Here is a 115,343-nt window from a genome sequence, read left to right as displayed (position 1 = left end):
GCCGGCTATGCAAGATGGAAAGGCGCATATTGGTTTGGCAGGACCAATAGCTGGTGTCACAGGCGATTGTCTTCTGATTGCCGGTGGAGCGAATTTCCCGCATTTACCACCCTGGGAAGGCGGTGCGAAAGAGATCCAAAAAGAAGTATTTATTTACAGAAAAGAAGGGGTAAGACTACGCTTAGCAGCGCAGGATAGTCTTTCTATGGCGGTTGCATACGCTGCCAGCCTGAGTCTACCCGATGGATTGCTGGTTATCGGTGGAGAGACTCCTGAAGGAAAAACAGCTGCTTGTAGACTAATTAAATACGATGGCTCTAACAAGAAAATTTCGGTGTCAGACTTTCCGGATCTCCCATTTCCGCTTGCCAATATGGGAGCGGTAGTTTATGGGAATAAACTCGTCATCGTCGGTGGTGAAAAGCAGGATACGGTATCGGACCAAGTGTTGCAATTGGATCTGGCGCATCTTGAAAAAGGATGGGGCTGTGTGGGAAAATTACCCTATGCCGTCTCCCATGTACAATTGTTGTCTGATAGCCAAAATAATCTTTATCTACTGGGTGGAAGAAAGGCTCATCCTGAGAGCCCTTCAACGTTATACCATGAATTATGGTGCTCTACCGATGATGGTCGTACCTGGTCTAAACAGGCAGACATTCCTTTTCCTGCTGCGGCAGGAACCGCATGTTTATTACCCGACCAAGGAATATGGTTGCTGAGCGCAGATCGGGGTGATACCTTCCATCGGGTGGAATCGTTGATCTTTGACGCTAAAAAGGAAGCGAATCCATCGAAGAGACAGCAACTTATTGATGCTAAAAACAAATTGCAAATCAATCATCCTGGTTTCGGTAGAGCAATATGGCGCTATGATTTGAATCTTAAAAAATGGAGCCGGATGGCGGATCTGCCATCGGATGGGCCGGTGACCACGACAGCGGTGGTCTGGGACGACATGATCATTTTGCCTAGCGGCGAAATTAAGGCAGGCGTTCGTACTCCTGAGATTTTAGTAGCAACATTTTCTAATAAATAGGATTGAAAAAATAAGATATAAAAAATTCATATAACCCTGATAAAGCTTAAGATGATCTCTTCTTTACGACATAAATCTTTTTACCCGTGGCTCGTTGTAGCACTCCTTTGGGGGGTAGCCCTGCTGAATTATATGGACCGGCAGATGCTATCAACTATGCGCGAAGCCATGCAGGTCGATATTCCACAATTGCAGCGTGCTGAGACTTTTGGTGTATTGATGGCCGTGTTTCTTTACATCTATGGTCTTATGAGTCCGATAGCGGGTATCGTTGCCGATCGTAGCAATAGAAAATGGCTGATCGTAGGCAGTCTTTTTGTTTGGTCAGCGGTAACTTATGGTATGGGGATGGCGCACGATTACACAACACTATTGGTACTACGGGCTATTATGGGGTTTAGTGAAGCGCTGTATATCCCGACAGCCCTTTCCTTGATCGCCGATTACCATACTGGAAAAAATCGATCGCTGGCCATTGGGCTACATATGACAGGACTCTATACGGGGCAGGCTTTGGGCGGTTTTGGTGCAACATTAGCCGCTTCAAAAGGATGGCATACCGCTTTTCATTGGTTTGGAATTATCGGAATATGTTATGCCCTCCTACTTGCAGTCTTGCTCCTGGAGAAGAAGCACGAACCGTCAACTGATGAGCGTACTTCAGAAGATCAATTACCCCTCTCTAAAAGCTTACTGCTGCTATTTTCCAATGTAGCATTCTGGATTCTATTGTTTTATTTCGCCGCTCCAAGCTTACCGGGTTGGGCCATCAAAAATTGGCTGCCAACATTGTTTGCAGATAGCCTAAATATTCCAATGGCCAGTGCAGGTCCATTGTCGACAATTACAATTGCGATCTCATCCTTTATCGGGGTTATCGTCGGCGGAATACTCAGTGACCGATGGGTGCAAAAACATATCCGCGGTCGCATCTATACCAGTGCCATTGGCCTTGGACTGACTATACCGGCTTTATTGTTTTTAGGGTTAAGTCAGACCTTACCTGCAGTTGTGGGGGCGGCAGTCTGTTTTGGAATTGGCTTTGGTATTTTCGATGCCAACAATATGCCTATTCTTTGTCAGGTTGTTCCCAAAAATTTGCGGGCAACCGCTTATGGCTTTATGAATATGGTAGGTGTATTTGCTGGAGCTGTCATCACACAATGGCTGGGAAGATTTAAGGATGAAGGCCATTTTGGGTTAGGCTTTGCATTATTGGGGGCTGCGGTACTGTTAGCACTTCTCTTGCAAATCGTATTTCTTAAACCGAAAACACTGGAAAAGTAACCGCAGCTATATCCTGAATGAATAGATCATGAATATGAAACCCTTCATCCACATAATGCTTATCAGTATTTCAAAAAAAGGAGGCCTACTTTTTTGTTTGATCCTTTCCATCTTAATTTCCTTGGGACAGCCCCGGACAAAGGTAGCTTGTATTGGTAACTCCGTAACCTTTGGTTATGGCCTCGGCAATCCTAGGCTGGATTCTTATCCAGGGCAGCTTCAGTCATTGTTGGGCCAGCGGTTTGAAGTACGGAATTTTGGCCATTCAGGAGCCACTCTTTTACGTAAGGGGCATAGACCTTATTTTAAAACAGAGGAATACAAGAAGGCCTTGGATTTTAAACCCGATGTTGCCATTATACATTTGGGACTCAATGATACCGATCCGAGAAACTGGCCAAATTATAAATACTCCTTTGCATCAGATTACGCGGATTTGATTGATTCCATACGATCCGTTAATCCCAAAATGCAAATTTACATCTGTCGATTGACGCCTATCTTTAGCGGTCATCCGCGTTTTCTCTCAGGAACCCGCGATTGGTACAACCAGATTCAGGAATTGATTCCTCAGATTGCTCAAAATAATCAAGTCGGACTGATTGATCTCAACACCCCGCTTCGGTATCGAATAGATCTTTTCGACGACTACTTGCATCCAAATAAGCAAGGAGCAACAATGATTGCGAGACAGGTGGCTAATGCACTGGTACCTCTTAGCCAAAAACTACAAGTGGCCGAAACCATCGGTTCGGATATGGTGCTCCAGCGTAATTGGGAGAATAGCATCTTTGGTAAGGGCACTGCTGCCGCTGAGATCAACATTGTTTTCAATAAGAAAAGCTATAAGACTAAGGTCAATCCTGATGGTTCCTGGGAAATCAAGTTGCCCAAAATGGAGGCTGGGGGATCTTATGACATCGAAGTAAGTTCCGGCAGAGAGAAAATAGTGTTGAAAAATATTCTTTTTGGCGATGTATATCTCGCTTCGGGACAATCGAATATGGCTTTTCAACTTCGCCGTGCCGCAAACAGCGATCCGTTGATCAGAAATGCCGGTAGACTACACAATCTGCGCCTTTTTAAGTGCCGCAACCTTGTGGAGACCAATGCAGTTGCATGGGATACCGTAACCTTAAGGGAAGTAAACGATTTGGCCTATTTCAACGGCAGCTGGAGGCAAGCGGCTGAAGATGAAGCAGCACAGTTCTCTGCAGTTGCTTATTCATTTGCCGAACAGATTGCCAATGAGCAACATATTCCTATTGGCATTATTGATCTGTCTGTCGGTGGATCCAATACCGAATCGTGGATTGACCGTAAATCATTGGAAAACGATGATTTGCTGGCTTCTTATATTCATAACTGGCAAAAATCTGATTTTGTGCAGGAGTTCTGTCGGGAACGTGCGGGTCAGAATCTCGCTGGTTCGAACGTGAAAAATCAACGTCATCCGTATCAACCAGCTTACAATTTTGAAGCTGGCGTCAGCAAATGGTTAAACACCGGGTTGAAAGGAATACTGTGGTATCAAGGTGAAAGCAATGCGCATAATATAGAACTTTACGAACGTCTTTTTAAAACATTGGTTTCTTCCTGGCGGAAGAATTTTCACCAAGAACTGCCCTTTTTCTTCGCGCAGCTCTCCAGTATAGACAGGCCTTCATGGGGAGATTTTAGAAACGCACAACGCTTATTGGAGAAGGGTATTAAAGGTACATACATGGCCGTAACGCTCGATGTAGGTGATTCTTTGGATGTACATCCCCGTGAAAAGATTACAGTAGGCCAGCGCTTGGCAAATTTAGTGCAGAAACACTTTTATAACGTTGAACTGAATGCCGATCATCCTGAGCCGGTCAGTTGTGCATTTCATGAGGATAAGCTGGTATTGATATTTGATCAATGTAAAAAATTAAAAACTCAGGAAAATACAGCGGTAAGAGGGTTTCAGCTGATGGACAATAAAGGACGGATTTTCAATGTAAACGCAAATATCCTATCAGATAATACCATCGAGATCGTTAAACCGAATTTCCAAATCACCAAAATCCTGTATGGATTCGAACCATTCAGTAGAGCAAATCTTCAAAATGAAATTGGAACACCGGTATCCACTTTCGCTTTGACGATTCAATAAATAGAAATGAATTGATGTAAGTAGTAAAACACATGAAACAGATAAGTATAAAAGATACCGCAAAAATAATAGACAGGGATTACTTGAAGGATTTGGAAGTATTCTATCGTGATCAGCTTTTAAAAGACACTGTACCATTTTGGTTTCCACGGTCTATTGACCATGAATATGGCGGATATTTGTTCATGCGCGATCAGGATGGGACTTTGATAGATACCGATAAAGCCGTATGGATACAGGGAAGGGCATGCTGGTTGCTGGCCACACTTTACAATACGGTTGAACAAAAAGAGGAATGGCTGGAAGGAGCCCGAATCGGCTATGAATTTTTGAAAGAGCATTGTTTTGACGCTAATGGAAAAATGTATTTTCATGTTGACCGCCTAGGCGATCCTATTCGTATGCGTCGCTATTTCTTTTCGGAGACTTTCGCAGCAATCGCCTTTGCAGCCTATGCAAAAGCTACTGGAGATGAGGAGATAGCAGATGAAGCACGACATCTGCTGGGAATTTGCCTCGCGTATGCAAATGGAGAAAAATTGATCGAACCAAAGTATGAAGCCACAAGGCCAATGAAGGGAATAGGTGTGCCGATGATTATGATCAATACGGCACAGCAGATTCGTGAGACCATTGGGGATCCGCGTTGTGATCGTGTCATCAGTGATTGTATCGCACAGATTGAACGTGATTTTGTTAAGGACGATATTCGCTGCGTGATGGAACAAGTAGGACCTGAAGGTGAAATTGTCGATCATATTGACGGTCGTACACTCAATCCCGGACATGCTATCGAAGGAGCTTGGTTTATCCTACATGAAGCTAGATCCCGGGGAAACGATCCGCATTTGATTGACCTAGGCTGTCGTATGTTGGATTATATGTGGGAACGGGGCTGGGATAAAGAATATGGTGGTATACTCTATTTTCGAGATGTCTATGGAAAGCCAGTACAAGAATATTGGCAAGATATGAAATTTTGGTGGCCGCAGAATGAAACGATTATCGCAACATTACTCGCTTACCTGATGACTGGGAATGAGAAATATAAAAATTGGCATCAGCAGATCAATCAGTATGCCTATGATCATTTTCACGATAAAATCAATGGTGAGTGGTATGGTTACCTCCATCGTGATGGGAAGATTGCCCAAACCGCAAAAGGGAATTTGTTTAAAGGTCCTTTCCATCTCCCTCGCCAAGAATGGTATTGTATGCAAACTTTAAAGGAATTTAATTCCCTTAAGTAGAAGATTATGGAGCACCAAAAGTCCATTACATGTACATTGCTATCCGGTCTGCTGGTTATTCTTATTTTAATCAGTCCTTTATGCTGTCTACCGGATTCAATCAAACCTCCTTTGCTTCCTATGCCCCATGCTGTGAGCTGGAAAACAGGGCGTTATTGTTTGCCGGATCTTGTCCATGTGCATATCAAAGGGGAGGTTGAAAATGCTGATAGGCAGATGTTAAGCCTCTTGTTGAAAGATTGGAATGTAACTCAGGTTATTTTCGACAACTTCAAGAATAAAAATATCACCATTGTTTGTGATCACGAATTGGTTTTACCTTCGGCATCATTGGAGGCTTATCGGATCGACGTAGATGAACAGGGAATACAGATCGAAGCCAGAACGAGTGCCGGTGTTTTTTATGCCTTACAAACTCTGGGTCAACTCAGAGGCAGTGATGGCAAGTTGCCCTATTGCTCCATTACCGATTATCCTTCCTTTCGCTGGCGCGGTTACTTGGTAGACGTCGGACGAAATTTTCAGTCAATGGATGTGCTAAAAGAGCAGATCGATGTCATGGCGCGCTATAAACTGAATATTTTTCACTTTCATTTCACTGAGGATATTGCTTGGCGACTGATCAGCAAAAAATATCCCGGTTTGACCGACTCGACGAATATGGAGCGTTGGAAGGGAAAGTATTATACCGTTGAGGAAATGCAAGAACTAATTCGGTATTGTCGTGATCGGCATATCCAACTTGTACCCGAAATTGATATGCCGGGACATTCAGCAGCATTTCGCCGTTATTTTAAAACTGATATGCAGAGCGATAGCGGCATAGCTATCCTCAAGGAACTGGTTAAGGAATTTGCAAACACTTATCCGGGACTACCTTATCTGCATATTGGGGGGGATGAGGTGAAAATTCATAATCAAGAATTTTTACCGATGATGACAACATGGACGGAGGATTTGGGTCTAAAAACTATTGGTTGGGAACCCGGCGGCAATTTGCAACCAAACACAATCCGGCAGCTTTGGATGGGTGGCCCAAAAGCTATTACCAATGATTCGCCTTTTGAAGTCATTGATTCAAAGCACTTGTACATCAATCACATGGATCCTTTAGAAACGGTGACGACCTTGTTCTATAGGCAGTTGGGCGGACAGTCTGCAGAAAATGAAAAGTTAATGGGTGCTACGCTATGTTCATGGCCCGATCGCGCGGTGAAGAATGAAAACGATCTATTTCGTCAAAATGGAGTTTACCCCGCTTTATTGACATTTGCGGAGCGCAGCTGGCGAGGGGGAGGGGATTTTGCATGGCGTAGTAATATCAAAACGGATGTGAAAGGATTGGCTGATTTTGTCGAATTTGAAAAGCGTTTACTTACACATAAACAACTGTATTTTAATGGTCTTATCTTTCCCTACCACCAACAAAGTAGGCAAAAATGGATATTATACGGGCCTGTGGAAAATAAAGGCGATCTGGGTATGGCCTTAAAAAATGAAGCTGCAGGAGATTTTAACGCTTTGAAAAAGATCGGCGAGTTTTACGGAGGTACCATTGTATTGCGCCATTGGTGGGCTGATGTTGTTAAAGGGGCGATTGACCGTCCACTTGAAAATAGTACCGTGTATGCCCTGAGCAAAGTGTGGAGTGAAAAAGGGGGCAACCAAGGTTTTTGGATCGGTTTTAATGATCTCTCGCGTTCGTATGCCAGTGATTCACCACATTTGGGGACCTGGGACGATCGAATGAGCACACTTTGGGTCAATGGACATAAAGTGCTTCCGCCAGATTGGCAACAGGCGGGTAAAAGGGGAGACTTGGAAGTCCCCTTAATTGATGAGGGATACAGTTACCGAAGTCCTACGATGATTCAATTGCGCAAGGGCTGGAATACCATTGTAGTCAAACTGCCCGTGGGGAAATTACAAGGGAAAGACTGGCAAAATCCACTAAAATGGATGTTTACCTGCCTCCCGATTGAAAGGGAGCAGTAAATCGTATATCACAATGCATGAATGCAGATGAAATTTTAAAGAAAAGTAACAATAAACTTATATCGATATGAAGAAATTAGGAACAATGGTGGTATTTGCAATGTTAGCCAGTATCTGCCATGCACAGGAAGTGAATGTGTTTGTTTCAGGCGAAGAGGGCTATAAAAGCTATCGCATACCTGCCATTGTAAAGGATAAAAATGGGCAGTTAATTGCTTTTGCCGAAGGTCGGGTGGATCATGCCGGCGATTTTGGTAATGTGGATATTGTTTATAAAACCAGTAAGGATAATGGAAAGACCTGGGGGCCATTGCAAGTCGCTGTGGACAACGATAATTTACAGGTCGGAAATCCGGCACCTGTAGTTGATCTATTGGATCCAGCATATCCTCAAGGACGTCTCTTACTTTTTTACAATACGGGGAATAATCATGAGGGAGAAGTGCGCAAAGGGAATGGCCTGCGGGAATGTTGGTCAATTAGTTCATCCGATGGCGGTAAAATATGGTCCAAGCCACAGAATATTACGCTCGAGACACATCGCCCCAATCAACCGTCAGTGAATGTGCAATATACCTTTAAGGACGATTGGCGAACCTATGCGAATACACCTGGGCATGCTTTACAATTTGATTCTGGTAAGTATAAAGGACGCATTTATATTCCTGCTAACCATTCTGAAGGAAATCCGAAAGAAAATGGCAAGGATTATTTTGCGCATTCGTATTACTCGGACGATCATGGAAAGACCTTCAAGATAGGGGCGAGCGTGAAATTTGAAGGATCAAATGAAACCATGGCCGCGCAAATATCGCATACAGGACTGTATATGAATTCCCGTAATCAACAAGGTAACGTAAAATCGAGGATTGTGTCCTATTCCAGTGATGGTGGTGTCAGTTGGGATACAACCTATTATGATAAAAATCTGGCCGATCCAGTCAACCAGGGCTCGGTACTTTCCTGGCAAAAGAAAGGGAAATATGTATTGGCTGTTTGTAATGCTGCATCAACCCACAGAAGGGACAATCTAACCGTTCGTTTAAGTAAAGATCAGGGCAAAACATGGTATTTCAATCAGGTCGTTGCCAAAGCTCCCGAAGGTGTGAAAGGGGATTATGCTGCTTATTCCGATTTAGTACTTTTAAATAAAAATAAACTCGGTGTTCTATTTGAAAAAGAGAATTACAGCAAAATTGTCTTTCAGCCAGTAAATTTTAAATAATCAGGCACATCGTGTTATCGAAATAATACACATTTTCTTTCATTTCTTCCTTTTGGTTAAAACAGGAAGGAAGAAATGAAAGAAAAAAATGAATCTTCGTTTCTAATGCAGCTTGCTCCACAGGCTGTCAAATAACGCTATAAACTTAATTAAAACCAATAATCCAAAACTAAATGAGAAAAACCAAATTTTGGCTGGTGTTGAGCCTAATCGCAACTAGCCTGTCTATTTTTGCCTGCAAAAAAGACTCGACAACAACAAAAACTTCGATTCCGGAAGTCAGTAAGGCGAAGGCCTCGACTAAGCTATTCAATGCTACTGCCGTAGCGACAACAGATTACGAACTGATCTGGTCGGATGAGTTTAATAGTAACGGGGGATTTGATTCCACAAAATGGTCTTATGCAGACAGGGGCACTGTCGCATGGAATAAGTATATGACCTCCTTGCCGGCTTATGCATCCCAAGACGGGAGCAATCTTGTATTGCGTATGGATAATGCTGTTGTAGCCGGAGATCCTGTTGCCTATCATGCGGGTGGAGTTAAGTCGATGGGAAAATTTAGTATGACTTATGGTAAAGTTGAAGTGAGGGCTAAATTTACACAAGGAAGAGGCTCCTGGCCCGCGATTTGGATGATGCCCGAACCGGCTACGGCGTATGGAGGCTGGCCAGCCTGTGGTGAAATTGATATTATGGAGCATGTCAACAACGAAAGTGTGATGTATCATACGATCCATAATAGCTCGGTTACTAATGCAAATGGTGGAAGCACCGCTTCAAAAGCGGCCACTTATAATACGACAGATTACAACTTATATACGATGATCTGGAGTCCAAACGACATTCGATTTTACGTCAACAATGTATTGCAATATACCTACGCAAGGGTTTCTGGTGGCGGAACGCAACAATGGCCATTTGACGTACCTTTTTATCTGATTTTAAATCAGGCCGGTGGAGCTGGATGGCCAGGAGCGATCACAAATGCTGACCTGCCCTTTAGTATGCAGGTTGATTATGTACGTGTGTATAAGCTACCTTTATTTAGCAATGGCGATTTCGAAAGTGGTACCATCTATCCATGGACAACATGGGGTGGCGGATCATCGGTCGTTTCCACCGACGCCCGGACAGGAAGCAGATGCATCCGCGAAACGGGCGGGGAGACATCCATTGAACAATACCTGACCGGTTTAACGCCAAATACGACCTATCGGTTCGGTGGCTACGCCAAAGTGTCTACAGCTGGCCAGTCTGTTAGTATCGGCGTCAAAAACTTTGGTGGAACTGCAGTCAATGCGACTATTGGTACGACCAGCTATTCCAATGCTTCGGTTACTTTTACAACTGGCGCCAATAATACTACGGCTACGGTCTACTTCTATAAACCCTTGAGCGGTACTGTGTATGGTGATGATTTCTATTTAGAAAAACTGTAAGACACGTTAGTTGAAAGAGCAGTGGTTTTAGTTCAGCCACAGCTCTTTTAGCGATATTGCGTGATGACGAGGGCATCGGTCCGCATGGAGGATGTCGATATAACTTCATAACTACCTAATTAAAAATTTCAGATAGTGCCGAATAAGGGCCATGAATCGTTGCGGTAGTTAACGGCAGTATCTCCTTATTTCCTTAAAACGAGTGTATGTCCATTTTGATAGAGTGTCATTTTGTTTTCGTTACGTTCAAAAACGATCTTTACACCAAATTGCGGTTGGACCAGCGTGTTTCTATCCTTCGCTTTTAGCTGAAATGAAGATTGACCAACGACCTGTCCAAATACCTTGTTGCCCTCTCTCGTAATATTTATCTGAATAGGAGGTTGCTCGCTTTTATATTCGCCAATGAGACTTGAAATTTCTTCCTCTGTCAATTGTATTTCCGCAAGATCAGGAAGTGGAAAAGGTTTTTTATAAAGCTCGCCAAGGCTGAACTTTAGAATTCCATTATTATTATAATTGTTGGCATTACTAATGATAGCGATATTATAATTACCATCATCAAAATGGCCCGCTACCGAGGAGTATCCGTCTATACCACCTGTGTGGCCAAAGCCCATATGTTCATAGAATGGCAATTGGAATAAGCCCAGTCCATAGCCCTGATCTATTTTTTTCATCTCTTCCAGGCTTGCAGCATTGATTATTTTATGGCTAAATAAACCATTGAAAAATTTGCCCAGATCTGCCGGAGTTGACCAAACTGCTCCGGCTCCAAGCGGAACAGAATTGTCCGTGTGTGGTTCAAGGGTCCATTCTTGGGTGAATCGATAGGATTCGCTAACATCTCTGCTGTTATTTTGTGGACGGCCAAAGGTTGTCTCTTGCAAGTTTAATGGCTTACAGATGTATTCTTTCAATAAAAAAGCATAGTCTTTTTTCCAAACTTTGTCTAAGATATAGGTAAGTAGGATGTAGTTTGAATTACTATTTGCATGTTTACTGCTGGGAGCAAAGTCGGCTCCGCCTTTGACGATACGTTCAACAAGCTCTTTCTCTGTCTGTGGTTTAGTATTCCATGTCAAATAATCGTTGTCATCCGTGATATTGTGTAATCCGCTGCTATGATTTAACAGTTGGCGAACGGTGATTTTTCCAGCGTCTGGAATATCTTTAAAGAATGCGGAAATTGGTTCGTCTAACTTCAGTTTTCCGAGCTCAACTGTTTTTAGTACAAGTGTTGCTGTGAAAGTTTTGGAGATTGAACCTATTCCATAACGCGTATTTATGTTGGCTTTCTTTTTCTGCGCCAGGTCTGCATATCCAATCGCCTTTTGATAGAGTAATTGATCGCCTTTGCTGATCGCAATACTGCCCATCCAGACATTATTTTTATCCATAACGGCCATCAGGCTGTCCATGCGAACAGGTGTGAATTCCTGGGCTTTGAGAATGGGGCTTGATAGGGTTCCTAAGAGGAACAATAACACTGTGGTTTTTTTCATAATTTATGGGGAATAGATTTTTTGAGTTTCAAAATTAACGTGGAGGAATAGTAAAGTCCACTGATGATAAATAGAAAGGCCGGAATGAAATAATTGCCCAATTGTTCGTAACGTAGGGCTTCTTCGTGCTGTAAAATAAGTTTGCCGAATATGAAAAACTTGTTGGGCGCATAGAAGAATCCGACTCCCTGAGGATCAATAAACTTGGCCACGATGAGAAATACGGCGATGAGCATCAGGGTATAGATGATATAATAAATCATGTTTATGATCCCTTGTGTGAGCATGATAGGTACTCGTAATAAGGATAGGGATTTACGAGGAGATTCTATTGACGGGGCAATGGACGTTGACAAAATCATTTCCTTGATAAAAGTCTCTGGTAACCCGAGTTTATCTAAGATTTCTTGGAGCTGACTAGGCATGGCGTCATGGATTAATTGTGGGGGAAGCTGCTGTTGCAATGCCTCAAATATGTGGCTATTGATTTCACATAAGATATCCTGTCTTTGCTCCAAGGCTAATTTTTTTACAAGAGCAGTCGCTGTTGACATGTAGTCTTGATATAGCTGAGCTGAGGATCTATTTGTAAAGGGTATCTGGTTATAATGCATGCGTCAAAGTGGTTAAATGTTGGTTTAAGCTTGTCCAGTACGTTCTCATCTCTAAGAAAGTACTTTGGCCTTCCTTTGTTATTTTATAATATTTTCTTGGAATCCCAGTTTCCTGAGGCACCCAGTTCGATTCGACCAGGCCTTCGTTTTTTAAACGGATCAATAAGGGGTATAATGTTCCTTCAGCAATATCAATGGCCGTTTTCTTCTTGACCTCCTGGATAAGATCGTAGCCATAGTATTCCTGATCATAGGCAAGAATACCTAATACAACAAAAGAAAGACTTCCTTTTTTTAGCTGTGAAATCCATTTGTCAATAAATTCTTTGTTCATGGAAGTAAATATATAACAAAATACATAGTAATACAATGTATTGTTTTAAATTTTTAATATACCTTTTAATGAAGGAAAGTGTCCTAATTAAAAAAAGAATGGGGAAGTGGATTTGATGTTACTTCGATTGAGTTTTTGCTAAAAAAAAACACTTGAAGTGGGGAACTTCAAGTGTTTAACCTAACCAATTATTAACCTAAATTTATGAAAAGTATACTTTCTCAAGTATAGTAGACTATATTCAATATCTGTGCCATTCTACTTGTTAGTTTTATACTATTTTTCTTTGTGTTATTTTTGTTACGTAATATCACTTGATTTGGTTGATGTTATATCTTATTTGGTAATATTTTTATGTTTTTAAAGATGTTAAGTAGTTTGAAAAAGGATTGAGTTAATTTTTGGTAAAATTTCGCCTATTTTATTGGGCAAACTTTCCGCATGTGTATATAAAAGAGAACAGCCCCTGTCCGAAAATAGGGTAATTGTTATTACACAACGTAACACTTGAAGAGTTCTTTCCACTCATCATCAAGATTGCCTCTGTATATATTTTGTTTGGCGCGGCGATACCAATATTCTGCATTCCATTGATCACCTTCTTTGCGGTGTAAATAAGCATGAACATGTGCTGCGTCGGTTCCCCCCAATTGATCGATGAGGCCGTGCGCGGTTTTCCAATTTCCTTTCAGATCATACCAAAGTGACTTTTGTACCGCTGTCCAATGCTGAAGTGGACTTTCAAGTGATTGAAATTCTTCTATTGTCATATTTTTTTATTCAGTTATTTCTTTGCTCCAAATTTCATAAATATCGTCTCCTTTCGAGCTTTTTCCTCTATGCTGCCATCTGCCATCTACAATTTCACCGTCAAAGGCCAGTTCTTGCCCAACTCGATTATTGTCTCTCGAAAAGAATTGTATTTTTTCAGTATACCGATTGTTATCGTATTGATAGTTGCCCCCGCCAGTACCATAGAAACCTTTTTGTGCAGGATTAATCGCTATCCATTGAAAATAGCCATCAACCAATATTTTGATTGTTTTGCGGTCTGCTTTCGGAATATCCTGCATTTTTTCTCCTTGTTGGCGACCAGTGATGCGCCAAAGTGCGTCCAGGTCCTGCGGGACTTTTTTCTGTTTAATATAGAGATGATAGCTATTGGCTATTTTTAGGCGAAGGGAGTCTGCTTCACTCCGATACGGCAATTGAGTTGTTTTGCCGATGGCAGATGAATCCTGTGAATTATACTCGATGGCGATATTGATCAGATTAGGCTGTTTATCAAGTGGCCCACCCCAGGTATGTTGAAAACGTTTTCTGACAGCATCGTAACTTATAAACGAGATATAATGATCTTTAACGAGCATTAAGTGTTTATTGATGCCATCCTGGTATAGATAGGCTCCGTCGTGAAGTTGCTGTGCCTGGATTTTAGAAAAATAAATTCCAAAAAATAGGAAGAATAGTAAGGTACAATTTTTCATAACGGGTCTAAACTTGTTTCCTCTAAAGATACAAAATAAAACAGCGATACGAATGACGGACATTGGATTTAATCGAATCAAAAAAAAGCTGACCAGTCGCCGCAGCGCCGCCAAAAAATGTTAAGCACTTTTATGAGGGGCAGTCCGGCGAACGGTCAGCTTTTCGATAGGATGTTACAACTATCTATTTGAACTTACTCGCCAATGCAGCGAGCTTGCTGGCCATATCCGTTTGTGGCTCGGCCTGCTTTTTAGGTTCATTTTTTTTGTTTTTGGGTAGCGCAGGCTTTTCATCTGTTTTCATTGACAATGCGATACGACTACGCTTTTCGTCTACTTCTGTTACTGTTACCATGACGTGTTGCTGTACTTTGACGACTTCATGGGGGTCCGATATATAGCGATTCGATAATTGGCTTAGATGTACCAAGCCATCTTGATGTACGCCAATATCAACAAAGGCTCCGAAATTTGTAATATTCGTCACGATTCCTGGCAGCTTCATGCCCACTTTTAAATCCCCAATGGTATTGACGCCATCTGTGAATGAGAATGCTTCGAACTTTTCCCTTGGATCTAATCCGGGTTTCGCTAATTCATTGAGAATATCATTCAATGTCGGTAATCCAACTTCCTCTGAGATATAGTTTTTCAAAGGGATCGATTTTCGCAAGTCAGCGTCAGTCAATAGATCTTCTACTTTTTTGCCAAGGTCTTTGGCCATTTGTTCGACCAATGCATAACGCTCGGGGTGTACCGCCGACGAATCCAGTGGGTTTGCGGCATGGCGGATGCGTAGAAAGCCTGCAGCTTGTTCAAAGACTTTATCGCCAAGGCGAGGAACTTTTTTCAGTTCGCGCCTGGAGGCAAAAGGACCGTTCTCATTCCGGTATTTGATGATCTGTTGTGCCAGGGATGGACCAAGACCGGAAACGTAGGATAAAATTTGTTTGGAGGCCGTATTCAATTCGACACCGACAGCATTTACGCAACTGATGACCGTATCATCCAATGAAGTCTGGAGTTTATTTTGATCTACATCATGCTGATATTGTCCGACACCGATCGATTTTGGATCGATCTTAACCAGTTCAGCCAATGGGTCCATCAACCGTCTACCAATAGATACTGCGCCGCGTACCGTAACATCTTGATCTGGAAATTCTTCACGGGCAGTTTCGGAAGCCGAATAAATAGAGGCTCCACTTTCATTGACCATTACGATGGTAACGTTATTTAATCCGAGTCTCCGTACAAATTCTTCCGTTTCACGACCTGCGGTCCCATTGCCGATTGCGATGGCTTGGATATCATATTTTGATACTAGATACTGAATTGTTTTTTTTGCTTCTGCAAGTCCATTGACTCCTGTATGCGGAAAGATGGCCGTATTTTCTTTAAGCTGTCCCTGTTCGTCCAGAACAACCGTTTTACAGCCTGTACGAAATCCTGGGTCGATCGCGAGCAGCCTTTTCTGCCCTAGTGGAGCGGCTAGAAGTAGTTGACGCACATTGTCGGCAAAAACTTTGATGGCTTCCTCATCGGCTTTTTGACGTGTCAATACACGAATTTCCGTCTCCATAGAAGGTTTTAACAGCCGCTTGTAGCTATCGACCAAGGCGAGTTTTACCTGAGCTGCGGCATCGTTGGAACCCTTAATATAGATGGATTCGATACCTGGTAGAATTTCTTCTTCATTGATATCGATATCTAAATAGAGTAATTCCTCTTTTTCTCCGCGGCGCATGGCCAGCACACGATGTGAAGGTGCATTTTTCAACGGTTCAGACCATTCGTAATAATCTTTATACTTTAGTGCAGCTTCTTCCTTTCCAGGAACTACCCGTGAAACAAATGTGCTTTTTTCGAGGAATATCGCTCTCGCTTTGGCTCTCACTGTCGCATCTTCCGCAATGATCTCTGCGATGATATCGCGGGCACCTGCTAGTGCCTCCTCTGTATTCTTAACGCCTTTTTCTTCATTTATTAAACTGTCGGCAAGGGGGAGGAAATCTCCTATTTCTTGTGCTAAAATGAGATCCACTAAAGGTTGCAGACCTTTTTCACGTGCCACACCGGCGCGAGTTTTACGCTTGGGTTTGTAAGGCAAATAGATATCTTCGAGACTGGCCATGGTTTCGGCACCCAAAAGCTGCTGCTCAAGCTCCGGTGTCAATTTTCCCTGATCGTTGATCGATTTAAGAACAGCTTCTTTACGTTTATCTAAATCACGCAGCTGCTGGAAACGATCTCTGATCGTGGTGATTTGAACTTCGTCCAAACTACCCGTCATTTCCTTACGGTAGCGTGAGATAAACGGAACAGTAGCACCTTCGTCTAATAGTGCTATAGTCGTGCGAACTTGTTTTTCGCTAATAGAAAGCTCATTAGCAATGGTAATTTCGTGTGTTGATAAGCTCATTGTCGGTTTAATCTTAAAAAGTAGAGCTGTTGAATGGTGATTCAACAGCTCTAAGTATATCTAATTATAAACTAAAGTAGTAAAATTAAGCAGGTTTACTGGTATTGTCCTGCTCAGGAACTTTTTTATCTTCTACCTCGTTGTTTTTCGTTTCAGCAAAATGATCGTTATACCCGTACGTGATGTGAGATGGCTCTTCGCCGTAATCGGGTTGTTTATGTGGGTTATGTTCGACGACACCGGCAGGTGTTGTGAATTCATATTTTTTCTTTGGTTGATCTGTTTCTGAACCTTCGACGGCTTCCTGGGGCTTAGCCCCTTCTTCGTGTGCTGCTTGAGCCTGCTCTTCAGCCAAACGAACATCATTAGGAACAACTTCTTCTTTTACTTCTGTTTTAACGTCTATGTCTTTCTCGAAATTATTGATCTGATCTGAAATTTCACGTTTGATACCTTCTGATGCATCTTTGAACTCACGTATTCCTCTTCCTAAACCTCTCGCCAATTCAGGAAGTTTTTTGCCTCCAAAAAGTAACAAGATTGCAAACACAATTAAGATCATCTCTTGTGTTCCGATGTTTAGAAATGCTATTACTGGATTGTACATACTCTTTTTCCTCTTCTTTTGATTACTAACTAGATGCTAAGGTACATTTATATTTCTATAGTTCTTAGACCCAAAAGTAAATTTAAGATAATTTTAAGGTATTTGAAACATAAAAATTACTTAACAAAGTGCGGTTATTTGATGGGTGTAAATTGTTATATTTTTGCTAAATATTTTTTAATACGACGATAGGGCGGAAATATCTTCGTATTTTTGTGGCTATTTTTTGGGGAAATCGATTATGTTGGGAAAATTTAAAACATTTAAACCGTATTACAAAAGTACGATGGTATTGGCGGGGCCAGTGGTGATCTCACAATTGGGACATACGCTGGTGCATACCGCAGATAGTGTGATTGTTGGACATTTTGCAGGAACCATTCCATTGGCGGCAGTTTCGTTGGTACATGCTGTTTTTATGGTTGTTATGGTCATTGGTTTGGGGATAGCGTATGGCATCACGCCATTGATTGCGCAAGAGAATGGCCGTGATAATAAAAAAGAATGTGCTATTTTGTTGTCTAATAGCTTTTGGTTAAATATTATTGCGGGACTCTTGTTATTCGCATTGGTCTATTTTGGTTCAATGTTGGCGATCGATCACCTCAACCAAGATCCGGCTGTGGTGAAGGAGGCAAAGCCTTATTTGCTTATTCTGAGTTTATCGATGCTTCCATTAATGGTATTTAGCACCTTTAAGCAATTTGCTGAAGGCCTGGGGTTTACTAAGCAAGCGATGAATGTAACTATTTGGGGGAATGTACTGAACATTATTTTGGCGATCATCTTTGTCAAAGGGATGTTTGGCATCAGCCCAATGGGGGTCAAGGGAGTCGGATACAGTACATTGATCGACCGTGTGTTAATGATGTCTGTGATGATGACCTATGTCTTGCGATCGCAGAAATTTAAAGGATATATTCAATACTTTAAAGTGACATTGGTCGATCGGGAGCGATTGTTGAAGATCGTACGGATCGGGGCACCCGTGGCTATGCAATATGTCTTTGAAATTGGGGCTTTTGCAGGGGCATCCTTATTAGCGGGTACCATAAGTGCGACAGCGCAAGCTTCTCATCAAGTAGCCATACAGCTGGCCGCGATGACGTATATGATGGCGAGTGGTATTGCTGCTGCTGCAACAATCAAGGTGGGGAATAGTTATGGTAATCGAAATCTTTTTCGTCTCGAACGATTTGCCATCACGTCGTATCAATTGGTGTTGATTTTTATGGTGATTACAGCGTCTTTGTTCGCGCTATTGAATGATTATTTGCCTTATATCTTTACCTCAGATCATGCTGTGGTGATTATTGCTTCTCAGCTGTTGATTATTGCGGGCCTTTTCCAATTGTTTGATGGTACGCAAGTTGTCGGTCTGGGAGTGTTACGTGGGATGGGGGATGTGAATATACCAACCCTAATCACATTTATCGCTTATTGGATTATTGGGCTACCAAGCGGCTACCTCATGGGCGTCGTGTTTAACTGGGGTATCAAGGGGATTTGGTACGGGTTAACGCTGGGCCTGCTAAGCTCTTCGCTTTTACTGTACCTGCGGTTTCAATTGGTGATTAAGAAGAAAAAAATACAGTTCGAACAAAGTATGTTTAAGTAACAAAAAGTATATACTAAATAACAAAAAACGGCTCTGTTAAGAGCCGTTTTTTTATTCTGATTGCTAGATTACTCTATTGCTATCCCAGTTTTCCAGGTAGTCGGCCACACGTTTTAAGAAAGTACCTCCGAGGGCACCATCGATCGCACGGTGATCGTAAGAGAGTGACAGATACATCATATGTCTAATACCAATCATATCGCCATACTCTGTTTCTATGACCGCTGGTTTTTTCGTAATGGTACCGACAGCCAAGATTGCAGCTTGCGGTTGGTTAATGATAGGCGTTCCCATAATATTACCGAAAGCGCCGATATTGGTGAATGTAAATGTACCATCTTGGGTATCGTCAGGCTTCAATTTATTCGCCCGTGACCGTTGTGCGAGGTCGTTGACACTTTTACTCAACCCTACTAAGCTTAATTGATCAGCATTTTTGATGACCGGAACGATGAGATTGCCATTAGGCAATGCTGCAGCCATACCAATATTGATGTTTTTCTTCTTGATGATATTGTAACCGTCGATCGATATATTGACCAATGGAAAATCTTTGAGAGCCTTGCTAATAGCCTCGATAAACAAAGGGGTAAACGTGATGTTTTCTCCTTCGCGTTTTTTATAGGCATCTTTAACTTTATTGCGCCACAAAACTAAATTGGTGACATCTGCCTCAACAAAAGAACATACATGGGGAGAGGTCTGTACGCTTTTGACCATATGGTCTGCTATTAATCTCCGCATACGGTCCATTTCAATGATTTCATCACTGCCATTGGCAACGGTGTGAACATGCGACGGAGCGGCGGAGGTTATTTTTGGAGAATCCGTACCCATGCCCGTGCTAGTATTCGTGTGCTCTGCCGGAATGGCTTTTGTCGATTTTGAGGAGGAATCCCGATGCGATACATACGTTAAAATATCTTCCTTAGTCACTCTTCCCTCTGCTCCGGTACCCTGGATACGGTCAAGTTCATCCTGGGACAATCCTTCGTGGCGTGCTATATTTTTCACTAAAGGTGAATAAAAGCGAAGGGTATTTTCGTATGAAGAAGATGGAATTTCAGCTGTTAAATTGGGCAGCTGGTCTACACCTGGGATGTTCAATGCTATGATCTCTTCGGGAGTTGCCGCTGAAGGAGCGATATTTTCTTGTGCTTGAATCGCAGGTTCTTCATTTTCGCCTTCAATTTCTATAATTGCAACGACTTCACCAACTTGGACAGTCTGGTCTACAGTATAGCAATGCTCTTTTAAAACACCTTTTACAGGGGAAGGTACCTCTGAATCAACTTTGTCAGTTGCAATTTCCAATAAAGTGTCGTCTTCCTCAATCAGGTCACCAGGTTGTTTTAACCATTTTGTGATTGTTGCCTCGGATACACTTTCTCCCATTTTTGGGAGCAAGAGTTTATATAAAGCCATATTTTTTAGCAATCTCGTTATAGAAAAACGAAGTTAAATAAATTGTGGTTTACTTTCAACAATTTAAAATATTATTCCTTAAATAACGTGTTTTTTGAAATATTATTTTACTTTATTGTGTATCCTGTTCTTTTTCTTTTACAAGCAACTTCCATAGAAGTAATAAAGCAATCATACGGGTACGTTCGATGTTGATCAGTCTGTCGTTATCAAATTGAAACTTCTTGGTTAAAATTTCCTTTTTCCCGGCAACAGCCACCCAAATAGTGCCAACTGGTTTCTCAGCTGTTCCACCACCTGGTCCCGCTATTCCAGTTGTCGCAATAGCATAGTCGGAAGAAAATGCCTTTTTTGAACCGGAAGCCATTTCGATAGCAGTCTGCTCACTTACTGCTCCATATTGGATCAGTGTTTCTTCCTCGACGTTCAACAATTGTTGTTTTAACGCGTTGGAGTAGGGGATGGTACCACCAAGGAATATCGTGCTGCTTCCCGCTACAGCGGTTATTGAAGCGGCGAGGCTACCCCCGGTACAACTTTCTGCAGTAGTCAATGTAGCACCTCGGCGGCCAAGCTCTTTAATCAGATAGGGCTCGATGCTTGTGTCATAGTCCGCGATGACATGGTGTTGTAAACGATGGAGTAGCTTTGTTTTAAAAAGGGCAACCTGGAGCATAATGTCAGATTTATTCCTGCTTTTTCCAGAGAGTCTCAATCGGATAAAGGCCAAGGTTGGTAGATAGGCCAATTTTATGCTGGAAGGAAGTTCTGCTTCGATATCCTTTATTTCTTCTGCCAAATATGATTCTCCGATTCCGCCAACCAAAATGGTCTCGTGACAGATAAATAAGTCAGGATCCTGTTTGGCTAATAGGGGCAGCACATGTTTTTCCATCAGAAATTTCATCTCAAAGGGCACGCCAGGCATAAAAATAAACCTCTTTTGGTCCTGATGGACCAGCATGCCGGGCGCGGTGCCATAGTCGTTAAATAGGACCTCACAATTTGCTAAAACATCGGCCTGCTGTAGATTGATGTCGAGCATTGTTAGATTGCGCGATTCAAATATGTTGGTCACATGCCGAAGTACATGCTCATCGCGGATCAAGGTGGTTCCAAAATATGCTGCGGCCGTTTTTTTTGTCACATCATCTTTCGTCGGCCCCAGGCCTCCAGTGATTAAAATAAGATCTGCCCGCGTTGAAGCCTCTTTCAATGTCGTTGAAATAGCCTCTTCTGTATCAGGGATCGATGTCATTTGAACGATATCGACTTCGAATTGGAGCAGTTGTTTGGCAATCCAGCCTGAATTGGTATCAATAATCTGACCGATGAGAATCTCATCGCCTATGGTAATAATCTCTGCTTTCATCTTTAAAATAATTATGCGACACATCCCTACGGTGAAAAATACATATGTGGGTATGTATCGTGTTTGATTTTCTCAATCTTCTGGTGTTAAAATGTCCATGCGCTAGCGCCTAAAAAATGAAAATTCAATCCCAGAAGATTCAGTATATAAACTTACATAAAATTGCGGCTCAACGAAATGTTTAAGATGTATTTGATGGAAGAAGTTTTTTGAAAAGAAACTGAAAATTCTTTTTGGCCAATATGAATATAACATTTCAAAAAAAAAGCAGTTATTTTAAAAATAACTGCCTCCTGAACTGGCTCTTTTTGTGAGCTTAAGATCTTGTAAGATCGATGCCTTGGCACGAATGGTGACGTTGTAGCTTCGGAACCGCCCAAAAGGCATCCAGCCAAATGACATATCCCAACAATGCAGATCGCGATAGATATTGAAAGAGGTCATGACCACTTCCTTCTGTTTGAAATCGTACCCCGATTGAAAGGTGACTTTCCATTTTGGCGTAACACTGAAGTCGCCATGTAAATTCAATGTGCTTGTGATCTGGCTCTGCATTCTTCGTGTACTGGAGTTGAACGATTTTGCCATATTGAAACTGAACGATGCCGCAAGGTTCCATGGGATGTTAAAGTCCACAAATGCGTTTGGATCTGAGCTGATTCGAGCTAAGGCTTGTGCCTGTTCGGGAGTCATACCCGCTCCTGTCATTTCTTTTCTTAAAGAATCAATATTGTTATTACGTGATTTCGCAGCCTTAGGATTCAGACTATAGTCAAAGGAAAGACCAAAGTTTGTCAGGCGCGCAAGGCTACCGTCTTTAATGGCGTAGCGATTGACACGGACACCATTTTCGTTGACCGAATAAGGATCAAATGTACCGTTGAAGTTTACATTCATCTTTTGGTCGAAAAAAGCTGTACGGCCAGAGAAAGTAATTGGGGACAACTTTAGCGAGTCGGCCACAAAGTTGTAATTTCCACTGAACGTCAGACCTTGAAGAATAGGGATTTTCTTCATACCGCCATCCGTGGTGTCAGATTTACTTTTGACCTTTGCTTCGATATTATTGTCAATGGAGAAACCTATCCCCGCAGATTTTCCTGCGGAAGGGGAACCGTAGACACCCTGGCTAAAGATTGAGTATACATTTCTGTTTCCATATTGATCGTTATAATGCTGATAGAAACCATATTTTGGATCCGAAAAGTCGGGTCTATAGTTCAGGTTGATTGACGGTGTAACAACGTGTCTGATCTGCTTAAGGTTACCTATTTTAGGGAAATAATTACCATAAACCTTGGTCGAAAGTCCGGTCGATACCGAGTAATCGTATGCACGATTGAATCCCTGAACGGTATCGATACGTTGTTTATAACCTGCAGCGGTATTGTCGATGCTTTGTCGCGTACTTTGTAAATACCAACGTTCGGTATAGTTTACACTGGTATTGAACTGGAAATATTTAAAAGCATTGAGTGATAGACTGATTGGAATATTGTGTTGGAAACCATTTTGGAATTTTTTGAAACCTCCTGGTTTAAACAACAATGTATCAATGGTACTGACCGAGTTTTGCGCCTGGAAACTATAACCGACATTGATGCGTTGATACCATTTTTGTTCACCGACACGGTCTTTGCTGTCAAATGGATTAAAAGAGGATACGTTTAAGCTGATGTTGGGTAAACTCATCTGTATACTGCGTGTAGCCATGTCCTGGTTATGCGTTAAGCTGGCCGTGAGGTTTACCTTACCATCGGCAAATACTTTTCCATAACTGATGGACGATCCCATACGGTTACGGGCAAGATTTTCATAGGTATTTTGTGTACTTCCGGTTCCGGTATTTTGAAAGAAAGAACTTGTACCAAAGTTAACACTTGCAGAGAAAGATGTTCCTGGATTGGCTTCCTGCCGTTGGGTATGGTTCCATGTGACGTTAAAATCCTTATTAGAGCCGTAATTGGATGTTCCTTCAATACCTGTTTTGGTATTGGCGTAACGGATATTAAAACCACCGTTAAATTTGTAGTTGACGGTATAGCGCGTATTGATGGAAGCTTCCCACGAACCTTTAGAATACAAGGAACCTCTAATCTCACTGTCCCAGTAATCGTTGAAGGCCAAATACCAACCGATATCCCGCATGGAGAATCCTCTGGTATAATCTTCTCCAAAAGAAGGGAAGAGAAACCCGGATGCTCTTTTATCTGGTTTTGGGAAAAATGCAAATGGAAATGCCACGGGCATCGGTACACCCATCACGACAAGGTAGGCCGGACCAGAAATAATCTGATTTTTAGTGACAATTCCTTTGGTGATATGAATTCCAAAATGGGTATGTGGATAAGGTAGATTACAGGTACTATATAATCCCTTGTAAATAGACATTTCGTCGTAGATATTCTTTCGAACAACATTGGCCTGGATAAATCCACCATCAACTTCGGTCATAATACCGTAGGTATTTCCCTCTTGCTTTTCGTAATCGTAGTAGAGTGAATCTACTGTTTTCGGTGATTCACCATTACCCATGATGACAATAGGACGCCCTACATATTTACCACTTTTGTCGTAGATCCCAGAAGCAAAAATCTTTTTCTTGTTTCGATCAAGACGGATATAATCGGCAGAAAGTTCAAAATCTTGGTACTTTACTTTTGCTCCGCGATAAAGGTGACTGATATTCTTGGCAACTTCAGATTTCTGCGAGTCAACCGCAATAATGCTCACTTCGGCCTGCAAGCCACTTCCTTTTTTCTTGGTTGTATCGTTTACAGATTTGGTCGTATCTGCAGTTTTCGATTTACTCGTATCTTGCGATTTATTGGTCGCCGAAATAGGATCTTTACCTTGAAGTCCGTTCTGTTTTAATGGAATATTACTTTGAGCAAAGCTAGCATTGCTCATTGCAAGAATGATAAATAGTGTTAAAATGTTGATTAACGACTTCAAAATTAAAGACAAATGTTATTTTTGTGAAATAATGTTAAACTTCGAGAGACAAAATTAGTCAAAAAAGCAATAGAAAATATGTTAAATATCGTTATCTATTAAAGAAATAATATTGACGCATTTTGATTCGTTTATAGTAGAGCAAATAATTATTCAATGAAATCAGATTTAAGAATTAGAAAATGGTGTAGTGTTGTGTTCGCTACTTTGGGATTTTTTTTATTGAATTCTTTCACATTAAACAATGGGCAAGCAGTGCCTCCAGACTACCAAATAAAAACGATTGTAATTGATGCGGGCCATGGCGGTAAAGATACCGGAGCACAAGGGCGGCGATCGTTGGAGAAAAATGTAGCCCTTGAAGTTGCGTTAAAATTGGGAAAGCAGATTCAGAAAGATATTCCGGGTATCAAGATCATCTACACGAGAACGACGGATGAATTTGTTGAGCTTTACAAACGTATTCGCTTGGCGAATGCCAATAAAGCAGATTTATTTATTTCAATACACTGTAATTCCAGTGGTGCTAGCGCACATGGTACCGAAACATTGGTCTCTGGCTCGCATCGTTTGGGACAGCAAGATGCTGCAGTTCGTGAAAATGCGTCCTTGTTACTGGAATCAAACTATAAAGAAAATTATCAAGGATTCGATCCAAAAGACCCTGAAAGTGCTATCATCTTCTCCTTGATGAAAAACCGATTCCGTGAAAAAAGTATTCGTCTGGCGCAGATGATTGAAGGTGAGTATGTGAAGGCAGGGCGATATAGTAGAGGATTCTGGGAGAAAGGCTTAGCTGTATTGGCTGAAGCAGGTATGCCCGCTGTGCTTACAGAAATTGGCTTTATTAGTAATAGAGAAGAAGAGAGCTACCTATTGTCTGATGAAGGGCAGCAGGAAATTGTCAATAATTTAGTTTCGGCTCTGAAAATTTATAAAAATTCTGTAGAACGCTAAACAGATTTGCTTTTATGCTGTTTTAAACTTAAATTAATGATCATTACTAAATAGATTATTTGTGAAAATTTCAAACGAGACAAAAGTCGGCATATTAGCAACAGTTGCGATAGTTTTATTATTTATTGGCTATAGCTTTCTAAAAGGAAATGATGTTTTTAGCAGCGACAACACATATTACACAACTTATGAAGCTGTCGATGGCTTAACTCCATCAAAACCTGTTTTAGTAAATGGTTATCAAATCGGTCGTGTATCAAAAATGATTCTCCTACCTGATGGAAAAATTAAGACAGAGTTCAAAATACACTCCCATTATGACGTTCCAAAGAATACAATTGCGCGGATTTCAAGCACAGATTTGTTGGGAAGTAAGGCCATTGTTTTCGAAATGGGCAACAGTAAGGAATTGGCAAAGGATGGAGACTTTTTAGCTTCAGGTGTCCAACCGAATATTATGGATAAGGTTGAACCCATTCAAAAACGGATTGAAACAATTACCATTAAACTGGATTCAACATTATCGGTTGTCAATAATGTCTTAGACAAACAGTTTCAGGATGACTTTAAAAGAAGTATTCATAGCATTTCCACTTCTTTGAAAAATGTAGAAGGCATCACCAAAGATGTCGAAGGTCTAGTGGGGGATGAAAAGGGGAGACTCAATCGAATCATGGCCAATCTCGAATCAATTACATCCAATTTTTCACAAAATGGCGAGAAAATCAATGCGATCATGTCTAATCTGAATAATATTACCGATAAGGCCGCCCGATTGGATTTTGAACATACCATGAACAAAGTAAATGCCGCAGTCAATGATTTTCAGGAGATCACGGGAAAAATCAATAGTGGTAAAGGATCTATTGGTTTATTGTTAAATGACGAAGCGTTATATAATAATCTCAATAATGCTTCAAAGGAAATGGATAATTTGATGAAGGATGTGAAAGAGAAACCCGGGAAATATATCAAACTTTCCATCTTTGGAAAAAAAGGCGAGAAATAGATTTAGCAATCAGATCAAATGGGATACATAAAAAAGCCTGCATATTGCAGGCTTTTTGTTTTTATATGTCCACTCCCTGAGTAACGCTTTTTGGAATTTAAACAGGTGAAGGCCGACTTTGTCAGTTGCGAAAATACCTGATTTTACAAGCGGATTTTGCACATCTCGTTATAAAGTTTCCTTAAGCCAGGTAAAGAATTCTCTTTGCCAAATTTGTGCGTTTTGTCCTGACAGTACCCAGTGATTTTCATCAGGTAGGTAGACCAGGCGGCTCTTAATTTTTTTGAGCTGAGCCAATTGGAATGCCGCTAACCCTTGTCCGATTGGAACACGATAATCTTTTCCGCCTTGAAAGATTAAAATTGGTGTGTGCCAATTATTTGCTTTTTCAATGGGGTTGAATGCGGTATAGGATTTCTCATTTTTGCTATCCCAGTACGCCCCACCCAGTTCGTGATTGGCAAAAAAGAGTTCTTCTGTGGTACCGTACCAGCTTCTCATGTCGAATAAACCATTGTGCGCAATGAAAGTTTTGAAACGGTTTTGATGCACGCCAGCTAGCTGATAAACCGAGTACCCACCATAACTAGCTCCAATCGCCGCACGACGAGTTGTATCTACATAGGATTCTTTGGAGATATCGTCTATCGCTGTCAAGTAATCCCGGATTGGCTGACCGCCCCAGTCCTGAGAAATGGCTTCATTCCATTTTACACCCCAGCCAGGCATACCCCTGCGGTTTGGAGCGATGACAATATAGCCTTGTGATGCGATCAATTGTAAATTCCAACGGAAGGAGTAAAATTGCGTCAGGGCAGATTGAGGGCCGCCTTCACAGTAAAGTATGGTTGGATATTTTTTTGCAGGGTCAAAGTTTGGCGGATAGATTACCCATGAAAACAGATCGGCTCCATCGGATGCCTTTGCGATACGTTTTTCAATTTTGTTTTCGCTAATGCTTGCATATTTTGCATCGTTGACTTTAGTGACCGGAGTTAAAGATTTGGTTTTTAGATCAAAGCTGAAGATTTCGGTTGCACGGGTAAACTTTGTAGAGCTAACGATTAATTTGTCAGCTACTTGGCCTACAATACCGGTGATGTCAAAGTCACCTTCTGAAATTTGATGTATTTTTGGTAAACTTTTAGCTTTGATATTGGTCGGTACTTCAAGTTCAAATAATTGAACTGTGCCTTTCGTTGCAGCTGTAAAATAGATTTTCCGGTTGTCGTTGCTCCAGATAAAACTATTGACGGTACCATCCCAATGTGCTGTTAGGTTAAGTCGAATCGAGCTATTCTTATCAAATAGCATGATGTCATTTTTGTCCGATTCATAACCATCGGTCTTCATGCTGAGCCACGTTAGGCTTTTCCCATCGGGAGAATAGGTTGGGGCTGTATCATACCCATTCATTCCTTCTGTCAGGTTAGACGTCGTTCCGCTAGCGAGATCATAGCGATAAATATCGGTGTTGGTACTGACAGCATAATCTGTTCCGAATTTCTTTTTACAGACATAGAGCACTGCCTTGCTATCGGGAGACCAGGCAAAATCTTCTGCGCCACCAAATGGTGCCTGAGGGCTGTAGAAAGCTTGATCCTTTAATAGGTCTACCGGCTCGCCAACTTTACCATCAATATAACTCGCCACAAAAGGATGACTGAATTTGCCATCATTGAAGGTATCCCAATGTCTGTAGTCTAAGTTGTCATAGATATAAACGTCCGACTTTGGTAGTTCGGGATATTTATCTGTGCTGTGGTATTTTTTTACGAGCACGGACTGGCTGAAGAGTATTTGTTTTCCATCAGGAGAAAACTTGACATTTTCTAAAGCAATATCGCCATTCGTCAATTGAACTGCTTCAGCCTTAGATAGGTTCTTCTTCCATAACTGCCCCTTTAACAAATAAATGACGTCGCCATTTGGTTCGATCTGAACGACTGTTTCACCACCTTTTTGGTCGGTGAACTGACTGCTAGTCCCGTTTGTGAGTGAAACTGTATAGAGATTTTTTTCACTTGAATTGCTCTCCAGATTATAATTGGAAACACCGTATACCAATGTTTTGCCGTCTGCAGAAAGTCCTTCGGCCGAAACACGACCAAGGTCCCAAAGTGTAGTTGGGTTGATCGGTTGTGGCGATTCCGACACTAATTTGGAGTTATTTTTTCCGTCTTTGCTTTCTTGCGCATTGCTTAGGTTACACGCCATAATCGCTAATGTAAGTATTGTAAGTTTTTTCATCTGTTTAAACATATCTATGCCGCTGAAAAATTTCTTCGCAAGTTACAGAATTTGGTCATAAATGCTAAGTCGAGTAAAAAAATAGCCATCTCTTTCATTTAGAAATGGCTTATTAGAATTGTAAATCCTTATTTTTTTAATAGTATCTGAATTAATACCCAATAAAGTCGAAGACGTTGTTTATTGATCCACATGGATATTATCAAATTGATACCAGTTTATTTTTGTTGAAACGCGCATCAAAATCGCCAAAATGATAAAGATGCCAATTGTTCCAGCGATAAGGGAATAATCCCGAAGTTGCATCAGGATATAGATAAAAAGATAAAATAAAGCCAGAATAGAACTCAGCAATAGCGCCGATTTCTGGTCTTTGGTAATTGATTTAATGAAACTGCCAATCAACATAACTGTAGCGACTGAAGCCGTTAAGTAAGCTAGATTAAATCCAATATGCTCGGATAGCGCGAGCAGCAATGTATAGAAAAGAACCATAGCTGCTCCAATCAGAATATATTGGATGATATGGATCCGTTTTTTCTTGATCACCTCGGTGAATAGGAGCGAAGTAAAGGTCAGGATGATAACTAAAATACCATATTTGGCGACCCGTGTTGTTTTTTGATAGTTATTGATATCTGGTAGGAAGTTAATTGTAATCATGTCTGCGTTATCCAATAGGTTATTTGCAGAGGCAATTGTAGTGCTGACGGCTTGTGCTGGCTTTTGCTCATTGCCCTCATTTCCATTTTCGAGGTTGTTATCGAACTGAAAGATCGAACGGGCATCGCCTGTCCATTGTTGCGGCAGCTTCCGACTGAAAGAAGGGATTTCCCAGGAAGCCGAAAAATTGGAGGTTTCGGTATTACGTTTGCCCGGTAAGAATGCACCTGTGAAACTTGGATTAGCCCAGTTACCCTTAGCCTGGATGTTTGTCTGATCACCCAGCGGAAGAAAATTCAATGATTTGGATCCTTTTAGATTTAGTTTTATCTTAAAACGATTGTCTGTTTTCTGCGGATCCAAAGGTACAGGACAGACTAAATTTTGCTTAAATAATTTGAGATTATTAAAGTCTGGGTCGAAAGTCAATTCATTGCCATCCCAATTCAAGGATGGGCGCTTGCCTAAGCCTTTAAAATCCTGGATGCCGAAAATAAGCTTACTGCCTTTCCAGTCAATTTGCTCATTTGGGATCTCGAGTTTTTCTAGGGATATTTTGTCAAAAGAACCGTCTAATGTGATGTTGCTGTTGTAAACTACGGCATTATAAATACCTCGAGAGAGATGCTGTGGCGTTATATCGGTTGTGATATTGGATGTTTTGGGTAAGACAAATATCCATTTCAGCTCTTCTCTAAGGTTCGATTTTTCGGCTTTTTCGGCAGAAAGTGGTATAGTCTCGCGATAGGGGATAGCCAACACAGGACTGGAAATAACCTGCTCCTTTCCCCAGTTTAATGCAATACCGCCAGAAACTTCCTGTTCCCTATTTTTCCGTTCTTCTATTAAATCGCTTATTAACGAAAGTGGAATGAGCAATATCAGGGAAAGAAAGAAAATGACAAATAACTTTAGGACAGTGGAATTACTGATTTTCTCAAAAAATGACGATTGCTCTATCGATGATGAATTGTTGTAGTCCATGATTTTAGTTGTTTAAATCTATTTGAATATTTTTACTGTATAAGGCAATTTGAAGCTCCGTTAATTGCCAATGAAGGATTTCTTTAAATTCTAAATGATGGAAGTTTTGGAGCGATCGACCTTTCTGAAAATGTCTTTTGTAATAACCGAAATGCTCGGGAAATAAGATTCCGCCAATAAAAATCATTGCCATAAGATAGAGGCTGATCTTTCCATTACCAAGTAAGAGGAATTGCATGGCAATTTCATCTTGTATCTCTGTTCCGGTTTCAGTCAGGATATGAAATACATCGTGATTTTCCAGTTTGGGCATGACATCGAAACCTTTACTTTCATAAAAGAGCCCCAGATTATGGCCGATGCTTCCAACGGGGTAGGTCATAAAATTTGCCTTAGATATTCCCCAAGCTTTTTTGTTCCATTTAAAGATGTCTGCATATACTTTGGAAGACCAATTATAGAGGTGCAGCATCAGTTTTAATCGAATTCCTTTCATTTAATCATGTTTTAAAAGTACTTTGATTTTCAAAGTAAATGAATAAAAAAATTATTTGTATTGTTGCTTTATTAAATTTTCAAGTGCAATAAGGTGATTTTCAAAGGCTTTAAGTCCTTTTGTCGTTCTTTTGTATCGGGTGTTCGGCTTCCGGTCTACAAAGCTTTTTTCGACACTAATGTATTCCTCTTTTTCCAATGTTTTTAGGTTGGAAGCAAGGTTACCGTCGGTTACATCCAACAATTCTTTCAATGAATTAAAATCATATTCTTCATTGGCAGCGAGAACACTCATAATTTGGAGGCGAACCCTGTTTTCAAATATTTTGTCATATAAGGAAAGATCTAATTTCACGATTCGTACTTTTTGTAAACGATAAAACCATAGATGATGTGTAGCACACCAAATCCTAATCCCCAAAATAATAAGCCGTTGTCCGGGAAACATATACCAATCAAACCCAGGCAGATTTCCAGTATACCCAGGCCTTTTGCTTCTGCAAAGGTATAGATGCTACCCGCAGTCAGTGCCAGTCCATAAAAGATCAGGAGCATAGCAGCAATCAGCTGGTAGTAGCCTTGGACAAAAAACAACAAGGAAATCATGCCACCCGTTAGTAAGGGGATTGAAACTGCAAATAAAAGAGATTTGCTTGTAATGTTCCAAATCGACTGTTTATTTTTTCTCGCTTTTTTACGTGCCATTAGCCAGCCGGTCACCAGGGATGATAAGAGGACGATGAGCGCAATCATTAAAAACAGTAGGGGCTTATTCAGATTTTCGCCCAAGAGTAGCGCGGTACTTTCGGGTTGCTGTAGAATATAGTATCCCAATAGTGTTCCCAGCAAAGCATAACAGCCCATGAGTACACCTGATAATCCGCTTATTGAAACAAATTTGGACGATTTTTCCATTAATGATCTGATCTGTCCAAGTTCTCTAAATAAATCTTTCTGTTCCATAAAAGTACTTTGATATTCAAAGTAAATGAATAATAATGAATTATGCAAGGGGTTGGGAGAATATTGAAAAAAAATAAAAAAAAGAGTAGAAAATACTTGCAGGATATAGGTTTGGTTTCTATCTTTGTGGCATCAAAAGAAATCCTAATGCGGAAGTGGCGTAATTGGTAGCCGCACCAGACTTAGGATCTGGCGCCGCAAGGCGTGGGGGTTCGAGTCCCTTCTTCCGCACTTGATGTCCTCCCGAACTTAAAACCTCGGGAGGATTTTTTTATGAATGCGATATAGCTAAAAAGAGTATGAATATTTCACACGAGAATGTAGATGCAATCAATGCGGTAGTCAACGTCGCATTAGCACCTGAAGATTATAATCCTCAAGTCGACAAAGAGATTAAAGCGCAAGCTAAAAAAGCAAAATTACCAGGTTTCCGTCCAGGTCAAGTTCCTGTGGGACATATCAGACGTACTTATGGTAAATCTATTTTATTTGACGAGATCAATAAATTAGTGAATGAGAAAATCACCAATTATATTGCTGAAAATAAATTAGAAGTTTTAGGTCAACCACTTCCTTTGGAAGATGATGCACAATACAGCTGGGATTATAAAGACAATTTCAACTTCAAATATGAAATTGGTCTTGCTCCTGCTTTTGAATTGCCTTTTACTGCTGAGACTGAATTTACTTCGTACGAAATCAAAGCTGATGAAGAGACATTGGCAGATCGTATCAAGAACTTGCGTCGTAGCTATGGAAAAATGACTAATCCAGAAGTATCTGAAGAAGGTGATGTATTATATGCAACATTGAAACAAGATAAAGAGGAAGGTCTAGAAAAAACAACTTCTATCCGCACAGATATCGTAGAAGATGCTAAGATCAAAAAATCATTAGTTGGTCTTAAAAAGGACGATGTTGTTAAGATTGATGTTAAAAAAGCATTCAAAACTGAAGATTTAGCACGTATCTTAGGTATCACTGAAGAGGAAGCAACTGCTTTAGACGTCACTAAATTTGAATTGACTGTTAAGAATATCAACCGTTTAGAGGAAGCTGATCTAAACCAAGAATTTTTCGATAAATTATTCGCAGAAGGTGAAGTAACAGAAGAAGCTCAATTCACAGAAAAAGTGAAAGAAGAAGTTGAGAACTTATTCAAACAAAATTCAGATCAAAGATTACGTAATGATATGTATACTTTTGGTATGGAGAAAGTTGATGTATCTTTCCCTGAAGAATTCTTGAAAAGATGGTTGAAAGCAACTAACCCAAGCATTTCTGAAGAAGAATTGAACGAAGGTTTTGCTGACTTCTTGAACAACTTGAAATGGACAATCATCGAAAACCGCGTTGTTACTGAAAATGGTCTTGAAGTTAAATATGATGAAGTTATCAATTTAGCAAAAGAACGTATCTACGCGCAAATCAAGATGTATAACATCAACGAAGAACCTTCTGATGAGCAGTTGAACCAATTTGCAATTCAATTGTTGCAAGATAGAGAGCAAGGTAATCGTTTGTTCGAAGAAGCTAAAGCTTTAAAAGTATTTGATCACTTGAAAGGTTTAGTGAAATTGAATGCTACGGACATTGAATACAAAGAATTTGAGAAATTAGCATAAGCGAATTTTTTAAATAAAAAAAGAGTCCTTCCATTTATTTGGAGGGACTTTTTTATTGCAGTCCGGTAGCGGATTATACACTATTCGTTTATAGTTGTTCAGCTCATCCACAGATCGCCTGTATAGGAAGTTATATGACGCTGGAAAAGGTCGACTGGTGGAATCGAGGCGGAGCTCAGAATAGGCGCAATGCGGTTGGGATTAAAGGTGGACTGCCAGAATTGAAAGAAGCCTACTGGAATGGCAAGAGACCTATTGAAATAGCAAAGGGATTATTCAGCAAGCTTAATTGACCTTGCTTTTCTTTGTTTCAACAGGAGCTGTTGTAATCGTCTTCTTACCAAAAGGGAATAGCCTTTTCAAGAACTCCGAGAAGGTGTTGAATTCTTGCCGATAGAGTAGTCCGAAAGCACTAATATATTCGCCGTCATTGGGGCTAAGAAGAAAGTTGCGTGTATTTAGGCGATTGGAAGCACGTAGGACCAAGCGTCCATCCTTTCTTAAATAAAACATAGCCTCGGCATCGGTTGAGACCCGATCCGAAAACACATTCAAATCTGTTAGCGCCTGACTTCTACGGTCGGAGATACCGCCTGTCAAAACAAGTCTGTCGTTGAATAGACGTAGTGAGGCAGATGCGTCATTTAAAGATTTGATATTAATATCAAAGAAATTGATGTTTAGCGATTGGGCTATGATGTTGTTGATTTGGTTGAATGCTATTTCAGTTCCTGCAGATAGCAAAGTGTTATTGACTTCTTTACCAAAGTCTGTCTGTGTGCCAGGTGTAAAACTTCGTCTCACGATTAGACTAAGCGCCTGTTGATTTACATTGTTGGCATCTGAAAAGTATCCCTGCAGTTCATCCTTAACTCCGGGGTTTTGTGGAAAGTTGATGTCAAACGTGATTTCCGGCTGACTTAACTGCCCTTTTAGGATCATATCGGCCTGTGCCAATACACGTTCAGGGTTTTCTTCCCGGCCTGCAGCATTATACAACGGTGCTAAGCTTGTTCTTTGTTGGTAGATGGCATTGATATTAATGTTCGCTTCAGTTGGGTTTCCCGCCCATCGTACTGTTCCGCCTTCTTTGAGATCAAAAATCTTGTTGATATAATCTTGAGCGGTGAAATTGAATTTTCCGCTGTTTATAATAAAATCCCCAAACATTTCAAAATCTCCCAATGAAGATATCCGCATGTTGAGATTGCTATTTCCCCTTCCTGATAACTCGCCCATACTGGAGAATAGATTTATTTCTGCATTCGGGTTGATCAAGAGGTCCATATTCATCGTCAGACCGTTGAAATCTCGTTTCTTAACGTTTTTCTTTGTTTTGGTCGAGTCTTTCTCAATAAAGTAGATAAAGTCCGTATCTGATATTGTACTGGCACTATTAAAGGGAATATTAATAACGGTGTTTTCTTCGGATTTAGCCCGTATATTGATATTCATGGCAGACGTTAGTCCTTTAAACTGAAAAGTGCCCGAAGCGTAAGCAGTGCCATAATATACATTATTGTCCTTTATTGTGGTATTTAATACCAGGAAATTCTTCGTCTCTGCAGTTACATCGATATCGGGATCACTCAGTTTGTTGAGATCTACAACGCCATCAATGGTTGCTATATTGTTTTTGGGATCGTATACTTTTAGCCCTGTGAGAAAAATTCGGTTATTGGTAACCGCAATTTCGTCAGAAAGTCGGTAGGGTGTTTTGAGGTAATTGATAACCATCGAAGCATTATCCAATTTTCCGGAACCTGTAATTTTGGGGTTCAGGATATCGCCTTCGATATCGAGGTCTGCATTGACCTTGCCCTGAATATTGGATACCAGGCTTCGTAAAAAGGGCTGGAAAACAAACACATCTGTGTTTACGAGTTTAGCTTTGAGATTAAGCTTATTGTTTTCACTTAAATGGTTATAGGAACCTTGTAACTGAATTAATTTATTTCCTTCCTCTATCTTGCTGTCTAGTTTTACCAGTTGATTCTCGGGGTCGTAGTTGGCACTCAGGGCTAGTGAGCCGATGGGAATATTGTTATAGAGGATAGGTGAAGTTTTTATATTGGCTACAACAAATGCAGCTTTGAATACAGAATTAACTTCAATATTTCCGTTTAAGTTGCCGGAGAGATTGATGCCATGTGGCTTGGTAATACCATTTAAGGATGTAAGATTAAAGTCCTGAAATTTGAGATTGATCTGATCACTGACTTCGTTTGACAGGATGCCATCGATATGAACTTTTTGTTCGTCATGACTCAGCGTCAGTTTTTCAAAGTACCATTTTCCTTTCGATATTTTCAATTGCGCATCATTATTGACAAGCCACCGCTCTTTATTGATTAAGATATTCGATGGATAGAAATTGATATAGGCAGGTTTGGCATGGGCAAAGCGTATAACGCCATTGAGATCCAGACTATTGCTCGCTTCAAGTTCCGACATTTTGATGTTGAATTGTAAACTGTCGTTTGCCAAGGTGTTTGAAATATTGACGTTTTTAATATAGGTACTGTCGGTAAAATTGATGCGATCGATGGAGGTCTGCAATTCCATATTTTTCAAATTGGCATTTTGATCCACAATCAGGTGAGTTAGTCGAATACCATTGTATTTGAATTCAGGTGCGTAAAAATTAAAACTGGCCGTTTGTTTTTCACTTTCAAATTTTGCATTGAGCGTCGCACCACTGTCTAGAGCAATGTCTTTTCGGAAGAATGTTGCGATCGGTTTAAAAGAAGTTATATTAATATTCAGGTCAAAGTCCTGGCGATTAAAAATGTTGTTTTCAAACCCGATTGCCGGAGCGTAGCGCATAGCTAAAGCTTTAAAATAAGGAACGATTGTATTGAGGTCTATTCTTCCTTTAAGATCAATGTGTCCGATAGCCGACTGCAAGGTAAGGGAGCGTGCATTTTCTTCTCCTTCGGCAAGGAAATTGATATCGCGGATGACGAATTGACCCTTAGAGGAAGTGAAATTGACACTGTCTGATTTAAATTCACCGGTAACATTATTGATGTTGTCCCCAATTAAACTGGTGTGGAATTTCGTGTTAATAATATTGATGGAATCCCCCTGAAAGAAGTTGAGCTTTTTTAGATTCGCTTGTTGGATATCAGCATCCAGGTGATAGTTGGGTTTGACAGACCAATCGATATCTGTGGTAAACTGTAGTTTTAAATTTGGATCATATATTTGCCCTGAAGCAAGAACTAACTGTTTAGCTGTATTTCCTTCAATTTGTATATGTTGATAGCTGTAATTCTTGAAATTGAAATTACTGAGATCTCCTTTTATCTTTAAGCTCAGTTTCTTGGGGTCGGTACCTGTTCCGTCAACCTGTAGGTTGAAGCCTGTAGTTCCCAGATCTTTTAGTTTTGTTATCCTACCTACATCGAACTTTTTAGATTGAAAATTTCCCGCATATTTTATTTCCTTCTGGATATCCAATAAGGCGTCCGCTTCAACATTACCGATTGCAGTCGTGAATACTCCCTTGGTCTTAAATTTATTGTATAGGCCATTTAGGCTACCTTTGAATGAAAATTTGTCGAATATCTGAACAATTTCAGGGAGTTTAAAATTTTTTAGATTGCCGAGATCGCTAATAACGTCATTTAAGTCTTTGTGCTCAGATGAAATTACTACACTGGGAACAATAAATTTAGTTTTGTCAATATCAGGTAGACCGATAATCTGAAGCTTACCTGCCAAACTGGTTTTTTTTCCAATTGTTAAATCGACCTGTGATGCGTTGATGGAAGATACCGTTCCTTCTAAATTTGCGCGCTTGATATTCACGTCAAATTTGACTTGGTGCATAGGAGAGGAAAAGAAAGCAATATCCTCGGAGTGAATACGGGAGTCCCAAACACGAAGTTTTACATGAACTTTATTGATGAAGTCCGAAAAATCGTCAAAGCTGTTGTAGCTAAGCTTGATGTAATTTTTGAATGTAGAACGGTTGGTGGCTAGCATAAGCTCGCTGAGTTCAATGCTTGTCTTGCTTACTGTCGTTTGTCCAAGAAGGCCTTTGATCACTAGACCTTTCTTTTCGCGCAGATTGAATGTCTTTATGTTCGCCGAAATTTGATTGGAATCTATTTTTATCTTATCAAAATGGGCGTTAAGTTTGGAAATACCTAAATCTCCAAAATCGACCACTTTATTGTAATGCTTACGTCTATGATTAACATAGCTAAATGTATTGTTCTTAATAATCAGTTCCTTTATATCGAAGATGATTTTTTTTGAACTTTTCTTTTTTTCTTTTTTAGGTGGGTTAAAGTAACGGATTAAAAATGAGATATTGGAGCTGTCCTGAAATTGCTCAAAAGTGGCTTCGGTATCTTCAATGGTTAGTTTGTTGATCACAATTTTGTTCAATTCAATGAATTGAGAAAGGTTGACGTTGGCTTCTAACCTTCCTGATTTTAATATTTCTTTTCCTTGTGGACTATAGAGTTGAAAATCTTCTACTACAATAGATTTAAAAGGTTTGAAATAGATGCTTTTGAGGCTTATTTTAGTGTTTAGTTCGTTGGATAAATAGTCGACAGCTTTTTGGGCAACATAATTTTGTACCGGTTTCAACTGTAGTGATAACGCCAATGCAAGCAGTATAATGAATATACTACCAAGGACTATTGACACTATTTTAATTATTTTTTTGATACTTTTGTATTAAAATTTATTACCTCAAGCTATGGCTATTATTTTAGGGATTGAATCCTCTTGTGATGAAACCTCCGCTTCTATCTGTATTAACGGTGAAATTCATTCAAATGTTATTGCAACTCAGGCAATCCACGCAAAATATGGTGGAGTGATTCCCGAGCTTGCTTCACGTGCTCATCAACAAAATATTATTCCAACAGTGGAAGAAGCCATTCGCCAAGCAAAAGTAAGCAAAAATCAAATAGATGCAGTGAGTTTTACGCGGGGGCCTGGATTATTAGGTGCACTTTTGGTTGGAACATCATTTGCAAAATCATTTGCACTTGCACAGAATATCCCTTTAATTGACATAAATCATATGCAGGCGCATATCCTGGCTCATTTTATTGAGGATCCGAAGCCGAATTTTCCGTTTTTATGTCTTACTGTTTCTGGTGGTCATACGCAAATTGTATTGGTGAAAGATTATTTTGAAATGGAACTTTTGGGAGAAACATTGGATGACGCGGCAGGGGAGGCTTTTGATAAAACAGCTAAAATCCTGAATCTACCTTATCCCGGTGGACCGCTTATCGATAAATTTGCAAGAGAAGGTAATTCAGCCGCTTATAAGCTGCCCGAACCACAGATTCCAGGTCTTAATTTTAGTTTTTCAGGATTGAAAACTGCGATATTGTATTTGGTTCAAGATCAATTGAAGCAGAACCCAGATTTTCTGACACACCATATGGCCGACTTATGTGCTAGTGTACAATCGCGTATTGTATCAATCCTACTAAATAAATTGAAGAAAGCAGCAAAGGAAACTGGTGTTAAGGATATTGCTATCGCGGGTGGCGTTTCGGCGAACTCTGGCCTGAGGCAAAGCTTAATTGAAATGGGCGAGAAATACAATTGGAGGGTGTTTATCCCAAAATTTGAATATTGTACCGATAATGCAGCGATGATTGCTATTGCAGGTTATCACAAGTTTTTAAAGAAAGATTTCGTTGGTCAGGACGTTGCTCCTATGGCTAGGATGCATCTGTAGTTAATACGGGTATATGAGTTTCCCCGGACACTGTCCTTCGGTGCCGGGGAAACTTAAACTTGTTTATTTATAAGGGGGAACTGTACCCATAGGCTTGTGCCGCAGAGGTAAATAAATTTTTCTTTGGCTGGTAAAAGTTCAGTTCATAACCCTCAGCACCCCAAAAAATGCTGATAAAACTAATTCCTTGCTCAGAACGCAATATGGTTAGTATCTGAAAAGCCTCGTTGTCAAACTGACCGCCATCATCAACACGCCAAGTGCTGATATCATCGTATAAAGCCGGGAAATCCAAATTGATCAGCTGTTCGTCCTTTGCGTAGGAAAATACAGCTAAAGCAGAGTCTTGTTGATTTTCAAACACCGTAAGATTAAACTCGGACTGATCACTGAGGATCGCAACTGTCGTACTTTTATTAATCTTCCTATTGTATTTCTTTTCAAGCTGCTCCTTAATCTCTGGAGAAGTTTCTTTTTGAACTTTTGTAAACTTCTCAATTTTATACTGATCTATAAAAGCTTTGTTGACAAGCATACCAAATTCGCCAGACTTGATCGCGTCACTAATTTTAAATAACGAACCTTCACTATTCGCAAAGTTCTGGGCGGTCTGTCTTCCGTTACTCTCTTTGTTGTCCATTTTATTCTGAACAAATTCTAGCGGGCTTACCTGATTTTCCACAATCACATAGTTGTATTTTTCAGGTCCTTCCATCGCTTGATCCATAGGTAAAGCGATAAGCGAATCTTTTTGTTGGTTTAAAAAACCAAAATATGGCGAAATAGTCTTTTCCTTGTTTTCGTGCTTGATTGCAGTTTTGGATTGATTTTGATTGTTCCCGCAAGCATACAATGTAAGTAGAAAAATAGCTGAAAAAAGTGACTTCATAAGTATTTTGAATTTTTTTGTGAAATATAAGGCTTTCGCTCATCATAATGAAAAGATTTAAACTTTAATGTTATGATGAACTCTAAATTGAATATCTACCGCAAAGAATGGCTGGACGTTATTTTTGCTGGTCGCAACAAAATGTACGGTGCTTACGAGTTGCGAAATCTCTCTGATAGAGCAACAAATATGGGGTTAGGAATTGTTGTTTCTTTTGCAGTTTTGCTGATTGCAGGATCCTATACATATAATAAATATTTTAAGCAAACTGTTCCGGCCGTGATTTATGAAGTACGAGATATTGGACCCGACATGCTGGAAGAAATTCAAAAGAAGGTGGAGGAAAAAGAGGAGGTTCCTGAAGAACCTGTTATGATGCAGGAAAAAGCCCCGCAGCAGGTTGCCCAAGATGTATCCAAATTTGATTTGGTTCGGATGCCCGATATAAAAGTGACCGCAGCGAGCAGAGTTACCGAAGAGCTTGTGAGTCAGGATGAGTTGAAAAACCCCAATACAATGACCTCAAGGATCACATTGAAAGCAAGTCCATCGGGGACATATATTGCGCGCGGTGAATTTGGTTCTTCAAAAAGAGATGGTGATATTACTGGTTATAAAGATGGTTCATTATCGGGAGGCGGAACTGATGATAATGCTAACAATACATTTACATCAGTAGAAATTATGCCAACACCTGTGGGGGGACTGCCTGCTTTTATGAAGTGGATCGCCGAGAATTACAACTTTCCACAACAGGCCTTAGACCAAGGAGTTTCGGGTGTTATAGAGGTTTCTTTTGTCGTTGAGAAAGATGGATCACTGACAGATATTGCTGTTAAACGTGATATGAAATTTGGTACGGGAGATGCTGCTATAAACTTATTGAAGAAAGCGAAAAAATGGAAACCAGGAGTGCAAAACGGGCTTAAAGTACGTGTAGCGTATACTTTACCGATTCGTTTAAGTGCTGTCTCCCAATAAATGCTTCTTAACTTTATTTAACAGATCATCAATTAAACTTTCGATAGCCGAGACGACTCTTACTGATAAATAAGTTGAAAATGAGTACTTATTAAAAAGAATGATTGTTGGTTTTATAAAAAATAAAGAAATGAAAAAGTTGATGTTAAGTTTGGCGCTATCTGGATTGATGTTAGCCGGTTTCGCTCAAGAAAAAAAAGATGTTAAACCAGAAATGAAAGAAGTGCAAGCTTCTATGCATAAACATAAAACAGGAAGAATGCACGATAGTTTTAAAAATAAAACTCCAGAGGAAGTTGCTAAAATGAAAACTGATCGCATGGATCAAAAGTTGAAATTTACAGATAAACAGCGTAAAGATATCTATGCTTTTAATTTGAAGCAAGCAAAGGACCATCAGAAATTAGCTGCTGAACGCAAAGAATATCGAGCAAAAGTGAAAAAACAACGTGTGGCAGAACATGAAAAAATGATGGGAATGTTAACTCCAGAGCAACAAAAAACGTTAAAGGATTCCTATGCTGAAAATCGTAAAATGCACAAAGAACATTGGAAAAGAGACAGACAGCTGAAAAGAAAGGACTTTAGAAAAGGAGAAGTGAATAAAACAAATGATGCTGAAGTAAAAGCTTCATAACAATTAAACAAGGATAGTTTTCATATTAAATAGTGGTGAGTGTTAGTAGAGGAGGGAACCATTGGTTCCCTCTTTCTTTTTTGTTATTCTTTATTTTTTTGATGTTCTTTCCATTGTTTAGAGAAAGATTTATCGGCCAATTTGGGTAGCTCTCGTTGATCTCCCCAGGTTTTCTGAAAGAATTTCTTGAGGAAGAAATTCTTGAATTTTCCGCCAAAGAAATCAATCAGTTTTCTTCGCATTATCCCGTAGGTGAACCACTGCCAGACTTTTTGTTCCGTTTTTGTTGCCAGACCCTGATCAACTGAATCTTTTCTGTTAACGAGAAGCATGCGCTGTATGTCAATACCCACGGGGCAGACCTCGGTGCATTTTCCGCAGAGTGTGGAGGCGTAGCTCAGGTGTTTGAATTCCTTCATGCCATTTAAATGTGGCGATATGAGCGATCCAATTGGGCCCTGATAAGTCGTTTCATAGGTATGTCCACCGATGTTCTGGTAGATTGGGCATACATTTAAACAGGCTCCGCAACGAATGCAGTACAAACCCTGACGTTGTTCTTTTTGCGCTAAGAGCTTGCTGCGGCCATTGTCAAGCAGTATAACATACATTTCTTCGGGCCCATCTGATTCATAAGGCTGTTTTGGCCCAGTGAGTAGCGTATTGTATACTGTTAGATTTTGACCCGTGCCATGTGTGGACAGGAGTGGCCAAAAGACTTCTAAATCTTGTACATTGGGAATGATTTTTTCTATTCCAACGACGGCGATATGTGTTTTGGGGAAGGTCGATGTCAATCGGGCGTTTCCTTCATTTTCGGTAATTGCTATACTTCCAGTTTCGGCAATTAAGAAATTGGCTCCAGTAATCCCAATTTCTGCCGATAGGTAACGATCTCGAAGTAATTCACGGGCCTTCATTGTAAGTTGCTCCGCAGATGCATCTAGTGGTGTGTCAAATTTCTCGTGAAAAAGCTTGGCAATATCTTCCAGGCTCAAATGCATAGCCGGTGTAACAAAATGATAGGGCTTTTGATCCAGCAGCTGGATGATATACTCGCCAAGATCAGTTTCTATGGCTTCAATATTTTTGGAGGCCAGAAAATGATTAAGCTCGATCTCTTCTGTCGCCATCGATTTTGACTTTACGACAGATTTTGCTTTTTTACGTGCAATGATCGAATAGATTTCGTCCAAGGCTTCCGTAGCATCATTGGCCCAGATTACTTTTCCGCCTCGAGCCGTGAAGTTTGCTTCAAATTGCAACAAATAGCGATCGAGATTTTCCATGACCTTCCATTTGATCAGGTTCGCTTTTATCTTACTATTTTCAAGGTCCGCAAATTTGCTCTTGCCTTTTTCGAAAGCCATGCTGTATTTGTCGATATTGTAATTGATAATATCGCGGTGTTTGGTGTCAAATGCTTTTTGCGCACTTTCCTTAATAAACGTATTAGCGGTACTCTCTGTCATCTAATCTGCTAATTTTTCACAAAAAAAAGTTGGTAAAAATTACCAACTTTTAAATATACTGTTAATAAATTGTTTCTCGAAAATCGAGTTAAATAATTTATGCTTTTATCGCAATATTTAAGCTTAGCTCGTCCAGTTGCTCTTGGTGAATGGTTGACGGTGCGTCAATCATAACATCTCTTCCCGAGTTGTTTTTTGGGAAGGCAATCACGTCGCGGATGGAATCTAAACCTGCCAATAAGGATACGAGTCGGTCAAAGCCAAAAGCCAATCCGCCGTGTGGGGGAGCCCCATAGGTAAAGGCTTCCATCAGGAATCCAAATTGTTTTTTTGCTTCTTCAGGACTGAATCCCAAATGTTTGAACATGAGCGATTGAAGGTCTCTGTCATGGATACGGATTGATCCACCGCCTACTTCTACACCGTTTAAAACAAAGTCATAGGCATTTGCCCTTACTTCTCCAGGATTGGTATCTAAAAGTGGGATGTCTTCCGGTTTTGGAGATGTGAATGGATGATGCATGGCATGGAAACGGCCACTTTCTTCGTCCCATTCCAATAGTGGAAAATCAACAACCCATAATGGAGCAAAGGTTTCTTTGTTGCGGAAACCAAGTTGTGACGCAACTTCAAGGCGTAATTCATTGAGTTGTTTGCGAACTTTGTCTGTTCCACCAGCCATAATTAACAATAGGTCGCCAGGTTTCGCGTGGAACGCTTCTGCAATTGCCGACAGTTGTTCTGGTGTGAAAAATTTATCAACGGACGACTTCACTGAACCGTCTTCATTCACACGCGCATATACCAAGCCTGTTGCGCCAATCTGTGGACGCTTGATAAAATCTGTCAATGCATCCAGTTGTTTTCTGGTGTAATGCGCACAATTTTCCGCATTGATACCAACCACTAGCTCCACTGCATCAAATACAGGGAAACCTTTTCCTTTGGCAACGTCGTTTAGTTCGACAAACTGCATTCCAAAACGGATATCTGGTTTGTCTGATCCATATAGGCGCATCGCGTCTGCGTAAGTCATACGTGGAACGGTACCTAGGTCAATTCCCTTGATTGTTTTGAAGATATGTTTTGCAAGACCTTCAAAGATATTTAACACATCTTCCTGTTCTACAAAAGACATTTCACAGTCTATTTGCGTGAACTCTGGTTGACGGTCTGCACGCAAATCTTCATCACGGAAACATTTTACAATTTGGAAATAGCGATCAAAACCTGAAACCATCAATAATTGTTTGAAGGTTTGTGGGGATTGTGGTAACGCATAAAATTCTCCAGGATTCATACGGGAAGGTACGACAAAGTCGCGTGCTCCCTCTGGAGTTGATTTGATCAGATAGGGGGTTTCTACTTCCAGGAAGTTTTGGGAGTCAAGATAACGGCGCACCTCTTGAGAGGTCTTATGACGTAAAATTAGGTTCTCACGTACAGGATTACGACGTAAATCCAGGTATCTGAACTTCATTCTGATATCATCACCACCATCTGTTTCATCTTCTATTGTAAAAGGAGGTAATTTAGCGGCATTTAATATTTCAAGATTTGAAACCTTGATTTCAATATCTCCAGTGGAGATTTTAGCATTTTTATTAGAGCGTTCGATAACTTCTCCAGTTACCTTGATGACATATTCTCTTCCAAGCTCACGGGCACTTGCGCGCAAGGACGCATCATCATCTGCATTGAACGTTAATTGTGTGATACCATATCGGTCTCTAACATCGATGAAAGTCATACCGCCCAAATCGCGCGATTTTTGAACCCATCCACTTAGGGTAACCGTTTTCCCTAAGTCAGCTAGTGTTAATTCTCCACAAGTGTGTGTTCTGTGCATATCGTTATGAAAATTATATTTGACGCAAAATTATTGGTTTTACTCGACAATAACGAATTCTGTTCAGGTTATTTGAGGAGCCTTCTCCCACTTTCTGCCACATCTTTTGTTTCTGTTTTTGACTCCTCCCACTTTGCCCCCTTTTGGGACAAAAATTGGCTAAAATTAAATTTCTAAAGAGGAAATTTTTACAATTCATTGCTGATTTTGATAAAAAAACGAGTGAAAAATCACTTCTGGCGTAGTAGCTTATTTTTCAGGAAAATTGGCTTTTAACTGCTTGTAAATAAGGTTTTACATGTATTTTTTTTGAAGTCGACTTCTGTTTGTTGTAGCGATTTGTTGATGTGGAAAACTTTTTTATGTTATAAAGTGGGGGAAAGTGGGAGAAAGTGTATACTTTTACATTTAAATTAGAATAGGATAATTGACGACATGACTCAGTTGATCGGAGAATTCGAATGCAAGTTAGACGCCAAAGGAAGAATGGTGTTACCAGCTGCGCTCAAGAGGCAAATGCCTCATGTAGAGCGGGATGGTCTTGTGGTGAATCGCGGTTTTGAGAAACATCTTGTATTTTATCCAAGAGAAGAGTGGGATTTGATGACGGCTAAACTGGCGAAATTGAATCAATTCGATCCTAAAGTTCGGGCGTTTGTCCGTGCTTTTACGCGTGGCGCTACGGAATTGACATTGGATGCTGCGGGTCGTGTTTTGTTACCCAAAAGTTTGCTGGAATTTGCAGGAATAAGCACTGAGCTGGTTTTGGCTTGTCAGTTTAATAAGATTGAGGTTTGGTCAAAAGAAGGGTATGAGGAATTGATGGGTGATGGCGGTGTAGAGGATATATCATCTTTGGCTGCGGAGGTAATGGGAGATATTAATTTTGGACTATAAGCGTATGGAGAATGTATATCATGTTCCGGTAATGTTACAAGAATGCATGGATGCTTTGGCTATTAAGCCGGATGGTATTTATGTGGATGTGACTTTTGGTGGTGGTGGCCATTCTCGAGAGATTCTGAAGAGATTAGGGCCGAAGGGGAAGTTGTTTGCTTTTGATCAGGATCCGGATGCGTTGGAAAATGCAATTGACGATCCTCGTTTTACGTTGATACACCAAAACTTTAGGTTTCTAAAGAATAGCCTTCGTTTGGAAGGTGTACGTTCTGTAGATGGTATTTTAGCAGATCTAGGTGTTTCTTCGCATCAATTCGATGCTGCGGATCGTGGCTTTTCTATTCGCTTTGATGCAGACTTGGATATGCGTATGGATCAGGTGGGCGATTTGGATGCAAAGTCGCTGTTGGCAACCTATTCGGAGGAGGATCTGCATCGTATTTTTGGTATGTATGGTGAAATCATGAACGCTAAATCGCTTGCGAAAACAATTGTTACTGCGCGTTTGTCACAGCCGATCCAGACTGTTGCTGAATTGAAAGAGGTGATTCAACGTATGGTTCCAAAGGGTAAAGAACATAAGTACCATGCACAGGTATTTCAGGCTCTTCGTATCGAAGTGAATCGCGAGTTGGAGGCGTTGCAGGAATTTTTGTTGCAGACAGTTGATGTACTCCGTGTTGAGGGCCGATTGGCTGTGATGTCCTATCATTCTTTGGAGGACCGTTTGGTTAAGAATTTTATGGCCAAAGGTAAGTTTAAAGGAGAAGTTGAAAAGGATTTTTTTGGAAATGAAATTAAGCCATTTCATGTGTTGAGCCGTAAAGCAATTACGGCATCTGCACAAGAGTTGGCGATAAATAATAGATCGCGCAGTGCGAAACTGCGTATTGCTGAAAAGTTGAATTTGTCTTAAAAATGGAGCGAGAGGATGAGCAGAAATACGATAAGACAGAAAGAATTGAGTGAAGAAGTTCAGGAGGAACTGCAAGAAACTGTCGAGGAAAAGGCGGAAGAAACAGAAGCGTTTATTAAAACGCTTTTTACCGTTGGAGACCTTTCGTTAAATAAAATATTGCATTACTTGCCTTTCGGAGCTTTTATTGCCTTTCTGATGTTACTGTATATTTCCAATCGTCATTTTGCAGAGCGAACTATTCGGAGTATCGATAAAGTGAGTAAAGAGGTAAAGGAATTGGGCTGGGATCATAAGTCTCTCTCTGCCGAACTGATGAAAATGTCTACACAGACAGAAATTGCCAAACGTGTCGATTCTTTGGGGTTGAAAGAGCGTGTGGAACCACCGATCAAGGTTGAAGTTATAGAGAATAAAGAAGATAAATAGGAAGAGTTATGAGTATCAGAAATACGATTCTTGTGCGTGTCTATTTTGCTTTTGGGCTTATCGTACTACTTGCGTTTTTGGTATTTGGAAAAATGGCCAAGTTGCAGTATGTCGATGGAGAGCATTGGAAAGCTTTAGCGGATAGCCTTTCTATTCAGGAACGGGAGGTGGAAGCTGCTCGTGGTAATATTTATTCAAATGACGGAAGCTTATTGGCTACTTCGGTGCCTGAATATGAGCTTCGTTTTGATGCAATGGCGATTCCCGAAGAAGATGAAGAGTATTTCAATTTGAAAGTTGACTCCTTGGCTATTAAACTTGCTGATTTTTTTAAAGATAAATCATCTCGGCAGTATTTGACATTATTAAAACAGGCACGGAATAAAAAGCAGCGCTACTTGTTGCTCAAACGTAATGTGTCGCACCAAGATTTAAAGCGGGTAAAACAATTCCCTTTACTTAAATCTGCCCGTGTCAATAAAGAACGTTTTCCAAGTTGTTTGATTACAGATAGGCAGAATAAGCGTATTTTACCTTTTGTCAATCTCGCTGCGAGAACCATCGGTTATAAAAATGTGAAAGAAAATATTCATGTTGGTTTGGAAGGGGCATATGGCGAATATATCGACGGAAGAAGCGGAAAGAGGTTAATGCAGCGTATTGCTGGTGGGGTATGGATTCCTGTTAACAAAGATATTGAGGTTGCCCCGGTTGATGGGTCTGATATTATCTCTACTATTGATGTGAATATGCAGGATATGGCGCAAAGGGCTCTGGAGAAGCAGATGATTACGAGTAATGCGGATGAGGGCTGTGTTGTGATGATGGAGGTGAAAACAGGCGAGGTGCGTGCGGTGGCTAATTTTATGCGCGATAAAGACGGAGTCTACCGTGAAAAGTTCAATCTTGCAATAGCACAAAGTGCAGATCCAGGTTCAACATTTAAGTTAGCTTCTTATCTGGCTTTGATTGATGATAAGAAAATAGACTCGAGTACAACTGTGAATATTGGTAATGGTAACTGGCCAATTTATAAGCATACGATTCGTGATTCACATGCGCCTAAGAAGTCTATAATTTCAGCGAAAAGGGCTTTTGAGGAGTCGTCGAATGTGGGTGTTACGAAGTTTGTATATCAAGCCTATAAAGATAACCCGGATCAGTTTACATCAAAGCTACATTCTTTTGGTTTTGGTAAGACGCTCGATCTACAGATTCCGGGGGAAGGTGTGCCTTTGGTGAAAACGTCGAAAAGCAAAAGCTGGAGTGGGTTATCGTTGGTACAGATGGCTTACGGCTATGAAATGAAAATTACACCATTGCAAACGTTGACATTTTATAATGCTGTCGCAAATAACGGAAAGTTGATAGCGCCGCTATTTGTTAAGGAAATTCGGCATTTAGGAAATACTATTCAAACGTTTCAAGCGAAAGTGATTAACGAAAAGATCGCTTCGGATCATGCTTTAGCAGAGGTGAGGGGAATGATGGAAGGTGTTATGACTGAAGGAACAGGTAGAAGTGTTGCTAGTCCGTTATATAGCTCTGGTGGTAAAACAGGTACAGCACAGATGGCTGATGGTTCGAGAGGATACGGTGCCAGACGATATCAATCTTCATTCGCGGGGTATTTTCCTGCGGAAGATCCAAAATATTCCATTATTGTGGTAATCCGTAACCCGAGAAATGGATACTATGGTGCATCGATTGCAGGGCCCGTGTTTAAAGAGCTTGCAGACATGGTATATGCAAACGATATGGAAATGGAGGGGAAAAAGACGTTTAAAGCGGTCAATGTAGGCGGAAGAATGCCATTGACTTTGCAGGGTTCGAAGGAAGCTAGTAAAAAAGTGTACGATAGGTTGGGAATTAATACCGTGAATTGGGATACAATTGCCCGGGGAGAGGTGGATACCTCTACACGAGGCGTGCCATTTATGGATTTAAAATATAAAGAAGGAATTGTTCCGAATGTGGTTGGCATGGGTTTGATGGATGCTTTATATGTTGTGGAGAATGCCGGATTTAAGGCGCACGTGACGGGAAAAGGAAGAGTTGGAATACAGTCGTTAGCTGCGGGGCAGAAACTGCCTTTTGGAACGGCGATAAATTTAGAACTTAAGTAAATGATGGATTTAAAAAAAGTATTGCATGCTATCCCTGTACAGCAGGTTGTAGGGAACCTCGAAGAGGTCGATGTGCACTCTTTGTGCTTTGATTCCAGAAAAGTGGAGTTGGGAAGTTTGTTTATCGCAGTGCGGGGTGTTCAAACAGATGGTCACTTGTTTGTAGACAAGGCAATTACCTCGGGAGCAAGAGCCGTTATTGTAGAGGAGTTGCCCAAAGAGACGTTAGACTCTGTCGCTTATATCTTGGTGGCTGATTCTGCTTATGCTTTAGGGGTTGCTGCGGCTAATTTCTACGAAAATCCTGCTGAGCAGTTGAAACTTGTTGGGGTGACCGGTACGAATGGTAAAACGACAGTAGCCACATTGTTGTTTCAGCTGTTTACTGAGCTAGGCTACCACGTAGGCTTATTATCTACGGTGCAAAACCAAATTGGAACAAAGATTATACCAGCAACGCATACAACACCAGACCCTATTCAATTGAATAAATTGTTACGGGATATGGTTGATGATGGCTGTGATTATGCGTTTATGGAGGTTAGTTCGCATGCTGTCGTTCAGGAACGTATTGCAGGCTTGGTGTTTGCGGGTGCAATATTCACGAACATTACGCATGATCACCTGGATTTCCATAAAACTTTTGATAACTATATTAAAGCGAAAAAGAAGTTTTTTGACGATCTGGATGCGAATGCTTTTGCTTTGACGAATGCTGACGATAGAAATGGTCAGGTCATGCTTCAAAATACAGTGGCACATCGGAAAAGCTATGGCTTACGTTCTGGAGCGGATTTTAAAGCAAAGGTGATCGAAAGCCATTTCGATGGTATGTTGATGAGTGTTGATGGACAGGAAGTATGGGTAAAATTGATCGGCGATTTCAACGCATATAACCTTTTGGCGGTTTATGGTGCCGCTATCTTGCTTGAGCAGGAAACGGTGAAAGTATTGACCGCACTCAGTACCTTGAAGGGGGCAGAGGGGCGGTTTGAAACGATGAAATCGACTTCTGGTGTTTTTGGAATTGTGGACTATGCGCATACTCCTGACGCAGTTGAAAATGTATTGAAGACCATAAGTTCATTGCGACGTCCAGAACAAAAAATTATTACCGTATTGGGGTGCGGAGGCGATCGGGACAAAACTAAACGACCTGAAATGGCTGAAGCGGCTCTGCGTTATAGTGATCGATTTTTGATTACGTCCGACAATCCGCGTACAGAAGATCCTTATCAGATTATTAAAGATATTGAAGCCGGTGTAGCAGCAGACCAAAAGGCGAAGACGCTTTCTATAGCTGATCGTAAGGAAGCGATAAGGACAGCATATCAGCTGGCTAATCCTGGGGATATTATCCTGGTTGCAGGAAAAGGGCATGAGAAATATCAAGATATAAATGGTGTAAAACATCATTTTGATGATAAAGAAATTTTAGAGAATACATTTAACGAACAATAGAAATATGTTGTACCATCTTTTTACGTGGCTTAGCGAATATATTCATATACCTGGAGGAGGTTTGCTTCAATACATCTCTTTTAGGACATCTATGGCTGTAATCGCTTCATTGATTATTACCACGGTTTTTGGGGGAAAATTGATTCAATTCTTGCATAATAAGCAAGTTGGAGAGACAATTCGTGATTTGGGGCTTGAAGGAGAAAAAAAGAAAGCTGGTACGCCGACAATGGGTGGGATCATCATTATTGCAGGTATTCTTATCCCTACCTTGTTATTTGCTAAATTGACGAATATCTATGTGATTATCATGATTGTGACAACACTTTGGATGGGCGCAATTGGATTTTTAGATGATTATATCAAGGTCTTTCGACATAATAAAGAAGGCTTAGCTGGTAAGTTTAAAGTTGTTGGACAAGTTGGCTTGGGAGCAATAATTGCTTGTACGATGTACTTTCATCCAGATATCGTAGTTCGAAAAGGGGTCGATAAACCAACCTCTACCAAGCCTGTTGAAGTGGTTATCAATGAAGGTACAGGTGAGAAGACCTACGCTGAAAACGTAAAATCATCGAAGACGAATATTCCGTTTTATAAAAATAATGAGTTTGATTATGCCAAGGTGTTTAAAATATTTGGACTACAGAGCGATTATCTGACTTTTATCGTCTTTTTAGTTGTTGTTATTTTTATCGTTACGGCAGTTTCAAACGGCGCAAATATTACGGACGGTATCGATGGTTTAGCCACGAGTACATCCGCCATCATTGGTGTTACTTTAGCCATTTTAGCGTACGTGTCGGGTAACGTGATCTTTTCAGATTACCTCAATATTATGTATATCCCCAATTCCGGAGAACTCGTGATTTTCGCTGGGGCATTTGTTGGCGCTTGCGTAGGTTTCTTATGGTATAATACGTATCCTGCTCAAGTTTTTATGGGTGATACGGGAAGTTTAGCGATCGGCGGTATTATTGCTGCCTTTGCTATTTTGATCCGGAAAGAATTATTGATCCCAATTTTGTGTGGTGTGTTTCTGTTGGAAAATCTTTCGGTTATTCTTCAGGTGTCGTATTTCAAATACACGAAGAAGAAATATGGTGAGGGTAGACGGATCTTTTTGATGTCACCATTGCACCATCACTTTCAGAAGAAGGGGTATCATGAAGCGAAAATTGTAACACGTTTTGTTATTGTAGGAATCATATTGGCCATTCTTACTATTGTAACATTGAAAATTAGATAATGATGTCAAATATTGCAACAACATATTATCCTCAATCTGGAAGTCTGGTCATTTTAGGGGCAGGCGAAAGCGGTGTTGGAACGGCGATTCTTGGGAAAGAAAAGGGATTTGATGTATTTGTGTCAGATAAAGGGCTTATTGCAGACCACTATAAGGAACAACTAAAAGCGGAGGGAATAGCTTTCGAAGAAGGTCAACATGACGAAGGCCGTATCTTGAATGCTGCACTGGTTGTAAAAAGCCCTGGTATTCCAGCGACCGTACCATTGGTCGTTGCATTGAGAGCAAAGAATATACCTGTGATTGCAGAAATTGAATTTGCGGCGCAATATACGGATGCAAAGTTAATCTGTATTACAGGGTCAAACGGAAAGTCTACGACGACGATGTTGACTTATGAAATGCTTAAGCATGGCGGTTTAAACGTCGGATTGGCAGGTAATATCGGGAAAAGCTTTGCATTGCAGGTGGCTAAAGAACAGTTCGATTGCTATGTATTGGAAATATCGAGCTTTATGCTGGACGATATGTACCATTTTAGAGCAGATGTTGCTGTTATACTGAATATTACTCCTGATCATTTGGATCGCTATGACCATAAAATGGAAAATTATGTGGATTCAAAATTCAGAATGATTCAGAATCAAACGGAGAAGGATTATTTTATATACTGCCTGGACGATCCGGAAACAGTTAAAGGATTGGAAAGACATCATAGTAAAGGGACCTATTTGCCTTTTACACAAGAACAACTTGTTGAATTGGGGGCTTATTTAAATGCCAACAAAACAATAATTATTAATACACCAAATAACGATACATTCACTATGAGAGCTGAGGAATTGTCATTGCAGGGGAAGCATAATATTTATAATAGCATGGCTTCTGGGTTAATTGCGAAAGTGCAGGAATTGAGAAATCAAGTGATGAAAGAAAGTATGGGATCGTATGTGAATATTCCACATCGCCTTGAACATGTAGCCTGTATCGGCGGTGTAAATTACATTAACGATTCAAAGGCGACGAATGTAAATTCGGTATGGTATGCTTTGGAAAGTTTCTCTACACCAATCGTGTTGTTATTGGGGGGCGTGGATAAAGGAAACGATTACAGTATGCTTGCTGATTTGGTCAAAGACAAGGTGCGCGCTATCGTTTGTTTAGGAAAAGATACGGCTGCAATTCATAAAGCATTTGAACAAGATGTGGAGATTATTGTCAACAGTACCTCCATGCAAGATGCCGTGGTATTGTCGTCCCACTTAGCTCAAAAAGGTGACACCGTCTTATTGTCTCCTGCTTGTGCTAGTTTTGATTGGTTTAAGAATTATGAAGATCGTGGCGATAAATTTAAGGCTGCTGTAATGGAATTATAAATGGTGTAACCCAATAAGAGGAGGAAGGATATGCTACAGAATATAATGTCTAAATTGAAGGGTGATCGATGGATATGGATCATTGTGATTATCTTATCGGGATGGTCACTTTTGGCTGTATACAGTTCGGTGGGTACCTTGGCTTATAAAGAAGGGAAAGGGACTGAAATGTATCTGTTAAAGCATTTCTCTATTATTGCCATAGGCTTTGTCCTGATGTATCTTTCTCACAAGTTAGATTATCGGTATTATGCGGGTATATCCAAAATAATGATGGGTATTACAATCCCTTTATTGTTGTTTACGCTGTTGTTCGGAAGTAAAGTTAATGAAGCTAGTCGTTGGTTGACTATCCCTGGTATAGGTTTGACCTTTCAAACATCGGATTTAGCAAAGTTGTCACTTATCGTCTTTCTTGCAAGGATGTTATCCCGAAAGCAGGAAGAGATCAAAGATGTGAAAAAATCGTTCTTACCCATTATGGGGTCGGTGTGTGGTGTGTTTATTCTGATTGCCTTGGCCAATCTATCTACCGCATTGATGCTGTTTGGCGTGAGTGTTTTATTGCTCTTGATCGGACGGATTAGTTTTAAGCAGATTGCCATTGTTTGTTGTGGCGGAGGGGTGCTCCTTATGATGGTTATCTTCTTTGGTCCCCGTAGAACGACTTATATCAGCCGGGTAAAATCTTTTTTTCATACTGAAAAAGTGGATAAAACGGTATCCTTCCAGGATGATAAAAATTATCAGGCAAACAATGCGAAAATTGCTATAGCAACTGGTGGGCTTTTTGGAAAAGGACCGGGAAATAGTGTGCAACGTAATGTGTTGCCGCACCCTTATTCCGATTTTATTTACGCGATTATCATTGAAGAATATGGAACAGTCGGGGGGGTGATTCTGCTATTTCTGTATTTGGCATTTATGTATCGATGTATACGTATTGTCACGATGAGTCCCAAAGCTTTTGGTACTTTTCTGGCTGCGGGTTTGGGATTTAGTTTGACAATTCAGGCTTTGGCCAATATGGCTGTTGCCGTCGGATTGGGACCAGTAACGGGGGTTCCGCTTCCTCTAGTGAGTATGGGAGGAACCTCGATTTTATTTACGAGTGTCGCCTTGGGAATCATCCTGAGTGTGAGTAGAAATATTGAAGAATTAAAAGGTAAAGAAGAGCTGGATGAAAAGCCTAAACCGAAAAAAGTGGTTATAGGATCTATTCCTGCATAATAATAAATTAAGCATGGCAATTCGCGTAATTATCAGTGGTGGTGGAACCGGAGGACATATCTTTCCGGCGATTTCAATTGCAAATGCGTTGAAGGCAATGGATCCTGCAAATGAAATTCTATTTGTGGGTGCCAATGGCCGGATGGAAATGGATAAAGTGCCCGCAGCAGGATATAAGATTGTTGGACTCGACATTCAGGGAATCAATAGAAAGCAGCTGTGGAAGAATATCTTTTTGCCGTTTAAGCTTATGAAAAGTTTAAATAAAGCAAAAAGCATAATTAAGGATTTTAGACCGGATGTGGCTGTAGGGGTAGGTGGTTTTGCTTCAGGTCCATTGCTAATGATGGCCAATAAGCTGGAGGTGCCAACAGTCGTGCAAGAACAGAATTCCTATGCTGGTGTAACCAACAAAAAAGTTGGTGCTAAGGCTGCAAAAATATGTGTGGCTTATGAGGGGATGGAGCAATTCTTTCCTACGGACAAAGTATTGCTCACCGGCAATCCAATAAGACGCGAGTCTATTGCGATAGCGGGAAAAAGAGAGGAGGCCTTAGCGTTCTTTGCGTTAGATCCACACAAAAAAACAATTTTGGTACTTGGCGGTAGTTTGGGGGCTAAAACATTAAATGAAAGTGTTGTTGCTTACCTGAATGAGCTAAAGGAGGAAGAAGTGCAGCTGATTTGGCAATGCGGTAGTTTCTATGTTGAAAACCTACAGGCGGAGTTGACAGGTAAACTTCCAGGTAATATCAAGATGCTGGCCTTTCTTCAGCGCATGGATTATGCTTATGCTGCGGCAGATTTGATTATTAGCCGTGCTGGAGCCGGTACCATCTCTGAGCTCTGTGTGGTTGGAAAACCTGTTATCCTTGTGCCTTCACCCAATGTGGCCGAAGATCATCAGACCAAAAATGCAATGGCATTGGTCAATAAAGGCGCTGCATTACTGGTGAAGGATAGTGATGCACAAAGAGACTTAATACCTGCTGCTTTAACTTTATTAAAAGACGCAGATCATGTCGCACAATTAAGTGGGAATATTAAAAAACTCGGTAAGTTGAATGCTGACGTGCAGATTGCCGAGGAGGTGTATAAATTGGTTAAAAAAAAATAGACGAAGTATGAATCTAGATGCAATAAAACAAGTTTACTTGATCGGAATAGGTGGTATAGGCATGAGTGGCCTTGCACGCTATTTTAAGCATTTGGGCTGTGAGGTGAATGGATATGACCGTACAGAAACTGAGCTGACTAAAACCTTAGTCAAGGAAGGGATTGCGATCTCCTATCAGGATGATATCAACACGATTGATGCTATTTTTAACGTACCTACGACGGAGACATTAGTCATTTTTACACCGGCTATTCCTAAAGATTCGAAGATTAAAGCTTTTTTTGAATCACAAGGACATACGCTCTATAAACGATCTCAAGTTTTGGGGATCATTAGTGAGAGTAGATTTACAGTAGCGGTTGCTGGTACACATGGTAAAACGACAACTTCTACAATGGTGGCACATGTATTGAAAGATTCGGGCTACGACTGTTCGGCCTTTTTGGGTGGAATCAGTTCTAACTACGGTACCAATGTGCTTTATGGAAATAATAATACAGTTGTGGTTGAGGCTGATGAGTTTGATCGTTCATTCCTGACGCTTCACCCCAATATCGCAATAGTAACTTCTTCTGATGCGGATCATCTGGACATTTATGGCGATCGGAGCCATTTGCTTGAATCGTTCCAAATGTTCTTGGATAAAGTTGTTGAAGGAGGTACACGTATTATAAAAAAAGGCCTCGAGTTTGAGGGGCAAATAAGTTATTCAGGCCATGAAATCGCTGATGCATATGCTTCCAATGTGCATGTACGCGATGGAGAGTTCTTTTTTGATTACAAAGATACCAATGGACGAATAGATGATATTCATTTGGGTATCCCTGGTATCCACAATGTTGAAAACGCGGTAGCTGCGATTGCGGTAGCCCGTTTACTTGGAATTGCAGACCAAGCTATTAAGAAAGCGTTGACGACATTTAAAGGCGTGAAAAGAAGGTTTGAATATATTGTCCGTAAACCTGGAGCGGTGTATATTGATGATTATGCGCACCATCCAGAGGAACTGCGTGCATTTTTAACTTCGATGCGGAAATTGTATCCTACGAAAAAGTTAAATGTGGTCTTTCAGCCGCATTTATTTACGCGTACGCGGGATTTTGTGGATGGTTTCGCCGAGGTATTGTCCATGGCTGACAAGCTGTTGTTAATGGAAATCTATCCTGCACGGGAGCTTCCTATTGAAGGGATCAATTCGAGTTGGTTATTGGATAAAATTACGGCAGCGGAAAAACAGCTTGTAACTGCAGAAGAAGTCTTGGAATTTGCACGCGATGAAAAGCCGGAACTGATTGTTACAGTTGGGGCAGGTGATATTGACAAATTGGTTAAACCGTTACAGGCAATTTTAGAGCATGCTTAAAAAATTACGTAACATACAATGGAATCGTGTCCTCTACTTTACACTATTTTTTATAGGTGTAATTGTTGTCGTCGTGATTATGACTATTGTGGGGAAACGTGATGAGCAGCAAGTTTGTAAAGATATTAAGATTGTCATTGAAGGTACAGAAGCCTTTATTGATCAGGCGGATATCTCTAAGTTAATAGAACATAACTATGGTAGTTTCGTGGGAAAGAAAGTCAATGGAATTCCCTTTCAGAAAGTTGAAAAAACCTTACGTAAATTACCTTATGTGTCCGATGCCAGTATACATGCCGATATGGATGGTACGATCAGAATTAATATTAATCAGCGCGAGGCTGTTATGCGGATCATCAACAAAAATGGAAAGGAGTTTTATGTTGACCCCAAAGGATTGAAGATACCGACAACGTTGAAGTATATACCGCACATCATGGTTGCAACAGGGAATATCGCAGAAGGATATAATGAAGCACTGGATACCATAGCAACACCATTGATTAAAGATTTGGTTAAGGTCGTTGAATTTATCAAAAATGACGAATTATGGAGTAATCAGGTTGTGCAGATATATGTGAACTCGGATAAGGATATTGAACTTGTACCTCGTGTAGGGACACAGCAATTAATTGTTGGATCGGCAGATTCATTGGAACAAAAATTTGAATTATTAAAGACCTTTTATACGCAGATCATGCCAAAGGTAGGTATAAATGCTTACGGTGTTGTCAATGTGAAATATGGAGGTCAGATCATCTGTGAAAAACGAGGAAACTGGAGTTTTTCAGGCGATCAAACAAAAAAAGTAGCAAATAATACATTATAGTAATACAGCAACAATACAGGAAATTATGAACTCAAAGGCAGCAGAAATTGAAAGAGAAAACCCAATTATCGTGGGACTCGATATTGGTACTACCAAAATTTGTGTTACGGTTGGGAGACGTAGCTCAGGAAACAAAATTGAATTATTAGGTGTGGGGAAAGCGGACTCTGCCGGTGTAAGCCGCGGAGTAGTTGCTAATATCCAGAAAACTGTGGGAAGTATTTTAGAGGCTGTTGAGATAGCCGAAGCACAGTCCAATGTGGATATTAAAGTGGTGAATGTGGGAATTGCTGGCCAACACATCAAAAGTATTCAACACCGTGGAATATTTACCAAAACCGATGGTGACGACGAAATCATTCGACGCGATATCGAACGACTGATTTCGGATATGTATAAACTGGTACTGCCTCCAGGAGAAGAAATTATACATGTTTTACCACAGGAATTTACGGTAGATAACGAGCCGGGGATTCGCGAACCTATCGGTATGGCGGGGCGTCGTATTGAAGCAAATTTCCATATTATATCGGGACGTGTAACTGATATTAAAAACATCAAAAAATGTATTGATAATTCCAATCTGGAAGTTGCTGAATTGATTCTCGAGCCTTTAGCGTCTTCAGAAGCTGTATTGGATGAAGACGAAAAAAATGCTGGTGTTGTATTAGTAGATATCGGTGGTGGAACCACAGATGTTGCCATCTTCCATGAAGGAATTATTCGTCACACAGCCGTGATTCCTTTAGGCGGTAATATCGTCACAGAAGATATCCGTCAGGGATGTTCTGTTTTGCGTTCCCAAGCTGAATTGTTGAAAACTCGCTTTGGATCAGCTTTAGCTGATGAAAACAAAGAAAATGAGGTGATTTGCGTGCCCGGATTAAAAGGTCGTGAACCAAAAGAAATTTCTGTTAAAAACCTAGCTTATATCATCCAAGCTAGAATGGAGGAAATTATTGAGCACGTGTATTATGAAATCAAATCTTCTGGATATGAAAATAAACTGATCGGTGGTATTGTGATTACCGGTGGTGGTGCTCAATTAAAACATTTGGTACAACTTGTTGAATATATTACTGGAATAGATTGTCGTATCGGATTTCCGAATGAATATCTTTCTAAGAATGAGGTTTTACCAAAACCGTTGTTTGAGGAATTGAAAAGTCCGTTGTATGCAACAAGTATCGGCTTGTTGATCAAGGGAATCCAGTCGCACGAGGAAGAGGAAGATAGCCGGAGAGAAATGCACGCCCCATCTAAAAAAGTGCAGGCCGCTACGGTGACAACAAAAGAAGTTTCTGAACAGCAACAAAAGGAGCAAGGATTATTGTCATGGTTCAAACGTTTTATCAAAGACGGTAATGAAATCGATGACGCAAGTTTTTTAGATAAGAAGTAAGTTTTCCACAATAGTTGAAGTTTTCCACAATTTAACAAATGTGGAAAACTTTTGTTGAAATTATATTATTATTACATTACATATAGTGGGTTTGATTCGTTTTGATATCATCTTCATTGTAAGTTAAATAGGGATAAGTTATGTCAATACAGTTTGAAATGTTAAAAGAACAATCTTCAATAATCAAGGTTATTGGGGTTGGTGGTGGTGGCGGCAATGCCGTAAACCACATGTATAAACAAGGAATTAGTGGGGTAGATTTTATCGTGTGTAATACTGATGCGCAAGCATTGGAATTGAGCCCGATCCCAAATAAAGTTCAATTGGGGATAAGTCTGACCGAAGGAATGGGAGCAGGAGCAGATCCTGATGTAGGTGAAAATTCAGCGATCGAAAGTATTGAAGATATCAAACGTATGTTGGGTACCAATACCAAGATGTTGTTTATTACAGCTGGTATGGGCGGTGGTACTGGTACCGGTGCTAGTCCTGTATTAGCGAAAGCTGCCAAAGAATTGGGTATTTTAACTGTTGCGATTGTAACTACGCCCTTTACGTTTGAAGGTAAACGCCGTCGTTCACAAGCGGAGGAAGGACTTTCGGAATTACGTAAATATGTAGACTCTTATCTTGTGATCTCAAATGACCGCCTTCGTGAGATCTTTGGTAATTTGACGATGACTGCGGCTTTTGCAAAAGCAGATGATATATTGACTACCGCGGCAAAAGGTATCGCCGAAATAATAACTATCCCTGGTTATGTAAACGTCGATTTTAAAGATGTTCGCACTGTTATGAACGATAGTGGTGTTGCCATAATGGGAAATGCTGTTGCCGAAGGTGAAGATCGTGCATTACGTGCAGTGGAAGGTGCCTTAGCTTCTCCATTGTTGAAAGACAATGAGATTGAAGGTGCTCGCTATATTTTATTGAATATTACTTCTGGAACGAAAGAAGTAACTATGGATGAAGTTGCGATCATTACAGATTACATTCAGGAAAAAGCTGGTTTGTCAGCAGATTTGATCTGGGGTAACTGTATTGATGAGAATTTTGAAGACGAATTGTCAGTAACAATTATTGCCACTGGTTTTCAAACATCTGAAGAACGTGATAAAGAACGTGAAAATACAAAGGTGTCTATGCCCTTAACTGCTGAACCGGCTAATTCTTTTATCAAACCTGTTTCTCAGGTAGCACCAAGAGAAGTTCCAGCTACGAATAGTTTCGTAACTCCGGTTCAACGTGTGGATACACCAGCACCTTCTACAAATACTTCTACTCCAAATAATTTGCAATCTGACTTGTTCACTTCGCCCAGAAATGCGGTACAACAACAGGTAGCTGTTGAGGAACCACAGGTAATACGTCATGATTTGGGTTTTGATGGTGGTTATGAAGAGGAAACTACATTTGGAGATAGTGATTTTCAGTTGAAAACCTCACCGTCAGTGTTTCAATTCCAGATGCCAACAGTGTTTGATTCTTACACAGCTCCTTCTGCGTCAGGATATGAGGAAAAACCTACATTTTCATCAAGTACAACAAATGAGCAAGTAGAAGTCCCTCAGGTAGAAGAAGAGCAAGTTTCGTTTGAAGATCAGCTGGTTCGTACAAAAGAACGCATCTTGCGTCTTAAAGAATTGAGCATGAAACTAAAATCTTCTAATGGTCTACATGAGTTGGAAAACGAGCCTGCTTATAAGCGGAAACAAATGTCATTGGAAGATACACCGCATTCTTCACAATCTCAGGTGTCTCGTTTTACACTTTCCTTTGAAGACGGAAATACTGAAATTAGACCGAACAATTCTTTCCTACATGATAATGTAGACTAATTGATTCACCATAAAATAACAAAAAGCCATCCAATCGGATGGCTTTTTTAGTATCTTTAAATACCGAAATAAGACAATTATACAAGCTATGACGACAAAATTAAATAACCCTGTATGGGTAATGAGTTCTGCATTTGATAAATTATCCTTACCAGAGTTGATTCAGACGACCAAAAGAATCGGAGCAGGGGGGATAGACCTTTGTGTGTTTAGAAAAGATGGTACCCGTGAAGATCATACCGCAACGCATTTGGATTATGATGATTTTACTCCTGCAAAAGCGAGGGAAATCATTGAGCTGTTCAATCAGGCTGATTTAAAACTTTCGCTTGGTGCTTTTGAAAATATGATTGGCGGAGATCCTGAGCAACGAGTGAAGAATCAAAATCATTTATTGAAATTGATCCGTATTGCACATTTGCTGGGAGGTGATGCAAATAACGTTAAGGTAGGGACATTTGTGGGCTACAATCATGAATTGGGCAATCAAATTGATGGATTTCAGAAAAATCTTGAAGAATACAAGCGTGTATTTGCGCCCATTGTTAATTATGCAGAGAGTTTAGGTGTAACGATCCTTTATGAGAACTGCCCAATGGAAGGATGGCGCTCATCACGTTATAGCTCTACCTATAACAATCTTCCAGCAGTGCTTGCTGCTCGTAAATTAATGTATGCGATGATACCAAGTAAGGCTCATGGTGAGATCTATGATCCTTCACATGATGTCTGGCAAAATACAAACCCAATAGACGTTATTCGTAATACGGACATCACGCGCTTACAACGTATACATGTGAAGACTACGCGTAATCTACAGACTGCTGCACGTATTGATTGGGGCGGGATGTATCCCATGCAGCATGTTGACGCCGAATTGGCTAAAAAAGCGAATGTAAGTATACCGGGCCACGACTGGGATAGACATCATTACGAAGCTATGTTGCCAGGCTTTGGCGGATCTGACAGTATGGATTGGCGCGGGTTTGTTGACTTATTGCAAGAGCGTGGTTTCAGTGGTCCCTTTGAGATCGAAAATGAAGCTAAAAACTCGAAAGACACGGGTGATTTTTCTGCAACGGTTCAAGGTTTTACAACCTGTCTTAACTTTTTGGCACCGATGCTATGGGATTTAGAAGCAGAGGTGGGGTATTCTTATAAGAAATCTCAACCTTTAAAAGATCTGAACGTAAAAGATGTTCCTGTTGTTACGATGGATGAGTTAATTTAGTATGATAAAAATACACTCCAACAAAATGACTAGTTGTTGGAGTGTATTCTGAACAGTTCGATAAGTTCAGGAATATTAGAAACATTGAGTTTTTCAAAGATTCTGCTTTTATACGTGCTCACTGTTGAAGGGCTTAAGTCCAACAAGCTAGATACTTCAATAATCCCCAGTCCCTTTATCAATTGTTTAGCAACGTCCACCTCTCTATTTGACAAACGTGCCAACGGATTTAGTTTTGTCAGCTCAGACTTACTCTGCGTCAATTTCTGAATGTATAGGTCCTGTACGTTGCTCGACATATACTTTCCTCTATCCTGAATAGCCAAAATAGCATTGGAAAGTTCAGCCATAGCTGTTGTTTTGTTTAGGTAGCCTACTGCTCCGGCTTCGATATAACGTAAAGCATAAAGTGATTCGTCATAAGATGAGAAAATCAAAATTTTAATGCTTGGCCGAATTTGAAGGATTTCCTCAACGACACGTATATTATTTCCTCCCGGCATATTAATGTCCAATAATAATAGGTCGAAATCCTCTACCTTTATTTTTTCAAGAACCTCGTCAAAGGTTTCAGCTTGGAATATTTCTGCTTTTTGAAGAGTTTCTTTAATAATAACGGAGGCTCCTAATCGTACAATGCCGTGGTCGTCTGCTATAAGAATCTTTTTCATAGATATGCTATCTGATGCTGGGCTTTAATTACTGTATGAAATAAAGTACTAACAATATACAATATATCTTGATATTTTACTAGTTAACGGGCAAATATAAGAAATTAAAGTTAATAAAAATTAGTGGGGTGCGGCGTACATGTCTTTTTTATAAAATAGGACATGGGTTAGAAAATATAGCACAATATGAGTTTAACGATAAAAAATTAGCATATTTTAATTAGATTTATGTGACAAATATTAGTTTTGTCATAATTCATGGACTAAAAAATTTAAATATGGGATTTTTAAAAGAGTTTAAAGAGTTTGCAATGCGTGGCAGCGTAGTAGATCTAGCTGTCGGTGTTGTCATTGGTGGAGCTTTTGGTAAAATTGTTACCTCATTGGTTGATGATATTATCATGCCACCCATTGGTTATTTAACTGGGGGTGTTGATTTTTCATCCAAAAAATTGATTTTGAAAGCTGCTGATGAAGCGACTAAACAAGCTGAAGTATCTATTAATTATGGAAACTTTATTAATGTGGTTATTCAATTTTTAATTGTAGCATTCTGTATTTTTTGTGTTATTAAGGCTTTAAATTCGTTGAAACGTAAAGAGGAAGCAGCTCCGGCGGCCCCTGCAGCACCGACAAAAGAAGAAACGCTTTTGACTGAGATCAGAGATATTCTGAAAAATAAATAGGGCAGGGTTTATACTTCATTTATAAAAATCAGCACAGTCAAACTGTGCTGATTTTTATTTTACGGTAGTTGAAAAATTGTTTTTTGAAGCTGTAGCTGAATAAATTAGCTTATCCGTTTTACATTAACTTTAAATGTTCGTAATATTGTTTGTTTTTGTCTAAAATAAACTTTACTTTTGCATTCCTCTTGGGGAGTTTTGTATTAATTGAAGTAAGAACAAATTAGCATAATAGCGTCATGAAAAGAACATTTCAGCCATCGCAAAGAAAAAGAAGAAACAAACACGGTTTTAGAGAGCGCATGAGCTCTGCAAACGGTAGAAGAGTATTAGCTTCACGTAGAGCTAAAGGTAGAAAACGTCTTACAGTGTCTGACGAATACCGTCACAAAGGTTAATCTTTGACAAGGATCGGTGGCCGCTTATAAGAGCTTTTTCTAATAAGATTAAGTCATCGTATGAAAAATACATTTACAAAAGAAGAACGGTTATGTGCGAAAAGGCGTATTGATACGCTTTTTAAAAGCGGTTCTTCTTTTGTCTTGTATCCATTTAGAATTGTTTTTATCTTCGAGAAAAACAATGAGGCTGACGATATTCCCTCCAGTCAGTCTATTATTTCCGTATCCAAACGTAGGTTCAAAAGAGCAGTTGATCGCAATTCGATTAAACGAATGATGCGTGAGAGTTACCGTTTACAAAAATCGAATGATTTGATTCCGTTTTTGTTGAAACATAATGTAACTTTGTATCTAGCTATTCAATATGTAGGCAAGCAGATCTTAGCGTATGATGTGTTTAGCACCGCAATGAATAAAATGCTGAAAAAATTGCAGGATGAATGTGCTGAAGTTTATTTGGAAAAAGGGGATTAGACCCTTGTTTAGTTTTATTTTCTTGGCTATTATTCGTTTCTACCAAGTTTTTATCTCACCGTTTTTAGGCGCTAATTGTAGATATACACCTACCTGTTCTCAGTACGGTAAGGAAGCGATTCTGAAATATGGTCCTTTCAAAGGTGGGTGGATGGCTTTGAAACGAATTGCACGTTGCAATCCCTGGGGCGGCCACGGGCATGATCCTGTACCTTGATTTCTATAATGACGATGAATAATTTAATTTTACAAATTGATACTTCAACCACGATTTGCTCGGTTGCTTTGAGTGAAAATGGTCAAACGTTACAGGTTCTCGATCTCGATGAACCTAATGCTCATGCGGCTAAATTGACTATTTTGATCGCCGAAGTCCTTAAACAGACTAACCGAACGATGCAGGATTTAAGTGCTGTGGCGGTGAGCATGGGACCTGGCTCTTATACAGGTTTACGTATAGGGGTATCTACGGCCAAAGGTCTCTGTTATGCGTTAGATATACCTTTAATCGCTATTAATACGTTAGAAGCTTTGTTTCTAGGGTATAAGGAGCAATTTGGTTTAACAGCAGGTGATGCTTATCTTCCCATGATCGATGCCCGTCGTATGGAAGTGTATACAGCTGTTTATGACCATAATGCTGCATTGGTGAAAGCAACATCAGCAGAAATTATCGATTTCGATTATTTCAATGAATTATTGCTGAACTACAATCGTGTCCATTTATTTGGTTCGGGTGCCGATAAATTTGAAGATTTGTTCAACGCAACGGATCGAGTCAATGTATTGAGCGGATTTGATGATTCCGCGGCTTTTCTGTCGACGTTGGCCTTTGATAAATTTCAGCGGAAAGAGTTTGAGGATGTTGCTTATTTCGAGCCATTCTATCTTAAAGATTTTTTGGTTACTACGGCAAAGAAAAAGGTTGGCTTATCATAGCCAACCTTTTCTTTTGAACCACAGATAAATGGCAAGGGATATGGCCACCATGATCCCCATGGCTACTGGATATCCATAGTACCATTCAAGTTCGGGCATATTTTTGAAATTCATTCCATAAATTCCTGCCACAAAAGTGATGGGCATAAAAAATACGGAGAAAATTGTCAGGATACGCATAATCTCATTCGTGTGATTAGATGAGATGTTGAAATACACATTAAGCAGTTGAGCTACATTTTCCGATAAGTTTTCGTACAAGGTTGATGTCCGGACCTGCAGATCTTTTAAATCCCGGGTATAGACATCTTTTTTTGACGAAGAATGAAAATGCTCGACGACCTCCCTGTAGAGAAAGATGACCTTTCGCGCAACATCAATCTGCCTTTTGATAAAATAAAGATTTTTCAGTATCGGCTGTTGTTTCATGCGTTTGAGGAATATCAATTCTTCGTAAGCATCGATTCGTGTGGAAAGTTGCTCTAACGTTTGGCTAAAGGTAAATACAGCTGCAGTCGTGATAAATACAGCCAGTTTACGGCTATTTCTTGTCTTGATGGACGTGAATTCAATATTTTTAAGTTTTTCTAAAAACTCGATGCGACGTTTGTGTACCGTAATCACAAAATCACTTCCATAGAAGATGGTCAGGCGATCGGTGATTTCTCCGATACTGTCTGAATTTTCTTTGAAATTGTCCGACATGACACGAAGAATGACAAAAGTATAATTCTCAAATTCTTCAATTTTAGGTAGATGTTCTGGTTCTTTGGAATCCTTGATCGAAGCTTCATTCAAATTGAAGCGCTCTTTGATGAAGGCGAAGTCTTCTGAAGTTGGCTCAGCTATATCTATCCATTCGTAGTTTGCGATTTCTTTTTCAACAATCGTTCTGACCATAAATCTAATTTTAGTAAGGACAAGATAAGAAAGAAAATAAAAAAAGCCATCAACTTAGTCGATGGCTTTCCTTAATTGTGATGATCTTCTATTTGTTTGAAGATTTATATTCTTCGTTCAACTGTTTGATTACCTCATTCGTGATTTCCAAAGATGGGTCGGCATACAATACAGTTGGGTTGGTCTTCGAATAAGTCAGCACCAACTTGTAGCCATTTTCTGCAGCATGCTTTTTCAGGAATTCAGTAATTTTATTATAGACATTGTTGAATTCTTCAGACTCGTCTTTTGCAATGGAAGAAGAAGCTGTTTGGTCTAAACGTGCAAGCTCATCTTGTTTACGTGCCAGTTTTTGTTCCGTAGCTTGTCTATCAGGAGCAGACATTGTAGCGGCATTTTTTTGATATTCGGCAACTTCCCGTTGGAACGCAGTACTTTTGGATTGCAGATCTGTTTGTGCTTTCTTTACTTTGTTTTCAAGCTTTGATTTAATGTCTTTAAAATATTGATATTTTTCAGAAAGTGAATCCGAATTTAAATAGACGATTTTATCTTTGTTACTTCCCTGGCTCTCCTTGCTTACCGTATTGGAATCATTTTTTGTAGGTTCGTTTGCTGTTTTTGCACCTTGGTTACATGATGCAATAGTTCCAACCAATAAAAGGCCAAAGGAAACTTTCGATACAATTGAAAATATAGTGTTCATTTTTTTGTTATTTGCAAATTATTACTGAAAACAAACCTAACATAAAAAAATCGAAATTCTAGTTTTTAGTAATAAAAAAGTAAAATTATCCCTGGTATTATAATTCGGAATATAGGCTCAATACTTCCTTATGGACTTGATAAATCGGCCAAAATTTCGTATTTTTGAATATTACATTTAAGAGGTTTTCAATGAGCGAAGAAAATAAAAATGCATCCACCTATTCGGCCGATAATATTCAGGTATTAGAGGGTTTAGAGGCGGTTCGTAAGCGTCCATCCATGTATATTGGTGACACCGGTGTAAAAGGATTGCACCATTTGGTATACGAGGTAGTTGACAATTCAATCGATGAAGCTGTAGCGGGATATTGTACAGATATCTTCGTTACTATCCATAAAGATAATTCGATTTCTGTCCGGGATAACGGTCGTGGTATTCCTACAGGGATCAACAAAAAAGAGAATAAATCAGCTCTAGAGCTTGTAATGACCGTATTGCACGCCGGAGGTAAATTTGATAAAGATACATACAAGGTTTCTGGTGGTCTGCACGGTGTCGGTGTTTCCTGTGTGAATGCGCTGTCTACTCTTTTGAAGGCCGAGGTTCATCGCGATGGAAAGATTTTCCAGCAAGAATACCAAATAGGTAAACCCTTATATGATGTGAAGGAAGTTGGTGTTTCGGATAAGACGGGTACTATTGTAACATTCCATCCAGATGCGACGATTTTCACGCAGACAACGGTTTATAATTACGATACATTGGCCAATCGTCTTCGTGAACTTGCCTTTTTAAATAAAGGTGTGAGTTTGACGTTGAATGATGAGCGTGAAGCAAATGAAGACGGTTCTGAAAAGAAAGAGACATTCTATTCAGAGGGCGGTCTGAAAGAGTTTGTGAAGTTTTTGGATGGTAACCGTCAGTCGTTGATTCCAGAACCAATTTATGTTGAAGGCGTAAAACAAGGTATCCCTGTTGAACTGGCTTTACAGTATAACGATACCTATTCTGAAAATGTCCATTCTTATGTGAATAACATCAATACGATTGAAGGTGGCTCACATGTTGCAGGTTTCCGTCGTGGTTTGACTCGTACCTTGAAAGCGTATGCGGACAAGTCAGGTTTGCTTAAGAACTTAAAAGTAGAAATTACAGGTGATGACTTCCGTGAGGGATTGACAGCAGTAATTTCAGTGAAGGTTGCAGAACCTCAATTCGAAGGGCAAACCAAAACGAAATTAGGTAACTCTGAAGTCATGGGGGCTGTAGATGTTGCCGTAGGTGAGATCTTAGGCGTTTATCTGGAAGAAAATCCACGTGAGGCAAAATCTATCGTTCAAAAGGTTGTCATTGCGGCTCAAGCACGTGCTGCTGCACGTAAAGCCCGTGATTTGGTACAACGTAAAACCGTTATGGGAGGCTCCGGACTTCCTGGTAAATTGGCCGATTGCCAAGACAATGATCCTACAAAATGTGAGATCTATTTTGTCGAGGGGGATTCTGCGGGTGGTACTGCCAAGTCTGGTCGTGATAGAAAACATCAGGCGATCATGCCTTTACGTGGTAAGATCCTGAACGTCGAAAAAGCAATGGAACATAAGATCTACGAAAATGAGGAGATCAAAAACATGTTTACAGCTTTAGGCGTCAGTGTGGGTACAGCCGAAGATGCTAAGGCGCTGAATCTTGAAAAGTTACGTTATCACCGCATCATCATCATGACCGATGCCGATGTGGATGGGTCCCACATTACAACTTTGATCCTGACATTCTATTTCAGATACATGAAGGAATTGATCGAAAGAGGATATGTATATATCGCTACACCGCCGCTATACTTGGTGAAAAAAGGGAAAGAGCATGAGTACGCTTGGAATGAAGACCAACGTATCAATGCGATTCAACGTTTGAAAGGATCAGGTAAAGAAGATAGTGTACACGTACAACGTTATAAAGGTCTTGGAGAGATGAATGCTGAGCAGTTATGGGATACAACCATGAATCCTGAAACGCGTACCTTAAGACAGGTGACAATTGAAAATGCAGCTGAATGTGACCGTATCTTCTCGATGTTGATGGGCGACGAAGTTGCCCCGCGTCGTGAATTTATCGAGAAAAATGCACGTTATGCGAAAATTGATATTTAATTGATCTGATCATAAAAGAATAGAAAAAGCCTGATGAAATTTTTTCATCAGGCTTTTTTTATTCTTTTATATTTCCTAATTTCATAGGAGTGAATCGTTTTTCTGCCGGGATAAAGGGTTCATCGCCTAGCATTTAGCCAATATTAATTAAAACCTATTATGAAATATTGTAGCAAAATTTTGCTCTTTATAGGTTGTTTTATTGGAATAACCTGTTTGGCGCAAACAAATGAAAAAATCGATCTCCAAGATTTATTTGAAAGCTTATCGGATGAGCTCGCAGCAGATGCTGATTTGAGTGAATTCACTGAAAAGTGGTATCATTATCTCAAACACCCGATCGATCTCAACAAAACGGATGGAAGAGAACTCACAGAATTACAGTTTTTGGACCCTTTATTGATCGAGCGCCTACTGGAGCATAGGACCATTTCAGGAAATTTTATTGACGTGCTTGAACTACAGTCTATTGAAGGATTTAATGAGCGTGTAATCAGTTTACTGTTACCTTTTGTGAGGGTAGGCCCCGGATCTCCTCTTGAAACCCTGAAATCGAGAAATTTTAAACAGGAATTTACGGTACGATATGCCCGGACACTCGAAAAAGCAAAAGGGTACCGTATTGTCGATACGACGAAATCCCATTATCTCGGCGATGCCAATCGCTATGCTTTTAGGTATAGAGCCCAATTGAACGCTGTGGTTCAATTAGCGGTCAATATGGAGAAAGATGCCGGGGAGCCCTTTTTTAGGGATAAACAAAAAATGGGATTTGATTTCTATAGCCTAAGTGTATCGATAAAGCATTTTGGCCGATTCAGGAATATCGTAATCGGCGACTATGCTTTACAATTCGGACAAGGGCTCAGTATGTGGAACGGTTTGAATTTTGGAAAAGGGGGATTGGTACAGCATACAGCAAGACAAGGGATTGGAGTAAAGTCATATACTTCCTTAAATGAGGCAAATTTTATGCGGGGCATTGCCGGGACACTACAGATCGGTCAATTTGAGGTTACACCCTATATCTCCTATCGATCCATTGATGGAAAAGTTCACCGTATCGCTTCTCCTGCTACGATTTCAACAATCGCGAGTACCGGACTGCATCGGACAGCAACCGAACAGCAATACCGTCATGCTGCATCTCAACTAGCCTATGGACTGAATCTATTGTGGCGCTATAAACGGATCAAAATGGGTATTCATTTCAATCAGACTCAATTGAATGCCTTTAAAACAAAAGGCAATGCTATACGGCAAGAGGCGGACTTTGAAGGTGATTTGCTCCGAAATATAAGTTTATACGTAAACTATACGATTCGAAACACGTATTTATTTGGTGAATATGCCAATAGTATCGATGGCGGTTCAGCATTATTGACAGGAGCTATCATAAGTTTACATCCACGTTTATCATCGGTTATATTGCTTCGGGACTACAAGAAGAATTTTCATACTTTTTATGGACAAGGATTTGGTGAATCGGATAACAGCTCCAACGAACAGGGTGCTTATTTGGGACTTACCTATCAACTGGGAAGAAAATTGCTCTGGTCGAATTATGCCGATGTATTTCGTTTTCCAGGAGCAAAGTATCAGGCTGATACGCTATCTACAGGCGCCGATTTCTTTAGCCAGCTGAGTTACATGTGGTACAAAAAAGGCCAACTTTCGTTGCGCTATCGCAACCGATTGAAACAAGTGAACTACCAGGGAGAGGGGCAAACCGAGCATGGGCTTGTGAATACCGGCAAACAGCAGTTCAGGATAGAATTTCAATACCGCCTAAGTTCAATATGGACTATTCGCTCCCGGGTAGAAGCCAATTTATTCCAAAAAGAGTATCAGGAAAATGGTTTCGGATATATGTATTATCAGGATATACTTTGGAAGTCTACCACTGGAAAATTGCAGTCGAATATGCGGATTGCGTATTTCGATGCGGCAAGTTATGACAATCGGATCTATGCTTATGAGCGAGACGTATTATATGCCTCTGGGTTTGGAATGTACAATACAAGGGGATGGAGAATGTATTTCAACCTACAGTATCGATTAAGTCGCCATCTTCAGGTATGGGCCAAATATGGGGTCTATTATTATCCAGGACGAGAGCATATCGGGACTGGATTAGACCAAATTGAGGGCAATAGAAAATCCGAGGTTAAGGTACAGTTGCGGTGGCAGTTATGAAAGAGCTAAGTTTTACACAAAGATTAGAGCGGCTGCCTATTCTTAAAATAGCTATTTTATATATTGCGACACTTCTTTTCGCTCCTAAAATACCGATTTCGCGCCCTATTTTTCAATATATACAGCAGGTATTGGTTGTGATGACTCTGTTAACGATAATTAGTTATTTTTTTAATGGTACAATTCGCAAATACGGGTATACCTGCGGGTATTATGTATCTATTGTATTATTTGGGATCTTCCAATTTTGGCGCGAGGACCCTTTGGTTGCAATCGGTCATTTCTCCCATATAATGACAGATCGTTATGTGGTCAAAGTTATTGAAGAGCCCAAAGTGAAGCGTGGTATCATTCGGTTTTCGGCAGAGATAATAGGGGCTTACCAAGAAGGTGAATTTATAGAAACGACAGGTAGACTCATGTTATCCCTAAAATCCAGCCATAAGAATACGCTGCAGTTTGGTGACCTATTGTGGTTAAAAGGTCAGCCCCGGGAAATAGCTCCGCCATTCAATCCAATGGAGTTTGATTATAGGGCGTATTTGAAAAGGCAGCATGTCTACCATGAACTTTTCGCAGTCTCTGGTCAGTACAAGCTGATCAGCCGGCAAGAAACAACGACTTTTTCGTTGATTGCGCTCGCTTTACAAATGAGAAGATATTTTTTGCTCAAGCTTCGACCCCATATTAAAGGGGATGAGAACTTTGCTATTGTGTCAGCTTTATTATATGGTTCGCGGAGCGATATCAGTGCCGAAAGCATACAGGCCTTCACCAATACGGGAACGATACATGTGTTAAGTGTATCGGGAATGCATGTTGCTGTTTTATTCGGGTTTTTATCCCTTATTTTCAAACGAATTGCCTGGCCTTCCTGTCTCAGATGGCTGCCCCTAATTTTATTATGGAGTATGATCTGGATATATGCTTTTATTGCAGGGCTTGATCCGCCCATTACGCGGGCGGCTATTATGATTAGTTTTGTACTCTGTGCACAGCATTTTAAACGAGGCTTTTCAACGCTCAATTCGCTTATTATTGCCGCAGTATTGATTCTGTTGATCGTTCCAAGGGCGGTTGCTGATGTGGGTTTTCAGCTGTCCTTTTTAGCTGTTTTGGGTATGACGATATGCTCGCCGCTTGTCGAAGCATTCCTTCCGGTCAAAAGACCGATATTACGGCTTTTGAGAGATACATTGGCTGTTTCCGTTGCTGCGCAAATACTGACAACACCACTGAGCCTTTATTATTTTGGGCAATTCCCAACTTATTTTCTGGTAGCCAACTTATTAGTCGATTTTCCTTCAACCCTAGCGATGTATCTCGGTTTTATCATGACAATTAATCCAATGGAAGGGATTAACGATTTAATGGGTTTCCTCTTGGAGCATCTCATTGCTTTCATCTTATACGGTTTGAAATGTATTGACCGTTGGGCTTTTTCAACAATAAAAGTTGATCCTATGGGGCTGGAGCTCCTATTTTTGACCTATTTTGCACTGTTTTCTTGTTTATATACTTTTCAGTGGAAAGATAAAAAATACGTTTGGTTAGGGGGATGCTGTGCAATTGGAATGCTACTCATCACTGTGCAAAAACGCTTAGAAAATAAAGATGCAGAACGATTTCGGGTCTATAATACGAAACAAGAGTTGACGATCGGTTATTTCAAAGGTGGGCGCGGTATCGTTTACAGCACATTTGATTCTTTGCAAGCCCGGGGCTTGCAATATGCATGTGGAAGAGAAATTCAATTATTGACGAAAGAAGAAGTTCAGTTTGTGGCTTTGCATGGCCGGGAGCGTAAAAACTATCTTGTTACGCTCCCCTTGGGTAAAATCGCTATTTTGTGCCATGCCGTAGAAACTATGCCACGTGCTGACCTCGTTATCGTTAGGAAAAATTTATTAGATGGTTTACCCCGATTATTGAGGCAAATCAGACCAAAACTTGTTATAGTGGATGGATCTAATTCACAGGAAAAATCCAAGCATATACAACGTACGTTAGATAGTTTGGGGATACAGAATTATCTCATGAAAGATAATTTTGCGTATGTTTGGGATAAGGAGAATTTATGACGCAAGATAGTATATCAATCTTAAGGCAATACTGGGGATTCGATTCATTTAGACCCCTGCAGGAAGAAATTATTCAATCGGTCATTTCAGGTAAAGATACTTTGGCTTTGTTGCCAACTGGCGGAGGGAAGTCGATCTGTTTTCAAGTACCTGCCTTGATGCGAGAAGGGATTTGTATTGTCGTTACACCGCTTATCGCATTGATGAAAGATCAGGTTGAACATTTGAAAAAAAATGGAATTCAGGCGGTCGCAATTTATGCTGGAATGCGGAAGAGGGAGGTGGATATTACCTTGGATAATTGCGTCTATGGGCAAATAAAATTTCTCTATCTTTCTCCTGAAAGATTGTACAATGATGTAGTAAGGGAGCGCATACGATTTATGAATGTAAATCTATTTGCGATAGACGAAGCACATTGTATTTCTCAATGGGGGTATGATTTTAGACCGCCCTATTTAGAACTTGCTAAATTACGGGAACTGCATCCCAAGGTGCCTTTTCTGGCCCTTACAGCGACCGCAACGGAGCGTGTCATCATCGATATACAACAGAAACTGAGCTTTCCGAAAGAAAATGTATTTGTCAAAAGCTTTCTCCGGGACAATTTGGCGTATATGGCCATTGAAGAAGAGGATAAGATGGGACGTATGGTCCGGATTATACATAAGTTGGGCGGATCCGGTATTGTCTATGTCAGAAACCGGCGAGAAACGCAGGAGATAGCCCGTATTTTGGTCAATAACGGCATTTCGGCAGATTATTACCATGCCGGACTTTCGGGGCAGGAACGGGATCAGAAACAGCAAGGGTGGATGACAAATGTTGTTCGCGTTATTGTAGCTACCAATGCGTTTGGGATGGGAATTGATAAACCTGACGTGCGTTTTGTGATTCATCTCGATTTGCCCGATTCGCTGGAGGCCTATTATCAAGAAGCCGGCAGGGCAGGAAGAGATGGTAAGAAGGCCTATCCCGTTATTCTTTATCAAAAGACAGATGAACAGAAGCTTGTCGATAATTTGCAAGCTAGCTTTCCTGATATTCCATTTATTCAACAGACCTATCATTACCTTTGTAATCATTTTCAGATTCCCTATGGATCTGGAGAAGGGGTGACTGTAGATTTTGATGTTGTTGCATTTGCCAAAAAATATCAGCTGCCATTGGTTCCTGTTATGAATGCGCTGAAGTTTCTGGAGCGGGACACTTGGTTGGTTTTGTCCGAAGCTGTCACAATACCCTCACGCTTTAAGTTTGAAATTGATAGCGCCGAATTGTATAAAGTTCAGGTGCAGTATGTAAAATATGATAAGCTCATTAAGGCTATTTTACGCAGCTATGGTGGTGTATTTGAAAACTATATCCTCATTAATGAATACGAATTTGCACGTAAGTTGGGTCTGCCTTATGATCGTGTTGTCGAGCTATTGAAGTCGTTAGAGTCATTGGAAATAGCGAGTTATCTGCCTTCTACAGATGCGCCACAATTGACCTTTTTGCAGAACCGCGTCGATTACAAACACCTGCATATCGATCATATTTTTATTCGCGATCGCCATCAGGTGAAAGAAGAAGAAGTCAATGGCATGATCGGTTATATTCAACGTAGCAATTGCCGCAGTCAGTCGCTGTTGTTATATTTTGGAGAAAAAAATGCGGGGTTCTGTGAAGTATGCGATTTGTGTCTGATCCGTAATCATCAGAAAAAGCAGCGCGCAGATATAAAAGCAGAAATCAAAAGTAGTTTGCTCGCTGGCGCTAAAAACATTCACGATTTGGTGGCTAGTTTGACGATAGGTACAGAAAAGAAAAGAATAGAGATTATCCGCGATCTCCTGGATGCGGAAAAGATCCGCTTGGAGGATAATCTCTACTCTTGGAATACCTTGTTTTAAACTATTTTTCGATGGGTAGATTGAGCTCTTCGCGACCCCATTCTGACCAAGAGCCATCGTATACGCGGATTTGCTCGTGACCAACAAGATGAGAAGCAAATGCTAAGATTGAAGCCGTGATACCCGATCCACAGGAGAATACATATTCATTTCCGGTAGCATTATGATGATCAAATTGCTGTTTCAATTCATCAAGGGGTTTATAAACGATTCCATCAAGTAATTCTTCGAAAGGGAGGTTTTTGGAATGAGGGATATGCCCACCATGAAGGCCTTTTCGAGGTTCAGCAACTAAACCACTAAATCGACCTTTACTTCTGGCGTCAAAAATATTTACTTGCGTATCCCGATAATGTGTTAAGATATATTCTTTGTCAGCATAATGGTTTGCTTGAAATTGGGCTTTAAAGTTTCCAGGCTTTACAGCAGCTGCATACTGGTCTACGAGCGGTAATTTACTTTTTTTCCAAGCGGGGACGCCACCATTTAGAATAAATACCTGTTCAAAACCCATGACCTTAAACATCCACCATGCCCTTGGGCTTGAATAAACACCCCATCTGTCATATAACACGACGGTACTATCCTGATTGATTCCTAGGCGTTGCATTTCTCGTTCGAATACTTCTGCCGATACAAGGGTATGTGGTAATTTAGAAGTAGAATCCGAAAGTTTCCCTTCGATGTCAAAAAATTGAGAATGGGGTAGTACTTCGAACTTGGCGTCCTTGATGGATTGGCCAACTTTGTCGATGGTGCAATCAAGGAGGACAATGTCTGTATGCTGTCCCAATGATTCCAGAAGTTCGGTGGGGTTGATTAAGGCTGATTTGAATGACATAACAATAAAGTTTATTGCTACAAAATTACAAAAGCATCCCTATAAAAGCAAAGCGGCTGTTCTTTTGGAACAGCCGCTTTTTATGGATTGAAATTGCTAATTACTTAGCGTTTTTATCATTTTCCATTTGCTCTTTCAATTGAGCTAATACGTCTAAGTCGCCTAAAGTAGATTTCTCAACAGAATCTTTTACTTTTTTCACAGCTGAAGACTCAGCTTTAGCGTCTTTTTTACGGCTGTTAGACTCTTCTTTGCGAGCTTCTTCTTTCTCTTCTTCCCAGATACGAGAGTGAGAAATTACCAAACGTTTGTTCTCTTTGTTGAACTCGATGATTTTGAATGAAGTAACTTCATCAACTTTCAATGAAGAACCGTCTTCTTTAACAGAGTGTTTAGAAGGACAGAAACCTTCAACACCATATTGTAAAGCTACGATATCACCTTTGTCACCAACTTTGATCACAGTACCTTCGTGGATAGAACCTTCAGTAAAGATCGTTTCGAAAGTATCCCAAGGGTTTTCTTCCAATTGTTTGTGACCTAAAGATAATTTACGGTTTTCTTCATCCAATTCTAAAACAACTACGTCTAATGTTTCACCAACTTTAGTGAATTCGTTAGGGTGGTTGATTTTTTTAGACCAAGATAAATCAGAGATGTGGATCAAACCATCGATACCTTCTTCCAATTCAACAAATACACCGAAGTTAGTCATGTTTTTAACAACAGCTGTTTGTTTAGAACCTACAGGGTAACGCTCAGTGATATTTTTCCAAGGATCTGGAGTCAATTGTTTGATACCTAAGCTCATTTTACGCTCATCGCGATCTAACGTTAAGATTTGCGCTTCGATCTCATCACCAACTTTCAAGAACTCTTGTGGAGAACGTAAGTTTTGTGACCAAGACATTTCAGAAACGTGGATCAAACCTTCAACACCAGGGATGATTTCTAAGAAAGCACCGTAATCAGCAACTGTTACGATTTTACCTTTAACTTTAGAACCAACTTCTAATGCAGTATCTAAAGATTCCCAAGGATGCTCAGATAATTGTTTCAAGCCTAAAGCGATACGTTTTTTCTCGTCATCAAAGTCTAATACAACAACGTTGATTGTTTGATCTAACGATAAAACTTCTTTTGGATGCTCGATACGACCCCAAGAGATGTCTGTGATATGCAATAAACCGTCAACACCACCTAAATCGATGAACACACCGAAATCAGTGATATTTTTAACTGTTCCTTCTAATACTTGACCTTTTTCTAATTTAGCAACGATTTCAGATTTTTGGTTTTCTAAATCGTTTTCAATTAATACTTTGTGTGATACGACAACGTTTTTGAATTCGTGGTTGATTTTCACAACTTTGAATTCCATTGTTTTACCTACGTATACGTCGTAGTCACGGATAGGTTTGATATCGATTTGAGATCCAGGTAAGAATGCCTCAACACCTTTGATATCAACGATAAGACCACCTTTAGTACGGCTCTTAACGAAACCAGTAATGATTGCATCATTTTCCAATGCCTCATTGATAGCTTCCCAAGATTTTTGAGTTTTAGCACGTTTGCGAGAAAGTACTAATTGACCGTTAGCATCTTCTTGAGATTCAACGAATACGTCAACTTTGTCACCAACTTGTAATTCTGGTAAGTCACGGAATTCTGATAAAGAAACTAAACCGTCAGATTTGAAACCAACATTTAAGACTACGTCTTTGTTGTTGATAGAAACTACAGTACCTTCAATAATTTCACCTTGGTTAACTTGGTTGAAAGTATCTGCGTATTGTGCTTCAAGTTTAGCGCGTTCAGCTTCGCTATAATTTCCGAAACCTTTATCATTTGCATCCCAGTCAAATTCACCTTCTGGTGTGATCCAAGTGTTTGATTTGATTTCGTCGATTAAGTTTGAATCAGCTTCTGATTCAATTTTTTCAGTGTCTTTCACTACTTTAGTGTCAGCACCTTGTAGCTCTGCGTTTTTCGCTGCTAATTCTTTTTCTGCTTCTTGTTTTTTTGCCATTAATTAATTTTCTCCTTTTTCCTACTTTGTAGGAGTTGCAAAGGTACAAAAAAACTTTAAATGCAAAATTTTATTTTTCTTATTTTATTGAAAGACTTTCAGTTATACAGGCCTTTTGCTTTAGACATGTAAAGCTGCCTGTTCGAACGCTCGTTTAGCGTCTTCTACCGTTCATTTGTTGCCAACCTGGCGGGGTAAATGAAGCTTTAAATAATTTTATACACCTATTCGTCTCTCTTAAAAGAGTTGAAAATGCGTGGTTTGGCAATAACAATGGTTTGTTTAGACAGCGCTATTGCTGCATTAAGCTCATAGCCCAATAATAAAATAAGCGTATTCAGGTAAATCCAGAGCATAATGACGATCAGTGTCCCGATGGATCCATAGAGTTTGTTATATGCACCAAAATGATTGATATAAAAGGTAAATATGGAAAACGTCAATATTGCTAAAATGGTAGCCATAGAAGCTCCGGGACTGAAGAGTTTCCATTTATTGGAGTTGGAAGGACCAAATTTGTAAATACAGCTTACCGTGAAAAAGTAAATAGCAAATATTATCAACCATCGGGCTACTTTAAGTAGAATGGCCCAGAAGCTCGACTTTATACCTGTTGTTTCCTTGAGGTAGTCTATGGTAATGCCAGCTAGGGTAAATATTGTCATCCCAACTGTTAACGCAAAAATAATTAGGAAAGCCAAGGCTAAGGCAAGCAAACGTTTTCTGACCCATGGCCTTCTTTCCGTCATGAGGGAAGCCTTATTAAAGGCATTCATCAGAGAGGCCATACCATTGGTTGCAAAATAGGCCGCAAATAAAAAACCGAAAGAAAGTAATCCACCATTTTGGTTTTTAATAATATCCTCCAAAGTCGTTTCAACAACCAGAAAAGCATTTTTGGGAATAACCACGGCCAGAAAGTCCAGCAACTGTTCCTGAAAATTATTGATCGGAATATAAGGGATCAATGTAAATAAAAAAATGATACCCGGAAAAATGGCCAATAAAAAGCTATAGGAAAGGGAAGAAGCCTTGCTGACAATGGAGTCTCTCGATAGCTCCTGAAAGAAAAATACAGCCACAGTATAGAGTGGTAGCGAGCCAAAGCCAGGTAGTACGACACGTTTACTCCATTCGATTAATCTAAAATAAGGTTCAATATTTAATAGCCATTGGTGGATTTTCCCCATATCAATTAAAATAGTTACTCATCTTATCCAAGAAAACCTGTGGCGGCATACAAGGCCTATTTTTTTCCATGTTGACAAAGACCAAAGTTGTCTCGCCCTGGTTGAGTAGTTCTCCGCTTTCATTGAACAGTTCATATTCAAAAATAATACGGACGGCAGGTTTCTGGCGGATTGTTACCCGTATCGTGATCAAATCATCGTATTTGCCCGGTTTTAGGTATTTTGTTTTCATCTCCGTAACGGGGAGCATGACCCCCATTTCTTCCAGCTCCTTATACGATATCCCCGTGCTCCGCAGCATTTCAGTCCGCGCTATTTCGTAAAATGCAGCATAATTTCCATAATAAACATAACCCATTTGGTCTGTTTCTGCATAGCGGACACGAATCTGATGGTCAAATACAAACATTATTTTTTAATATTTCTGGCGTCCAATGCCTGTTGAAATTTACGTGCATTGATCAAATGCTCAGCCTCTGTTTTTGCAAAATTATGATAGCCCGAAAAATCATCTTTAGCACACATGTAAATATAATCATGTTGCTTAAAGTTTAAGACCGCATCAATTGCAGCAATACTTGGAATTGAAATAGGACCTGGAGGCAAGCCCCTATAGATGTAAGTATTGTAAGGATTGTCTGTTCTAAGGTGCTTATTCAATACCCTTCTAATGGTAAAGTCGTTGTTGGCAAAGATCACGGTAGGATCAGCTTGCAATAACATGCCTTTTTTGAGGCGGTTTAAATATAATCCGGCGATCATGGGCATTTCATCCTGGTGTAAGGCTTCACCTTTGACAATAGAAGCCAATGTACTGACTTGTTGCGGTGTCAGGTTAAGCGCTTTTGCTTTTGCCGTGCGATCTGCATTCCAAAACTTTTTCCATTCATCATCAAAACGAGCAATTACTTTTTCGGGATTGGTGTTCCAATAAATTTCGTAGGTATTGGGGATAAATATAGCAATCAGATTTTCTTTTGTAAATCCATATTTCTGTGCTGTAGCCTCATCATTTAGTACCGCGATAAATTCTGCAGAATCTGCCTCAAAACTTTTACCAAGGAGTGCGGCCATATTCTCTTTCAGTCGCACATTGGAAAATCTGAATTTTACAGGTTCTTGGTAGCCACCAATCAAATTGCCAACTAAGCGTCTATTGTTCATACCAGGGTTTAACAGATAACGTCCGGGTTTTACACTTTGCTCATATTTTTTATATTGTGCGGCACGCTCAAAGGAAGCGATGTCATCCACAAGATTTGAATCCTTGATTGATTTCAATACATCTTCATATTTTTCGCCCTCGTGTATGTACAGGTATTTTTTCTCTCCCGATACATTAGAAGCATAAAATGCTTTATAAAATGTCCAAGCAAAATAACCTCCGACAACGATAACGATCAGGGCAATGATTTTTAACCAACTTGGTATTCCTTTTTTATTTTCCATGCTAAAATTTTTTATTCATTTGTTGTTCGCTATTAAGGGCATTCATACAGCCTTTAGCGGTCAATGGTTGATGAAATCGCCCAGATATGGATCGGTTTCATCTTTATATTTTATACAATTCCTGAATCTGCAACAAACGCTAATCCATCATAATGGAGATTATGCCATGCAGCTTCATTTTTAAGTCAATACACTTAAAAGCCAAGACTATTCCCTTTACTTTCTTTTTCTTTTTTCTGCCCTGCAGTTGGATTTGTTGTTGTCGATTTAGCTGCTGGCGTATTTGTTGTGGTACTTTTCGCTGGAGCAACGGGCTTAGACTGAACCGGAGCTTTTGCTGCTGGCGGAGTAACCTGTGTTTGGTTTGCCTGTGGTTTAGGAGTTGGCGTACCTCCAGCTGGAGCACCTGTAGTTGTTGTTGGTGCCGTCAATGAGAGCGTTATGTCTATTTTAGCCCCTAAGCTGGTTAAGCCTTTTTCTATTCCTGGTGATTGTACACTGATTACTGCGGTGGCTGTATCCGTTACATTGGGATCATAAGTCACTGTGCCTAGGCCTAGACCAGCTCCAGATAGGGCAAACTTCGCTTCGTTTAATGGAAGACCAATTAAGTTGGGTATTTCCACTTCATTAGCACCGAGTCCATTTCCCAAAACTAGATCTATACGTGAACCCTTAGGAATCATGCGCCCGTTACGGATTGATTGTCCTGCAAATTGAGCATCCAATACGATGTCCCTAGCGATATCTGCGACATAAGAAGTGTCTCCGATTCTAAGGTTATGGTTTTTCAAAATAGCCGTTGCTTCGATCAATGTTTTATCCTTTATATTCGGAAAGGCAACTTCAGGTGCAACTTGTGTGATAATGGTCAAATAAATAGTCCGCCCCGATTTTACATGAAATCCTTGTTCGGGATCCTGCTCGATGACCATTCCTGGTTTGGCGTCCATCTGGTAGACGGAGTCAATTTGATATTCCAGCCCCGCGTCTTCCAGCGCCTGGATGGCAGCACTGATATGAAGGCCTTTCACTTTAGGAACGGCTATAGATTCATCATGTTTGGTATATATTTTCAGTCCAACATAAACGAAAAGGAATAGACATACTATCGCGACAAGAGCGGCAATAAGATTTTTCCTAAAAGTGGGGGTCTGAAGATATTGTACGACTTTGGACATTTCTCTGTTTTGATAAAAATTAATTCTGCATAGAACCGCAATATTAAAGCCAAGTTTGCAGAATGATTAAATAAAATTATTCCTCACAAAATTATTCGTTTTTCCGTGTATAGCAAATTATATTTGCTATTCGAATCGCTAAAATTTATGAAAGCAAAAATAGCATTAATAACTGGAGGTTATACAGGAGAAGCTGAAGTTTCTTTTAAAAGTTCTGCCTTTGTCAATTCTCAACTTGATCACGACAAATACGATATATATTTGATTACAGTGACCAAAGAAGCATGGTACTATGAAGATTTGGACGGTAAGCGGCATCCGATTTCAAAAGCAGATTTTACACTTCCATTGAACGGAGATATCTTAAGCTTTGACTTAGCATTTATTATGGTGCATGGTGTGCCTGGAGAAGATGGAAGACTTCAGAGCTATTTTGATTTATTAGATATTCCATATACCTCATGTGATGCCTTGACTTCGGCATTGACTATGAATAAAGGGTATACAAAAGCGATCTTATCGGATATTCCCGAGTTGCATTTGGCAAAATCGGTCTTATTGTTTGAATCGCAACTCCTGGAAGCGGTCAAAATCGTCGAAAGCAATCTTTCGCTGCCGTATTTTGTGAAACCTAATGCCGGTGGAAGTAGTATCGGAATGACCAAAGTAAAGGAATCGGCACAACTTCAGGAAGCCATTGATAAAGCTTTTGATGCAGAGAATACCGGGAAACAGGTTATTGTTGAAGAATTTGTGACTGGACGCGAATTTTCCGAGGGAATTTTTAGGAATTCAAAAGGCGAACTCGTTGTTTTGCCGGCTACCGAAGTTCGTACTACACGTGAATTTTTTGATTATGAAGCCAAGTATGTACCTGGATTGACCGAAGAGATTACACCAGCAGACCTGACTACGGAAGAGCAGGAGCGCGCTGCACGTATTTTAAGGGAAATTTATGTGAGATTGAACTGTAAGGGTATGGTTCGGGTGGACTTCTTTTTAGAAAACGATACCGATAAATTTTATTTTATCGAAATTAATACCATTCCGGGGCAGACTCCACAAAGCTTTATTCCGCAGCAGGTACGGGCTTTTGGAATGAAGGAGGGGGATTTTTACGGGGAGTTGATCGAAACGGCTCTACAATCGAAATAGTTTTGTTCTATCTCAGTAAGACTTGAGGCGGGGACTATATGGCTGGAGCGCGGATAAGCATACATTCCGATGATGACATACTGCATTTCCCAGCCACAGCCCGCTGATCATTCGCATAAGCAGCCTTCTAGCCAAGGGGGATAAAAATACGCCACGATGACGATGCGCAAAAAAGGCTTTCAATTTTCTGAGAGCCTTTTTTGTGTTTTATTTTCTGAAATCAAATTTCGATAGATCAGGTTTAAACTTTTTAACTCTTTTCAGCTCCTCCTGATAAATTACCTGGCCGATATTTTTTAAAAAAGGATAGGTTACTGTTTCATATTCATAGCGTCCATCGTTGTAGATGCCATTTTTATTGGACTGTACAACAACGGCGAGCATAAATTCCACGCCATGTTCAAAGTCGACGACATAGGCATTATCAATATTATAGCCATAGGAATCTCCATACTTGTTGAAGATCCGGATGTTGGGATTTAAGATCGCATTTTTTTCACGGCCATAAAAAAGGAGCTTGCTATACGTTGGCCAGAATTCTGCTGGATCATATTTTGGAAAATCCGATTCAAAGGGATAGCGCGACATATAATCATAGAGGAGCGCGTAGTCATCTTTTTTCAGATTGAATCTTTCTTGAGGCTGAAATGCTTCGGGAAATAACAGCTTCTTCAATATCAGCTGTTGATCTTGCAAAGCGTATACATTTAATCCTTCAAAACTCCAGGGTTCATGAACAAGTTCATCTTTATCGTTCATGTAACCTTTCCCCTGAAGCGTATTGGATAGCTCGATGGTATAATCCTTGGGATCGAACTGTGCTTCTTGTTTATAAATAATATCCTTCCCCTTATAAAAGGTGACGGGGTTAGTATGTTTGGCCCATATGCCTTTGTCGCCAATAGCAAGACGGTTGACAATGCGGCTGTAATTAGTGCCGTATTTTTTTAGTTTCGCATTCAGTTCTGCACGGCCAATAAATTCGAAAAGCCTGTTTTGGGCATCGTTGTCGCTGGTTAATAAGATCTTTTTAACATATTGAGCAACAGATGGAAGGCCATTGGCGGCGGATTCGTCCACAAGAACCTTAGTCTGCTTTTCAAAAGCAGAATCGATGCGTAGTGGGGTATCTTTGCTGAGACCGGCAATATGCAGGTCATTGATTTTTTCCAAAGCCAGAATTGCTGTCGGCAACTTCACTGTACTTGCGGGATAAAAATACCAGTTCGGATTCAGTCGATAGCTATAGGACCTGAAATGTGGCTTATTGGATTTGTCACGATCAATCTGTGTATACAGAATTTGTATTTCATTTTTCGTCGGATGACTTAATATGTTTTGAAATAGATCGGGATGACTTTGGAGTAATTTTTCCAGGTAAACAGTATCTATCTTCTGAGCGTATAGATCTGACATGAATAGAGTAAGAATTAGGGTGAGGTATTTTTGCATGTGCTTTAGATCAAAGTGTCGCGCCTGTTTAGTCTTGTCGATTAAGCTCTTCTATAGCTTTTAATGGTGATAGGATCATGAAGCAAAAAGCTCCATGATCCTATTGCGTTTTGCTAGTCGTAAACATGGAATTATTTTCGCGTATAAACTTCAAAGGTATAAGCAAATGCATGTTTGTCATCGGCCTGATGCGAATCTGAGGAAACTAATTCCCATTCTTCTGACGGCAATTCAGGAAAGAAGGCGTCACCTTTGATGGTTGTGTGCACGCGTGTCAGAAGTACCTTATTTGCCAGTGGAAGGGCTTGTTGATAGATGTTTGCACCACCAATGATGAATACCTCACGTTCATCCCGGCAATACAAGAGTGCCTCTTGGATGCTGTTGGCAACATCAATATCTTCTCCCTGGAAATTCGCGTTACGTGTAATGACAATATTCCTTCTGTCTGGTAATGCTTTGCCTATGGCCTCAAAAGTCTTTCTGCCCATTAGGACAGAGTGCTCAACGGTATTTCTCTTAAAATATTTAAAGTCGTTGGGTAAATGCCAAGGCATCTGATTGTCGATTCCGATGGCATTGTTTTCCGACGCAGCTACGATTAATGTGATCGTTGGGTTGCTCATTTTTGATATAAGGTGATTATTCGTTCGCTAAAATATATTACAAAATCAGGTACCTTTCTTGTTAAACGGCCACCGGAGCTTTGATATGTGGATGGGATTCGTAGTTTAACAATTCAAAATCTTCAAACTTAAATTCAAAGATATCTTTTACTTCAGGGTTTATTTTCATCTGGGGTAGCGCTTTTGGCTCGCGGCTCAATTGGAGCTCCGTTTGCTCGAAGTGATTACTGTAGATATGTGCATCGCCAAGGGTGTGGATAAACTCTGCGGCTTCCATGTCGCAAACCTGTGCGACCATCATCGTCAATAAAGCATAAGAGGCAATGTTGAAAGGAACGCCCAAGAATATATCGGCACTACGTTGATAGAGTTGACAGGACAATTGCGGCTTTAAGATACCTTTTTCAGGTTGTGCCGGAGCGACATAAAACTGAAAAAAGGCATGACAAGGAGGTAATGCCATATGCTCTATTTCGGCAACATTCCATGCCGATACAATAATACGGCGTGAATCAGGTGAATTTTTTAGCTGGTTGATAACCTGTGTGATCTGATCGATATGACGGCCATCGGGTGTTGGCCAGGAGCGCCATTGTGATCCGTATACAGGGCCTAAATTTCCTTGTTCGTCAGCCCACTCGTCCCAAATGCTTACGCCATTTTCTTTGAGATACTGAATATTAGTTTCACCTTTAAGAAACCAGATCAATTCATGGATAATGGATCGCAGGTGTAATTTCTTCGTCGTTACCAAAGGGAAACCTTCCTGAAGGTTGAAACGCATCTGATATCCAAAGACACTTTTGGTACCTGTGCCCGTACGATCTGTCTTTACAACACCATTCGTATATACATGTCTGAGTAAATCTAAATATTGTTTCATCTGTAAAAAGTAATTATTAAATACCAAATATCAATGCTATAATCGAACTGGACAGAACGAATAGCACTATTTTATGTGTCTGATTCTCAATCGGGGAATATTTGAATACATCATGTCCGGCTCTAATTTAGTTTGTCCGTAATAAGCCGCCGGTGCATTCAACCTTTCAAGATAGTCAAAACTAAGGAAAATCCTTATAACGAGAAAGTCAAAACTTAAAATGATAAGAGGGGTTACTGAAAAAAAATGTAATTTTGCAAAATATTATGGAGAATAAAAAAGTAGCTTTTTATACACTTGGATGTAAACTGAATTATTCGGAGACATCATCCATTGGTCGTTTATTTAAAGATGCGGGCTATGATACCACAGCGTTCAATAGCCGTGCAGACGTTTATGTAATCAATACATGTTCGGTAACGGATAATGCTGACAAGAAGTGTAGAAAAGTAGTGAAGGAAGCTTTAAAGCACTCTCCCAACGCCTATATTACGATTGTTGGCTGTTATGCGCAGCTAAAACCAAAAGAGATTGCAGAGATTCCCGGAGTGGACATGGTCTTAGGTGCAGCTGAAAAGTTTAATATTATTGAGCATATCAATGATTTGACGAAACAGGAAAAAACGATCGTTTATAATGGTCCAATCGATGAGACCAATCAATTTGTCTCGGCTTATTCGATTGGCGATCGTACGCGTACGTTCCTAAAAGTACAGGACGGCTGCGATTATTCATGTACATTTTGTACGATTCCTTTGGCACGTGGCGGAAGTCGCTCGGGCAAGATCGAAGATATTGTGCGTCAAGCAGAAGAAATTGCAGCTTCAGGCGTCAAAGAAATCGTTTTAACAGGTGTAAACATTGGCGATTTTGGCATTCGGGATGGTAAGCGCGAAGACCGGTTCTTGGATTTGGTACAAGCACTGGATGAAGTCGAAGGGATTGATAGAATCCGTATTTCCTCGATAGAACCCAATCTTCTTTCCAATGATATTATTGAGTTTGTGGCCCAATCAAAACGTTTTGTTCCACATTTCCATATGCCATTGCAGTCTGGAAGCAATAAAATTCTGGGTTTAATGCGCAGAAGGTACAAAAGAGAGCTTTACACAGAGCGCGTCGCTTTTATCAAGTCATTGATGCCTAATTGCTGTATCGGTGTTGACGTTATTGTCGGATTTCCGGGAGAAACACGTGAAGACTTTATCGATACATACAATTTCTTGAATGATTTGGATATTTCTTACCTGCATGTCTTTACCTATTCAGAAAGGGAGAATACGATTGCTGCTCAAATGGACGGTGCTGTACCGGGAGCTCAACGCAGCGACCGTAGCAAAATGTTGCACATCCTTTCGGAGAAGAAGCGCCGTGCGTTTTATGAGTCACAGCTTGGTGAGACTGGTGATGTTTTGTTTGAAGCAGACGAAAAAGATGGTTATATGCATGGTTTTTCTAAAAACTATGTCAAAGTACGGACCTTATACGATCCATTATTGGTGAATGAGGTTGTGCCGGTTAAATTTATGGAAGTAACAGATTCCTGTGAAGTGGAAGTAGAAGAAATTCCGGAGACACTGACACATTAACCTTTTTAAGATTTATAACATACAAAGGTTTAACATATAAAAAAGGCAATCTTATTAGGAAGATTGCCTTTTTTCGTTAACGGGAATTCCATAATTTCCCTATTGATTGCAGCACACAGTTGTGTTCCTGATCAAATTGACTGCAGTACTCTGACCAGAAGTGGATCGGTCGCCTAATGCGTACTGCTCTTTGCTGCATTTAACCAGATGACGGTACCCAAGATCAAAAGTACCCCGAGCCATTGTATCGTGGATACACTTTCATGAAGTATAAAAAACGACATACAGGTGGCTACGGGTAGCTCCGCCGAACTTAATATTCCGCCTAAGGAGAAGCCCGTTTTCGGTAGGCCATAGGCAAATAATAAAGGCGGGATGACCGTGCCAAATAGCGAGAGGATCAAGCCGAAATAGAGGAAGTTACCATCAAATTGACCATTCCATAAATAAGCAGGTGGAAACAAGGTGAAGACCAGTATACAGGCCCCCGTTACCATAATAGCGCTTTTTTGAATGGGGTGATAGTCATTGCCGACACGACCGTTGACGATCATGAAGACCGAATAGGCGGTCGCTGCTAAAAGACCAAATAAGACACCTGTTAGGTTGAGGTGTTGCAAGCCTTTTTCAAGAAGTCCAGTCGCTAATAATGTTGCAATGAGTACAATGCCGATACCAATCAGGTTGTTTTTTGAAGGTTTTGCCTTGAAAAAGATAAATTCGATTACCACACCGATCCAGATATACTGCATGAGCAGTACGATGGCCAACGAAGCCGGGACGAGCTGTACACATTTGTAATAGAGAATGCTCACCAAACCGGTCGAAGTACCACTGATTAATATCTTGATCCATGAAGATTTCTTGCTTGAAGAGTGAAATGACTTTGCCGAAAAGAGTTTGATGATGATATAGATAAGCCAAAGGATAAGCATGCCAAACAATACCTGAATTCCCGTTACCTCTCCTAAATTCAACCCTTTACCATAGGCTTTTTTAACAAACGTTGATAGTATCCCAAAACTACTCGCACCTAAAAAGACAGCTAATGCACCTTTTAATTTTTCCATTCTCAAATAAATTAGGCGTCAAAGTTACGATTTCTGAACAATTCTTTTTCTTATCTGACGTTCTTATCAAGAAAAGCAATCTCCGGGGGCAAGCAAATTTATTGGATATCAACAGCAATTTAATTAAGTTTGTTATGCAAGTAAGTTTGTTAAGCAAGAACGTAAATCGAACAGCATGGGTGTCAGATCTTATTTTATCTTCTTTTTAGGTGCAGTTCTATTTTTGAGCAGTTGTTCAACGAAGAAAAAGGTACTTAGCTCCAAAACACATTCTTCCAATGGTTCGGTTTTGACAGATGCGAGCTCAGCGCGTGGAAAAACTTTTTCGGGATCCAAACTTGACAATTATGCAGACTTGCTCAATGTGAGTGCCAAAAAACTAAATCCGCATCTTTATTCCTTTATTGACGATTGGATGGGGATACCGCATCGTATGGGTGGACAGACCAAATCGGGGGTAGATTGCTCGGGATTTGTTAATCTGCTCTATATTGAAGTATACAAAGGGAATTTGCCGCGGACTTCGCGTGACATGGAAGGAATAGTAAAGAGAAAAAAGGTCGATAAACTTGAAGAAGGAGATCTCGTGTTTTTTTCTTTCGGACGAAATGGAATAGATCATGTTGGTGTATACCTGCATAATAATAAGTTCGTTCATGTTTCGACACGGAAAGGTGTTATTATCTCTGATCTTTCCGACAGTTGGTATGCGAAGACCTTTGTTGACGCGGGCTCTCCCAATATCTAAACGCGTGAATTTCATGTAGGTTTTATGTCATATCTTGATATAAACTTTTATACCCTGTATAAATCCTTATTTTTGTCAAAATTTTATAGAAATGACAATCAAGAGTAAGAAGATTTTTTTGGGCCTTTGTATTATTGTGCCGTTTTTGATGTATTGTGTTTATTACTACAGTAATATGATCAAAAATGCCCCTTTTCGTTTTGCCGATTTTGAATCCATTGAATTCAAATATGGCGAGCCGAACCACATGGTCAACGAATACAATTCAAAAACACGTATCTATAAATATTTAGACAAAAAAGATTCTCTAATTACCGATACTGTAAAATTTACAAAAGACGATTTATTATACCTGCATCGCAAAGCAATGGAGCTCGGCTTTTGGAACTTGGATACTGATATGACCGGTCCTGAATGGCAGCAGGATTCAACAAATTCTAAAGTCCCACGTTTTTATTTAGAGTTCAACTATAAAGATAAGTCCAAGCATATCACTTTGGATGCAGATTTTGCAGGCAACCCTCGGATGCACGATGCAGCAAAATCAATGATCGATGAAGTCAACCGCATGTTGGCAACTGCGCAAGCCAGATAGTTAAGAAATAGGCCCTAAGGGTAAAGAGAGAAATCAAGTCATTGGTTTCTCTTTTTTTGTGCCGAATATCCGTCTGAAAACAAAGGATGGAAGAAGGATTTAACCGGCCAACAACATATATGTTAATGGGGATTTTATAGGGACTTAATAGGGACCTGATAGGGACCTCATTCGGATGAATACGTATAAAACACGGATAAAGTCCCTATAACGATACTGTCAAATATGGATTAATTAATACAGGAGTATTAAATGGCTTCCTTTGTTTTTTTGATAAATTCTTTATATTCTCTTTATACTCTGTTAACCTGAATCGAATACTTTAGCGCCAAAACAAAATTTCATATGAAAGCATTTTTGGCACTAGCAATTTCCTGGGCATGCGTAAACGCTGTGCAGGCGCAAGATTTTGCAAAAGGAAAAGTTTATCTGGACGCAAACAAGAACGGAAAATTAGATAAAAATGAACAAGGCATTGCGTCTGTTTCTGTTAGTAACGGGCGTGAAGTGACAACGACTGATAAAGATGGTAATTACCAATTGCCCGTTGGAAATGACAACATCATTTTTGTGGTTAAACCAACAGGCTATGCTTTGCCCTTGGATGAAAATAACCACCCAAAATTCTATTATATCCATAAGGTAAACGGTAGTCCAGTTTCAAAATACCCTGCTGTTGCTGCTACAGGAAAAATCCCTGCTGCTGTAAATTTTGCAATGTATCAACAAGATGAGGATCCTAAGTTTTCAGCTTTTGTTTTTGGTGATCCACAGGCTTACACGGAGGAAGAACTGGCCTATTTCAAAAATGGTGTGATCAATGAAATTTCCGATAAGACAATTGCGAAATTCGGAATAAGCTTAGGCGACTTGGTGGGAGACGATCTTTCACTTCAGCCAAAATATAAATCGGTGATTTCCACGATGGGCTTGCCATGGTATAATGTCATGGGAAACCACGATATGAACTATGATGCTAAAGTGGATAGCCTCTCCGATGAATCGTTCGAGCGGACGTTTGGCCCCAATAATTATGCGTTCAACTATGGAAATACGCATTTTATCATTCTTGATAATATCATTTATCCGAATCCACGGACAGGTAAAGGTTATTTAGGCGGATTCCGTAAAGATCAGCTTGATTTTGTGGAAAATGACTTAAAAAACGTTGCTAAAGATAAATTGATTGTGTTGGCATTTCATATTCCTTTATACCATCAAAACTCGGATGTCTTTCGTAACGAAGATAGACAACGTCTGTTCGATATTTTGGCTCCATTTAAGCATACCTTGTCTTTATCCGCGCATACACACTTTCAGCGGCAATATTTTTATGGGCAAAACGAAGGATGGAAACAAGAAAAGCCACATCACGAGTATAATGTGGGTACGACCTCTGGCGACTGGTATTCAGGCGAGTTGAATGAAAAGGGAATTCCTGTTTCTACAATGCGGGACGGTACACCAAAAGGGTATGCCATCTTAAAAATCGAGGGCAACCAATACAGTTTTGATTATAAGGTTGTCGGTAAGCCAGCAACGTATCAGATCGATTTATATGGCGCATCGGTCGTTCCAGAAAAATACACAAAGAGATATCCGATATACGCTAATTTTTTCATTGGAAAGGAAGGTGACAAGGTAACGTATAGAATCAATCAGGGCGAATGGAAGGAAATGGATTTTGTCAATGAAAACGATCCGGCATTCCTAAATTCTCTTGCTAAATACGATACAGCAACTGAATTAAAGAATACGCGTAGACCTTCGAACCCCGAAAAATCCAGTCATCTGTGGACAGCTAATTTGCCCAAACTTAAAGCTGGTAAATATCAGATTGAGGTTCAGGCGATTGATCTTTTCAATAGAGTACACCTGGCAACAAAGACTATTGAGGTGAGATAAATAACCATTTGTAGAGTTGTTTTAAGTTTAAAGATAGCTTAAGATGCACTTAACATAACGATCCTATATTTGTGTAGAGTAATTTTTGATTCATAAAGAGTTAGGGTTAATGTGTAGATCTGTTGTGAAACACGTCTGAAAATTTAGTTTGTTTTTAAAGTGAAGGTAATCTCCCCAGATTACCTTTCACTGTTTTATACCTTTTAGGCTATCTTACGATACCAGCATTTAACTGCTTCTCGGCTGGCCTGTTCTTACAGTTCATTTGATTTATGCAGACAAGGTTTTGCCTGGTAATTCGTTTGGTATGAACCTTAGCAATATATGAACACATAGTTCGGCTGAACACTTGGTTCGACAGCGATATTTTCTTCTGAAAGTGTCTGACGTTATTGGCCAGAAAGAACATTCCGTTCGCTTTTATTGTTGTTGGTCTGCGAAGTCATGAAGGCTTTTATGCCGGATAGCACGCCGAAAATCATCCGATGCCGGATTTTCAAAGATCTCCAGGTCGAAGTATTTTGTGGCGGCAAATAGGTGGTCGAATACATCCGAAACAATTCCTTCGTAATATTCCCAGCGGATATCGTTTACAAAGAAATAAAGTTCGACTGGAACACCGTGTTCGGTTGAAGCAAGCTGACGCACCATCAGGGGCATGGTCTTGTGGATATTGGGGTTTTGACGTAAATAGGTGAGTGTGTAAGCTCTGAACATCCCTAGATTTGTCATTTTGCGACCATTTATGGGGCTTGACTGATCTATTTGCTGTTGGGTGTTGAATTGGTCAATTGTCCTGGCGCGCTCTTCGATATACGGCCGCAGGATCTGTATATTTTTGAGTTTTTCAATTTCTTCATTTTCTAAAAATCGAATCGTGGAAATTTTGATATTTATGGCCCGCTTTAAGCGCCTACCGCCCGACTGCTGCATGCCCCTGTAATTTTTGAACGAATCCGACAATAGCGTATGTGTTGGTATCGTCGTAATGGTCTTATCAAAGTTCTGTACTTTTACATTATTGAGGTTAATCTCTTTGACCGTTCCATCGGCGCCATATTTGGGCATCTCTATCCAATCTCCGACACGGATGGAGTCATTGGCCGAAACTTGTATACTGGCAACAAATCCTAGTATAGTGTCTTTGAATACCAACATCAGAATTGCGGATGCGGCACCCAAGGATAATAAGAAAGACCAGGGAGATTTTCCAGTCAATATCGAAAAGCAGATCGTCCCACCGATAAATAATAGGATAATCTGGCACACCTGTAAATAACTTTCCAGGGGCTTGTCGGCAAAAGATTTCTTCATGCGCAGCATGTCCCGTAAACTTTTCAGAAGCGAATGGATAATCAGTAAACTGACGACGGTCGTTGCTATGTCAAGTATTTTATTGCTGTTTTCTTTCCAGGTTGGAAAACCCATGAAGATAATGGGCATGATATATTGTGCCACTAATATCGGAACAAAATGAGCAATAAGTTTCAGCGTTTTATTGCGGATCAGTAGATCATCAAAGCGATTTGTACTTCGCCTGATGGCTTTGATTGTTAACAGGAGTAACGTTCTTTTGGTGAAATAGTCAATGACGATCAAAAACAGGATAACCAGTAAGAGTAAAAGGATCGAGTTCACAAAGTGGCTCCCCTGATTATCAAGACCAAGTTGTTTAATCCATTGAAATGTCCAGTTATAGATGTAGGATTGGGAATCTTTGAATAATTCCGTTGCTGTGCTTTGCATGTTACAAATATACAAAAAGCCGCAATTAGCGGCTTTCGGTTATTTTGAGTTTAGCGGTTCACGCTCGTGTTTATGTCTAAAGAATACAGCAAAGAAGATTGCTATAACCAAGGTGTAGATGGCAAATGCAAGCCAGATGTCATGCCAGTCTTTTAGCATGAGATTACCACTTAACATGCCGTCAGGTAATATGGAAATACTCTTTTCCTGCAAAAAATGTAGAAAATGGGTATTATCAATTGTTGTATCCAGGTATTGTGCGAGATCTTTGCTGTTTTGAAAACTTTTGGTAAAGTAGTGGTCAATGATCCAACCCGATGCAAAACTGCCTACAACGGCACCGAAACCGTTTGTCATCATCATAAATAAGCCTTGTGCCGAGCTGCGTATGCGTGATGTTGTGGAGGTTTCAACAAATAAAGAACCTGAGATATTAAAGAAGTCAAATGCCATACCATAGACGATACAGGATAATACAATCATCCAAAGTCCACCTGCAGGGTCACCAAATGAGAATAATCCAAAACGTAATACCCAGGCAAACATCGAAATCAGCATGACCTTTTTTATACCGAATCTTTTGAGGAAAAATGGAATAGCAAGAATAAAAAGTGTCTCGGATATCTGTGAAATCGACATAATGATGGTCGAATATTTCACAACGAAAGATTCTGCAAATTTAGGGTAGAATTTAAATTCATCCAAAAACACATCACCGTAGGCATTGGTCAATTGGAGTGCCGCACCTAAGAACATGGAAAAAATAAAGAATAAAGCCATTTTATAATTTCCAAAAAGTTTAAATGCTTCCAAGCCTAATAGTTGTGTCCAGGAAGCATCTTCCTGTTGTAACTTCTTCGGTGGACATTTAGGCAATGTAAAAGCATAGAGGCTTAAAGCCAAAGCTGCGGTTCCGGCGATATAAAATTGATAAGCTGTGGCCTTGTTGCCTGTTAAATTGGTGATCCACATGGCGACGATAAAACCTATGGTTCCGAAAACCCGGATGGGGGGGAATGCCTTGACCAAATCGTAGTTATTTTCATTTAATGCCGTATATGCAATGGAGTTGGATAGGGCCAAAGTCGGCATATAAAAACACATTGCCGCAAGCATCGCATAAAAAAAGGTGTTTGGATCATTTACCTGAGGTAAATAGAATAAAACACCCGCATAACATAAGTGAAGAATAAAATATAATCTCTCGGCATTTATCCAACGATCGGCGATTATTCCCATCAGGGTAGGCATAAATAAAGAAGCGATCCCCATTGTTGCAAAAATAGCTCCAAATTGTGTACCATCCCATTGTTTTGTGCCAAACCAATAGTTTGCTATTGTAATCAACCATGCTCCCCAGACAAAAAACTGAAAGAAGCTCATAATGGTCAATCTTAATTTAATAGACATAAATCGATGTTATTTAAAATTTTTGTTTCGCTTTAATGAAAGGAGTTATTTTCTTTTGGAAATCTCATCCCTAATCAATGCAGCCTGCTCGTAGTTTTCTTCGGTCAATGCCTGATTAAGTGCTTGCTCCAGTTGCTCATCTGTCAACGTGGAGAAAGGATTTTGTGGGGATTTTGAAGGTGTTTTTTCTTCGATCTCAACAACACTTGGATCCTGAACTTTGTTGGACTTGTCTAGGTTTTCCAAAAATGCGAACTCATGTCCCTCAATGATAATTCCAGCAGAGGACATAATAAATTCGTAGGCATAGATCGGAGCTTCAAACCGTACAGCCAGTGCAACGGCATCGGATGTGCGGGCATCAATCTCGACAATCTTGTTGCCGTCGGAACAGATAATTTTAGCATAAAATATCCCTTCAATCAAATTATAGATCAGTACTTCAATGAGTTTAATACCAAAAGAATCTGCAAAAGATTGAAATAGGTCGTGTGTCAGCGGACGACTAGGAATCATTTTCTCTATCCGAATAGCAATAGCTTGAGCCTCGTGGCTGCCGATAATGATGGGCAATCTTCTGTTGCCCTCCACTTCTCCCAATACAAGAGCATAAGCCCCAGATTGCGTTTGACTATAGGATAAACCAACGATATCTAATCTGATTTTCTTCATTTTAATTCCAAAGCGGTCTACAAACTTAGATAAATTTGCTTTTATATGCAATTATAACAACTAAAAACTCCCCATTCATTTTGGATAAATGGGGAGAATATATCGGAAGAAAGCTTTAAATACCTTTGTAAGCCTTCAATGCCTGCGTTAATTTCGGAACGACGTCGAAAGCATCGCCTACAATTCCATAATCGGCCACTTTGAAAAAGGGCGCTTCTGGATCTTTATTGATGACAACGATTGTTTTAGAAGAGCTTACTCCGGCCAAATGCTGTATTGCTCCGGAGATACCGATAGCAATGTAGAGATTGGGGCTAACAACAATACCTGTTTGGCCTACGTGCTCCGAATGCGGGCGCCAGCCTGCATCAGATACGGGTTTTGAACATGCTGTAGCTGCACCAAGGACGTCTGCAAGTTCTTCCACCATACCCCAGTTTTCGGGGCCTTTTAAACCACGGCCTGCGGAGACGACGATTTCAGCTTCGGGCAGGGAAACTTTGTCTGTTGCTCGAACAATCTCTTTGACCATCGTTGTAAAATCTGTTTGGTCAATATTGGGAGCAAAAGTTTCGACAGTTGCGCTACCACCGGTCTCTTTTGTTTCATATGCATTCGGGCTTAGTGCGATGACCTTTATATCCGAGGATAGTTCGAGCGTAGCGAACGCTTTATTGGAGAACGCTGTTTTTTTGACAGTCAGTTTGTCGCCATTGATTTTCGGCAATTCGAGTGCGCCATCGGCCAGACCAGCCTCTAATTTGGCTGCAATACGTGGAGCGAGTCCCTTACCTGAGAATGAGTTGGACAGCACAAGTATTTTTGAACCGGTACTTTTTACGGCCTCAGCAATGATGCTTGCATACGCTTGGTTTACAAAAGAAGCTAGTCGCTCATTGTCGACATTTAATACTTTGGAAGCACCGTACTTGCCCAAGCCAGCAAGTTCGTCTCCAGCGACATTTCCAATTGAAATCGCAACAAGATCAGTCTGTATGTTATCGGCGATGGATTTTGCATAAGAAACAACTTCAAAAGCAGATTTTTTGAATTTTCCATCGGTATTTTCTACATATACGAGTATAGACATGGTGTTTTAGCGTTTAAAGATTAAATAACTTTAGCTTCGTCGTGAAGAAGAGAAACTAATTTTTCTACCTCGGCAGCGTCAACAAGTTTGACCGAACCGCGCGGAGCAGGTGTCTCATAGCTGACAATGTGTTCAAGAACGTCTATAGTGGAAGGTTCCAGCACATCCAATGGTTTGGTCCGCGCACTCATAATACCACGCATATTAGGTATTTTTGGCTCGGCAACACCTTCTGCTGTACCAATGACGATTGGCAGCTTTGCTGTCAATACTTCTTTTCCGCCTTCAATCTCGCGCTCAACTGTGACTGCGTCGCCCGCAATATCAACTTTTTTGGCAATGGAAACAGAAGGGATATGCAGCAGTTCTCCTACGATTGCCCCCACTTGAGCACCGTTATAGTCGATGGATTCGCGGCCAGTTAAAATTAAGTCAAATGCATTGTCTTTGGCATACTTTGCTATCTGATTAGCAACAAACCAAGCATCGCGTGGAGCGGCGTTAATCCGTACAGCATTGTCTGCGCCAATTGCCAATGCTTTTCGAATGGTTGCATCTGTAGATGCATCGCCCACATTGATGACAGTTACGGTTCCTTTTCCACCTTCAGCCAACTCAACTGCTTTGGATAAAGCAATTTCATCATAAGGGTTTATAATGAATTGTACACCAGCTGTATTAAATGCAGTGTTGTCATTTGTAAAAGTGATTTTGGATGTAGTGTCAGGGACATTACTTATACAAACTAATATTTTCATATACGATTGGTTTTACTCAAACTTACCATATTTTCTTTCAATTAAAAAGCGCTAAGGCGTTTTAAATTCTGTTAAAGAGTCGTCTTGTTATTTTGATGAATTTTTAATTTCACCAGTTGTTTTCGTGTATTTTTTTTGATATGATGTAATATTTAGGTGTTTTGTTGTCTTTTTTGTAATTTTTTATTTTAAATAGCCGGTTCTTGATAATGGATTTATTGCGTCAGTAAATTGTCATTTTATATGCTAGCATAGTAATTTTAGAAAGCATAGCAGCTCATTCGGGGTTCCTGTTTATAAAAAGCTTTCGTGTGATATGGAGAGATGCGGAATTGTTAGAGGGGGATACACAATTAAATTGCATATAAAATGCAATTTGTCTAAGTTTGAAATAAAAAAGATATGTCGACACGATTGGATCAACTGAATGAATTTTTGAAAGAGAGCCCCGAAGATCCTTTTTTAAAATATGCAATTGCAGCTGAATATCTCAAGCAGGAAGATGAACAAGAGGCCATGCTAAGATTTGAGAATTTAGTACATACAAATCCGGATTATGTAGGAACTTACTATCATTTGGGCAAATTGTACGAAAAATTAAATAAACAGGCGTCCGCGATTGATACCTATAGATCCGGAATTGAGATCGCTCGGAAGACACGTAATTTCCATGCTTTGGGCGAGTTACAAGGTGCATTATCATTCTTGACAGACGACGATGAAGATGATTTTTAATCTTTTCTAAATTTTTGGTATTTAATTTGTTATGAATTTATTGGTGTAACTGTTAGATGCTGATTTTTTTGAATTTGGAATGAGATGAAAAGGTTTATTTGGATTGTGGGTTTGTTGTTGACAATTGGAATGGTGGGATGTGATAATCCCAAACAAAGTGTTGCGGTCTATAAAGATAATTTACAGGACCTAAAAGGTAGGGATAAGGCGGAAGTAGTGATTGGTGAATATAGAGGTGTCATGCCTTGTGCGGATTGTGATGGTATAGAAACGCTTATTTTATTGCATGCAGACAACACCTACCAATATTCATCTAAATACCTTAATAAAAGTGATGATGTGTTTATGCGTGAAGGAAAATGGAAATTGGATGGCAACATCATTACATTGGACGGCGTCGACTATAAGTTCAAATTAGGAAATCGGATACTCAGCCAGCTGGATCTTTCCGGAAATGATATTACGGGTGATATTTCCAAATATTATGTCTTGACAAAAAATTGATATATAGCCTAAGGGCTATATTAACACATAAAAAAGCCGAAAGTATACTTTCGGCTTTTTTATGTTTTTGGATGTATAGCTGTTTTCGGCTATCGAATAAGTTCTTATTGCTACAAGCTTGAGATTTTTTTCTTCACTTGCGGGTCATCCTTGAAGCTATATCTGGAAATGTTATTTGTTCTTTGTACAAAGTTCTTTCAAGGTTGCTACCACAAAATCGACTTCTTCCTTTGTATTATGCTTGCAGAATGAAAAACGAACCGAAGGACGCTCCGAGCTTGATTTGATTGCACCCAATACATGCGATCCGATGTCTGTTCCTGAGCTGCAGGCACTGCCACCAGAACAAGAGATCCCTGCAATATCCAGGTTGAATAAAAGCATGTCAGCAAGGTCACTACATGGGAAAGAAACATTTAGTACGGTATACAGTGATTTTTCTGGTTCAATAACACCATTAAAATCAATTTCGGGGATTGCTTTTTGCAACTCGTCGATCATATAAGATTTGAGTCCTTGAATATAAGCGCGGTGTTCTTCCATGTGCTCATAGGCAAGTTCCAAAGCTTTGGCAAGACCCGCTATTCCATAGACATTTTCTGTTCCGCCACGCATGTTACGTTCTTGTGCTCCACCGTAGATCAATGGTTTAATTTTGTTGTTGGCATTAATATAAAGAAAACCAACTCCTTTCGGGCCATGGAATTTATGGGCAGCTCCGGTTATAAAATCTATTTTCAGACTGCCAAGATCATGTGGGTAATGACCCATGGTCTGTACAGTATCCGAATGGAATATCGCATTATACTTTTGGCATAACTCGGCGATGCGTTGAATATCGTTGAGATTTCCGATCTCATTATTGGCATGCATAATGGAAACAAAAGTACGCGGATTGGTAGTTAAAAGTTCTTCCAGCTGGTTGAGATTTAAATTACCTTTCTGGTCAACTTCCAATAAATCAAGGTGTACCTTACCAGCTTTCTCCAACTCCTCTAACGTATGCAATACCGCATGGTGCTCAATAGGTGAGGTGATGGCATGGGTTATTCCAAAGTCGGCGATTGACCGAACGATGGCCATATTGTCCGCCTCGGTTCCGCCCGATGTGAAGAAGATCTCTGCTGGAGATACATGAAGTAGATTGGCGATCGTTTTACGTGCTTTTTCTACAATTGTTTTTACTTGTCGTCCGTGACTATGGATAGAAGATGGATTTCCAAAGTTATTGTTCATCACATCGACCATTACTTTTATTACTTCAGGATCTAAGGCTGTAGTCGCTGCATTATCAAAATATACTTGCATGCTGCAAAATTACAAATCTCTCAAGTAAATTAGAGGTATTAAATGACTTATTTTTATCATTTTATTTTTCTAATTGTAGCTGACAGTGCTGGCGTAGCGGGTCTCATCAGAATTAGGCTCTTTTGCCTGGAAAGGAATAAGATGAGTATTTTTCCGCTCTGATGAAAAAAATAGCGCCAATCTATTACTTCAGTTTGGCGCTACTTTTCTATTTAGACAAGTTCTCTTTTGGTCTGACCACGATGAGTATCACAATTCCTCCTAGTGCGAGCACCAAACCCAAATAGGCAGCGATATCACCTGCTTGCGTGTAGAACGTAATTTCTTCATTTAAATTAATTTCCTGATTTAAGGCCGCAGGCTGCCACCATTTAGTCTGCTGTACAATATCGCCACGTTGATTGATAAAGCCTGAAATCCCTGTATTTGCCGATCGGGCAACCCAGCGCCTGTTTTCAATCGCACGCAGTTTGGCATACTGTAAATGCTGGTCTTTACCCGAAGTATTGCCCCACCAGCCATCATTAGTGATAATGGCAATAAACTGAGCGCCTTTTTTGACGTATTTGGAAACATAATTGCCCCAGATGGATTCATAACAGATAACGGGTGCGGCACCAATACCGCTCTGGGCATAGAATACGGAAGGTTCAGTCTGTTTTCCGTAGCCACCCGTCGTACCACCGAATGCTTTAAATAAAGGTTTCAGGAAGTTCATCGCTGCCCCAAAAGGCATTTGCTCTACGCCCGGAACGAGTTTGGACTTATGGTAAAACTGAAGTTTGGAGGAATAATCGATCAATGTTGCGGCATTGAAATTATCTTGATATACATTAGGAGCTATTTCACGCGCAGTAGGTGTTTTTGCATAGTTGTACAGCTGATAACTTTCAATACCGGAAAGTACATTGCCATTTTTATATTGATCTAAAAATTTTAAAATGCGCTGGTAAGAATACGTTTCCCTAAAGTTTTCCTCATCAAAATCGCCGTTCTGTGAAAGCGCAGTTTCAGGCCAGATAAAAAACTCTGTATTGGGTTTGGCGACCGAATTTGATAAAGAGAATAAGGTATTTAATTGTTCTTCAGGACTTAAATTGAATTTAATATAAGGGTCAATATTAGGCTGTACGACGACAATCTGTGCCGGATTCTGATGTTCTTCATACTTGAAGTAACGTATCAGCGAGTAGGTACTGGGAACTAATAAGACTGCAGCTAAAGAAGCTATCGGAAAGATCTTACGTTTGATCGGATAAAGTCCTTTTCGATTGAGGTAAAGTGTAAATACCAAGATGTTGACGAGCCAGATCCATATTGTTCCGCCATAGACCCCTGTGATGTCATACCATTGGATCAATTGATGAAAACTGGCGAAACCATTGCCCAAAGTCATCCAAGGGAAGGCTAAATCCCAGGATTCGTGTAGAAATTCATAGCTTATCCAGAATCCCATTAATCCGAAAAGGGATAACAGAATGTTCGTTTTACGTCGTAATTGCCCATAAAGCCTGAAAGCTAACGCCATTAAAGCGGCGCCAAGGCAAAAAGGGATCAGACTGATGATAACAGCTGCAAAAGGCGGCATAACTGCCGAAATGGAGTTGTATACCCAATAAATAGAGGCCGTATTCCAGACAACTGCGGTGAGTCCTGTAGTAAGAAATATTTTTCGGCCTTTCTTTTTGAATGTTTCACTCCGGATAATATTTTCCACTGCAATGAGTAGTGGAACAAACCCAATAAATAACAATGGACTGGAATAGGGGATTGGAGGCCAGCCGAACCACAATAAAAAGGCACTTAAAAGTGCCAGTAGATAGTTATTTTTCACTATATATTTTCTCCCATTTATGATTATAAACTGGATAAAACTTCTCTCTTTTTACTCTCGTATTCCTCTTGGGTAATCAATTGTTTGTCGAAGAGTGTTTTTAATTTTTTGAGCTTTAAGGTAATTTCATCATCTTCCTCTTCTTTGGCGGGAGCAGGTGGGACAATAGGGGCTGCCGAAACGGGAGGAACAGTAGGGGTTGATCCGGTCGGTTGCTGTGCCTGAATTGGCGCCGGTGGAGTTGGCTGGCCCGATATATAGGACTGTGGTGCCGATGGAGCAGGCGCTGTAACTGCTGGCTGAACCGCTGTATTACTTTCTTGTCGCTCGATGATCACTTCCTTTGCAACTGTTGGAGCAATGACTATTTTTTCTTTTTCGGCGACCAGTTCGGCTTTTTTATAATTTTCAAGTGCAGCTTTGATATATTGATAAAGCTTTCTCGCCTGAACTTTCGGGATATAATCTATGCTCAGATTTTCTCCTGTAAAAGGGATAACAGTCACTTTTGAACCAAATATTTCTTCCTTAAAAGCAATATCCTTGATGTCTTGCCAGCCGAAGATTTCAAAATCAGTGGCCAAGCCCAGTTTGGTAAATTCGCACATAAAAATGCGTTTATTACTAATCGTGATACTATCCGGTAAAATGGTTACAGCAGGTTTCTTTTGAACTGCGATATAATCTATTTTTTCTCCTGGAGTAAGCATATCCTGGACTTTAGTCACCAATTTTTCAATGATTTTTATGTCCTGCCCGTCCTGTGCAAATTGTTCCATATTCATGTCAAATACTTTTTAATACCTAAAGATTGTCAAAATTTATTCCAATCCCGCTACACAAAATACAAATTCTCCTTTAATCGGATTGTTTTCAAAGTGTAATTTTAAATCAGTTAATGTTCCGCGAACATTTTCTTCATAGAGTTTGCTCAACTCACGTGATATCGACCCCTGTCTTTCTGGTCCAAAAACGGTGATAAATTCTTCTATGGTTTTGAGAATACGATGTGGTGATTCGTAGAAGATCATTGTTCTTTTTTCTTCTGCCAAAGCTTTTAAGCGCGTTTGCCTTCCTTTTTTTACGGGTAGAAAGCCTTCAAAGCAAAAACGGTCGTTGGGAAGCCCCGAATTGACAAGCGCTGGCACGAAAGCTGTTGCACCTGGTAGGCACTGTACTTCGAGCCCTTCTTTGATGGCCTCACGTACCAGTAAAAAACCCGGATCTGAGATCGCCGGTGTCCCTGCGTCCGAAATCAAAGCAATATTTTGCCCTTCTTTCAGAAATTTAATGATTTCAGATACCGCTTTATGTTCATTGTGCTGATGATGCGCAAATACTTTTTTGTCGATTCCAAAATGTTTTAAAAGCGGAGCACTGGTCCTGGTATCCTCTGCTAAGATGAGGTCCACTTCTTTCAGGACATTGATCGCACGAAACGTCATGTCCTCCAGATTGCCAATAGGTGTCGGAACTAAATATAACATGGTCAAAGTTAAGTTTTTTTTACTATATAATATGCGCTAAAACATTCTGTGCTTTTTGGAGTTTTATTTTAAAGATAATGGTAAACTCCATCACTTTATTTTAAATAAATTATGCAATACATTGAAAAAATTCAAGCACACTTAGGTGCTGAAGCGAGTTATTTGTTAGAATTCGATCGACCCGCGGTTTCCAAATCAATGCTTCACCTACCGGCGGCAAGTTTTATCGATCAGGTCTATACTTCGAGTGATCGTAGCCCGCAGGTCTTGCGGAGTTTGGGACAGCTTTTTGGAACGGGACGGTTAGCCAATACCGGGTATCTTTCGATATTGCCTGTGGATCAAGGAATCGAACACAGTGCGGGAGCTTCCTTTGCACCAAACCCGCAGTATTTTGATCCGGAAAATATTGTCAAGCTAGCTTTGGAAGGAAATTGCAATGCCGTGGCATCTACCTTTGGTGTTTTAGGAGCCGTTGCCCGAAAGTATGCGCACAAGATTCCGTTTCTGGTTAAAATCAATCATAATGAACTATTGACTTATCCCAATCGAGCCGACCAGATCCTGTACGGAACAATTCGCGAAGCCTGGAATATGGGGGCAGTTGCGGTAGGGGCGACCATATATTTTGGATCTGAGGAATCAGACCGTCAGATTATCGAAGTTGCAAAAGCATTTGAGGAAGCACATTCTTTGGGGATGGCCACTGTGTTGTGGTGTTATCTGCGCAACTCGGCGTTTAAAGTAGGTGATAAAGATTATCATTTAGCTGCAGACCTGACTGGACAGGCCAATCATTTGGGCGTAACGATCAAAGCGGATATTATTAAGCAAAAACTACCCGAATTGAACGGTGGCTTTAAAGCATTAAATATGGGGAAAAGTAGTTATGGAAAGCTGGATGAACGCATGTATACGCAGCTTTCTTCCGATCATCCTATTGATTTATGCCGCTACCAGGTGCTTAATTGCTTTGCCGGTCGGGCTGGCTTGATCAATTCTGGTGGAGCTTCGGGACAGAATGATATCCAGGAAGCTGTAAAAACTGCGGTTATCAACAAGCGTGCAGGCGGCACAGGGTTGATATCTGGCCGTAAGGCTTTCCAAAAGCCAATGAATGAAGGTGTCGCATTATTACATGCCATTCAGGATGTTTATTTATGCGACGAAGTAAGCATAGCTTAGCAAATGCGCGACCCCTGAGTTCATCAGGTTGAGTCTCAGCATAGGGTTTGCAAGTATAAATCAAATTGTAGAGCGTATCGATTAAGCATTTAATCGATACGCTTTTTCTATGGATAAGGGTTTGTAAAGATCTATTCCATTGAAGACAGACCTTCAATGGGTTGATGAATGTTAACCGGTGCGATGGAAATAGAGTGCCGTAAAGCAGTCAAAAAGCCTTTTGAATGGTGGTTTAGGAATAAAATAGCTTGTATATAAAGGCAAATTTATCTAAGTTTGTTCACTATTTTAAATAACACATTTATATTATGTTGCAATTAAATTATATCCGTGAGAACAGGGATACGGTAATCGAAAGATTGGCTGTCAAGCATTTCAAGGAAATTGGATTGGTCGACGAAATCATCAGTTTAGATGAAGATCGCCGTAAGATCCAATCGGAATCGGACGCACTTTCGGCAGAGGCTAATGCGGCAGCAAAACAGATTGGAGATCTGATGCGCCAAGGTAAAAAAGAAGAAGCTGAAACCGTTAAATCCAAATCCTCGGGATATAAAGAGCAAGTGAAGCAACTTTTAGATCAATTGGGTACAATTGAGGCACAATTGAATGAGAAGATCGTACAATTACCTAATTTACCGCATCAATCCGTTCCAGCAGGTGTAAGTGCTGAGGACAATGAAGTTGTTTTGAGCCATGGCGAAATCCCTGCATTGTCGGAGGATGCATTGCCGCATTGGGAATTGTTGAACAAATATGATATTGTTGATTTAGAGCTTGGCGTAAAAGTTGCCGGTGCAGGTTTTCCTATCTATAAAGGTAAAGGCGCTAAATTGCAACGCGCATTGATCAATTTCTTTTTAGATCAGGCAGCAGAAGAAGGATATGAGGAAGTACAGGTACCTATCTTGGTCAATGAAGATTCTGCATTTGCTACGGGACAATTACCGGATAAAGAAGGACAGATGTACTATGTGGGTAACGACAATCTGTATTTGATCCCTACAGCTGAAGTTCCGGTCACCAATATTTATAGAGACGAGATTGTGAAAGAAGCACAGTTTCCAATTAAACATTGTGCTTATACACCATGTTTCCGTCGTGAAGCAGGTTCATACGGGGCACATGTACGTGGATTGAACCGACTACACCAATTTGACAAAGTGGAGACGGTGCAACTTGTACATCCTGAAAAGTCTTATGAAGTGCTCGAGGAAATGAGTTTATACGTACAGCGTCTGTTGCAGAAATTAGAGCTTCCTTACCGTGTATTGCGCCTTTGCGGTGGAGATATGAGTTTTACTTCTGCATTGACCTATGACATGGAAGTGTATAGTTCTGCTCAAAAACGTTGGTTAGAGGTATCTTCCGTTTCCAATTTTGAAACTTATCAAGCGAATCGTTTGAAAGTCCGTTTTAAGAATGCTGATGGCAAGATGCAGCTGGCACATACCTTGAACGGTTCGGCATTAGCTTTGCCACGTATAGTCGCAGCGATATTGGAGAATAATCAAACAGAAAAAGGAATTAAGATTCCTGGAGTTTTGGTTCCGTACACTAAATTTGAGTATATCGATTAAATAACAATAAATAAGTTGCTTTTGCACTTATTTAACATGACAGTGAAAGACGCTCAGCCTGAGAAGGTAGAGCGTCTTTTTTTGTTATAACTCGATTTTTAGATGTTTAGAATCATTATAAATTAACTATAATTTTCCTATGAAAAATAATAGAATAGCATGTTAACGTTTTCTTATAACATTGTTAATGTTTTGTTAATTTTGGTTCATTCCGTATAAAATTCTGTCCGGAAATTGTTTGATGACTTTTTATTCTATAATGCTTCTTTTGTAACGATTTGTAAAATTGTGAACTTATTCTTGCGGTATTTCCTGCTAACGATAGATTATGTTAAAAAACTTGTAAAAGCAACTTTGGCTTTCTATATTTGACACCGCTAATAAAAATCGCACTAACTATAATTTACTGTAAATGCTGAAAAGAGCAAATTTTACAGCTGGATATTTATCTAAGGACTGACCCTACATCTACCTGGGGCCCGCTTTTCCAAAAATATTTTCAACTGTTACTAAATGAACTGCAATAGCATGATATGTTTTTTGCTGTTTATTGTCTAGGCAATTTATGTTTAGACGGTTATGATAACGGATATAATTTATATCAATATATAGGATTAGAAAAAATAATAAAATTAACTAACTAAAACATGAAACAAACATTACTAAGTTTTCTTGTTGGCGGTATGATTCTGACTTCGGTTGCATTCGCTCAAGAAAAAAAGATTAGTGGTCGTGTTACATCTGCTGACGGTAAAGCAATACCAGGGGTGACAGTAGTTGTACAAGGAACTAATCAGGCAACGCAGACTGATGCTAACGGTAATTACTCTCTGAATGTACCGGCAGGTAAGGTTGTCGTATTCCGTTCCGTTGGTTTTGATGATAAAACGATTATTGTTAATAACAACAGTACTGTATTCAATGTCTCTTTAGTAAATCATGACAATGCTTTGGAAGAAGTTGTTGTTACAGCAAATGCAATTAAGAGGGAGAAACGTTCGTTAGGTTATTCTGCGCCAACAATTAAGAGCGACGAATTGACAGAAGGCCGTAATTCGAGTGCGATCAATTCTTTAGCTGGTAAAGTTGCAGGGGTAAACATTACCTCTACATCAAATTCTCCAGGTAGTTCATCTCGTGTTGTATTACGTGGTGGTTCTTCTATTGCTGGAAATAACCAAGCACTGATTGTTGTTGATGGTACGCCGATTGATAATACAAGTAAAGTTGGTGGATCAAGTGATCTTTCAAGTGTGGATTTTGGTAACCGTGGTAATGATATCAATCCGGATGATATCGAATCCGTGACCGTATTAAAAGGCCCTGCGGCGGCGGCATTGTATGGTTCAAGAGCTTCGAATGGTGCGTTGATCATTACAACGAAAAGTGGAAAAAAAGGTGCGAAAAGTGCCATTACATTTAGCTCCACCAATACATTGTCTTCTATTTTGAAGTTACCTGAATTTCAAAATGAATACGGACAAGGCTATGCTGCATTTGATGAAAAGACAGGAGCTTTTATTGATTATGTGAATGATCCGAGGGAAAATGGTTCGTGGGGAGCTCCTTTTACAGGCAATGTTCAAGAATGGGGACAGGCGATAGATGGCGTTCGCCAGAAGAAAGCTTATTCTGCAGTAAAAGATAATGTACGCGATTTCTTTGATCTGGGTATTGCTTCTGACAATAACCTTAGTTTTTCAGGCGGTTCAGAAAAGTCTACATTCTATCTGGGATTAAATGCCTTGAATTCAAATGGTGTTTATCCTGGGAAGAAAGATAACTACAATAAATATGGTGTCAGATTTAATGGAACCACGGAATTCTCTGATAAATTCAGTGCCGGTGTTTCTGTAAATTATAGCCGTATTAACAGTAACAATGTCGGTGGTGGCCAAGGTGGCGGTTCTGTTTATAACAACCTATTGCAGACCCCGCGCGATATTGATGTTAAAGGATTGAAAGATCTTTCAAATCCGTATAATGCGTATGGATATACGGATGCAAACGGTGTTTTGCATGATGATGTATACGGTTATTACGGTGCTTATACCATGAACCCTTATTGGGTATTAGCGAATTATAATAATTACAATGATGTGAACCGCATTATGGGGAACTTCAATGTGAATTATAAGCCGACCGAATGGTTAACATTTCAAGAACGTGTAGGTTTAGACAATTATACCGATCGTAGAAGAGCGCAGTCTCCAAAATATAGCTACCTGCCTGCTGATAACTCTACAGGTAATTATGTGAAAGGAAACGTTCAAACGGATCCAGGAAGTTATAGAATCGATCAATTTAATGTGAATGAAATTGTACATGATTTCATGGCAACCGCTACTCATAAATTTAATGAGGACTGGGATGCATCATTTATGATTGGTAATAATATTCGTCAACGCAAAACTTCGAATAATAGCACTGCTACCAATTCAAGTGGAGGACTTGTAGTACCAGGTTGGTATAATTTAGCTAACTCGAATGGTCCATTGGATCTAATCGAAGATACTTGGAGCAATCGTCGTTTAGTAGGTGTTTATGGAGATTTGAATGTTTCGTATAAAAATATAGCTTATTTACAAGCTACAGCACGTAACGATTGGTCATCCACTTTGCCAAAACAAAATAATTCTTTCTTTTACCCAAGCGTAAGTGGATCATTTGTTCTATCTGAATTGTTTAAACCTGAATTGAAGAGCAAGTTCAATTATGCCAAATTACGTGCAAACTGGGCGCAAGTTGGTTCAGATACAGATCCATATCAATTAATTACAACGTTCTCTAGAAGTACGATTGCTGGCGGTTTTGGTTCAACAACTTTTCCATTTGGAAACGTATCCGCGTTGATGTCAAGTAATACAATTGGAAATGCAGGTTTGAAACCTGAAATCACAACATCATTCGAAGTAGGTGCTGAATTAGGTTTCTTAAATAATCGTCTTTACGCAGATTTCACTTATTACAAAAATAATTCGAAAAATCAAATCCTAAGTATTCCAATTCCAGTTTCAACAGGTTACGGATTTGCCTTGGTAAATGCTGGTAAGGTCCAAAATAATGGTGTTGAATTGACATTGAGAGGAACACCGGTGAAAACAGAGAATTTGACATGGGAATTGTTTGGAACATTCACAAAAAATAACAGTAAAGTTATCGAATTGATGCCCGGTGTAGAACAGGTTTCTGTCGGTGGTTTCTCTGGTATGAATATCGTGGCAGCGGTAGGTCGTCCATATGGTGAGTTTTATGGAGTTACAAATGCTACGGACGCTCAGGGTCGTACGATTGTAGATCAGGCATCCGGTATGCCATTAGCTACTGAAAAACCACAATATTTAGGTACCTATAATCCAGATTTCCAAGCATCCTTGGGTACTAACCTGACCTACAAAAATTGGTCAATGAGTGCTTTATTTGATACAAAACAAGGCGGTGTATTCTTTTCAAGAACAAAAGATATCATGGCTTTCGTTGGAACATCTGCTGAAACCGGTGGTGAGCGAATTGCACAGATTTTCCCAAATTCTGTCTACTTGGATGATAACGGAAACTCTATTGAAAATACATCGGTAACCTACGATAAGCAAAATTACTATGGTTCACTGGAGTCTGGAATGAATGTAGTGGACGCAACTTACATCAAGCTTCGTAACTTGACACTGAGCTATAAATTCACGAAAAATCAATTGAAAAACACGCCTTTTGGAGCTGCTTCTATTGGTTTGTTTGGAAATAACCTGTTTATCTGGACGCCAAGCGAAAATAAATATGCTGATCCGGAGGTGAATTCATCAGGTGCTGGTAATGCACAAGGTTTTGATTTTACCGCACAACCTTCACTGCGTAACTATGGCATTAATGTTAAAGTTTCATTTTAAAAGCGAATAAAGTATGAAAACTATAAAATTTAATAATACCAAGAAATTCCTAGTTGTGGCTTTAGTTGCGACAATGGGCTTGACTGGATGTAATAAATTCTTGGATATCAATGAGAATCCAAATAACCCGGAGTCAGCAACACCTAGTTTGTTATTGCCGACAGTAGAAGCCTCAATCAGTCAGGTGGTTGGAAATTCTTTTCAGGTATTTGGTAATATTTGGGGACAGTATTGGACACAAAACCCAACGTCTTCTCAATATAGAGTTATCGATCAGTATAGAATCACCAATACTTCTATGGATAGAGTTTGGGGTAATATCTACAGGGGAACTTTAAACAACGCTGAATTGATTATCAATTCAAAAGTGGCGGATAACGAAAATTATAAAGGTATCGCTCACATTTTGAAAGCTTATGCATATCAGGTTGCAACCGATGCTTTCGGGGATATTCCGCTTTCTGAAGCATCAAAGGCTGATGGAAATTTGAGTCCAAAATATGAAGCTCAGGAAGTTGTATACGATTCAATTTTTAATTATATTGATAAAGGACTATCTTTACTAGCTGTGAAACAAGCAATTCCAGTAGCAAGTCAGGATATGATTTTCAATGGCGATCTTGAAAAATGGAAGGCTTTTGCTAATACCTTAAAATTAAGAGCTTATTTACGCCTTTCTAATGTGAACGCAACCAAAGCTGCTGCAGGTATTAAAGCACTTTATGCGAGCAATGCTGTTTTCTTGAATCAAGATGCGACAATCACTTATACAACAACAGGGGGTAATGAAAATCCTTTCTACAATGAAATGGTTGGTTTAGGAAAAACTCAAAATGTTGTAGCTAGTGGAACCGTTGTGCAAGCTTTTGTCAAAAATAATGATCCTCGCAGATTTGCTTTCTATGACAAAGTTGAATACACAGATCCAGAAACGAACGAACCAAAGATACAGGATACAATTGCTTACATTGCTCAAGGGACGTATTCAAGTAATTCAAAAAAATTAGTATCTACTCCTTCTCCAATGGTTGGAGGTAATGCCATGAGTCAAACATCTGCAGTAGCACCAGTAAAACTGTTTTCTGCAAGCGAAAGTTTGTTCTTACAGGCTGAGGCAGTTGTAAGAGGTTGGGGAACGGGAGATGCACAGAGCTTATATAGTGCTGGTATTACAGAGAGCTTTAAGGCAACAGGTAACGCCGCAGATGCTGCCAAATATATTGCTGATGCGCCAGATGCTAAATTCACTGGCGATGTGGAGGCTAAAGTAAAAGCTATTATCACACAAAAGTATTATGCAATGTGTGGTTTCCAAGGCTTCGAAGCTTGGACTGAATGGCGAAGAACGGGGTATCCAACCTTCTTTGTTAAATCTGCAGCTTCAACTTTAGGTGAAGACAGAATGCCTTTGCGCATGCCTTACGCACTTAGTGAAGCAACAACAAATAGCAATTATCCAGGTAACGTTGTAATCTATACACCGGTATGGTGGGACGTTAAGTAGTCTCTTAGATTATATGCTTGTGGGAGCGGCAATTTCGAAAGAAATTGCCGCTTTTTTTCGCTATAAATAGCAGGGATATCCATACTTAATTTTATTGGAAAAATTTGGGGTTGAGCCCCGACATATTTTCTGGCTCATCAAAAAACACAAGGAAATCCCAATTATTTTACTGTGCTTTCTATAATATCCTGTTTCATCCATGTTTAGTTTAATAAAGGTGACTAGGTTTGTTTTATTCAAGAGAATATTTGAATAATAGATCTCGAAAGTGATAGTTTTCTGAAAATTATCATTTTGTTGTTAGGAAGGCCAAAAAAAGTAAATAATGTACATTACAACATCTCTACCGAATGGTTGAAAAAATAAGTAGCTCTTATTTTTTATGATTCTAGTTAAATAGCTAAAAGCTCCGATTAAAATATTCGGTACGGTTTATCAGTACACACTTTTGTGTAGAATTAACCAATAGGCATATAAAATGTATTTAAAATTAGTATGCTTGCAAACTTATATAAAAATGAAAAGATATTTGATGTTTATTGCACTGCTAGGGCTAGGCTTTAGCGCGTGTAAGAAAGAAGAAGCCGTAAAACCTAAAGAAGAGACTATTGTAATTGATGGCGAAGAATTCGGAAAAGACTTTGTTTACACCACTACCTCGAAAATACTGAATATACCAAAAGACAGTATTCACTACAATTCAAAGACTCACACCTTGAACATAGACTATCTCAATTTTTCCATGAATATGGACAAGTTTGCCACTGATTTAAGAACCGCTAAAGCTGGCAAATTATGGAAATAAGAAGATTTTTTATTGCAATTTTATTTATTTCCTTATGTAATTTAGGATTTGGACAACGAATTAGGTTAGAATCGGCTGGGCTTACAAACGTTTCTTTTAAAGGAAACGTCATATTTTTAAAATATAATGCTCCTACCGCTATGAGATTTTATTTCATGATGTCCAAACCAGCAATTGCCCCTTGGTCTGGCTTACCTGTGAAAGGAGAAGCTAAGTTATTCTACTATAAAGATAATCAGGAGGTTGTTTTGGTAACGGCTCCTTTCACTAATGCTGATTGGCCGTCTGGAGGAACATTTTCACAAATGATTCAGAAAGATTTTACAGTTCCAGCAAATACTGTGACAGTTAGTAATCCAGTTGTGGATGTGCAAGCTAGGTGGAGATATTATAAAGAAGGCTATCCTGACCCTGAGACTACAAATGGATGGACCGAGTGGTATTACGCTAGCACAAGGCCTTTTGCTCTTAATCCAGATGAAATTCCTGCTTCCAGTTTTAGCGGATCAAATTCCACATGTGGAGAAAGTGTTTACACAATTACAAATCCTTATAAAGTAACTCTTGAAAACGCAGCTGGTATTGCTACATTGACATCATTAGGGAATAATCAGTGGAAAGTCATTAGGATTGGAAATGCTGTAGGAACGGTCATCCTTAGATCAACTTATGAGGGAAAAGTATTCAATTATCCTATTGAAGTAAGTTCTGAAATGAAAGGTACAATAGATGGGCCAGTTGGAATCAAGCAAGGATGGAATGATAATTACTTCTATTTTAAACCAGAACCTGGTATGGATTATACAAACGTAAATTGGTCGGTAGATTCACCTCATCTAATTACCACCCAGGTAGATAAATATACTTTTAAAATTTCAGTTCCGACAAATTATCCTTTGATGGACAAAGGAAGAGGAGACGATGTCGAAATCTATATTAGATCGAATGGAGAGTGTGGTGTAATGGAAAAATCTCGTATATTAAGAATATTACCAGCAAGACCTATTAAAAACTAGAATATAAAAGCCTAGACTAAGACTCTAGGTTTTTTTTGTATTTTCCCTAAAACCTATCAGATCTCTTTCGTATGCTAAATTTGAAAATGATAAAGAGCAATGCATCTTAATAAACCCTAGTTTTCTAAAGAACTTCGGTTTAGGGATTTATTTTCTATGGTAACTTTAGATGTTCGATATTTTGAGGAGATATTTTTATTAACTACTTTTCTGGTAAACAAACCGCCCGTTCTCATCTTTCTTACTTGTCAGTTTAGGTGTTCCTTTTGTACCTTTGCATGCCTTTAATGCATTCGCAAGAAACAATGGACGTATTGTGCTACCAAGTTCCTTCTCATAGTCTTTGAGAATTTGTAGCGCATTTTTATTTTCGTTAAAGTATCCTGTGGAAATTTGATGAAATACCCAATCTTTAACAGATTGTTCCGATATTATACTTGGGGATTGAAGTAATACATCTTTTCGTTCAGCAGATAAGTCGCCTAAAAGTTCTGTTCGACCATCTTTGAAGAATTTTTCAGCTTTATAAACAACTGGAGCCGATTCATTCCTTGCTACAGATATTTGAATTGTATAATCTATTTGAGTTATATCTGGAACTATTTGCTCAATGCTACAATCGAAAATCTCACGGAATATATTATTAAATGGCACGGAGTAAATTAAAGTATGGGTGGGATCTTCAGCGTCACGAACATAAAAGTCGCGTTGGCCCATGAGAAAAGATAGCTCGAATTGACTATAACCTCTTTTCTTCCTCAAAAGAAATACATTGAGCATTTTTTCGACCTCTATTCGTGGCATTGTAGTAATGTTAGTTATTTCAAATCTAAGATCAACTTGCATAAAATTGGCCATTTCTTTGACCACAAAGATACTAATCCTTTTTGTGTTTACTGACAAGGATGTATGTATTAAGGTCTCCTTTAAGCACTATTTTGAGTCTTTTACCGTTGCCCTTTACAGCGCGTTCTAATGGACGGGTAAAGTCTTTTGCTTCCCAATTTTGATTTTGGACTTCATTGGCTTTAATCACAATTTCATTTAGGGTCTTTGCTTTTCTGAAAAAAGTTTGGTCTTCCATTAACGCATTTAGGGTAGGCGCTGGACCCGCACCAGGTGGGATAGGAGGAACTTCTTTGAGAACTTTATCATTAGATAAAATTTCTGCGGGATAGAAGTCATATATCCTGTAATCTGTTTTGATGATAGAGCTATCTCCTGAATCCTTAAGTTCTTGTTGCCTCATTTTTGCAATTTGAGAAAAGTATATAGCAATTTCACTCAAAATCTCATCATTGTATTTTGAGTTATGTGCACGACTTTCAAT

At 39.9% G+C, this 115,343-nt stretch carries 94 protein-coding genes and 1 tRNA gene (2 of these 95 cut by a window edge); 52 read left to right on the top strand and 43 right to left on the bottom strand.

The window, feature by feature from the left end; translation table 11 throughout:
* From B4Z90_RS20300 to B4Z90_RS20270, 7 genes are all read left to right on the top strand, one after another.
* A protein-coding gene (locus B4Z90_RS20300) for a hypothetical protein (RefSeq protein WP_147282056.1) crosses the window boundary here: on the top strand, window positions 1-1,039 show its 3' portion. 101 nt of this gene lie to the left of the window's left edge; only the last 1,039 of its 1,140 coding nucleotides appear in the window; the start codon falls outside the window, past its left edge; the stop codon is at window positions 1,037-1,039.
* A gap of 51 nt (window positions 1,040-1,090) precedes the next feature.
* Window positions 1,091-2,326 (top strand): MFS transporter, encoded by a 1,236-nt coding sequence (locus B4Z90_RS20295; RefSeq protein WP_115049668.1) that lies wholly within the window; start codon window positions 1,091-1,093, stop codon window positions 2,324-2,326.
* A 55-nt stretch (window positions 2,327-2,381) separates the two neighbouring features.
* Window positions 2,382-4,466 carry a GDSL-type esterase/lipase family protein gene (locus B4Z90_RS20290; RefSeq protein ID WP_236560119.1) on the top strand — a complete coding sequence of 695 codons (2,085 nt, stop codon included), beginning with the start codon at window positions 2,382-2,384 and terminating at the stop codon, window positions 4,464-4,466.
* 32 nt (window positions 4,467-4,498) lie between these two features.
* A complete protein-coding gene (locus B4Z90_RS20285) occupies window positions 4,499-5,716 on the top strand; it encodes an AGE family epimerase/isomerase (RefSeq protein WP_112373674.1) in 1,218 nt (405 codons plus the stop codon).
* A gap of 6 nt (window positions 5,717-5,722) precedes the next feature.
* Complete coding sequence (locus B4Z90_RS20280; protein ID WP_286803166.1) at window positions 5,723-7,711, top strand: family 20 glycosylhydrolase; 1,989 nt, start codon at window positions 5,723-5,725, stop codon at window positions 7,709-7,711.
* A 67-nt stretch (window positions 7,712-7,778) separates the two neighbouring features.
* Window positions 7,779-8,936, top strand: coding sequence for a sialidase family protein (locus B4Z90_RS20275; protein WP_286803164.1), 1,158 nt, complete (start codon window positions 7,779-7,781; stop codon window positions 8,934-8,936).
* 173 nt (window positions 8,937-9,109) lie between these two features.
* Window positions 9,110-10,378 (top strand): family 16 glycosylhydrolase, encoded by a 1,269-nt coding sequence (locus B4Z90_RS20270; RefSeq protein WP_070564865.1) that lies wholly within the window; start codon window positions 9,110-9,112, stop codon window positions 10,376-10,378.
* 185 nt (window positions 10,379-10,563) lie between these two features.
* Here B4Z90_RS20270 and B4Z90_RS20265 read toward each other — a convergent pair whose 3' ends face one another.
* The 7 genes from B4Z90_RS20265 to B4Z90_RS20235 all read right to left on the bottom strand — a co-directional run bounded on the left by B4Z90_RS20265 (window position 10,564) and on the right by B4Z90_RS20235 (window position 17,347).
* Complete coding sequence (locus B4Z90_RS20265; RefSeq protein ID WP_286803162.1) at window positions 10,564-11,883, bottom strand: serine hydrolase domain-containing protein; 1,320 nt, start codon at window positions 11,881-11,883, stop codon at window positions 10,564-10,566.
* Entirely contained in the window at window positions 11,880-12,437 is a 558-nt protein-coding gene (locus B4Z90_RS20260; protein WP_147282057.1) for a hypothetical protein, read from the bottom strand. Before B4Z90_RS20260 ends, B4Z90_RS20265 begins: the two co-directional genes overlap by 4 nt.
* A gap of 49 nt (window positions 12,438-12,486) precedes the next feature.
* Window positions 12,487-12,831 carry a PadR family transcriptional regulator gene (locus B4Z90_RS20255; RefSeq protein WP_070564875.1) on the bottom strand — a complete coding sequence of 115 codons (345 nt, stop codon included), beginning with the start codon at window positions 12,829-12,831 and terminating at the stop codon, window positions 12,487-12,489.
* Window positions 12,832-13,322: 491 nt separating this feature from the next.
* The gene (locus tag B4Z90_RS20250) at window positions 13,323-13,601 is read right to left on the bottom strand and encodes a hypothetical protein (RefSeq protein ID WP_286803160.1); all 279 of its coding nucleotides are present in this window, start codon (window positions 13,599-13,601) and stop codon (window positions 13,323-13,325) included.
* 6 nt (window positions 13,602-13,607) lie between these two features.
* Window positions 13,608-14,318 (bottom strand): hypothetical protein, encoded by a 711-nt coding sequence (locus tag B4Z90_RS20245; RefSeq protein WP_286803158.1) that lies wholly within the window; start codon window positions 14,316-14,318, stop codon window positions 13,608-13,610.
* A gap of 184 nt (window positions 14,319-14,502) precedes the next feature.
* The gene (locus B4Z90_RS20240; protein WP_286803156.1) at window positions 14,503-16,740 is read right to left on the bottom strand and encodes a Tex family protein; all 2,238 of its coding nucleotides are present in this window, start codon (window positions 16,738-16,740) and stop codon (window positions 14,503-14,505) included.
* An 85-nt stretch (window positions 16,741-16,825) separates the two neighbouring features.
* Complete coding sequence (locus tag B4Z90_RS20235) at window positions 16,826-17,347, bottom strand: Sec-independent protein translocase subunit TatA/TatB (RefSeq protein ID WP_070564886.1); 522 nt, start codon at window positions 17,345-17,347, stop codon at window positions 16,826-16,828.
* Between the two features lie 241 nt (window positions 17,348-17,588).
* On the opposite strand from B4Z90_RS20235, the gene B4Z90_RS20230 reads away from it, so the two are divergent.
* Window positions 17,589-18,965 carry an MATE family efflux transporter gene (locus tag B4Z90_RS20230; RefSeq protein WP_070564888.1) on the top strand — a complete coding sequence of 459 codons (1,377 nt, stop codon included), beginning with the start codon at window positions 17,589-17,591 and terminating at the stop codon, window positions 18,963-18,965.
* Between the two features lie 63 nt (window positions 18,966-19,028).
* Here the strand turns inward: B4Z90_RS20230 and B4Z90_RS20225 are convergent, their stop codons facing one another.
* The 3 genes from B4Z90_RS20225 to B4Z90_RS20215 all read right to left on the bottom strand — a co-directional run bounded on the left by B4Z90_RS20225 (window position 19,029) and on the right by B4Z90_RS20215 (window position 24,672).
* Window positions 19,029-20,390, bottom strand: coding sequence for a dihydrolipoamide acetyltransferase family protein (locus B4Z90_RS20225; RefSeq protein WP_070564890.1), 1,362 nt, complete (start codon window positions 20,388-20,390; stop codon window positions 19,029-19,031).
* 112 nt (window positions 20,391-20,502) lie between these two features.
* A complete protein-coding gene (locus tag B4Z90_RS20220) occupies window positions 20,503-21,762 on the bottom strand; it encodes a competence/damage-inducible protein A (RefSeq protein ID WP_286803154.1) in 1,260 nt (419 codons plus the stop codon).
* A 276-nt stretch (window positions 21,763-22,038) separates the two neighbouring features.
* The gene (locus tag B4Z90_RS20215) at window positions 22,039-24,672 is read right to left on the bottom strand and encodes a putative LPS assembly protein LptD (RefSeq protein ID WP_286803152.1); all 2,634 of its coding nucleotides are present in this window, start codon (window positions 24,670-24,672) and stop codon (window positions 22,039-22,041) included.
* A 201-nt stretch (window positions 24,673-24,873) separates the two neighbouring features.
* On the opposite strand from B4Z90_RS20215, the gene B4Z90_RS20210 reads away from it, so the two are divergent.
* Complete coding sequence (locus tag B4Z90_RS20210; RefSeq protein WP_046673952.1) at window positions 24,874-25,674, top strand: N-acetylmuramoyl-L-alanine amidase family protein; 801 nt, start codon at window positions 24,874-24,876, stop codon at window positions 25,672-25,674.
* A gap of 61 nt (window positions 25,675-25,735) precedes the next feature.
* Window positions 25,736-26,683 carry an MlaD family protein gene (locus B4Z90_RS20205; protein ID WP_046673953.1) on the top strand — a complete coding sequence of 316 codons (948 nt, stop codon included), beginning with the start codon at window positions 25,736-25,738 and terminating at the stop codon, window positions 26,681-26,683.
* 168 nt (window positions 26,684-26,851) lie between these two features.
* On the opposite strand, the gene B4Z90_RS20200 is transcribed toward B4Z90_RS20205, so the two are convergent.
* From B4Z90_RS20200 to B4Z90_RS20180, 5 genes are all read right to left on the bottom strand, one after another.
* Window positions 26,852-28,933, bottom strand: a complete 2,082-nt coding sequence (locus B4Z90_RS20200) for a S9 family peptidase (RefSeq protein ID WP_286803150.1) — start codon at window positions 28,931-28,933, stop codon at window positions 26,852-26,854.
* 180 nt (window positions 28,934-29,113) lie between these two features.
* Window positions 29,114-30,580: a cell envelope integrity protein CreD gene (creD, locus tag B4Z90_RS20195; protein WP_286803149.1), complete on the bottom strand. Its 1,467-nt coding sequence runs from the start codon at window positions 30,578-30,580 to the stop codon at window positions 29,114-29,116.
* Window positions 30,581-30,584: 4 nt separating this feature from the next.
* The gene (locus B4Z90_RS20190) at window positions 30,585-31,076 is read right to left on the bottom strand and encodes a hypothetical protein (RefSeq protein WP_070564903.1); all 492 of its coding nucleotides are present in this window, start codon (window positions 31,074-31,076) and stop codon (window positions 30,585-30,587) included.
* 51 nt (window positions 31,077-31,127) lie between these two features.
* A complete protein-coding gene (locus B4Z90_RS20185; protein ID WP_046673956.1) occupies window positions 31,128-31,430 on the bottom strand; it encodes a winged helix-turn-helix domain-containing protein in 303 nt (100 codons plus the stop codon).
* Window positions 31,427-32,038 carry a hypothetical protein gene (locus B4Z90_RS20180; protein ID WP_286775348.1) on the bottom strand — a complete coding sequence of 204 codons (612 nt, stop codon included), beginning with the start codon at window positions 32,036-32,038 and terminating at the stop codon, window positions 31,427-31,429. Before B4Z90_RS20180 ends, B4Z90_RS20185 begins: the two co-directional genes overlap by 4 nt.
* Window positions 32,039-32,187: 149 nt before the next feature.
* On the opposite strand from B4Z90_RS20180, the gene B4Z90_RS20175 reads away from it, so the two are divergent.
* The 3 genes from B4Z90_RS20175 to B4Z90_RS20165 all read left to right on the top strand — a co-directional run bounded on the left by B4Z90_RS20175 (window position 32,188) and on the right by B4Z90_RS20165 (window position 33,956).
* Window positions 32,188-32,269, top strand: a tRNA-Leu gene (locus B4Z90_RS20175).
* 68 nt (window positions 32,270-32,337) lie between these two features.
* Entirely contained in the window at window positions 32,338-33,663 is a 1,326-nt protein-coding gene (locus tag B4Z90_RS20170; protein WP_046673958.1) for a trigger factor, read from the top strand.
* A 134-nt stretch (window positions 33,664-33,797) separates the two neighbouring features.
* Entirely contained in the window at window positions 33,798-33,956 is a 159-nt protein-coding gene (locus B4Z90_RS20165; protein WP_286803147.1) for a hypothetical protein, read from the top strand.
* On the opposite strand, the gene B4Z90_RS20160 is transcribed toward B4Z90_RS20165, so the two are convergent.
* Window positions 33,949-38,328 carry a translocation/assembly module TamB domain-containing protein gene (locus B4Z90_RS20160; RefSeq protein WP_286803144.1) on the bottom strand — a complete coding sequence of 1,460 codons (4,380 nt, stop codon included), beginning with the start codon at window positions 38,326-38,328 and terminating at the stop codon, window positions 33,949-33,951. The two genes, B4Z90_RS20165 and B4Z90_RS20160, sit on opposite strands and share 8 nt — an antisense overlap.
* Window positions 38,329-38,380: 52 nt before the next feature.
* On the opposite strand from B4Z90_RS20160, the gene tsaD reads away from it, so the two are divergent.
* The gene (gene tsaD, locus B4Z90_RS20155; protein ID WP_046673959.1) at window positions 38,381-39,382 is read left to right on the top strand and encodes a tRNA (adenosine(37)-N6)-threonylcarbamoyltransferase complex transferase subunit TsaD; all 1,002 of its coding nucleotides are present in this window, start codon (window positions 38,381-38,383) and stop codon (window positions 39,380-39,382) included.
* Between the two features lie 67 nt (window positions 39,383-39,449).
* Here the strand turns inward: tsaD and B4Z90_RS20150 are convergent, their stop codons facing one another.
* Window positions 39,450-40,271 carry a hypothetical protein gene (locus B4Z90_RS20150; RefSeq protein WP_070564915.1) on the bottom strand — a complete coding sequence of 274 codons (822 nt, stop codon included), beginning with the start codon at window positions 40,269-40,271 and terminating at the stop codon, window positions 39,450-39,452.
* A gap of 72 nt (window positions 40,272-40,343) precedes the next feature.
* Here B4Z90_RS20150 and B4Z90_RS20145 point away from each other — a divergent pair, with 72 nt between their 5' ends.
* A complete protein-coding gene (locus B4Z90_RS20145) occupies window positions 40,344-41,252 on the top strand; it encodes an energy transducer TonB (protein WP_112373659.1) in 909 nt (302 codons plus the stop codon).
* 100 nt (window positions 41,253-41,352) lie between these two features.
* Entirely contained in the window at window positions 41,353-41,889 is a 537-nt protein-coding gene (locus tag B4Z90_RS20140; protein ID WP_286767028.1) for a hypothetical protein, read from the top strand.
* Window positions 41,890-41,972: 83 nt separating this feature from the next.
* Here B4Z90_RS20140 and B4Z90_RS20135 read toward each other — a convergent pair whose 3' ends face one another.
* The gene (locus tag B4Z90_RS20135; RefSeq protein ID WP_112373656.1) at window positions 41,973-43,361 is read right to left on the bottom strand and encodes a LutB/LldF family L-lactate oxidation iron-sulfur protein; all 1,389 of its coding nucleotides are present in this window, start codon (window positions 43,359-43,361) and stop codon (window positions 41,973-41,975) included.
* Window positions 43,362-43,458: 97 nt separating this feature from the next.
* Window positions 43,459-45,210, bottom strand: a complete 1,752-nt coding sequence (gene aspS, locus B4Z90_RS20130; protein WP_286803140.1) for an aspartate--tRNA ligase — start codon at window positions 45,208-45,210, stop codon at window positions 43,459-43,461.
* 435 nt (window positions 45,211-45,645) lie between these two features.
* On the opposite strand from aspS, the gene mraZ reads away from it, so the two are divergent.
* From mraZ to B4Z90_RS20060, 14 genes are all read left to right on the top strand, one after another.
* The gene (gene mraZ / locus B4Z90_RS20125) at window positions 45,646-46,107 is read left to right on the top strand and encodes a division/cell wall cluster transcriptional repressor MraZ (protein ID WP_070564930.1); all 462 of its coding nucleotides are present in this window, start codon (window positions 45,646-45,648) and stop codon (window positions 46,105-46,107) included.
* A 4-nt stretch (window positions 46,108-46,111) separates the two neighbouring features.
* Window positions 46,112-47,026, top strand: coding sequence for a 16S rRNA (cytosine(1402)-N(4))-methyltransferase RsmH (gene rsmH / locus B4Z90_RS20120; protein WP_070564933.1), 915 nt, complete (start codon window positions 46,112-46,114; stop codon window positions 47,024-47,026).
* A gap of 15 nt (window positions 47,027-47,041) precedes the next feature.
* Window positions 47,042-47,455 carry an FtsL-like putative cell division protein gene (locus B4Z90_RS20115; RefSeq protein WP_112373655.1) on the top strand — a complete coding sequence of 138 codons (414 nt, stop codon included), beginning with the start codon at window positions 47,042-47,044 and terminating at the stop codon, window positions 47,453-47,455.
* A gap of 8 nt (window positions 47,456-47,463) precedes the next feature.
* A complete protein-coding gene (locus B4Z90_RS20110) occupies window positions 47,464-49,581 on the top strand; it encodes a penicillin-binding protein (protein WP_112373654.1) in 2,118 nt (705 codons plus the stop codon).
* Window positions 49,582-51,042 carry a UDP-N-acetylmuramoyl-L-alanyl-D-glutamate--2,6-diaminopimelate ligase gene (locus B4Z90_RS20105; RefSeq protein WP_286803139.1) on the top strand — a complete coding sequence of 487 codons (1,461 nt, stop codon included), beginning with the start codon at window positions 49,582-49,584 and terminating at the stop codon, window positions 51,040-51,042. It abuts the gene before it with no gap.
* Between the two features lie 4 nt (window positions 51,043-51,046).
* Window positions 51,047-52,291 carry a phospho-N-acetylmuramoyl-pentapeptide-transferase gene (gene mraY, locus B4Z90_RS20100; RefSeq protein ID WP_286803138.1) on the top strand — a complete coding sequence of 415 codons (1,245 nt, stop codon included), beginning with the start codon at window positions 51,047-51,049 and terminating at the stop codon, window positions 52,289-52,291.
* Window positions 52,292-52,293: 2 nt separating this feature from the next.
* Window positions 52,294-53,667 (top strand): UDP-N-acetylmuramoyl-L-alanine--D-glutamate ligase, encoded by a 1,374-nt coding sequence (gene murD, locus B4Z90_RS20095; RefSeq protein ID WP_070564947.1) that lies wholly within the window; start codon window positions 52,294-52,296, stop codon window positions 53,665-53,667.
* Window positions 53,668-53,697: 30 nt separating this feature from the next.
* Window positions 53,698-54,897, top strand: a complete 1,200-nt coding sequence (locus B4Z90_RS20090) for an FtsW/RodA/SpoVE family cell cycle protein (RefSeq protein WP_046673971.1) — start codon at window positions 53,698-53,700, stop codon at window positions 54,895-54,897.
* A gap of 13 nt (window positions 54,898-54,910) precedes the next feature.
* Complete coding sequence (gene murG, locus B4Z90_RS20085; protein WP_286803137.1) at window positions 54,911-56,014, top strand: undecaprenyldiphospho-muramoylpentapeptide beta-N-acetylglucosaminyltransferase; 1,104 nt, start codon at window positions 54,911-54,913, stop codon at window positions 56,012-56,014.
* Window positions 56,015-56,021: 7 nt separating this feature from the next.
* Entirely contained in the window at window positions 56,022-57,377 is a 1,356-nt protein-coding gene (murC, locus tag B4Z90_RS20080) for a UDP-N-acetylmuramate--L-alanine ligase (RefSeq protein WP_286803135.1), read from the top strand.
* Window positions 57,370-58,206, top strand: coding sequence for a cell division protein FtsQ/DivIB (locus B4Z90_RS20075; RefSeq protein ID WP_286752453.1), 837 nt, complete (start codon window positions 57,370-57,372; stop codon window positions 58,204-58,206). Before murC ends, B4Z90_RS20075 begins: the two co-directional genes overlap by 8 nt.
* Before the next feature lie 25 nt (window positions 58,207-58,231).
* On the top strand, window positions 58,232-59,608 hold the full coding sequence (gene ftsA, locus B4Z90_RS20070) for a cell division protein FtsA (protein WP_070564959.1): 1,377 nt from the start codon (window positions 58,232-58,234) through the stop codon (window positions 59,606-59,608).
* A 140-nt stretch (window positions 59,609-59,748) separates the two neighbouring features.
* Complete coding sequence (ftsZ, locus tag B4Z90_RS20065) at window positions 59,749-61,446, top strand: cell division protein FtsZ (protein ID WP_286727280.1); 1,698 nt, start codon at window positions 59,749-59,751, stop codon at window positions 61,444-61,446.
* 88 nt (window positions 61,447-61,534) lie between these two features.
* The gene (locus B4Z90_RS20060) at window positions 61,535-62,677 is read left to right on the top strand and encodes a sugar phosphate isomerase/epimerase family protein (protein WP_070564965.1); all 1,143 of its coding nucleotides are present in this window, start codon (window positions 61,535-61,537) and stop codon (window positions 62,675-62,677) included.
* Window positions 62,678-62,706: 29 nt separating this feature from the next.
* Here the strand turns inward: B4Z90_RS20060 and B4Z90_RS20055 are convergent, their stop codons facing one another.
* Entirely contained in the window at window positions 62,707-63,348 is a 642-nt protein-coding gene (locus B4Z90_RS20055; protein WP_070564968.1) for a response regulator transcription factor, read from the bottom strand.
* A 278-nt stretch (window positions 63,349-63,626) separates the two neighbouring features.
* On the opposite strand from B4Z90_RS20055, the gene mscL reads away from it, so the two are divergent.
* The 5 genes from mscL to tsaB all read left to right on the top strand — a co-directional run bounded on the left by mscL (window position 63,627) and on the right by tsaB (window position 65,848).
* Window positions 63,627-64,034: a large-conductance mechanosensitive channel protein MscL gene (gene mscL / locus B4Z90_RS20050; RefSeq protein WP_046673978.1), complete on the top strand. Its 408-nt coding sequence runs from the start codon at window positions 63,627-63,629 to the stop codon at window positions 64,032-64,034.
* A 239-nt stretch (window positions 64,035-64,273) separates the two neighbouring features.
* Window positions 64,274-64,432 (top strand): 50S ribosomal protein L34, encoded by a 159-nt coding sequence (gene rpmH / locus B4Z90_RS20045; protein ID WP_075991291.1) that lies wholly within the window; start codon window positions 64,274-64,276, stop codon window positions 64,430-64,432.
* Between the two features lie 60 nt (window positions 64,433-64,492).
* Window positions 64,493-64,909 carry a ribonuclease P protein component gene (locus B4Z90_RS20040; RefSeq protein WP_070564971.1) on the top strand — a complete coding sequence of 139 codons (417 nt, stop codon included), beginning with the start codon at window positions 64,493-64,495 and terminating at the stop codon, window positions 64,907-64,909.
* Window positions 64,872-65,126, top strand: a complete 255-nt coding sequence (gene yidD, locus B4Z90_RS20035; RefSeq protein ID WP_083295891.1) for a membrane protein insertion efficiency factor YidD — start codon at window positions 64,872-64,874, stop codon at window positions 65,124-65,126. The genes B4Z90_RS20040 and yidD overlap by 38 nt, the downstream gene beginning before the upstream one ends.
* Before the next feature lie 14 nt (window positions 65,127-65,140).
* Window positions 65,141-65,848, top strand: coding sequence for a tRNA (adenosine(37)-N6)-threonylcarbamoyltransferase complex dimerization subunit type 1 TsaB (gene tsaB / locus B4Z90_RS20030; RefSeq protein WP_070565305.1), 708 nt, complete (start codon window positions 65,141-65,143; stop codon window positions 65,846-65,848).
* Here tsaB and B4Z90_RS20025 read toward each other — a convergent pair.
* Both B4Z90_RS20025 and B4Z90_RS20020 read right to left on the bottom strand, forming a co-directional pair.
* The gene (locus B4Z90_RS20025; RefSeq protein WP_070564974.1) at window positions 65,843-66,748 is read right to left on the bottom strand and encodes a CorA family divalent cation transporter; all 906 of its coding nucleotides are present in this window, start codon (window positions 66,746-66,748) and stop codon (window positions 65,843-65,845) included. The genes tsaB and B4Z90_RS20025 overlap by 6 nt on opposite strands.
* A gap of 88 nt (window positions 66,749-66,836) precedes the next feature.
* Window positions 66,837-67,454: an OmpH family outer membrane protein gene (locus B4Z90_RS20020; RefSeq protein WP_286803133.1), complete on the bottom strand. Its 618-nt coding sequence runs from the start codon at window positions 67,452-67,454 to the stop codon at window positions 66,837-66,839.
* Between the two features lie 191 nt (window positions 67,455-67,645).
* On the opposite strand from B4Z90_RS20020, the gene gyrB reads away from it, so the two are divergent.
* From gyrB to B4Z90_RS20000, 4 genes are all read left to right on the top strand, one after another.
* Window positions 67,646-69,604 (top strand): DNA topoisomerase (ATP-hydrolyzing) subunit B, encoded by a 1,959-nt coding sequence (gene gyrB, locus B4Z90_RS20015; protein ID WP_070564980.1) that lies wholly within the window; start codon window positions 67,646-67,648, stop codon window positions 69,602-69,604.
* A gap of 159 nt (window positions 69,605-69,763) precedes the next feature.
* Window positions 69,764-71,800, top strand: a complete 2,037-nt coding sequence (locus B4Z90_RS20010) for a ComEA family DNA-binding protein (RefSeq protein ID WP_070564983.1) — start codon at window positions 69,764-69,766, stop codon at window positions 71,798-71,800.
* Window positions 71,797-73,881 (top strand): ComEC/Rec2 family competence protein, encoded by a 2,085-nt coding sequence (locus B4Z90_RS20005; protein ID WP_286803131.1) that lies wholly within the window; start codon window positions 71,797-71,799, stop codon window positions 73,879-73,881. The genes B4Z90_RS20010 and B4Z90_RS20005 overlap by 4 nt, the downstream gene beginning before the upstream one ends.
* Window positions 73,878-75,779, top strand: a complete 1,902-nt coding sequence (locus tag B4Z90_RS20000) for a RecQ family ATP-dependent DNA helicase (protein ID WP_286803129.1) — start codon at window positions 73,878-73,880, stop codon at window positions 75,777-75,779. The genes B4Z90_RS20005 and B4Z90_RS20000 overlap by 4 nt, the downstream gene beginning before the upstream one ends.
* A 1-nt stretch (window position 75,780) precedes the next feature.
* Here the strand turns inward: B4Z90_RS20000 and B4Z90_RS19995 are convergent, their stop codons facing one another.
* The 6 genes from B4Z90_RS19995 to B4Z90_RS19970 form a co-directional block, all read right to left on the bottom strand.
* Window positions 75,781-76,620, bottom strand: a complete 840-nt coding sequence (locus B4Z90_RS19995; RefSeq protein WP_286803128.1) for a sulfurtransferase — start codon at window positions 76,618-76,620, stop codon at window positions 75,781-75,783.
* Window positions 76,621-76,720: 100 nt separating this feature from the next.
* Window positions 76,721-78,652 carry a 30S ribosomal protein S1 gene (gene rpsA / locus B4Z90_RS19990; protein WP_070564994.1) on the bottom strand — a complete coding sequence of 644 codons (1,932 nt, stop codon included), beginning with the start codon at window positions 78,650-78,652 and terminating at the stop codon, window positions 76,721-76,723.
* 224 nt (window positions 78,653-78,876) lie between these two features.
* Window positions 78,877-79,842 (bottom strand): YihY/virulence factor BrkB family protein, encoded by a 966-nt coding sequence (locus tag B4Z90_RS19985; protein WP_070564997.1) that lies wholly within the window; start codon window positions 79,840-79,842, stop codon window positions 78,877-78,879.
* A 1-nt stretch (window position 79,843) separates the two neighbouring features.
* On the bottom strand, window positions 79,844-80,251 hold the full coding sequence (locus B4Z90_RS19980; RefSeq protein WP_070564999.1) for an acyl-CoA thioesterase: 408 nt from the start codon (window positions 80,249-80,251) through the stop codon (window positions 79,844-79,846).
* On the bottom strand, window positions 80,251-81,291 hold the full coding sequence (gene mltG, locus B4Z90_RS19975; RefSeq protein ID WP_112373644.1) for an endolytic transglycosylase MltG: 1,041 nt from the start codon (window positions 81,289-81,291) through the stop codon (window positions 80,251-80,253). The genes B4Z90_RS19980 and mltG overlap by 1 nt, the downstream gene beginning before the upstream one ends.
* Before the next feature lie 194 nt (window positions 81,292-81,485).
* Window positions 81,486-82,472 carry a PASTA domain-containing protein gene (locus tag B4Z90_RS19970; protein ID WP_286803125.1) on the bottom strand — a complete coding sequence of 329 codons (987 nt, stop codon included), beginning with the start codon at window positions 82,470-82,472 and terminating at the stop codon, window positions 81,486-81,488.
* Between the two features lie 147 nt (window positions 82,473-82,619).
* On the opposite strand from B4Z90_RS19970, the gene B4Z90_RS19965 reads away from it, so the two are divergent.
* On the top strand, window positions 82,620-83,627 hold the full coding sequence (locus B4Z90_RS19965) for a D-alanine--D-alanine ligase family protein (RefSeq protein ID WP_286803122.1): 1,008 nt from the start codon (window positions 82,620-82,622) through the stop codon (window positions 83,625-83,627).
* Between the two features lie 207 nt (window positions 83,628-83,834).
* Here the strand turns inward: B4Z90_RS19965 and B4Z90_RS19960 are convergent, their stop codons facing one another.
* The 3 genes from B4Z90_RS19960 to B4Z90_RS19950 all read right to left on the bottom strand — a co-directional run bounded on the left by B4Z90_RS19960 (window position 83,835) and on the right by B4Z90_RS19950 (window position 86,588).
* Entirely contained in the window at window positions 83,835-85,043 is a 1,209-nt protein-coding gene (locus tag B4Z90_RS19960) for a serine hydrolase (RefSeq protein WP_286803120.1), read from the bottom strand.
* Window positions 85,044-85,210: 167 nt separating this feature from the next.
* The gene (locus tag B4Z90_RS19955; RefSeq protein WP_115049706.1) at window positions 85,211-85,705 is read right to left on the bottom strand and encodes a dihydrofolate reductase; all 495 of its coding nucleotides are present in this window, start codon (window positions 85,703-85,705) and stop codon (window positions 85,211-85,213) included.
* A gap of 61 nt (window positions 85,706-85,766) precedes the next feature.
* The gene (locus B4Z90_RS19950; protein ID WP_286803119.1) at window positions 85,767-86,588 is read right to left on the bottom strand and encodes a thymidylate synthase; all 822 of its coding nucleotides are present in this window, start codon (window positions 86,586-86,588) and stop codon (window positions 85,767-85,769) included.
* 266 nt (window positions 86,589-86,854) lie between these two features.
* Here B4Z90_RS19950 and mtaB point away from each other — a divergent pair, with 266 nt between their 5' ends.
* Entirely contained in the window at window positions 86,855-88,177 is a 1,323-nt protein-coding gene (mtaB, locus tag B4Z90_RS19945) for a tRNA (N(6)-L-threonylcarbamoyladenosine(37)-C(2))-methylthiotransferase MtaB (protein WP_115049709.1), read from the top strand.
* A gap of 173 nt (window positions 88,178-88,350) precedes the next feature.
* Here mtaB and B4Z90_RS19940 read toward each other — a convergent pair whose 3' ends face one another.
* Window positions 88,351-89,247, bottom strand: a complete 897-nt coding sequence (locus B4Z90_RS19940) for an EamA family transporter (RefSeq protein WP_112373638.1) — start codon at window positions 89,245-89,247, stop codon at window positions 88,351-88,353.
* A 175-nt stretch (window positions 89,248-89,422) separates the two neighbouring features.
* Between B4Z90_RS19940 and B4Z90_RS19935 the strand changes: the two genes are divergently transcribed.
* The 3 genes from B4Z90_RS19935 to B4Z90_RS19925 all read left to right on the top strand — a co-directional run bounded on the left by B4Z90_RS19935 (window position 89,423) and on the right by B4Z90_RS19925 (window position 92,495).
* Window positions 89,423-89,995: a C40 family peptidase gene (locus B4Z90_RS19935; RefSeq protein ID WP_286768378.1), complete on the top strand. Its 573-nt coding sequence runs from the start codon at window positions 89,423-89,425 to the stop codon at window positions 89,993-89,995.
* A 91-nt stretch (window positions 89,996-90,086) separates the two neighbouring features.
* Window positions 90,087-90,590 carry a hypothetical protein gene (locus B4Z90_RS19930; protein WP_236560122.1) on the top strand — a complete coding sequence of 168 codons (504 nt, stop codon included), beginning with the start codon at window positions 90,087-90,089 and terminating at the stop codon, window positions 90,588-90,590.
* 345 nt (window positions 90,591-90,935) lie between these two features.
* Window positions 90,936-92,495, top strand: a complete 1,560-nt coding sequence (locus B4Z90_RS19925; RefSeq protein WP_286776699.1) for a calcineurin-like phosphoesterase family protein — start codon at window positions 90,936-90,938, stop codon at window positions 92,493-92,495.
* Window positions 92,496-92,915: 420 nt separating this feature from the next.
* Here the strand turns inward: B4Z90_RS19925 and B4Z90_RS19920 are convergent, their stop codons facing one another.
* The 5 genes from B4Z90_RS19920 to B4Z90_RS19900 form a co-directional block, all read right to left on the bottom strand.
* On the bottom strand, window positions 92,916-94,241 hold the full coding sequence (locus B4Z90_RS19920) for a mechanosensitive ion channel family protein (protein ID WP_286803118.1): 1,326 nt from the start codon (window positions 94,239-94,241) through the stop codon (window positions 92,916-92,918).
* A 39-nt stretch (window positions 94,242-94,280) separates the two neighbouring features.
* Window positions 94,281-95,651: a nucleoside permease gene (locus B4Z90_RS19915; protein ID WP_075991314.1), complete on the bottom strand. Its 1,371-nt coding sequence runs from the start codon at window positions 95,649-95,651 to the stop codon at window positions 94,281-94,283.
* 45 nt (window positions 95,652-95,696) lie between these two features.
* On the bottom strand, window positions 95,697-96,323 hold the full coding sequence (locus B4Z90_RS19910; protein WP_088160444.1) for a bifunctional nuclease domain-containing protein: 627 nt from the start codon (window positions 96,321-96,323) through the stop codon (window positions 95,697-95,699).
* A 115-nt stretch (window positions 96,324-96,438) separates the two neighbouring features.
* Entirely contained in the window at window positions 96,439-97,413 is a 975-nt protein-coding gene (locus B4Z90_RS19905; protein ID WP_075991316.1) for an electron transfer flavoprotein subunit alpha/FixB family protein, read from the bottom strand.
* A 20-nt stretch (window positions 97,414-97,433) separates the two neighbouring features.
* Window positions 97,434-98,171, bottom strand: a complete 738-nt coding sequence (locus tag B4Z90_RS19900) for an electron transfer flavoprotein subunit beta/FixA family protein (RefSeq protein WP_286803116.1) — start codon at window positions 98,169-98,171, stop codon at window positions 97,434-97,436.
* 402 nt (window positions 98,172-98,573) lie between these two features.
* On the opposite strand from B4Z90_RS19900, the gene B4Z90_RS19895 reads away from it, so the two are divergent.
* Together B4Z90_RS19895 and B4Z90_RS19890 are read left to right on the top strand one after the other, a co-directional pair.
* Window positions 98,574-98,906, top strand: coding sequence for a tetratricopeptide repeat protein (locus B4Z90_RS19895; RefSeq protein ID WP_088160446.1), 333 nt, complete (start codon window positions 98,574-98,576; stop codon window positions 98,904-98,906).
* An 84-nt stretch (window positions 98,907-98,990) separates the two neighbouring features.
* The gene (locus B4Z90_RS19890) at window positions 98,991-99,410 is read left to right on the top strand and encodes a copper resistance protein NlpE (protein ID WP_286803115.1); all 420 of its coding nucleotides are present in this window, start codon (window positions 98,991-98,993) and stop codon (window positions 99,408-99,410) included.
* A gap of 171 nt (window positions 99,411-99,581) precedes the next feature.
* Here B4Z90_RS19890 and B4Z90_RS19885 read toward each other — a convergent pair whose 3' ends face one another.
* The 4 genes from B4Z90_RS19885 to rsmI form a co-directional block, all read right to left on the bottom strand.
* Entirely contained in the window at window positions 99,582-100,718 is a 1,137-nt protein-coding gene (locus tag B4Z90_RS19885) for a cysteine desulfurase family protein (RefSeq protein WP_286767042.1), read from the bottom strand.
* 208 nt (window positions 100,719-100,926) lie between these two features.
* Window positions 100,927-102,552, bottom strand: coding sequence for an apolipoprotein N-acyltransferase (gene lnt, locus B4Z90_RS19880; protein ID WP_286803101.1), 1,626 nt, complete (start codon window positions 102,550-102,552; stop codon window positions 100,927-100,929).
* A 23-nt stretch (window positions 102,553-102,575) separates the two neighbouring features.
* Entirely contained in the window at window positions 102,576-103,337 is a 762-nt protein-coding gene (locus B4Z90_RS19875) for a PH domain-containing protein (RefSeq protein ID WP_286803099.1), read from the bottom strand.
* 36 nt (window positions 103,338-103,373) lie between these two features.
* Window positions 103,374-104,039, bottom strand: a complete 666-nt coding sequence (gene rsmI / locus B4Z90_RS19870; RefSeq protein WP_175441977.1) for a 16S rRNA (cytidine(1402)-2'-O)-methyltransferase — start codon at window positions 104,037-104,039, stop codon at window positions 103,374-103,376.
* Between the two features lie 111 nt (window positions 104,040-104,150).
* Between rsmI and B4Z90_RS19865 the strand changes: the two genes are divergently transcribed.
* The 6 genes from B4Z90_RS19865 (at window position 104,151) to B4Z90_RS19840 (ending at window position 114,013) form a co-directional block, all read left to right on the top strand.
* Window positions 104,151-105,224, top strand: a complete 1,074-nt coding sequence (locus B4Z90_RS19865; protein WP_145330286.1) for a class I fructose-bisphosphate aldolase — start codon at window positions 104,151-104,153, stop codon at window positions 105,222-105,224.
* Between the two features lie 308 nt (window positions 105,225-105,532).
* Window positions 105,533-106,804, top strand: a complete 1,272-nt coding sequence (gene serS / locus B4Z90_RS19860) for a serine--tRNA ligase (RefSeq protein ID WP_286803096.1) — start codon at window positions 105,533-105,535, stop codon at window positions 106,802-106,804.
* 647 nt (window positions 106,805-107,451) lie between these two features.
* Window positions 107,452-110,688: a SusC/RagA family TonB-linked outer membrane protein gene (locus tag B4Z90_RS19855; protein ID WP_286803094.1), complete on the top strand. Its 3,237-nt coding sequence runs from the start codon at window positions 107,452-107,454 to the stop codon at window positions 110,686-110,688.
* Between the two features lie 13 nt (window positions 110,689-110,701).
* A complete protein-coding gene (locus tag B4Z90_RS19850) occupies window positions 110,702-112,192 on the top strand; it encodes a SusD/RagB family nutrient-binding outer membrane lipoprotein (RefSeq protein ID WP_075991327.1) in 1,491 nt (496 codons plus the stop codon).
* A 517-nt stretch (window positions 112,193-112,709) separates the two neighbouring features.
* Entirely contained in the window at window positions 112,710-112,997 is a 288-nt protein-coding gene (locus tag B4Z90_RS19845; protein ID WP_145330279.1) for a hypothetical protein, read from the top strand.
* Window positions 112,988-114,013 (top strand): hypothetical protein, encoded by a 1,026-nt coding sequence (locus B4Z90_RS19840; RefSeq protein WP_145330277.1) that lies wholly within the window; start codon window positions 112,988-112,990, stop codon window positions 114,011-114,013. The genes B4Z90_RS19845 and B4Z90_RS19840 overlap by 10 nt, the downstream gene beginning before the upstream one ends.
* A 198-nt stretch (window positions 114,014-114,211) precedes the next feature.
* On the opposite strand, the gene B4Z90_RS19835 is transcribed toward B4Z90_RS19840, so the two are convergent.
* Window positions 114,212-114,871, bottom strand: a complete 660-nt coding sequence (locus B4Z90_RS19835; RefSeq protein WP_208734352.1) for a hypothetical protein — start codon at window positions 114,869-114,871, stop codon at window positions 114,212-114,214.
* Window positions 114,872-114,890: 19 nt separating this feature from the next.
* On the bottom strand, window positions 114,891-115,343 hold the 3' portion of the coding sequence (locus B4Z90_RS19830) for a hypothetical protein (RefSeq protein WP_145330273.1). Its footprint extends 138 nt past the window's final position; the window shows 453 of its 591 coding nt (coding positions 139-591); its start codon lies off the right edge, out of view; the stop codon is at window positions 114,891-114,893.

Source organism: Sphingobacterium sp. UBA5639, assembly GCF_002421245.1.
GTDB lineage: Bacteria > Bacteroidota > Bacteroidia > Sphingobacteriales > Sphingobacteriaceae > Sphingobacterium > Sphingobacterium multivorum.
Note: the sequence above shows the minus strand (reverse complement) of the source record. Positions and strands in the feature narration are given on the sequence as shown.

What these genes read in the sequence shown, in the direction of transcription:
- B4Z90_RS20165 (WP_286803147.1), top strand. Translation starts at nt 33,798, where the DNA reads ATGACGCTGGAAAAGGTCGACTGGTGGAATCGAGGCGGAGCTCAGAAT.
- aspS (WP_286803140.1), bottom strand. Translation starts at nt 45,210, where the DNA reads ATGCACAGAACACACACTTGTGGAGAATTAACACTAGCTGACTTAGGG.
- B4Z90_RS20140 (WP_286767028.1), top strand. Translation starts at nt 41,353, where the DNA reads ATGATTGTTGGTTTTATAAAAAATAAAGAAATGAAAAAGTTGATGTTA.
- B4Z90_RS20115 (WP_112373655.1), top strand. Translation starts at nt 47,042, where the DNA reads ATGAGCAGAAATACGATAAGACAGAAAGAATTGAGTGAAGAAGTTCAG.
- murC (WP_286803135.1), top strand. Translation starts at nt 56,022, where the DNA reads ATGAATCTAGATGCAATAAAACAAGTTTACTTGATCGGAATAGGTGGT.
- B4Z90_RS20145 (WP_112373659.1), top strand. Translation starts at nt 40,344, where the DNA reads ATGATGAACTCTAAATTGAATATCTACCGCAAAGAATGGCTGGACGTT.
- B4Z90_RS19940 (WP_112373638.1), bottom strand. Translation starts at nt 89,247, where the DNA reads ATGGAAAAATTAAAAGGTGCATTAGCTGTCTTTTTAGGTGCGAGTAGT.
- rpmH (WP_075991291.1), top strand. Translation starts at nt 64,274, where the DNA reads ATGAAAAGAACATTTCAGCCATCGCAAAGAAAAAGAAGAAACAAACAC.
- B4Z90_RS20215 (WP_286803152.1), bottom strand. Translation starts at nt 24,672, where the DNA reads ATGAGCAATGCTAGCTTTGCTCAAAGTAATATTCCATTAAAACAGAAC.
- B4Z90_RS19985 (WP_070564997.1), bottom strand. Translation starts at nt 79,842, where the DNA reads ATGGGGAAAATCCACCAATGGCTATTAAATATTGAACCTTATTTTAGA.
- mscL (WP_046673978.1), top strand. Translation starts at nt 63,627, where the DNA reads ATGGGATTTTTAAAAGAGTTTAAAGAGTTTGCAATGCGTGGCAGCGTA.
- B4Z90_RS20260 (WP_147282057.1), bottom strand. Translation starts at nt 12,437, where the DNA reads ATGTCAACAGCGACTGCTCTTGTAAAAAAATTAGCCTTGGAGCAAAGA.
- B4Z90_RS20280 (WP_286803166.1), top strand. Translation starts at nt 5,723, where the DNA reads ATGGAGCACCAAAAGTCCATTACATGTACATTGCTATCCGGTCTGCTG.
- B4Z90_RS19895 (WP_088160446.1), top strand. Translation starts at nt 98,574, where the DNA reads ATGTCGACACGATTGGATCAACTGAATGAATTTTTGAAAGAGAGCCCC.
- B4Z90_RS20170 (WP_046673958.1), top strand. Translation starts at nt 32,338, where the DNA reads ATGAATATTTCACACGAGAATGTAGATGCAATCAATGCGGTAGTCAAC.
- B4Z90_RS20220 (WP_286803154.1), bottom strand. Translation starts at nt 21,762, where the DNA reads ATGAAAGCAGAGATTATTACCATAGGCGATGAGATTCTCATCGGTCAG.
- B4Z90_RS19935 (WP_286768378.1), top strand. Translation starts at nt 89,423, where the DNA reads ATGGGTGTCAGATCTTATTTTATCTTCTTTTTAGGTGCAGTTCTATTT.
- B4Z90_RS20200 (WP_286803150.1), bottom strand. Translation starts at nt 28,933, where the DNA reads ATGAAAAAACTTACAATACTTACATTAGCGATTATGGCGTGTAACCTA.
- B4Z90_RS20060 (WP_070564965.1), top strand. Translation starts at nt 61,535, where the DNA reads ATGACGACAAAATTAAATAACCCTGTATGGGTAATGAGTTCTGCATTT.
- B4Z90_RS20230 (WP_070564888.1), top strand. Translation starts at nt 17,589, where the DNA reads ATGTTGGGAAAATTTAAAACATTTAAACCGTATTACAAAAGTACGATG.
- B4Z90_RS20290 (WP_236560119.1), top strand. Translation starts at nt 2,382, where the DNA reads ATGCTTATCAGTATTTCAAAAAAAGGAGGCCTACTTTTTTGTTTGATC.
- B4Z90_RS19980 (WP_070564999.1), bottom strand. Translation starts at nt 80,251, where the DNA reads ATGTTTGTATTTGACCATCAGATTCGTGTCCGCTATGCAGAAACAGAC.
- tsaD (WP_046673959.1), top strand. Translation starts at nt 38,381, where the DNA reads ATGGCTATTATTTTAGGGATTGAATCCTCTTGTGATGAAACCTCCGCT.
- B4Z90_RS19930 (WP_236560122.1), top strand. Translation starts at nt 90,087, where the DNA reads ATGACAATCAAGAGTAAGAAGATTTTTTTGGGCCTTTGTATTATTGTG.
- creD (WP_286803149.1), bottom strand. Translation starts at nt 30,580, where the DNA reads ATGGACTACAACAATTCATCATCGATAGAGCAATCGTCATTTTTTGAG.
- B4Z90_RS20265 (WP_286803162.1), bottom strand. Translation starts at nt 11,883, where the DNA reads ATGAAAAAAACCACAGTGTTATTGTTCCTCTTAGGAACCCTATCAAGC.
- murD (WP_070564947.1), top strand. Translation starts at nt 52,294, where the DNA reads ATGTCAAATATTGCAACAACATATTATCCTCAATCTGGAAGTCTGGTC.
- B4Z90_RS20110 (WP_112373654.1), top strand. Translation starts at nt 47,464, where the DNA reads ATGAGTATCAGAAATACGATTCTTGTGCGTGTCTATTTTGCTTTTGGG.
- B4Z90_RS19835 (WP_208734352.1), bottom strand. Translation starts at nt 114,871, where the DNA reads ATGGCCAATTTTATGCAAGTTGATCTTAGATTTGAAATAACTAACATT.
- B4Z90_RS20245 (WP_286803158.1), bottom strand. Translation starts at nt 14,318, where the DNA reads ATGAAAAATTGTACCTTACTATTCTTCCTATTTTTTGGAATTTATTTT.
- B4Z90_RS19865 (WP_145330286.1), top strand. Translation starts at nt 104,151, where the DNA reads ATGCAATACATTGAAAAAATTCAAGCACACTTAGGTGCTGAAGCGAGT.
- murG (WP_286803137.1), top strand. Translation starts at nt 54,911, where the DNA reads ATGGCAATTCGCGTAATTATCAGTGGTGGTGGAACCGGAGGACATATC.
- B4Z90_RS20105 (WP_286803139.1), top strand. Translation starts at nt 49,582, where the DNA reads ATGATGGATTTAAAAAAAGTATTGCATGCTATCCCTGTACAGCAGGTT.
- rpsA (WP_070564994.1), bottom strand. Translation starts at nt 78,652, where the DNA reads ATGGCAAAAAAACAAGAAGCAGAAAAAGAATTAGCAGCGAAAAACGCA.
- B4Z90_RS20135 (WP_112373656.1), bottom strand. Translation starts at nt 43,361, where the DNA reads ATGACAGAGAGTACCGCTAATACGTTTATTAAGGAAAGTGCGCAAAAA.
- B4Z90_RS19920 (WP_286803118.1), bottom strand. Translation starts at nt 94,241, where the DNA reads ATGCAAAGCACAGCAACGGAATTATTCAAAGATTCCCAATCCTACATC.
- rsmH (WP_070564933.1), top strand. Translation starts at nt 46,112, where the DNA reads ATGGAGAATGTATATCATGTTCCGGTAATGTTACAAGAATGCATGGAT.
- B4Z90_RS19840 (WP_145330277.1), top strand. Translation starts at nt 112,988, where the DNA reads ATGGAAATAAGAAGATTTTTTATTGCAATTTTATTTATTTCCTTATGT.
- B4Z90_RS20055 (WP_070564968.1), bottom strand. Translation starts at nt 63,348, where the DNA reads ATGAAAAAGATTCTTATAGCAGACGACCACGGCATTGTACGATTAGGA.
- B4Z90_RS20270 (WP_070564865.1), top strand. Translation starts at nt 9,110, where the DNA reads ATGAGAAAAACCAAATTTTGGCTGGTGTTGAGCCTAATCGCAACTAGC.
- B4Z90_RS20025 (WP_070564974.1), bottom strand. Translation starts at nt 66,748, where the DNA reads ATGGTCAGAACGATTGTTGAAAAAGAAATCGCAAACTACGAATGGATA.
- B4Z90_RS19970 (WP_286803125.1), bottom strand. Translation starts at nt 82,472, where the DNA reads ATGTCCAAAGTCGTACAATATCTTCAGACCCCCACTTTTAGGAAAAAT.
- serS (WP_286803096.1), top strand. Translation starts at nt 105,533, where the DNA reads ATGTTGCAATTAAATTATATCCGTGAGAACAGGGATACGGTAATCGAA.
- B4Z90_RS19855 (WP_286803094.1), top strand. Translation starts at nt 107,452, where the DNA reads ATGAAACAAACATTACTAAGTTTTCTTGTTGGCGGTATGATTCTGACT.
- B4Z90_RS20000 (WP_286803129.1), top strand. Translation starts at nt 73,878, where the DNA reads ATGACGCAAGATAGTATATCAATCTTAAGGCAATACTGGGGATTCGAT.
- B4Z90_RS20190 (WP_070564903.1), bottom strand. Translation starts at nt 31,076, where the DNA reads ATGAAAGGAATTCGATTAAAACTGATGCTGCACCTCTATAATTGGTCT.
- mraY (WP_286803138.1), top strand. Translation starts at nt 51,047, where the DNA reads ATGTTGTACCATCTTTTTACGTGGCTTAGCGAATATATTCATATACCT.
- B4Z90_RS20225 (WP_070564890.1), bottom strand. Translation starts at nt 20,390, where the DNA reads ATGGCTTTATATAAACTCTTGCTCCCAAAAATGGGAGAAAGTGTATCC.
- B4Z90_RS20075 (WP_286752453.1), top strand. Translation starts at nt 57,370, where the DNA reads ATGCTTAAAAAATTACGTAACATACAATGGAATCGTGTCCTCTACTTT.
- B4Z90_RS19915 (WP_075991314.1), bottom strand. Translation starts at nt 95,651, where the DNA reads ATGTCTATTAAATTAAGATTGACCATTATGAGCTTCTTTCAGTTTTTT.
- tsaB (WP_070565305.1), top strand. Translation starts at nt 65,141, where the DNA reads ATGAATAATTTAATTTTACAAATTGATACTTCAACCACGATTTGCTCG.
- B4Z90_RS20275 (WP_286803164.1), top strand. Translation starts at nt 7,779, where the DNA reads ATGAAGAAATTAGGAACAATGGTGGTATTTGCAATGTTAGCCAGTATC.
- B4Z90_RS19960 (WP_286803120.1), bottom strand. Translation starts at nt 85,043, where the DNA reads ATGTCAGATCTATACGCTCAGAAGATAGATACTGTTTACCTGGAAAAA.
- B4Z90_RS20210 (WP_046673952.1), top strand. Translation starts at nt 24,874, where the DNA reads ATGAAATCAGATTTAAGAATTAGAAAATGGTGTAGTGTTGTGTTCGCT.
- mraZ (WP_070564930.1), top strand. Translation starts at nt 45,646, where the DNA reads ATGACTCAGTTGATCGGAGAATTCGAATGCAAGTTAGACGCCAAAGGA.
- B4Z90_RS20235 (WP_070564886.1), bottom strand. Translation starts at nt 17,347, where the DNA reads ATGTACAATCCAGTAATAGCATTTCTAAACATCGGAACACAAGAGATG.
- B4Z90_RS20250 (WP_286803160.1), bottom strand. Translation starts at nt 13,601, where the DNA reads ATGACAATAGAAGAATTTCAATCACTTGAAAGTCCACTTCAGCATTGG.
- gyrB (WP_070564980.1), top strand. Translation starts at nt 67,646, where the DNA reads ATGAGCGAAGAAAATAAAAATGCATCCACCTATTCGGCCGATAATATT.
- rsmI (WP_175441977.1), bottom strand. Translation starts at nt 104,039, where the DNA reads ATGTTATATTTAGTTCCGACACCTATTGGCAATCTGGAGGACATGACG.
- ftsZ (WP_286727280.1), top strand. Translation starts at nt 59,749, where the DNA reads ATGTCAATACAGTTTGAAATGTTAAAAGAACAATCTTCAATAATCAAG.
- B4Z90_RS19925 (WP_286776699.1), top strand. Translation starts at nt 90,936, where the DNA reads ATGAAAGCATTTTTGGCACTAGCAATTTCCTGGGCATGCGTAAACGCT.
- B4Z90_RS19955 (WP_115049706.1), bottom strand. Translation starts at nt 85,705, where the DNA reads ATGAGCAACCCAACGATCACATTAATCGTAGCTGCGTCGGAAAACAAT.
- B4Z90_RS20150 (WP_070564915.1), bottom strand. Translation starts at nt 40,271, where the DNA reads ATGAAGTCACTTTTTTCAGCTATTTTTCTACTTACATTGTATGCTTGC.
- B4Z90_RS19905 (WP_075991316.1), bottom strand. Translation starts at nt 97,413, where the DNA reads ATGTCTATACTCGTATATGTAGAAAATACCGATGGAAAATTCAAAAAA.
- B4Z90_RS20090 (WP_046673971.1), top strand. Translation starts at nt 53,698, where the DNA reads ATGCTACAGAATATAATGTCTAAATTGAAGGGTGATCGATGGATATGG.
- B4Z90_RS20295 (WP_115049668.1), top strand. Translation starts at nt 1,091, where the DNA reads ATGATCTCTTCTTTACGACATAAATCTTTTTACCCGTGGCTCGTTGTA.
- B4Z90_RS19850 (WP_075991327.1), top strand. Translation starts at nt 110,702, where the DNA reads ATGAAAACTATAAAATTTAATAATACCAAGAAATTCCTAGTTGTGGCT.
- B4Z90_RS20020 (WP_286803133.1), bottom strand. Translation starts at nt 67,454, where the DNA reads ATGAACACTATATTTTCAATTGTATCGAAAGTTTCCTTTGGCCTTTTA.
- B4Z90_RS19845 (WP_145330279.1), top strand. Translation starts at nt 112,710, where the DNA reads ATGAAAAGATATTTGATGTTTATTGCACTGCTAGGGCTAGGCTTTAGC.
- B4Z90_RS20040 (WP_070564971.1), top strand. Translation starts at nt 64,493, where the DNA reads ATGAAAAATACATTTACAAAAGAAGAACGGTTATGTGCGAAAAGGCGT.
- B4Z90_RS19875 (WP_286803099.1), bottom strand. Translation starts at nt 103,337, where the DNA reads ATGAATATGGAACAATTTGCACAGGACGGGCAGGACATAAAAATCATT.
- B4Z90_RS20180 (WP_286775348.1), bottom strand. Translation starts at nt 32,038, where the DNA reads ATGGAACAGAAAGATTTATTTAGAGAACTTGGACAGATCAGATCATTA.
- B4Z90_RS19910 (WP_088160444.1), bottom strand. Translation starts at nt 96,323, where the DNA reads ATGAAGAAAATCAGATTAGATATCGTTGGTTTATCCTATAGTCAAACG.
- B4Z90_RS19950 (WP_286803119.1), bottom strand. Translation starts at nt 86,588, where the DNA reads ATGAAACAATATTTAGATTTACTCAGACATGTATATACGAATGGTGTT.
- mltG (WP_112373644.1), bottom strand. Translation starts at nt 81,291, where the DNA reads ATGGAAAATAAAAAAGGAATACCAAGTTGGTTAAAAATCATTGCCCTG.
- B4Z90_RS19995 (WP_286803128.1), bottom strand. Translation starts at nt 76,620, where the DNA reads ATGTCATTCAAATCAGCCTTAATCAACCCCACCGAACTTCTGGAATCA.
- B4Z90_RS19900 (WP_286803116.1), bottom strand. Translation starts at nt 98,171, where the DNA reads ATGAAAATATTAGTTTGTATAAGTAATGTCCCTGACACTACATCCAAA.
- B4Z90_RS19965 (WP_286803122.1), top strand. Translation starts at nt 82,620, where the DNA reads ATGAAAGCAAAAATAGCATTAATAACTGGAGGTTATACAGGAGAAGCT.
- B4Z90_RS19890 (WP_286803115.1), top strand. Translation starts at nt 98,991, where the DNA reads ATGAAAAGGTTTATTTGGATTGTGGGTTTGTTGTTGACAATTGGAATG.
- B4Z90_RS20005 (WP_286803131.1), top strand. Translation starts at nt 71,797, where the DNA reads ATGAAAGAGCTAAGTTTTACACAAAGATTAGAGCGGCTGCCTATTCTT.
- yidD (WP_083295891.1), top strand. Translation starts at nt 64,872, where the DNA reads ATGAATGTGCTGAAGTTTATTTGGAAAAAGGGGATTAGACCCTTGTTT.
- ftsA (WP_070564959.1), top strand. Translation starts at nt 58,232, where the DNA reads ATGAACTCAAAGGCAGCAGAAATTGAAAGAGAAAACCCAATTATCGTG.
- mtaB (WP_115049709.1), top strand. Translation starts at nt 86,855, where the DNA reads ATGGAGAATAAAAAAGTAGCTTTTTATACACTTGGATGTAAACTGAAT.
- B4Z90_RS20010 (WP_070564983.1), top strand. Translation starts at nt 69,764, where the DNA reads ATGAAATATTGTAGCAAAATTTTGCTCTTTATAGGTTGTTTTATTGGA.
- B4Z90_RS20285 (WP_112373674.1), top strand. Translation starts at nt 4,499, where the DNA reads ATGAAACAGATAAGTATAAAAGATACCGCAAAAATAATAGACAGGGAT.
- B4Z90_RS19885 (WP_286767042.1), bottom strand. Translation starts at nt 100,718, where the DNA reads ATGCAAGTATATTTTGATAATGCAGCGACTACAGCCTTAGATCCTGAA.
- B4Z90_RS20240 (WP_286803156.1), bottom strand. Translation starts at nt 16,740, where the DNA reads ATGAGCTTATCAACACACGAAATTACCATTGCTAATGAGCTTTCTATT.
- B4Z90_RS20255 (WP_070564875.1), bottom strand. Translation starts at nt 12,831, where the DNA reads ATGAACAAAGAATTTATTGACAAATGGATTTCACAGCTAAAAAAAGGA.